118 protein-coding genes, 2 tRNA genes and 3 pseudogenes (2 of these 123 cut by a window edge) are annotated in these 110019 nt (G+C 62.0%); 46 read left to right on the top strand and 77 right to left on the bottom strand.

Translation table 11 applies throughout. The annotated features are described in order from the left end of the window. From tssH to HWV67_RS03875, 3 genes are all read left to right on the top strand, one after another. Positions 1 to 2103: the 3' portion of a type VI secretion system ATPase TssH gene (tssH, locus tag HWV67_RS03885; RefSeq protein WP_175650005.1), read on the top strand. 453 nt of this gene lie to the left of the window's left edge; 2103 of the gene's 2556 nt are visible here — the last part of the coding sequence; its start codon lies beyond the left edge, outside the window; its stop codon occupies positions 2101 to 2103. 64 nt (positions 2104 to 2167) lie between these two features. Further along, positions 2168 to 4174: a type VI secretion system Vgr family protein gene (gene tssI / locus HWV67_RS03880; protein ID WP_175650004.1), complete on the top strand. Its 2007-nt coding sequence runs from the start codon at positions 2168 to 2170 to the stop codon at positions 4172 to 4174. 11 nt (positions 4175 to 4185) lie between these two features. Next, positions 4186 to 4722: a toxin-antitoxin system YwqK family antitoxin gene (locus HWV67_RS03875; RefSeq protein WP_175650003.1), complete on the top strand. Its 537-nt coding sequence runs from the start codon at positions 4186 to 4188 to the stop codon at positions 4720 to 4722. A gap of 132 nt (positions 4723 to 4854) precedes the next feature. Here HWV67_RS03875 and HWV67_RS03870 read toward each other — a convergent pair whose 3' ends face one another. Then, the gene (locus HWV67_RS03870) at positions 4855 to 5250 is read right to left on the bottom strand and encodes a DUF4280 domain-containing protein (protein WP_175650002.1); all 396 of its coding nucleotides are present in this window, start codon (positions 5248 to 5250) and stop codon (positions 4855 to 4857) included. Positions 5251 to 5644: 394 nt separating this feature from the next. Between HWV67_RS03870 and msuE the strand changes: the two genes are divergently transcribed. The 5 genes from msuE (at position 5645) to HWV67_RS03845 (ending at position 10570) form a co-directional block, all read left to right on the top strand. Continuing rightward, positions 5645 to 6214 (top strand): FMN reductase, encoded by a 570-nt coding sequence (gene msuE / locus HWV67_RS03865; RefSeq protein ID WP_175650001.1) that lies wholly within the window; start codon positions 5645 to 5647, stop codon positions 6212 to 6214. Between the two features lie 14 nt (positions 6215 to 6228). Continuing rightward, the gene (locus HWV67_RS03860) at positions 6229 to 7416 is read left to right on the top strand and encodes an acyl-CoA dehydrogenase family protein (protein ID WP_175650000.1); all 1188 of its coding nucleotides are present in this window, start codon (positions 6229 to 6231) and stop codon (positions 7414 to 7416) included. 9 nt (positions 7417 to 7425) lie between these two features. Continuing rightward, complete coding sequence (locus HWV67_RS03855; protein WP_175649999.1) at positions 7426 to 8526, top strand: sigma-54 interaction domain-containing protein; 1101 nt, start codon at positions 7426 to 7428, stop codon at positions 8524 to 8526. Between the two features lie 62 nt (positions 8527 to 8588). Continuing rightward, entirely contained in the window at positions 8589 to 9725 is a 1137-nt protein-coding gene (ssuD, locus tag HWV67_RS03850) for an FMNH2-dependent alkanesulfonate monooxygenase (RefSeq protein WP_110970497.1), read from the top strand. Next, positions 9722 to 10570, top strand: a complete 849-nt coding sequence (locus HWV67_RS03845) for an amidohydrolase family protein (protein ID WP_175649998.1) — start codon at positions 9722 to 9724, stop codon at positions 10568 to 10570. Before ssuD ends, HWV67_RS03845 begins: the two co-directional genes overlap by 4 nt. 88 nt (positions 10571 to 10658) lie before the next feature. On the opposite strand, the gene ahpF is transcribed toward HWV67_RS03845, so the two are convergent. The 7 genes from ahpF to HWV67_RS03810 all read right to left on the bottom strand — a co-directional run bounded on the left by ahpF (position 10659) and on the right by HWV67_RS03810 (position 17758). Then, positions 10659 to 12221 carry an alkyl hydroperoxide reductase subunit F gene (gene ahpF, locus HWV67_RS03840; RefSeq protein ID WP_175649997.1) on the bottom strand — a complete coding sequence of 521 codons (1563 nt, stop codon included), beginning with the start codon at positions 12219 to 12221 and terminating at the stop codon, positions 10659 to 10661. Between the two features lie 117 nt (positions 12222 to 12338). Continuing rightward, positions 12339 to 12902 (bottom strand): alkyl hydroperoxide reductase subunit C, encoded by a 564-nt coding sequence (ahpC, locus tag HWV67_RS03835; protein WP_095153783.1) that lies wholly within the window; start codon positions 12900 to 12902, stop codon positions 12339 to 12341. 220 nt (positions 12903 to 13122) lie between these two features. Further along, complete coding sequence (gorA, locus tag HWV67_RS03830) at positions 13123 to 14478, bottom strand: glutathione-disulfide reductase (protein ID WP_175649996.1); 1356 nt, start codon at positions 14476 to 14478, stop codon at positions 13123 to 13125. Positions 14479 to 14578: 100 nt separating this feature from the next. Next, the gene (gene galU / locus HWV67_RS03825) at positions 14579 to 15418 is read right to left on the bottom strand and encodes a UTP--glucose-1-phosphate uridylyltransferase GalU (RefSeq protein ID WP_095153785.1); all 840 of its coding nucleotides are present in this window, start codon (positions 15416 to 15418) and stop codon (positions 14579 to 14581) included. A gap of 253 nt (positions 15419 to 15671) precedes the next feature. Next, positions 15672 to 16586, bottom strand: a complete 915-nt coding sequence (locus tag HWV67_RS03820) for a c-type cytochrome (RefSeq protein WP_175649995.1) — start codon at positions 16584 to 16586, stop codon at positions 15672 to 15674. Next, the gene (locus HWV67_RS03815) at positions 16583 to 17227 is read right to left on the bottom strand and encodes a c-type cytochrome (protein ID WP_175649994.1); all 645 of its coding nucleotides are present in this window, start codon (positions 17225 to 17227) and stop codon (positions 16583 to 16585) included. Before HWV67_RS03815 ends, HWV67_RS03820 begins: the two co-directional genes overlap by 4 nt. Before the next feature lie 180 nt (positions 17228 to 17407). Further along, a complete protein-coding gene (locus tag HWV67_RS03810) occupies positions 17408 to 17758 on the bottom strand; it encodes a hypothetical protein (RefSeq protein WP_175649993.1) in 351 nt (116 codons plus the stop codon). 158 nt (positions 17759 to 17916) lie between these two features. Between HWV67_RS03810 and HWV67_RS03805 the strand changes: the two genes are divergently transcribed. The 7 genes from HWV67_RS03805 (at position 17917) to csrA (ending at position 22685) form a co-directional block, all read left to right on the top strand. Further along, on the top strand, positions 17917 to 18219 hold the full coding sequence (locus HWV67_RS03805) for a DUF1883 domain-containing protein (RefSeq protein WP_110970531.1): 303 nt from the start codon (positions 17917 to 17919) through the stop codon (positions 18217 to 18219). A gap of 5 nt (positions 18220 to 18224) precedes the next feature. Beyond that, complete coding sequence (locus tag HWV67_RS03800) at positions 18225 to 18395, top strand: hypothetical protein (RefSeq protein ID WP_175649992.1); 171 nt, start codon at positions 18225 to 18227, stop codon at positions 18393 to 18395. 33 nt (positions 18396 to 18428) lie between these two features. Beyond that, positions 18429 to 19502, top strand: a complete 1074-nt coding sequence (locus HWV67_RS03795) for an NAD(P)H-dependent flavin oxidoreductase (RefSeq protein WP_175649991.1) — start codon at positions 18429 to 18431, stop codon at positions 19500 to 19502. A gap of 83 nt (positions 19503 to 19585) precedes the next feature. Then, positions 19586 to 20344, top strand: coding sequence for a molybdate ABC transporter substrate-binding protein (modA, locus tag HWV67_RS03790; RefSeq protein ID WP_175649990.1), 759 nt, complete (start codon positions 19586 to 19588; stop codon positions 20342 to 20344). Then, the gene (gene modB / locus HWV67_RS03785; protein ID WP_110970534.1) at positions 20344 to 21024 is read left to right on the top strand and encodes a molybdate ABC transporter permease subunit; all 681 of its coding nucleotides are present in this window, start codon (positions 20344 to 20346) and stop codon (positions 21022 to 21024) included. The genes modA and modB overlap by 1 nt, the downstream gene beginning before the upstream one ends. A gap of 3 nt (positions 21025 to 21027) precedes the next feature. Beyond that, positions 21028 to 22125 carry a molybdenum ABC transporter ATP-binding protein gene (gene modC, locus HWV67_RS03780; RefSeq protein ID WP_175649989.1) on the top strand — a complete coding sequence of 366 codons (1098 nt, stop codon included), beginning with the start codon at positions 21028 to 21030 and terminating at the stop codon, positions 22123 to 22125. Positions 22126 to 22487: 362 nt separating this feature from the next. After that, entirely contained in the window at positions 22488 to 22685 is a 198-nt protein-coding gene (gene csrA, locus HWV67_RS03775; protein WP_095153794.1) for a carbon storage regulator CsrA, read from the top strand. Positions 22686 to 22760: 75 nt separating this feature from the next. Here the strand turns inward: csrA and HWV67_RS03770 are convergent, their stop codons facing one another. The 3 genes from HWV67_RS03770 to HWV67_RS03760 are packed head-to-tail and all read right to left on the bottom strand — an operon-like array spanning position 22761 to position 25741. Beyond that, positions 22761 to 23129, bottom strand: coding sequence for a response regulator (locus HWV67_RS03770; RefSeq protein WP_175649988.1), 369 nt, complete (start codon positions 23127 to 23129; stop codon positions 22761 to 22763). A gap of 18 nt (positions 23130 to 23147) precedes the next feature. Beyond that, a complete protein-coding gene (locus tag HWV67_RS03765; protein WP_175649987.1) occupies positions 23148 to 24590 on the bottom strand; it encodes an ATPase domain-containing protein in 1443 nt (480 codons plus the stop codon). After that, the gene (locus HWV67_RS03760; protein WP_175649986.1) at positions 24569 to 25741 is read right to left on the bottom strand and encodes a two-component system sensor histidine kinase NtrB; all 1173 of its coding nucleotides are present in this window, start codon (positions 25739 to 25741) and stop codon (positions 24569 to 24571) included. The genes HWV67_RS03765 and HWV67_RS03760 overlap by 22 nt, the downstream gene beginning before the upstream one ends. Before the next feature lie 273 nt (positions 25742 to 26014). On the opposite strand from HWV67_RS03760, the gene HWV67_RS03755 reads away from it, so the two are divergent. The 6 genes from HWV67_RS03755 to HWV67_RS03730 all read left to right on the top strand — a co-directional run bounded on the left by HWV67_RS03755 (position 26015) and on the right by HWV67_RS03730 (position 29799). Further along, positions 26015 to 26212 carry a hypothetical protein gene (locus HWV67_RS03755; protein ID WP_175649985.1) on the top strand — a complete coding sequence of 66 codons (198 nt, stop codon included), beginning with the start codon at positions 26015 to 26017 and terminating at the stop codon, positions 26210 to 26212. 10 nt (positions 26213 to 26222) lie between these two features. Beyond that, positions 26223 to 26927 carry a YoaK family protein gene (locus HWV67_RS03750; RefSeq protein WP_095153799.1) on the top strand — a complete coding sequence of 235 codons (705 nt, stop codon included), beginning with the start codon at positions 26223 to 26225 and terminating at the stop codon, positions 26925 to 26927. 86 nt (positions 26928 to 27013) lie between these two features. Next, positions 27014 to 27098: transfer RNA gene (locus tag HWV67_RS03745), tRNA-Leu, on the top strand. 129 nt (positions 27099 to 27227) lie between these two features. After that, positions 27228 to 27437: a hypothetical protein gene (locus HWV67_RS03740; RefSeq protein WP_371929269.1), complete on the top strand. Its 210-nt coding sequence runs from the start codon at positions 27228 to 27230 to the stop codon at positions 27435 to 27437. Between the two features lie 52 nt (positions 27438 to 27489). Beyond that, complete coding sequence (locus tag HWV67_RS03735) at positions 27490 to 27894, top strand: bacteriocin (RefSeq protein WP_095153800.1); 405 nt, start codon at positions 27490 to 27492, stop codon at positions 27892 to 27894. Positions 27895 to 28095: 201 nt separating this feature from the next. Continuing rightward, complete coding sequence (locus HWV67_RS03730; protein ID WP_175649984.1) at positions 28096 to 29799, top strand: AMP-binding protein; 1704 nt, start codon at positions 28096 to 28098, stop codon at positions 29797 to 29799. Positions 29800 to 29846: 47 nt separating this feature from the next. Here the strand turns inward: HWV67_RS03730 and HWV67_RS03725 are convergent, their stop codons facing one another. Next, on the bottom strand, positions 29847 to 31778 hold the full coding sequence (locus HWV67_RS03725; protein WP_175649983.1) for a sigma-54-dependent Fis family transcriptional regulator: 1932 nt from the start codon (positions 31776 to 31778) through the stop codon (positions 29847 to 29849). Between the two features lie 269 nt (positions 31779 to 32047). Here HWV67_RS03725 and HWV67_RS03720 point away from each other — a divergent pair, with 269 nt between their 5' ends. The 3 genes from HWV67_RS03720 (at position 32048) to HWV67_RS03710 (ending at position 35419) form a co-directional block, all read left to right on the top strand. Beyond that, positions 32048 to 32974, top strand: a complete 927-nt coding sequence (locus HWV67_RS03720; protein WP_175649982.1) for a transporter — start codon at positions 32048 to 32050, stop codon at positions 32972 to 32974. 70 nt (positions 32975 to 33044) lie between these two features. Then, positions 33045 to 35183, top strand: a complete 2139-nt coding sequence (locus HWV67_RS03715) for a PQQ-dependent dehydrogenase, methanol/ethanol family (protein ID WP_175649981.1) — start codon at positions 33045 to 33047, stop codon at positions 35181 to 35183. Positions 35184 to 35245: 62 nt separating this feature from the next. After that, on the top strand, positions 35246 to 35419 hold the full coding sequence (locus HWV67_RS03710; protein ID WP_175649980.1) for a hypothetical protein: 174 nt from the start codon (positions 35246 to 35248) through the stop codon (positions 35417 to 35419). Positions 35420 to 35462: 43 nt separating this feature from the next. Here HWV67_RS03710 and HWV67_RS03705 read toward each other — a convergent pair whose 3' ends face one another. Then, entirely contained in the window at positions 35463 to 36236 is a 774-nt protein-coding gene (locus HWV67_RS03705; protein ID WP_175649979.1) for an ABC transporter ATP-binding protein, read from the bottom strand. An 88-nt stretch (positions 36237 to 36324) separates the two neighbouring features. Then, positions 36325 to 36498 (bottom strand): hypothetical protein, encoded by a 174-nt coding sequence (locus tag HWV67_RS03700; protein ID WP_157969688.1) that lies wholly within the window; start codon positions 36496 to 36498, stop codon positions 36325 to 36327. A gap of 495 nt (positions 36499 to 36993) precedes the next feature. Between HWV67_RS03700 and HWV67_RS03695 the strand changes: the two genes are divergently transcribed. Beyond that, entirely contained in the window at positions 36994 to 37290 is a 297-nt protein-coding gene (locus HWV67_RS03695; protein ID WP_175649978.1) for a hypothetical protein, read from the top strand. Positions 37291 to 37399: 109 nt separating this feature from the next. On the opposite strand, the gene pseH is transcribed toward HWV67_RS03695, so the two are convergent. The 5 genes from pseH to HWV67_RS03670 all read right to left on the bottom strand — a co-directional run bounded on the left by pseH (position 37400) and on the right by HWV67_RS03670 (position 39971). Beyond that, the gene (pseH, locus tag HWV67_RS03690; RefSeq protein ID WP_175649977.1) at positions 37400 to 37951 is read right to left on the bottom strand and encodes a UDP-4-amino-4,6-dideoxy-N-acetyl-beta-L-altrosamine N-acetyltransferase; all 552 of its coding nucleotides are present in this window, start codon (positions 37949 to 37951) and stop codon (positions 37400 to 37402) included. Positions 37952 to 37953: 2 nt separating this feature from the next. Continuing rightward, complete coding sequence (locus HWV67_RS03685) at positions 37954 to 38154, bottom strand: hypothetical protein (RefSeq protein WP_110970093.1); 201 nt, start codon at positions 38152 to 38154, stop codon at positions 37954 to 37956. Between the two features lie 275 nt (positions 38155 to 38429). Beyond that, positions 38430 to 39179 (bottom strand): hypothetical protein, encoded by a 750-nt coding sequence (locus tag HWV67_RS03680; protein ID WP_175649976.1) that lies wholly within the window; start codon positions 39177 to 39179, stop codon positions 38430 to 38432. A 46-nt stretch (positions 39180 to 39225) separates the two neighbouring features. After that, positions 39226 to 39639 (bottom strand): hypothetical protein, encoded by a 414-nt coding sequence (locus HWV67_RS03675; RefSeq protein ID WP_175649975.1) that lies wholly within the window; start codon positions 39637 to 39639, stop codon positions 39226 to 39228. 35 nt (positions 39640 to 39674) lie between these two features. Next, positions 39675 to 39971, bottom strand: coding sequence for a hypothetical protein (locus HWV67_RS03670; RefSeq protein WP_175649974.1), 297 nt, complete (start codon positions 39969 to 39971; stop codon positions 39675 to 39677). A gap of 146 nt (positions 39972 to 40117) precedes the next feature. On the opposite strand from HWV67_RS03670, the gene HWV67_RS03665 reads away from it, so the two are divergent. From HWV67_RS03665 to HWV67_RS03655, 3 genes are all read left to right on the top strand, one after another. Continuing rightward, positions 40118 to 40372, top strand: coding sequence for a helix-hairpin-helix domain-containing protein (locus tag HWV67_RS03665; RefSeq protein ID WP_175649973.1), 255 nt, complete (start codon positions 40118 to 40120; stop codon positions 40370 to 40372). Positions 40373 to 40403: 31 nt separating this feature from the next. Continuing rightward, a complete protein-coding gene (locus HWV67_RS03660; RefSeq protein WP_175649972.1) occupies positions 40404 to 40946 on the top strand; it encodes a hypothetical protein in 543 nt (180 codons plus the stop codon). Positions 40947 to 41030: 84 nt separating this feature from the next. Next, positions 41031 to 41486 (top strand): GNAT family N-acetyltransferase, encoded by a 456-nt coding sequence (locus tag HWV67_RS03655; protein ID WP_175649971.1) that lies wholly within the window; start codon positions 41031 to 41033, stop codon positions 41484 to 41486. Between the two features lie 123 nt (positions 41487 to 41609). Here HWV67_RS03655 and HWV67_RS03650 read toward each other — a convergent pair whose 3' ends face one another. From HWV67_RS03650 to HWV67_RS03640, 3 genes are all read right to left on the bottom strand, one after another. Continuing rightward, positions 41610 to 42302: a hypothetical protein gene (locus HWV67_RS03650; protein WP_175649970.1), complete on the bottom strand. Its 693-nt coding sequence runs from the start codon at positions 42300 to 42302 to the stop codon at positions 41610 to 41612. Between the two features lie 140 nt (positions 42303 to 42442). Continuing rightward, a complete protein-coding gene (locus HWV67_RS03645) occupies positions 42443 to 42907 on the bottom strand; it encodes a hypothetical protein (protein WP_175649969.1) in 465 nt (154 codons plus the stop codon). Between the two features lie 180 nt (positions 42908 to 43087). Next, positions 43088 to 43531, bottom strand: a complete 444-nt coding sequence (locus tag HWV67_RS03640; protein ID WP_175649968.1) for a GNAT family N-acetyltransferase — start codon at positions 43529 to 43531, stop codon at positions 43088 to 43090. Between the two features lie 662 nt (positions 43532 to 44193). Between HWV67_RS03640 and HWV67_RS03635 the strand changes: the two genes are divergently transcribed. Continuing rightward, positions 44194 to 44541: a hypothetical protein gene (locus HWV67_RS03635; protein WP_175649967.1), complete on the top strand. Its 348-nt coding sequence runs from the start codon at positions 44194 to 44196 to the stop codon at positions 44539 to 44541. Between the two features lie 166 nt (positions 44542 to 44707). On the opposite strand, the gene HWV67_RS03630 is transcribed toward HWV67_RS03635, so the two are convergent. The 4 genes from HWV67_RS03630 to HWV67_RS03615 all read right to left on the bottom strand — a co-directional run bounded on the left by HWV67_RS03630 (position 44708) and on the right by HWV67_RS03615 (position 48604). Continuing rightward, positions 44708 to 45103, bottom strand: coding sequence for a hypothetical protein (locus HWV67_RS03630; RefSeq protein WP_175649966.1), 396 nt, complete (start codon positions 45101 to 45103; stop codon positions 44708 to 44710). 571 nt (positions 45104 to 45674) lie between these two features. After that, entirely contained in the window at positions 45675 to 46820 is a 1146-nt protein-coding gene (locus HWV67_RS03625) for a hypothetical protein (RefSeq protein WP_175649965.1), read from the bottom strand. Positions 46821 to 46905: 85 nt separating this feature from the next. Continuing rightward, the gene (locus HWV67_RS03620) at positions 46906 to 48189 is read right to left on the bottom strand and encodes a Y-family DNA polymerase (protein WP_175649964.1); all 1284 of its coding nucleotides are present in this window, start codon (positions 48187 to 48189) and stop codon (positions 46906 to 46908) included. Then, a complete protein-coding gene (locus HWV67_RS03615) occupies positions 48173 to 48604 on the bottom strand; it encodes a LexA family protein (protein ID WP_175649963.1) in 432 nt (143 codons plus the stop codon). Before HWV67_RS03615 ends, HWV67_RS03620 begins: the two co-directional genes overlap by 17 nt. A gap of 98 nt (positions 48605 to 48702) precedes the next feature. Here HWV67_RS03615 and HWV67_RS03610 point away from each other — a divergent pair, with 98 nt between their 5' ends. Next, positions 48703 to 49362, top strand: coding sequence for an SOS response-associated peptidase family protein (locus HWV67_RS03610; RefSeq protein ID WP_175649962.1), 660 nt, complete (start codon positions 48703 to 48705; stop codon positions 49360 to 49362). Between the two features lie 371 nt (positions 49363 to 49733). Next, the gene (locus HWV67_RS03605) at positions 49734 to 51086 is read left to right on the top strand and encodes a hypothetical protein (protein WP_175649961.1); all 1353 of its coding nucleotides are present in this window, start codon (positions 49734 to 49736) and stop codon (positions 51084 to 51086) included. A 52-nt stretch (positions 51087 to 51138) separates the two neighbouring features. Here the strand turns inward: HWV67_RS03605 and HWV67_RS03600 are convergent, their stop codons facing one another. From HWV67_RS03600 to HWV67_RS31595, 16 genes are all read right to left on the bottom strand, one after another. After that, a complete protein-coding gene (locus HWV67_RS03600; RefSeq protein ID WP_175649960.1) occupies positions 51139 to 51933 on the bottom strand; it encodes a DNA adenine methylase in 795 nt (264 codons plus the stop codon). A 154-nt stretch (positions 51934 to 52087) separates the two neighbouring features. Then, positions 52088 to 52588, bottom strand: a complete 501-nt coding sequence (locus tag HWV67_RS03595) for a lysis system i-spanin subunit Rz (protein WP_175649959.1) — start codon at positions 52586 to 52588, stop codon at positions 52088 to 52090. Further along, positions 52585 to 53136, bottom strand: coding sequence for a glycoside hydrolase family 19 protein (locus HWV67_RS03590; protein ID WP_175649958.1), 552 nt, complete (start codon positions 53134 to 53136; stop codon positions 52585 to 52587). The genes HWV67_RS03595 and HWV67_RS03590 overlap by 4 nt, the downstream gene beginning before the upstream one ends. Positions 53137 to 53159: 23 nt before the next feature. After that, a complete protein-coding gene (locus HWV67_RS03585; RefSeq protein ID WP_175649957.1) occupies positions 53160 to 54215 on the bottom strand; it encodes a phage late control D family protein in 1056 nt (351 codons plus the stop codon). A 62-nt stretch (positions 54216 to 54277) separates the two neighbouring features. Continuing rightward, positions 54278 to 54484, bottom strand: a complete 207-nt coding sequence (locus HWV67_RS03580) for a tail protein X (RefSeq protein ID WP_175649956.1) — start codon at positions 54482 to 54484, stop codon at positions 54278 to 54280. After that, positions 54459 to 55304: a phage tail protein gene (locus HWV67_RS03575; RefSeq protein ID WP_175649955.1), complete on the bottom strand. Its 846-nt coding sequence runs from the start codon at positions 55302 to 55304 to the stop codon at positions 54459 to 54461. The genes HWV67_RS03580 and HWV67_RS03575 overlap by 26 nt, the downstream gene beginning before the upstream one ends. A 9-nt stretch (positions 55305 to 55313) precedes the next feature. Then, on the bottom strand, positions 55314 to 58160 hold the full coding sequence (locus HWV67_RS03570; RefSeq protein WP_175649954.1) for a phage tail tape measure protein: 2847 nt from the start codon (positions 58158 to 58160) through the stop codon (positions 55314 to 55316). A gap of 131 nt (positions 58161 to 58291) precedes the next feature. Then, positions 58292 to 58588: a phage tail assembly protein gene (locus tag HWV67_RS03565; RefSeq protein ID WP_175649953.1), complete on the bottom strand. Its 297-nt coding sequence runs from the start codon at positions 58586 to 58588 to the stop codon at positions 58292 to 58294. Positions 58589 to 58615: 27 nt separating this feature from the next. Further along, positions 58616 to 59125 carry a phage major tail tube protein gene (locus HWV67_RS03560; RefSeq protein WP_175649952.1) on the bottom strand — a complete coding sequence of 170 codons (510 nt, stop codon included), beginning with the start codon at positions 59123 to 59125 and terminating at the stop codon, positions 58616 to 58618. Positions 59126 to 59137: 12 nt separating this feature from the next. Further along, on the bottom strand, positions 59138 to 60304 hold the full coding sequence (locus tag HWV67_RS03555; RefSeq protein ID WP_175649951.1) for a phage tail sheath subtilisin-like domain-containing protein: 1167 nt from the start codon (positions 60302 to 60304) through the stop codon (positions 59138 to 59140). Between the two features lie 86 nt (positions 60305 to 60390). Beyond that, the gene (locus HWV67_RS03550) at positions 60391 to 60825 is read right to left on the bottom strand and encodes a phage tail assembly chaperone (RefSeq protein WP_175649950.1); all 435 of its coding nucleotides are present in this window, start codon (positions 60823 to 60825) and stop codon (positions 60391 to 60393) included. A 5-nt stretch (positions 60826 to 60830) separates the two neighbouring features. Further along, positions 60831 to 63557 carry a phage tail protein gene (locus tag HWV67_RS31890; RefSeq protein WP_306167769.1) on the bottom strand — a complete coding sequence of 909 codons (2727 nt, stop codon included), beginning with the start codon at positions 63555 to 63557 and terminating at the stop codon, positions 60831 to 60833. Beyond that, on the bottom strand, positions 63554 to 64159 hold the full coding sequence (locus HWV67_RS03540) for a phage tail protein I (RefSeq protein WP_175649949.1): 606 nt from the start codon (positions 64157 to 64159) through the stop codon (positions 63554 to 63556). Before HWV67_RS03540 ends, HWV67_RS31890 begins: the two co-directional genes overlap by 4 nt. A 1-nt stretch (position 64160) precedes the next feature. Further along, positions 64161 to 65042: a baseplate assembly protein gene (locus HWV67_RS03535; protein ID WP_175649948.1), complete on the bottom strand. Its 882-nt coding sequence runs from the start codon at positions 65040 to 65042 to the stop codon at positions 64161 to 64163. Next, on the bottom strand, positions 65039 to 65365 hold the full coding sequence (locus tag HWV67_RS03530; RefSeq protein ID WP_110968327.1) for a GPW/gp25 family protein: 327 nt from the start codon (positions 65363 to 65365) through the stop codon (positions 65039 to 65041). Before HWV67_RS03530 ends, HWV67_RS03535 begins: the two co-directional genes overlap by 4 nt. A gap of 2 nt (positions 65366 to 65367) precedes the next feature. Beyond that, a complete protein-coding gene (locus HWV67_RS31595; RefSeq protein WP_256680000.1) occupies positions 65368 to 65655 on the bottom strand; it encodes a hypothetical protein in 288 nt (95 codons plus the stop codon). A 34-nt stretch (positions 65656 to 65689) separates the two neighbouring features. On the opposite strand from HWV67_RS31595, the gene HWV67_RS03520 reads away from it, so the two are divergent. Continuing rightward, positions 65690 to 65923, top strand: coding sequence for a hypothetical protein (locus tag HWV67_RS03520; RefSeq protein ID WP_175649947.1), 234 nt, complete (start codon positions 65690 to 65692; stop codon positions 65921 to 65923). Between the two features lie 34 nt (positions 65924 to 65957). On the opposite strand, the gene HWV67_RS03515 is transcribed toward HWV67_RS03520, so the two are convergent. The 17 genes and pseudogenes from HWV67_RS03515 to HWV67_RS03435 form a co-directional block, all read right to left on the bottom strand. After that, positions 65958 to 66518, bottom strand: a complete 561-nt coding sequence (locus HWV67_RS03515) for a phage baseplate assembly protein V (protein WP_175649946.1) — start codon at positions 66516 to 66518, stop codon at positions 65958 to 65960. After that, entirely contained in the window at positions 66515 to 67045 is a 531-nt protein-coding gene (locus HWV67_RS03510) for a hypothetical protein (protein ID WP_175649945.1), read from the bottom strand. Before HWV67_RS03510 ends, HWV67_RS03515 begins: the two co-directional genes overlap by 4 nt. Next, complete coding sequence (locus HWV67_RS03505; RefSeq protein WP_175649944.1) at positions 67038 to 67691, bottom strand: hypothetical protein; 654 nt, start codon at positions 67689 to 67691, stop codon at positions 67038 to 67040. Before HWV67_RS03505 ends, HWV67_RS03510 begins: the two co-directional genes overlap by 8 nt. Further along, positions 67688 to 68002: a head-tail joining protein gene (locus HWV67_RS03500; RefSeq protein WP_175649943.1), complete on the bottom strand. Its 315-nt coding sequence runs from the start codon at positions 68000 to 68002 to the stop codon at positions 67688 to 67690. The genes HWV67_RS03505 and HWV67_RS03500 overlap by 4 nt, the downstream gene beginning before the upstream one ends. Before the next feature lie 2 nt (positions 68003 to 68004). Continuing rightward, positions 68005 to 69000, bottom strand: a complete 996-nt coding sequence (locus HWV67_RS03495) for a major capsid protein (RefSeq protein ID WP_175649942.1) — start codon at positions 68998 to 69000, stop codon at positions 68005 to 68007. A gap of 63 nt (positions 69001 to 69063) precedes the next feature. Continuing rightward, on the bottom strand, positions 69064 to 69411 hold the full coding sequence (locus tag HWV67_RS03490) for a head decoration protein (protein ID WP_175649941.1): 348 nt from the start codon (positions 69409 to 69411) through the stop codon (positions 69064 to 69066). Positions 69412 to 69413: 2 nt separating this feature from the next. Then, the gene (locus HWV67_RS03485) at positions 69414 to 70559 is read right to left on the bottom strand and encodes a head maturation protease, ClpP-related (protein ID WP_175649940.1); all 1146 of its coding nucleotides are present in this window, start codon (positions 70557 to 70559) and stop codon (positions 69414 to 69416) included. Next, positions 70556 to 72037, bottom strand: a complete 1482-nt coding sequence (locus tag HWV67_RS03480; RefSeq protein ID WP_175649939.1) for a phage portal protein — start codon at positions 72035 to 72037, stop codon at positions 70556 to 70558. Before HWV67_RS03480 ends, HWV67_RS03485 begins: the two co-directional genes overlap by 4 nt. Beyond that, entirely contained in the window at positions 72034 to 72240 is a 207-nt protein-coding gene (locus tag HWV67_RS03475) for a phage head-tail joining protein (RefSeq protein WP_175649938.1), read from the bottom strand. The genes HWV67_RS03480 and HWV67_RS03475 overlap by 4 nt, the downstream gene beginning before the upstream one ends. A gap of 1 nt (position 72241) precedes the next feature. Continuing rightward, a pseudogene (locus tag HWV67_RS03470) lies at positions 72242 to 74260 on the bottom strand (phage terminase large subunit family protein). A gap of 4 nt (positions 74261 to 74264) precedes the next feature. Further along, positions 74265 to 74846, bottom strand: a complete 582-nt coding sequence (locus tag HWV67_RS03465) for a terminase small subunit (protein WP_175649936.1) — start codon at positions 74844 to 74846, stop codon at positions 74265 to 74267. A gap of 160 nt (positions 74847 to 75006) precedes the next feature. Further along, positions 75007 to 75354, bottom strand: a complete 348-nt coding sequence (locus tag HWV67_RS03460; RefSeq protein WP_175649935.1) for a phage holin family protein — start codon at positions 75352 to 75354, stop codon at positions 75007 to 75009. Between the two features lie 183 nt (positions 75355 to 75537). After that, a complete protein-coding gene (locus tag HWV67_RS03455; protein WP_256679999.1) occupies positions 75538 to 75996 on the bottom strand; it encodes a hypothetical protein in 459 nt (152 codons plus the stop codon). A 325-nt stretch (positions 75997 to 76321) separates the two neighbouring features. Continuing rightward, complete coding sequence (locus HWV67_RS03450) at positions 76322 to 79066, bottom strand: bifunctional DNA primase/polymerase (RefSeq protein WP_175649934.1); 2745 nt, start codon at positions 79064 to 79066, stop codon at positions 76322 to 76324. Further along, on the bottom strand, positions 79063 to 79266 hold the full coding sequence (locus HWV67_RS03445; protein WP_175649933.1) for a TraR/DksA C4-type zinc finger protein: 204 nt from the start codon (positions 79264 to 79266) through the stop codon (positions 79063 to 79065). Before HWV67_RS03445 ends, HWV67_RS03450 begins: the two co-directional genes overlap by 4 nt. After that, complete coding sequence (locus HWV67_RS03440; protein ID WP_175649932.1) at positions 79259 to 79747, bottom strand: phage regulatory CII family protein; 489 nt, start codon at positions 79745 to 79747, stop codon at positions 79259 to 79261. Before HWV67_RS03440 ends, HWV67_RS03445 begins: the two co-directional genes overlap by 8 nt. A gap of 132 nt (positions 79748 to 79879) precedes the next feature. Further along, positions 79880 to 80104 carry a transcriptional regulator gene (locus HWV67_RS03435; RefSeq protein WP_175649931.1) on the bottom strand — a complete coding sequence of 75 codons (225 nt, stop codon included), beginning with the start codon at positions 80102 to 80104 and terminating at the stop codon, positions 79880 to 79882. A 99-nt stretch (positions 80105 to 80203) separates the two neighbouring features. Between HWV67_RS03435 and HWV67_RS03430 the strand changes: the two genes are divergently transcribed. The 9 genes from HWV67_RS03430 to HWV67_RS03390 all read left to right on the top strand — a co-directional run bounded on the left by HWV67_RS03430 (position 80204) and on the right by HWV67_RS03390 (position 86741). Beyond that, positions 80204 to 80854, top strand: a complete 651-nt coding sequence (locus tag HWV67_RS03430; RefSeq protein ID WP_175649930.1) for a S24 family peptidase — start codon at positions 80204 to 80206, stop codon at positions 80852 to 80854. Between the two features lie 295 nt (positions 80855 to 81149). After that, positions 81150 to 81650 carry a hypothetical protein gene (locus HWV67_RS03425; RefSeq protein WP_175649929.1) on the top strand — a complete coding sequence of 167 codons (501 nt, stop codon included), beginning with the start codon at positions 81150 to 81152 and terminating at the stop codon, positions 81648 to 81650. Next, entirely contained in the window at positions 81647 to 81883 is a 237-nt protein-coding gene (locus tag HWV67_RS03420; protein WP_175649928.1) for a pyocin activator PrtN family protein, read from the top strand. Before HWV67_RS03425 ends, HWV67_RS03420 begins: the two co-directional genes overlap by 4 nt. Before the next feature lie 88 nt (positions 81884 to 81971). Then, the gene (locus tag HWV67_RS03415) at positions 81972 to 82475 is read left to right on the top strand and encodes a hypothetical protein (RefSeq protein WP_175649927.1); all 504 of its coding nucleotides are present in this window, start codon (positions 81972 to 81974) and stop codon (positions 82473 to 82475) included. After that, positions 82472 to 82732 carry a hypothetical protein gene (locus tag HWV67_RS03410; RefSeq protein WP_256679998.1) on the top strand — a complete coding sequence of 87 codons (261 nt, stop codon included), beginning with the start codon at positions 82472 to 82474 and terminating at the stop codon, positions 82730 to 82732. The genes HWV67_RS03415 and HWV67_RS03410 overlap by 4 nt, the downstream gene beginning before the upstream one ends. After that, entirely contained in the window at positions 82729 to 84534 is a 1806-nt protein-coding gene (locus tag HWV67_RS03405; protein ID WP_175649926.1) for a DNA cytosine methyltransferase, read from the top strand. Before HWV67_RS03410 ends, HWV67_RS03405 begins: the two co-directional genes overlap by 4 nt. Further along, positions 84531 to 85214 (top strand): hypothetical protein, encoded by a 684-nt coding sequence (locus tag HWV67_RS03400; protein ID WP_175649925.1) that lies wholly within the window; start codon positions 84531 to 84533, stop codon positions 85212 to 85214. The genes HWV67_RS03405 and HWV67_RS03400 overlap by 4 nt, the downstream gene beginning before the upstream one ends. 222 nt (positions 85215 to 85436) lie before the next feature. Continuing rightward, positions 85437 to 85673 (top strand): DUF4224 domain-containing protein, encoded by a 237-nt coding sequence (locus HWV67_RS03395; protein ID WP_175649924.1) that lies wholly within the window; start codon positions 85437 to 85439, stop codon positions 85671 to 85673. Between the two features lie 3 nt (positions 85674 to 85676). Next, positions 85677 to 86741 carry an integrase gene (locus HWV67_RS03390; protein ID WP_175649923.1) on the top strand — a complete coding sequence of 355 codons (1065 nt, stop codon included), beginning with the start codon at positions 85677 to 85679 and terminating at the stop codon, positions 86739 to 86741. Positions 86742 to 86842: 101 nt separating this feature from the next. Here the strand turns inward: HWV67_RS03390 and HWV67_RS03385 are convergent. From HWV67_RS03385 to HWV67_RS03305, 18 genes and pseudogenes are all read right to left on the bottom strand, one after another. Further along, a tRNA-Cys gene (locus HWV67_RS03385) sits at positions 86843 to 86916 on the bottom strand. A 190-nt stretch (positions 86917 to 87106) separates the two neighbouring features. Next, a complete protein-coding gene (locus tag HWV67_RS31995) occupies positions 87107 to 87757 on the bottom strand; it encodes a methyl-accepting chemotaxis protein (RefSeq protein ID WP_371929282.1) in 651 nt (216 codons plus the stop codon). Between the two features lie 1723 nt (positions 87758 to 89480). Further along, complete coding sequence (locus HWV67_RS03375; RefSeq protein ID WP_175649921.1) at positions 89481 to 90248, bottom strand: autoinducer binding domain-containing protein; 768 nt, start codon at positions 90246 to 90248, stop codon at positions 89481 to 89483. A gap of 277 nt (positions 90249 to 90525) precedes the next feature. Beyond that, positions 90526 to 91389, bottom strand: coding sequence for a methyl-accepting chemotaxis protein (locus HWV67_RS32355; protein WP_444851802.1), 864 nt, complete (start codon positions 91387 to 91389; stop codon positions 90526 to 90528). Further along, positions 91381 to 92151, bottom strand: a pseudogene (locus tag HWV67_RS32350) (MCP four helix bundle domain-containing protein); the annotation flags it as partial. The gene HWV67_RS32355 and the pseudogene HWV67_RS32350, both read right to left, overlap by 9 nt. A gap of 382 nt (positions 92152 to 92533) precedes the next feature. Continuing rightward, positions 92534 to 93538, bottom strand: coding sequence for a CDP-6-deoxy-delta-3,4-glucoseen reductase (locus tag HWV67_RS03365; protein WP_175649920.1), 1005 nt, complete (start codon positions 93536 to 93538; stop codon positions 92534 to 92536). Positions 93539 to 93623: 85 nt separating this feature from the next. Then, positions 93624 to 94632, bottom strand: a pseudogene (dmpG, locus tag HWV67_RS03360) (4-hydroxy-2-oxovalerate aldolase). A gap of 9 nt (positions 94633 to 94641) precedes the next feature. Further along, the gene (locus HWV67_RS03355) at positions 94642 to 95574 is read right to left on the bottom strand and encodes an acetaldehyde dehydrogenase (acetylating) (protein ID WP_175649919.1); all 933 of its coding nucleotides are present in this window, start codon (positions 95572 to 95574) and stop codon (positions 94642 to 94644) included. Continuing rightward, positions 95571 to 97430: a feruloyl-CoA synthase gene (locus HWV67_RS03350; RefSeq protein WP_175649918.1), complete on the bottom strand. Its 1860-nt coding sequence runs from the start codon at positions 97428 to 97430 to the stop codon at positions 95571 to 95573. The genes HWV67_RS03355 and HWV67_RS03350 overlap by 4 nt, the downstream gene beginning before the upstream one ends. Before the next feature lie 106 nt (positions 97431 to 97536). Then, positions 97537 to 98319 carry a 2-keto-4-pentenoate hydratase gene (locus HWV67_RS03345; protein WP_175649917.1) on the bottom strand — a complete coding sequence of 261 codons (783 nt, stop codon included), beginning with the start codon at positions 98317 to 98319 and terminating at the stop codon, positions 97537 to 97539. A 27-nt stretch (positions 98320 to 98346) separates the two neighbouring features. Next, positions 98347 to 99318, bottom strand: coding sequence for an NAD(P)H-dependent flavin oxidoreductase (locus HWV67_RS03340; protein WP_175649916.1), 972 nt, complete (start codon positions 99316 to 99318; stop codon positions 98347 to 98349). A 43-nt stretch (positions 99319 to 99361) separates the two neighbouring features. Then, on the bottom strand, positions 99362 to 100174 hold the full coding sequence (gene hcaB / locus HWV67_RS03335; RefSeq protein WP_175649915.1) for a 3-(cis-5,6-dihydroxycyclohexa-1,3-dien-1-yl)propanoate dehydrogenase: 813 nt from the start codon (positions 100172 to 100174) through the stop codon (positions 99362 to 99364). A gap of 34 nt (positions 100175 to 100208) precedes the next feature. Further along, entirely contained in the window at positions 100209 to 100730 is a 522-nt protein-coding gene (locus tag HWV67_RS03330; RefSeq protein ID WP_175649914.1) for a 3-phenylpropionate/cinnamic acid dioxygenase subunit beta, read from the bottom strand. A 12-nt stretch (positions 100731 to 100742) separates the two neighbouring features. Continuing rightward, complete coding sequence (locus tag HWV67_RS03325) at positions 100743 to 102092, bottom strand: SRPBCC family protein (RefSeq protein WP_175649913.1); 1350 nt, start codon at positions 102090 to 102092, stop codon at positions 100743 to 100745. A 41-nt stretch (positions 102093 to 102133) separates the two neighbouring features. Beyond that, positions 102134 to 102487: a non-heme iron oxygenase ferredoxin subunit gene (locus HWV67_RS03320; RefSeq protein WP_110970414.1), complete on the bottom strand. Its 354-nt coding sequence runs from the start codon at positions 102485 to 102487 to the stop codon at positions 102134 to 102136. Beyond that, the gene (locus tag HWV67_RS03315) at positions 102484 to 103332 is read right to left on the bottom strand and encodes a protocatechuate 3,4-dioxygenase (protein ID WP_175649912.1); all 849 of its coding nucleotides are present in this window, start codon (positions 103330 to 103332) and stop codon (positions 102484 to 102486) included. The genes HWV67_RS03320 and HWV67_RS03315 overlap by 4 nt, the downstream gene beginning before the upstream one ends. Positions 103333 to 103336: 4 nt before the next feature. Further along, the gene (locus HWV67_RS03310; protein WP_110970416.1) at positions 103337 to 103633 is read right to left on the bottom strand and encodes an extradiol ring-cleavage dioxygenase; all 297 of its coding nucleotides are present in this window, start codon (positions 103631 to 103633) and stop codon (positions 103337 to 103339) included. A gap of 5 nt (positions 103634 to 103638) precedes the next feature. Further along, positions 103639 to 104454: an alpha/beta fold hydrolase gene (locus tag HWV67_RS03305; protein ID WP_175649911.1), complete on the bottom strand. Its 816-nt coding sequence runs from the start codon at positions 104452 to 104454 to the stop codon at positions 103639 to 103641. Between the two features lie 303 nt (positions 104455 to 104757). Between HWV67_RS03305 and HWV67_RS03300 the strand changes: the two genes are divergently transcribed. From HWV67_RS03300 to HWV67_RS03280, 5 genes are all read left to right on the top strand, one after another. Next, positions 104758 to 105339 carry a TetR/AcrR family transcriptional regulator gene (locus tag HWV67_RS03300; RefSeq protein ID WP_175649910.1) on the top strand — a complete coding sequence of 194 codons (582 nt, stop codon included), beginning with the start codon at positions 104758 to 104760 and terminating at the stop codon, positions 105337 to 105339. 395 nt (positions 105340 to 105734) lie between these two features. Next, positions 105735 to 106772 (top strand): branched-chain amino acid ABC transporter permease, encoded by a 1038-nt coding sequence (locus HWV67_RS03295; RefSeq protein WP_175649909.1) that lies wholly within the window; start codon positions 105735 to 105737, stop codon positions 106770 to 106772. Then, on the top strand, positions 106772 to 108538 hold the full coding sequence (locus tag HWV67_RS03290) for a branched-chain amino acid ABC transporter ATP-binding protein/permease (RefSeq protein ID WP_175649908.1): 1767 nt from the start codon (positions 106772 to 106774) through the stop codon (positions 108536 to 108538). The genes HWV67_RS03295 and HWV67_RS03290 overlap by 1 nt, the downstream gene beginning before the upstream one ends. Next, the gene (locus tag HWV67_RS03285; RefSeq protein WP_175649907.1) at positions 108535 to 109296 is read left to right on the top strand and encodes an ABC transporter ATP-binding protein; all 762 of its coding nucleotides are present in this window, start codon (positions 108535 to 108537) and stop codon (positions 109294 to 109296) included. The genes HWV67_RS03290 and HWV67_RS03285 overlap by 4 nt, the downstream gene beginning before the upstream one ends. A gap of 54 nt (positions 109297 to 109350) precedes the next feature. Continuing rightward, a protein-coding gene (locus tag HWV67_RS03280; protein WP_175649906.1) for an ABC transporter substrate-binding protein crosses the window boundary here: on the top strand, positions 109351 to 110019 show its 5' portion. The gene runs 468 nt beyond the window's last position; only the first 669 of its 1137 coding nucleotides appear in the window; it begins with the start codon at positions 109351 to 109353; the stop codon falls past the right edge of the window.

The raw sequence follows: 110019 nt of genomic DNA, 5'->3' as shown, positions 1-110019 counted from the left end.
GCCTCCCGCGAACAACCCGCCGCCAATGCCCCGGCCCAACGCGGCAAGGCCACGGCGAAAAACACCGAAGACCCGGTGCTGGAGCAGTACACCCAGGACCTCACCGCCGACGCCCGGGCCGGGCGCATCGACCCGATCATCGGCCGCGAAGGCGAGATCCGCCAATGCATCGACATCCTCCTGCGGCGGCGCCAGAACAACCCGATCCTGGTCGGCGCCCCCGGCGTCGGCAAGACCGCGCTGGTGGAAGGCCTGGCCCTGCGCATCGCCGCCGGTGACGTGCCCCCGGCCCTGCAGGACGTCTGCCTGCGGGTGCTGGACCTGGGCCTGTTGCAGGCCGGCGCCGGGGTCAAGGGCGAGTTCGAACAGCGCCTCAAAGGCGTGATCGAAGCGGTGCGCAACGCGCCCATGCCGACCATCATGTTCATCGACGAAGCCCACACCCTGATCGGTGCCGGCGGCGCCGAAGGCGGCAGCGACGCGGCCAACCTGCTCAAACCGGCCCTGGCCCGTGGAGAACTGCGCACCCTGGCCGCCACCACCTGGCAGGAATACAAGAAGTACTTCGAGAAAGACCCGGCCCTGGCCCGCCGTTTCCAACTGGTCCAGGTCGAAGAACCCAGCGAAGCCACCTGCGTACAGATGCTGCGCGGCATCGCCAGCAAGCTGGAACAGCACCATGGCGTGCTGGTGCTCGACGCCGCGATCCAGGACGCGGTCAAACTCTCGCATCGCTACATCTCCGGGCGACAACTGCCGGACAAGGCGATCAGCATCCTCGACACCGCCTGCGCCCGCGTCGCCCTCGGCCAGCACGACGTGCCACCGCCGCTGGAAAACCTGCGCCATCGCCAGCACAGCCTCAACGAAGAAGTCGAACGCCTGCGCCGCGAACAGGCCACCGGCCAGGATCACCGCGAACGTATCACCCGCCTGGAGTCCGAATTGACGGTCAACCAGCAGGCCATGCGCGAGCTGGAAACCCGCTGGAGCGAAGAGCGCGAAGCGGTCCGCGAACTGCTCGACACCCGCCGCGAACTGCTGGCCCTGAGCGAACGCGCCGACGCCGACGCCGCCAAGCGCGACCCCGAGACCGACAGCCGCATCGACCACCTGGCCGCCGAGTTGCTGCGCCTGGAAGCCGGGCTGGACGCCATTCGCCAGGACGATCCGCTGGTGCCGGAGCAAGTCGATTCGAAGATCGTCGCCGCCGTGATCGCCGGCTGGACCGGCATTCCGGTGGGCAAGATGCTCGCCGACGAAGCCCACGCCGTGCGCACCCTCGGCCAACGCATGGGCCAGCGGGTGATGGGCCAGAAAACCGCCCTCGACACCATCGCCCAGCGCCTGCAGGCCTACCGCGCCGGGCTGACCGACCCGCAGAAACCGGTGGGGGTGTTCCTCCTGCCCGGCCCGACCGGCGTCGGCAAGACCGAGACCGCCTACGCCCTCGCCGACGCGCTGTACGGCGGCGAGCGCAACCTGATCAGCATCAACCTCTCCGAGTACCAGGAAGCCCACACGGTCAGCCAGCTCAAGGGCGCGCCGCCCGGCTACGTCGGCTACGGCAGCGGCGGCGTGCTCACCGAAGCGGTACGGCGCAAACCCTATTCAGTGGTGCTGCTGGACGAAATCGAAAAGGCCCACCCGGACGTGCTCGAAGCCTTCTACAACGTCTTCGACAAAGGCGTGATGGAAGACGGCAGCGGCCTGATCGTCGACTTCAAGAACACCGTGATGCTCGCCACCAGCAATGTCGGCGCCGAGCTGATCCTCGACACGGCCAAGGCCGAGCTGGACGGCGAAGTGTTCAACGAGCGCCTGCACAAGGTCTTGCTCAAGGCGTTCCGCCCGGCATTCCTTGCGCGCATGACCGTGGTGCCCTATCACCCGCTGGATGAGGTGACCCTGGAAGGCATCGTCCTGGCCAAGCTGGAAAAACTCCGCGAGCGCTACAAGGCCGCCACCGGCAAGCAGTTCGACTTCGACCGCGGCATCGTCAAGGCGGTGCTCGCCCAGTGCAGCGGCGCCGGCGCGCGGGACATCGAAAACGTGCTGATGAAGCAGGTCACGGGAAAACTCGCGGAATGGGCGCTGGAGTGAGCAAGACTTCCGCCCTCGCCAGCCTGTAAAGTCCGCCAAGGCCATTGATTGTTCGAGACCCTAGATGCCCCGCGCCACCGACAGCAACACCAGCCTTTCCCTCACCGCCAGTGCCCTCAGCGACCTCTACCCGGAGTCGCTCAGTGGCGGTGAGATGCTCAACGGCCTGGGGCTGCAGGTGCTGCGTGGGTACGCCGACAGCGCTCTGACCCTGACCGACGCGGTCGCCAGCCACCTCACCGCCACCCTGCACAACGACAGCAAACTGCGCCCGCTGGACGGCCTGATCGCCGAGGTTCACCAGTTGCCCGCCGACGCCAGCGCCGAGCGCTATCAGGTGGTGTTGCGACCGTGGCTGTGGTGGCTGAACCTGGCGAGCAACAACCGGGTGTTCCAGAACCTGTCCACCTCCGACATCGTCACCAGCCTGTTCGACGCCCATGGTTTCAGCGACTACAAGCTGTCCCTTACGGGCAGCTACACGCCGCGGGAATACTGCGTGCAATACGGCGAAAGCGACTTCGCCTTCGTCTGCCGCCTGCTCGAAGAAGAAGGGATTTTCTGGTTCTTCACCCATGAAGACGGCGTTCACACCCTGGTGCTGGCCGACAACAACGAAGCCTTTCCGGCCCTGCCCAACGGCGCGGCGGTGAGCTACCTCGGCCAGGCCATGGGCGGCCGCGAACTGCATGGCATCCGTTCCGGGCAACTGGTGCTGCAGGCGGTGGCCGGGGTCTATTCGGCCAGCGACTACGCCTTCACCACCCCGACCACCTCGCTGTACAGCAAGGCCGAGGCCAAGACCGGGCCGCGCACGGCGTACGAGCATCCCGGCGGTTACATCGAGAAGTCCCGCGGCGATGCGCTGACCAAGCAGCGCGTCGACGGCCTGCGCACCCAGGAGAAACGCTTTGTCGGCGACAGCGATTGCCGCTGGCTGGTGCCCGGTCATTACTTCACCCTCAGCGGCCATGACGACGCCAGCCTGAATATCGATTGGGTGGTCACCTCGGTGACCCACGACGTCAGCCACGACAGCTACCGCAACCGCTTCGAAGCGATCCCCAAGGCCACCACCTACCGCCCGCAGCGGGTCACGCCAAAACCGCGCATGCACACCCAGACCGCCACGGTGGTCGGCAAGTCCGGCGAGGAAATCTGGACCGACGAATATGGCCGGATCAAGATCCAGTTCCCTTGGGACCGCGACGGCAAGAACAACGAAACCAGCTCCTGCTGGGTCCGCGTGGTACTGCCCTGGACAGGCAAGAGCTTCGGCATGCAGTTCGTCCCGCGGGTCGGCCAGGAAGTGATCGTCACCTTCATCGACGGCGACCCCGACCGGCCACTGGTCAGCGGCTGCGTCTACAACGGCGACAATTCGGTGCCCTGGACCCTGCCCGACAACCAGACCCAGTCGGGGATCAAGACCAACTCGTCCAAGGGCGGCGGCGGCTTCAATGCCCTGCGCTTCGAAGACAAGAAGGACGCCGAGGAAGTCTTCCTGCAGGCGCAGAAAGACTTCAACACCAACGTCCTCAACGACACTACCGTGACCATCGGCCACGACGAAACCCAGACCGTGCAGAACGCCCGCACCCGCACGGTCAAGGAAGGCGACGAAACCATCACCCTGGAAAAGGGCAAGCGCACCGTCGAGATCCAGACCGGCAGTGACAACCTCGACGTCAAGGACACCCGCACCGTCACCGTCGGCGGCGACCAGACCCACAAGACCGGTGGCAACTTCACCGAGAAGATTACCGGCGACTACGCGTTGACCATCGACGGCGACCTGACCATCAAGGTGACCGGCAAGATCACCCTGCAGAGCGGCGCCAGCTTCACCGTCAAGAGCGGTGCGGACCTCGCCGTGCAGGCCAGCACCTCCATCGCGCAGAAGGCCGGCACCTCGTTCGCCAACCAGGCCGGCACCTCGCTGGAGAACAAGGCCGGCACCACCATGACCAACGATGCCGGCATCAGCCTGACCAACAAGGGCGGCGCCGAACAGACCGTGGATGGCGGCGGCATGCTGACCATCAAGGGCGGCCTGGTGAAGGTCAATTGAAGGGCCCGAACGTGACCAAGGGCGATGCCTTCCGCCTGCAGCGCGGCGACGCGCAGTTGACCGGGCGCCTGCACGAACAGGCGCTCAACGGCCCGTTGCGCATCGAAGAACATGGCCGGCCACAGGCCAACCTCAGTTACGCCGGCGGCCTGTTGCACGGCCTCAGCCAGACGTTTCACCCCAATGGCCGGCTGTCCGCGCAACTGCCCTACCAGAACGATCGCCTCGAAGGCGTTGCCAGCTTCTACTCCACCGAAGGGCAACTGCTGCGCTCGGCCACCTACCGCAAGGGCCTGTTGCAGGGCGAAGCGGTCACCTACTTCCCGGACGGCGCGGTGGCCGAGCGTGAGCTGTACAACAACGGCGTCCGCGAAGGCCTGCTGCAGCGCTTTCATCCCAACGGCAAGCTGGCGTTGAAAGCGCAGTACCTCAACGGCCAGTTGCTCGATCCGGGGCAGCGCTATGCCGAAGACGGCAGACCGCTGAATGCGGAGGGCAAGCCGGTATCGCGGCTGAAGTGGTGGTGGAGGAATGGGGCGGAGGAGTGATTCAGGGTCGAGATCGCGAGCAAGCTCGCTCCTACGGTACGACGTGGAATTGATCGACAGATGCCAACGGTTGATAACTCAATTGTAGGAGCGAGCTTGCTCGCGATGTCGATCCTGAGAACACCGTAATCCTCAGGGAATCAACATCTGCACCTGACCCGGCATCCCGATCTTGATCATCCCCGCCCAGTTGCACATCAACATGCTGTTGGCATCCAGCGCCGGCATGCTGCCCAGCAGCACGGTCGGCGCGCCGCCGGGGATCCATGGCGCGGCGGTGGCGGGAATGCACGGCATCGGCGTCAACACGCCAAGGGCCGCGGCGGTGGCGGCGATGACCATCGGGTTGGCCGTGCTCATGCACATGCCAAAGGTGGCAATGTTCACCAGCGGGATATGGTCCATGATCGTCGCCGCCGGCATTCCGCCAGCCATCACCCGATTGACCGGCAGCACATTCAGCACGCATGGCGCGGCACCGAAGCTGCATTGCAGCGTGGCGCCAGAGCAGACCTGGGGGCACGACATCCCTTTCTCCCGATAGGTTGAGTGGGGTCGACTTTAGCCCATTTGTGGGAAATTTCCCTAGCTCTTGATGCGCGATAAACCCCTGTCTTGATAGCGGCTGCGCCTTGCCACCCGCGCATCCATTGGCTAATGCGTCGCATATTCCTAATTCGAATAAATTTATCTTTATTAAGAATTGGACTGAATATGAATCCCACTCTAAAAATCCCCCGCATCCCGAACAGTGTTCACCCGACAACTGTTCGCCTACCAACACCCGATCAACACTTGCGGCGTCCAGGCAACACAGTCGTCGCCGAATAAATCACCCAACACGTTGATTTACAACGAATTAAACAAACTGGAACGGCTCTTGCTCCACCCAGGCAACTCACTCCGCCAAGGAACCTGAATCATGAGCACCGCTTTCAACATCGTCGCTGTTTCCGGTGGGGCCTGGCGCCCTTCCCGCACCCTGGTCTTGACCGAGGCGCTGATCGTCGCGCTCGGCCAGCATCTGGATTTCAACGTGCAGGTCATCGAGCTGGGCGATATCGCCCGTCCGGTCGGTGGCGCCCTGTCCCGCGCCGAGTTGCCGGCTGATGTGGAAGCGCAGTTGCTGGCCATCGAAAAGGCTGACCTGTTGATCGTCGCCGCCCCGGTCTATCGCGGTTCGTATCCGGGCCAGTTCAAGCACCTGTTCGACCTGATCGGCCAGGACGCGTTGATCGACACCCCGGTGCTGCTGGCCGCCACCGGCGGCAGCGAGCGCCACGCGCTGGTCATCGATCATCAACTGCGCCCGCTGTTCAGCTTCTTCCAGGCCCTGACCCTGCCGATCGGCGTGTACGCCGCCCAGGCCGATTTCACCGACTACCAGATCACCAGCCCGGCCCTGCAGGCGCGTATCGCCCTGGCCGCTGAGCGTGCCGCCGCGACACTGGCCGGCGTGGTCACCGACAGCGCCCTGCGCAAGATCGCCTGAGGCAGATGTCGACCATGAACCTGCCTTCGCGCAACACCCTGCAAACCCCTGTGCAAATCGCCCGCGAGCTGGCCGCGCAATTCGCCGAGACCGCCGTCGAGCGCGATGCCCGTGGCGGCACGCCCAAGGCTGAACGTGACGCGCTGCGCGCCAGCGGCCTGCTCGGCCTGGTGATCCCGACCCAATATGGCGGCCTTGGCGCCACCTGGAGCGAAACCTTCGAAGTGGTGCGCCAGTTCGCCCGGGTCGACAGCTCCATCGCCCATGTCTTCGGTTTCCAGCATCTGATGCTCGCCACCGTGCGCCTGTTCTCCCGCCCCGAGCAGTGGGAACCGTGGTTCGAACTGACCGCGCGCAAAGACTGGTTCTGGGGCAACGCGCTCAACCCGCTGGACACCCGCACCGTGGTCAAGCGCTTCGACGGCTGGTGCGAGTTCTCCGGCAAGAAGAGCTTCTGCTCCGGCGCCAGCGACTCGGAAATGTTGATCGCCTCGGCAGTCGATGAAAGCGCCGGCGGCAAGCTGCTGATCGCCGCAATCCCCAGCGGCCGTACCGGCATCACCCTGCACGGCGACTGGGACAACATCGGCCAGCGCCAGACCGACAGCGGCAGCGCCACCTTCGAGCGCGTGCGCGTCGAACACAGCGAACTGCTGCTTGACCCGGGCCCGCTGAGCACGCCGTTCGCCTGCCTGCGGCCGCTGATTGCGCAACTGCATTTCGCCAATATGTTCCTCGGCATCACCGAAGGCGCCTTCGAAGAAGCCCGCCAGTACACCCTCAACGAAAGCCGTCCGTGGTTCCGGTCCACCGCCCGGCACAGCAGCGAAGACCCGCACGTACTGCGCCATTACGGCGAGTTCTGGGTCGGCCTGGAAAGCGTTCGTCTGCTGATTCAGCGCGCCGCCGACCTGCTCGACCGCGCCTGGGCCAAGGAACACGCCCTCGGCGCCGAAGAGCGCGCGCAACTGGCACTGGCTATCGGCACCGCCAAGGTCGCCGCCACCCGCCATGGCCTGGATATTTGCAACCGCCTGTTCGAAGTCACCGGCGCCCGCGCCACCCATGCCTCGCTACGTTTCGACCGGCACTGGCGCAACCTGCGCACCCAGACCCTGCACGACCCGCTGGATTACCGCATCCACGAACTGGGCGAGTGGGCGCTGAACGGTACGCGCCCTACCCCGACCTTCTACTCATAAGGCCCGTCCATGCAACTGCTGACCCTGCCCCCGTCCCCGGCCCTGGCCACCTCGATCCGCGCCACCGCGCAGGTCTTCGAAGACCCGCACTCGCAGGCGCTGCTCGCCCACCTGCAACAAGTCGCGCCCAGCGAAGCCAGCGTGCTGATCATCGGTGAGACCGGGACCGGCAAGGAGCTGGTGGCACGGCACATCCACAACCTCAGCGGGCGGCGCAACGGTCCGTTCATGGCGGTCAACTGCGGCGCGTTTTCCGAGTCGCTGGTGGAGGCCGAACTGTTCGGGCACGAGAAAGGCGCCTTCACCGGCGCCCTGGCGGCCAAGGCCGGCTGGTTCGAGGAAGCCAACGGCGGCACCTTGTTCCTCGACGAGATCGGCGACCTGCCGATGCCGATCCAGGTCAAGCTGCTGCGGGTCCTGCAGGAGCGTGAAGTGGTACGCCTGGGCTCGCGCAAAAGCATCCCGATCAATGTGCGGGTGCTGGCGGCGACCAACGTGCACCTGGAAAAGGCCATCAACGCCGGGCATTTCCGCGAAGACCTGTACTACCGGCTCAACGTGGTCAGCCTGCAACTACACCCGCTGCGCGACCGCCCCGGCGACATCCTGCCGCTGGCCCGCCACTTCATCGCCGAATACAGCCGGCGCCTAGGCTACGCCGACGTCAGCCTCAGCGAGGAAGCCCGCCAGCGCCTGGCCAGCTACGACTGGCCGGGGAATATCCGCGAGCTGGAAAACGTCATCCACCACACCCTGCTGATCTGCCGCGACAAGGTGATCCGCGCCGAAGACCTGCACCTGTCCAACCTGCGCATCGAGCGCGAGGCCAGCAACCGTCCGCGTGAAGAAAGCGCCGATGAACTGCTGCAACGGGCGCTGCTGCGGCTGTTCGAGGAACAGGGTGAAGGGCTGCATGAAAAAGTCGAGGACGCCCTGCTGCGCGCGGCCTACCGCTTCTGTCACTACAACCAGGTCCACACCGCGCAACTGCTGGGCCTGTCGCGCAACATCACCCGCACCCACCTGATCCGCATCGGCGAACTGGTGGTGAACAAGCGTCGTGCCGCTCCGGGCGGTTTCGATGGCCGGGTGATCAATCTGTCGATCTGAATTCCTAGAAACACCGCTGCCACGCGTGCCTCTCAATCAACGATGGCAATGAGGACAATTTGATGAGTCTCGATATTTTCTGGTTCCTGCCGACTTCCGGCGACACCCGCTACCTCGGTCACTCGGCCAGTGGCCGGCCGGCGACCAATGCCTACATGCGCCAGATCGCCGTGGCCGCCGACCAGCTCGGCTACGACGGCCTGCTGATTCCCACCGGCGCCAGTTGCCTGGACCCGTGGGTCACCGCCGCCAGCCTGGTGCCGGTGACCCAGCGGATCAAACTGCTGGTGGCCCTGCGCACTTCACTGGGCAATCCCACCGCCTCGGCGCGCCAGGCCGCGAGCCTGGACCAGGCCAGCAACGGCCGCCTGCTGCTCAACGTGGTGCCCGGCGGTGATGCCACCGAACTGGCCGCCGATGGCGTGTTCCTCAAGCACGACGAACGCTACGAAGCCTCGGACGAATTCCTGACCATCTGGCGCCGCCTGCTGGAAGGCGAGAACGTCGATTTCGAAGGCAAGCACCTCAAGGTGGAAGGCGCACAGAACTTCTTCCCGCCCGTGCAGAAACCCTACCCGCCGCTGTACTTCGGCGGCTCGTCGCCGGCGGCGCATGAACTGGCGGCCAAGCATGTCGACGCCTACCTGACCTGGGGCGAGCCGCCGGCCGCGGTGGCCGAGAAGATCGCCGATGTCCGCGCCCGCGCCGCCAAACATGGCCGCACCGTGCGCTTCGGTGTGCGCCTGCACGTCATCGTGCGCGAAACCAACGAAGCCGCCTGGGCCGCCGCCGACGAACTGATCAGCCACCTGGACGAAGACACCATCGCTGCGGCGCAGGCCAACTACGCCAAGATGGACTCCGAAGGCCAGCGGCGCATGGCCGCCCTGCACGGCGGCGACCGCAACAAACTGGAAGTGGCGCCGAACCTGTGGGCCGGCGTTGGCCTGGTGCGTGGCGGTGCTGGCACGGCGCTGGTGGGCGACCCGGAAACCGTTGCCGCGCGCCTGCTGGAATACGCCGACCTGGGCGTCGACAGCTTCGTGCTCTCCGGCTACCCGCACCTGGAAGAAGCCTACCGCTTCGCCGAGCTGGTGTTCCCGTTGCTGCCGGGCAAGGGCAAGGTCACCGTGGACGGCGCCTTCACCGGCGGCGCATTCGATATCCGTGCCGGCAAAGGCAAGGAGCAGGCGGCATGAAGATCATCGACCTGCGCTGCCGTCCGGCGTATCTGCATCCGTTCTTCGGCGGCGTGCCGGGCTCGCCCGAGCACGACACCGCACGCTGGCTGAACCGCCGCGTCGGCACCCGTGGCGCGGACAACCACTTCGAGCGCTCACTGTCCCAGGAAGGTTTCCTCGGCGAGGTGCGCGAGGCCGGGCTGTACAAGGCTGCGGTGGTGGGTCGGCACACGCCGTCCCAGCACCTGTCCAACGACCTGATCCACAGCGTGGTGAACGGCCACGCCGAACTGATCGGCGTGGGTGCGGTGGAGCCGGTACTGCAGGAAATCGAAGGCGCAATTGCCGAGATCGACCGCGCCATCGACGTCCTTGGCCTGCTCGCCATCGATCTTGAGCCGGGCTTCGCCGAGCCGGCGCGACACGCGGACGATCCGCTGTACTGGCCGATCTACGAACACCTGCAAAAGCGCGGCGTGCCGCTGTTCATCATGAGCGGCCCGACCACCCCGGACCCGGCCTACAACGACCCCGGTCGCCTGGCCGCGGTGGCCCGGGCGTTTCCCGAGCTGAAGATCGTGGCCAGCCATGGCTACTGGCCGAACGTGCAACAGGCGATCGGCGTGGCGTTCCGCTACGACAACATCCACCTGCTGCCGGACATGTACCTGTTCCAGGCCGGCAGCGAGGCGTATGTGCAGGCGGCCAACGGCTTTTTGGCCGATCAGTTGCTGTTCGGGTCTTCGTACACCTTCCGGCCAATCGCGCAGAGCATCGAGGATGCGCAGAAGCTGGGGTTCAAGGATGAGGTGGTGGAGAAGTTCTTCTACCGGAATGCGGCGCGGGTTTTGAATCTGGCATAACACTTCCCGGGCCATCGCGAGCAAGCTCGCTCCTACAGGTTACCTGTAGGAGCGAGCTTGCTCGCGAAGGGCCCCAAAGCGGCCCTGGTCAGGCCGGCGCCGAAGTGCGGATCAGGTGATCGAACGCCGCCAGCGACGCCTTGGCCCCCTCACCCACCGCAATCACGATCTGCTTGTACGGCACAGTGGTCACGTCACCTGCGGCAAACACGCCCGGCAGGTTGGTCTGGCCACGGGCATCGACGATGATCTCGCCGCGCGGGGTCAGTTCGACCGTGCCTTTGAGCCAGTCAGTATTCGGCAGCAGGCCGATCTGCACGAAGATCCCTTCCAGCGCCAGGTCATGCACAGCGTCGGTGGTGCGGTCCTTGTAGCGCAGGCCGTTGACCTTCTGGCCATCACCCAACACCTCGGTGGTCAGCGCACTGGTGATCACCTTGACGTTCGGCAGGCTGTGCAGCTTGCGTTGCAACACGGCATCGGCACGCAAGTGGCTGTCGAACTCGATCAGGGTTACCTGAGCGACGATCCCCGCCAGGTCGATGGCCGCTTCCACGCCGGAGTTGCCCCCGCCGATCACCGCCACACGCTTGCCCTTGAACAGCGGACCATCGCAGTGCGGGCAGTAGGCCACGCCACGGCTGCGGTATTCCTTCTCGCCCGGCACGTTCATTTCGCGCCAGCGGGCGCCGGTGGCGAGGATCACGGTCTTGGCTTTCAGCGTCGCGCCGCTGGCCATGCGCACTTCGTGCAGGCCGCCATCGGTGGCCGGCACCAGGGCGTCGGCGCGCTGCAGGTTCATGATGTCGACGTCGTACTGCTTGACGTGTTCTTCCAGCGCCGTGGCCAGTTTCGGCCCTTCGGTTTCCTGCACCGAGATGAAGTTCTCGATGGCCATGGTGTCCAGCACCTGGCCGCCGAATCGCTCGGCCGCAACGCCGGTGCGGATGCCTTTACGGGCAGCGTAGATCGCTGCCGCAGCACCGGCCGGACCACCGCCGATCACCAGCACGTCAAAGGCGTCCTTGGCATTGAGCTTCTCGGCCTGGCGCGCATCGGAGCCGGTGTCGAGCTTGGCGACGATCTCTTCCAGGCCCATGCGGCCCTGGCCGAACACTTCGCCATTGAGGTACACGCTCGGTACCGCCATGACCTGACGCGACTCGACTTCCGCCTGGAACAGCGCGCCGTCGATAGCCACGTGGCGCACGTTGGGGTTGAGCACCGCCATCAGGTTCAGCGCCTGGACCACGTCCGGGCAGTTCTGGCACGACAGCGAGAAGTAGGTTTCGAAATTGAATTCACCTTCCAGCCCGGCGATCTGTTCGATCAGCTCGGCGCTGGCCTTGGAGGGGTGACCGCCGACTTGCAGCAGCGCCAGCACCAGCGAGGTGAATTCGTGGCCCATGGGGATGCCAGCGAAGCGCAGGCTGATCTGACCATCCGGGCGATTGAGCGAGAACGATGGGCGACGGGCGTCGGTGCCGTCCTCGCGCAGGGTAATGAGGTTCGACAGGCCGGCGATTTCCCGCAGCAGGTCGTGGAGTTCGCGGGATTTCGCGCCGTCATCGAGGGAGGCGACGATCTCGATCGGCTGAGTGACCCGTTCCAGGTAGGTTTTCAACTGAGTTTTAAGCGTGGCGTCCAACATACGGGCGATTCCTTTTCAAACGGTAGAAATAACAACGCCCGGGCGAAAGCGCCCGGGCGTTTTGCGGGGCGGTACAGCGACTAGGTACGGAGGACCGCCCTCGGCTTTTTCACGGTCTTAGATCTTGCCGACCAGGTCCAGCGATGGCGCCAGGGTAGCTTCGCCTTCTTTCCACTTGGCCGGGCAGACTTCGCCTGGGTGAGCGGCGACGTACTGGGCAGCCTTGACCTTGCGCAGCAGCTCGCTGGCGTCACGGCCTACACCACCGTCGTTCAGTTCGACGATCTTGATTTGGCCTTCAGGGTTGATCACGAAGGTGCCACGGTCAGCCAGACCAGCTTCTTCGATCAGCACGTCGAAGTTGCGCGAGATGACGTGGGTCGGGTCACCAATCAGCGGGTACTGGATCTTGCTGATGGTGTCCGAAGTGTCGTGCCAGGCTTTGTGGGTGAAGTGGGTGTCGGTGGACACGCCGTAGATCTCGACGCCCAGTTTCTGGAACTCGGCGTAGTTGTCGGCCAGGTCACCCAGCTCGGTTGGGCAGACGAAGGTGAAGTCGGCTGGGTAGAAGAACACTACGGACCATTTGCCTTTCAGGTCGGCTTCGGAGACCTGAACGAAGTTGCCGTTGTGGTAAGCAGTTGCGTTGAACGGTTTAACCTGGCTGTTGATGATAGGCATCGGATGTTTCTCCTTCAGGGTTTGTAAAAACTTGATGGAGGAGATCCTAGCCAATAGACCCGATTAATGCTCATTGGCAAAAGTCATGCTGGCGATTGGTTTTGGCTATAACAGGTAGGTATTAATAGAAGGGATTGGTTCATCGCGAGCAAGCTCGCTCCTACAGGTCGGCGTTGCATTGAACTACACGCCTCTGTAAGAGCGAGCTTGTCGGGGCGCCTTAGCGCGTCACCGTCCGCATCGTCACGAACTCTTCCGCCGCCGTCGGGTGCACGCCGATGGTGTCGTCGAACTGCTGCTTGGTCGCCCCGGCCTTGAGGGCGATGCCTAGGCCCTGGACGATCTCGCCGGCCTCCGGCCCGACCATATGGCAACCCAGCACGCGGTCGGTGTCGGCATCGACCACCAGTTTCATCAGGGTCTTTTCTTGCACGTCGGTCAGGGTCAGCTTCATCGGCCGGAAACGGCTTTCGAAGATCTTCACCTGATGCCCGGCTTCCAGCGCCTGCTCCTCGGTCAGGCCGACGGTGCCGATCGGCGGCTGGCTGAACACGGCGGTCGGGATGTTGCGGTAATCTACCGGGCGGTACTCCTCCGGTTTGAACAGCCGCCGCGCCACCGCCATGCCTTCGGCCAGCGCAACCGGGGTCAACTGCACACGGCCGATCACGTCACCAATGGCCAGGATCGACGATTCGTCGGTCTGGAACTCATCGTTGACCCGCACGAAGCCGCGCTCGTCCAGTTGCACCTCGGTGTTTTCCAGGCCGAGGTTGTCCAGCATCGGCCGGCGGCCAGTGGCGTAGAACACACAGTCGGTGATCAGCTCGCGGCCGTCCTTGAGGGTCGCCTTGAGGCTGCCGTCCGGCTGCTGGTCGATGCGCTGGATGTCGGCGTTGAACTGCAGGTCGAGGCCGCGCTTCTCCAGTTCTTCCTTGAGGTGGGTGCGCACGGAGCCGTCGAAACCGCGCAGGAACAGGTCGCCGCGGTACAGCAAGGTGGTGTCGGCGCCGAGGCCCTGGAATATGCCGGCGAACTCGACGGCGATATAACCACCGCCCACCACCAGCACGCGCTTGGGCAGGTCCTTGAGGAAGAAGGCTTCGTTGGAACTGATTGCCAGTTCGCGGCCCGGGATGTCCGGCACCTGCGGCCAGCCACCGGTGGCGATGAGGATGTGGCCGGCGCTGTAGCGCTTGCCTTCGACTTCCACTTCATGCGGCCCGGTGATCCGCGCATGGCCTTCGAGCAGGGTCACGCCGCTGTTGACCAGCAGGTTGCGGTAGATGCCGTTGAGCCGCGCGATCTCGCGGTTCTTGTTGGCGATCAGTTGCGACCAGTCGAACTGCGCGTCTTCCAGCGACCAGCCAAAGCCCGAGGCCTGCTCGAAGTCGTCGGCGAAGTGCGCGCCGTACACCAGCAGTTTTTTCGGCACGCAGCCGACGTTGACGCAGGTCCCGCCCAGATAACGGCTTTCAGCAACCGCCACTTTCGCCCCGTAGCCCGCGGCAAAACGCGAGGCCCGCACACCGCCGGAACCGGCGCCAATCACAAACAGATCAAAATCGTAGGCCATATCAGTCTCCTCGGCAGTTCGCCAGCATAACGCCGGCGGTGGCCATAAACAAAAAAGCCACCCGAAGGTGGCTTTTTTCGTACAGGCAAACGCTACCGGATCAGTAGGCTTTGCCAGTCTTGTAGAAGTTCTCGAAGCAGAAGTTGGTCGCGTCGATGTAGCCTTCAGCGCCACCGCAGTCGAAACGACGGCCTTTGAATTTGTAGGCCATGACGCAGCCGTTCTGCGCCTGCTTCATCAGTGCGTCGGTGATCTGGATTTCACCGCCCTTGCCTGGCTCGGTCTGTTCGATCAGGTCGAAGATGTCCGGGGTCAGGATGTAGCGACCAATGATCGCCAGGTTCGACGGCGCGTCTTCCGGCTTCGGCTTCTCGACCATGCTGTGCACACGGTAGATGTCGTCGCGGATCATTTCGCCGGCGATCACGCCGTACTTGTGGGTTTCCTGCGGATCGACTTCCTGGATGGCGACGATCGAGCAGCGGAACTGCTTGTACAGCTTGACCATCTGGGTCAGCACGCCATCGTTGTCGAGGTTGACGCACAGGTCGTCCGCCAGGACCACGGCGAACGGCTCATCACCGATCAGCGGGCGGCCGGTCAAGATGGCGTGGCCCAGGCCTTTCATTTCGGTCTGACGGGTGTAGGAGAAGGAGCACTCGTCCAGCAGACGACGGATGCCGACCAGGTATTTTTCCTTGTCGGTGCCCTTGATCTGGTTTTCCAGCTCGTAGCTGATGTCGAAGTGGTCTTCCAGGGCGCGCTTGCCACGGCCGGTAACGATGGAGATTTCAGTCAGGCCGGCTTCGAGGGCTTCCTCGACGCCGTACTGGATCAGTGGCTTGTTTACCACCGGCAGCATTTCCTTAGGCATGGCTTTGGTGGCTGGCAGGAAGCGAGTGCCGTAGCCGGCTGCCGGGAACAAGCATTTCTTGATCATATAAGTCCTTAACGAAGGGCTGTGCGTGCGAAATTCGGCGCAGTCTAATCAGGCGGCGAGCACCTTACAATGCCCCACCCGACGGCAACCGTTGCCATCATAGAGAAAACCGGCGGGAGATAGTTCCCGCACGCTGCAAATATTGCTCCGACGCCTGTAATCCGGCGCCTGACGCTGACAGAAAGACGCCGCTTCCAGTGTCGGAAGCGGCGCCCTGGCCATCATTGTGCGACCGCCTCGGCGGTCGCGTCGGTCACTTCCCGGTGCCCTGCCCGATCAGCACGCCCTCGACGGTCTGGCCGTAGAGGTTGACGCCATCGTTGGCATGGAACTTCAGCCGGGTTTTCTCCACCGAACCCTCGACCAGACGCGGGTCCTGCGGGCGTTCATGCTTGTTGATGTAGGCCGCCACGTCCCAGGCCTGCTGATCGCTCAGGCTGCCCGGCTTGCCCAGCGGCATGTTGTACTTGATGAAAGATGCCGCCGTATTGATCCGGTGCATACCTGCGCCCCAATTGTAGGAGTCTTTTCCCCACAAGGGCGGCATCACGTAGTCATTGGCGATTTTCTGCCCCTCACCCTGCCCGCCGTGGCAAATGGAACATTGCTCCTTGTAGAGCTTCTCGCCACGGGCGATGTCGTAGCCCTGGGCCGGCTGCGCCACATCCGGGTAGCCGCGGCCAGGAGGCTCGACACCGATCGGCGCCTTGGTCGACAGCCAGTACGAATACACCGACAACGCGGTGATCTCCTTGCTGTCAGCCGCGGGCGCCTTGCCGTTCATGCTGAACTGGAAGCAGCCCTGGATACGCTCGGCGTAGGTGTTGACCTTGTCGTTTTTCTTGCGATAGGCCGGGTACATCGGGTACGCGCCCCACAACGGCGCCGAGTGCGCCATGCGGCCCTGATCCAGGTGGCAGTTGCTGCACTTCATGCCGTTGCCGACGTAGTCCGGGGCCAGGCGCTTGGTATCGACGAACAGCGCGTACCCGTCGCGGACCATCTTGCCGAAAGCGTTGTCAGGCAATTCGCTTTGTGCGGGAGGAACGAAGAACGGCGTCTTGCTTGCCGCCGGCACTTTCAGTTGCGACTGGTCTTCCATGGCAACCTGCGCGGCATGAGCCGAACCCAGCGAGAGGGCCAGTGCGGAAAAAATGAATGCTTTCATGGCTTGACCCCCTGTCCGCCGGCGAAATAGTCGGCAATGGCCTTGATCTCTTCATCGGTCATGACTTTGGCCACGCCGACCATCAACTGGTTGGGATCGTTGTGTCGGCTGCCATCGCGCCAGGCGTTCAGTTGCGCCGTCAGGTAAGCCGCCGGCTGGTGTGACAGCGGCGGGAAGTGCTCGCCCACACCCACCCCACCCGGACCGTGGCATTGCACGCAACCGGGAATCTGCCGGTCCCAGTCGCCGTACAAGGCCAATTGCTCCACCGGGCTGCTGGCCATCTGCTGACGGCGCACCTCCGGGGTCGCGGGTGCCGGCATGGCCGCCAGGGACTTACTCACCGCGGCGATTTCGTCGTCGGCGAGGGCCTTGGCCAGCGGTTCCATGATCGGGTTTTTGCGGGTGCCGTCGCGGAAGTCCTGCAACTGCTTGCTCAGGTAACCGGCGGGCAAGCCCGCCAATCGTGGAAAACCGGCGGCCGCCATGCCCAGGCCATCCGGGCCGTGACAGCCCAGGCAGGCCATGGCGGCGGGGTTCTGGCCGCCTTGGGTAAAGACTTTCTGGCCTTGGTCGGCATGGGCTGCCGGGAGGGAAAACAACAACAGGCTACTGATCAGGATTCGATCCAGTGGAATCATCACGGAGCTCCATCTTCTGGTTATATGCTTAGACTTAAAAAATATAAGCCTATGGATAGTAGGACTATCCTTTCGCCACTACAACGGCGAAATGCACCGAAAAGGAGCATTAAGATCAGTGAATCGATTAATCAGCGGAGGCAGAAACTACCCGCTGAATCACGGATAGTCGGGGGGAATTCAGCCAGAAATGCAGCGTGTTGCCGCGTTCTTCACGTCGGAAAGACGCAGGGGGAAGTTGTTCAAGCGTTCGTGCAGCTTGATGCTGCTGCCGCTGGAGCGTTCGCTGATATTCAGCACCGCCGCAGGCGCGTCGGACAATTTCTGCGGCACGATGACCAGAATCGAGTTCTTGTTGCGGGTCACTTGCAGCGGACCGCGGCTGTCCTTGAGTTTTTCCTGTACGCACAGCAGATATTGCTCCGGCGACTTGCCGGAAATCACATCCAGGGTTTCAGGGCTCTGTTCCAACTCGGCCACACTGGCGCATCCGGTCAGCGTCAACGCCAAGGCAGGTACAAACCATTTCATTGAATCCCATCTCCCAAATAAAAATACTTCGACCGCTATTAGGCCGTTTTGCTCCCTGCATTGACAGTTTTCTCATCAGGACTGTGATGAAGTCCTACATTCGGCCGACATCTGTTATCGTTTCGCCCTGTCGAAATATCCCCTTGCGGAGCCGTAACATGAAATTCGTACACCAGCGCGAACACCTGAATGAAGACGATATTGTCGTCATCGAATGTTCCCAGCGCTGCAATATCCGCCTGATGAACGACGCCAACTTCCGCAGTTTCAAGAATGGCGGACGACACACCTATCACGGCGGCGCCTTCGACCAATTCCCGGCGAAGATCACGGTACCGAGCACCGGTTTCTGGAATATCACCCTCGATACCGTCACGCCTCGGGCCATTTCGGTTACGCGCAAACCGACGTTCAGCTACAAGATCAAATTCATTCGTCGCTCGTCGTCGCAACTGAGATAAGCCCCATGACCACAACCATCAAGTACGTCATCAAGTACAAGCTCGACGGCGAACGCCGCTGGGACTTCGCCCTTTTGCCGGACAACTCGCAGGAGCAGGCGCTGGAAGCGCTGCGGAAGATCCACGGCGACGACGCCGACAAGATCACCGAGATCCAGGTCAGCAAGGCACTCTGATACCCGCCGAACGCAGCAAGGAGAACACAGACGATGAGCCAATGGCCGGACCGCCGCATTGTTGATCTGCTCGGCATCGAACTGCCGATCCTGCAAGCGCCCATGGCCGGCGCCACCGGCTCGGCCATGGCGATTGCCGTGAGCAATGCCGGCGGTCTGGGTGCCCTGCCGTGCGCCATGCTCAGCGCCGAGCAGATCCGCCAGGAGCTGGAGGCGTTCAGCCAGGCCAGCCGGGGTCCGATCAATGTGAACTTCTTCTGCCACACCCCGCCGCAAGCCGATGCCGAAAAGGCCGAGCGCTGGAAACAGGCGCTCAAGCCTTACTACGACGAAGTCGGCGCTGATTTCACTGCGCCGACGCCGGTCTCCAGCCGCGCGCCCTTCGACGAGGCCGCCTGCGCCCTGGTCGAGCAGTTCAAGCCCGCAGTGGTCAGTTTTCACTTCGGTCTGCCTGAGCCGCGCCTGCTGGCGCGGGTCAAGGCCATCGGCGCCAAGGTGCTGTCCAGCGCCACCACCGTCGCCGAGGCACTGTGGCTGGAGCAACACGGCTGCGACGCGATCATCGCCATGGGCTTCGAGGCCGGCGGCCATCGCGGGATGTTTCTCAGCGATGACCTGAACAGCCAGGTCGGCACCCTGGCCCTCGTCCCGCAGATTGCCGATGCGGTGCGCCTGCCGGTGATCGCCGCCGGCGGCATCGGTGATGCCCGCGGGATCGCTGCGGCGTTCACCCTGGGCGCCTCGGCGGTGCAACTGGGCACTGCGTACCTGTTCTGCCCCGAGGCAAAGATTTCCCCGGCCCACCGCCGCGCGCTGCACACCGCGCAGGAAAGCGACACGGCGCTGACCAACCTGTTTACCGGCCGCCCGGCCCGCGGCATCAGCACGCGGATCATGCGCGAACTGGGCCCGATCAGCGCCCTCGCCCCCGCCTTCCCCCTCGCCGGCGGCGCACTGGCGCCGATTCGCGCGATCAGTGAGCCGCAAGGCAACAGCGACTTCAGCAACCTCTGGTCCGGTCAGGCGCTGCGTCTTGGCGTCGAACTGCCCGCCGAACAATTGACCCGCAAACTGGCGGACGAAGCTCTCGCATTGATTGGTCGCTAAAAACAGGACTTTCCGTATACAAGACAATCGCTATATATTCGCCTATATAGCGATTGGCCTTTACTCACCCACGGAGCTGTTTCATGCGTAAGTGTGCACCTCGTCTTGCCCTGACTACTTTGTTCGCCTTCATGACCCTCAACAGCGCCTGGGCCGATGACGTCCAGGTCGCCGTCGCGGCGAACTTCACCGCGCCAATCCAGGCCATTGCCAAGGACTTCGAAAAAGACACCGGCCACAAACTGGTTGCCGCCTACGGCGCTACCGGACAGTTCTACGCGCAGATCAAGAACGGCGCGCCGTTCGAAGTCTTCCTCGCCGCTGACGACAGCACCCCGGCCAAGCTGGAAAGCGAAGGCGCCACCGTCAAGGGCTCGCGCTTCACCTACGCGGTAGGCACCCTGGCGCTGTGGTCGGCCAAGGAAGGCTATGTCGATGACAAAGGCGCCGTGCTCAAGGCCAACCAGTTCAAGCACCTCTCCATCGCCAACCCGAAAGCCGCGCCTTACGGCCTGGCCGCCACCCAGGTGCTGGACAAGCTGAAACTGACCGAAGCCACCAAGGCCAAGATCGTCGAAGGCCAGAACATCACCCAGGCGTTCCAGTTCGTTTCCACCGGCAACGCCGAGCTGGGCTTCGTCGCGCTGTCGCAGATCTACCAGGACGGCAAGGTCACCAACGGTTCGGCCTGGATCGTTCCGTCCGAACTGCATGACCCGATCCGCCAGGACGCGGTGATCCTCGAGAAAGGCAAGGACAACCCGGCCGCCAAGGCACTGGTTGATTACCTGAAAGGTCCGAAAGCCGCTGCGGTCATCAAATCCTACGGTTACGAACTCTGATGCCACTGGACGCCAGCGACCTCGGCGCAATCTGGCTGACGCTCAAGCTGGCGTCGTTGACGACCCTGATCCTGCTGCTGATCGGTACGCCGATCGCCTGGTGGCTGGCCCGCACCCGCTCCTGGCTGCGTGGCCCGGTGGGTGCGGTGGTGGCATTGCCGCTGGTGCTGCCGCCGACGGTGATCGGTTTCTACCTGCTGCTGACCCTCGGCCCTCACGGGCTGGTCGGCCAGACCACCGAGGCCCTGGGCCTGGGCACGGTCGTCTTCAGTTTCACCGGGCTGGTGATCGGCTCGGTGGTCTATTCCATGCCCTTTGTGGTGCAGCCGTTGCAGAACGCCTTCACCGCCATCGGCGACCGTCCGCTGGAAGTGGCCGCGACCCTGCGCGCCAGTCCGTGGGACACATTTTTCAGCGTGGTGCTGCCGCTGGCCAAGCCCGGCTTCATCACTGCCAGCATCCTCGGCTTCGCCCATACCGTCGGCGAATTCGGCGTGGTGCTGATGATTGGCGGCAACATTCCCGACAAGACCCGTGTGGTCTCGGTACAGATCTACGACCACGTCGAAGCCATGGAGTACGCCCAGGCCCATTGGCTGGCGGGGGCCATGTTGGTGTTCTCGTTTCTGGTGCTGTTGGCGCTGTATGGCAGCCGCGGCGGCAAATCGGCCTGGAGCTGAATGATGGTTGCAATGATCCAAGCCCGGCTGAAAGTGGCCCGCGACGACTTCACCCTGGATGTCGACCTCAGCCTGCCAGGCCAGGGCGTCAGCGCGCTGTTCGGCGCCTCCGGCTCCGGCAAGACCACCTGCCTGCGTTGCCTGGCCGGGCTGGAGCGTGCGGAAGATGCCTACATCGAGGTCGGCGGCACGGTCTGGCAAGACTCCCGCAACAACGTCTTTGTCCCACCGCACCAACGCCCGATCGGCTATGTGTTCCAGGAAGCGAGCCTGTTCAGCCACCTTTCGGTGCGCGACAACCTGGAGTTCGGCTGGCGCCGCATCGACCCGGCCACGCGGCGGATCAGCCTGCAACAGGCCTGCGAACTGCTGGGCATCGACCACTTGCTGGCGCGCAAGCCCGACACCCTCTCCGGCGGCGAGCGCCAGCGTGTCGGCATCGCCCGGGCGTTGCTCACCAGCCCGCGGCTGTTGCTGATGGACGAACCGCTGGCGGCGCTCGATGCCCCGCGCAAGCGCGAGATCCTGCCGTACCTGGAGCGCCTGCATGACGAGCTGCAGATTCCGCTGATCTACGTCAGCCATGCCCAGGAAGAAGTCGCCCGCCTCGCCGATCATCTGGTGCTGCTGGAACAGGGCAAGGTCCTGGCCAGCGGGCCGATCAACCAGACCCTCGCCCGCTTCGACCTGCCGCTGGCGCAGGATGAGGACGCCGGCGTAATCATCGAAGGTCGTACCGGCGCCTACGACGCCGCCTACCAACTCCTCGACCTGCACCTGCCCGACAGCCAACTGCGCCTGCGCATCCCGCACGCGCCGCTGCCGCCGGGGTCTTCATTGCGGATCAAGGTCCAGGCGCGCGACATCAGCCTGAGCCTCGCCGAAGACACCCAATCGAGCATCATCAACCGCCTGCCGGTGACCCTTCGCGCCCTCAGCCACCTCGGCAACCCGGCGCAGGTACTGGTCAGCCTGGATGCTGCAGGCCATCCGCTGCTGGCGCGGGTCACGCGGTTTTCCAGCGATCAGTTGGGGCTGCACGAAGGTCAGCAGTTATGGGCGCAAATCAAGGGTGTGGCGTTGCTGGGTCACCGCGCCTGAAAACGTGGCGGCGCTATTGCGGAGAAAGAGCGCCCAGCAATCAAGAATCAATCTCATTTGTTGAACTTCTTAATACCCCCACAAATTGAATGCTAAATGTCGAAAGTTTCTCTTTTTATAAGAGAAATTTCCCATATGCGTTCAACACCCCTATGCTTGCCGGGTGGAAAATCTCGCGTCGCGAAATTCCCACCTGCCCAGTCGACGCCCAACCTAAAAAAGACACTCGCAAATATTTTGTTCGGGGAATTAATTTTCAACGAATGCGTCTTTAATGAAGGGAAAGAGGGAAGCGTCTCCCAGCGCCCCTGTCCTCTGTGGGTACCGCCTGCGAGGCATTTCAAGTTACCAAGGAGAAATACATGCTGATACTCACCCGCAAGGTTGGCGAAAGCATCGTCATCGACGATGACATCAAAGTCACCATTCTAGGTGTCAAGGGGATGCAAGTGAGGATCGGCATCGATGCACCGAAACACGTTCAGGTGCACCGTGAAGAGATCTACAAACGCATTCAGGCCGGCAGCCCGGCGCCGGAAAAAGGAGAAGACCATTCATAAGTTGTTTGCATGAATCGAGTCGCACGGATGCGCTTGGTCCCACCTCGCCGGACCCGCGGATTGAACTGAGGGGTTTCATCCCCCAGGTGGCCGGACGAGCCCCTGAACCATGTCAATCAGCGTTTCAGGATCGAAGGGTTTATCCAGCACACCGTCGAACAATTCTGGACTCTTGCGAGCGATATCGCTCTGTGCGCCACTCATGAGAATGATGGGCATGCCTTTGTATTGTGGGTCGGCGCGTAGTTTTCGGGCGAGTTCTTCGCCATTCATCACCGGCATCATCCAGTCGGTGATCAGCAGCTCGACCCGTGTTTTTTTCAGCACTTCGAGTGCCTTTGCACCGTTGGTGGCTTTCTCGACCTGAAAGCCCGCATCCTCCAGCACAAAACCGAGGATGTCGGAAATGATGTACTCGTCGTCGACCACCAGAATTGTGCTCATGATTTCAGACCGCGGCCCTCAGGACCGTTCCAGTGGCTGCGCCGTGCCGGAGAGCACTGCGGTTGCCTCGTTGAACGCCTCATGCAGCTCCACCCCTCCTGCACCAATCACCACTTCCAGTAGCGCCGGGTCGTAACGGCTGTCGCGCACTTTCAAGATCGACAGCACCCTTTTTAGCTCCGAGCCCAGCTCCACGAAGCGCATCAACAGCAGGTTGTCGACGATGCTCGACAGCTCCGGCGCCGGGGCGTTGATTTCCGAGCCGAAGATGTCGCGCATTTCCCACGTAGCCAGCACCGTCACGTCGTGGGCCCGCAGTTCGCCCATCAGGGCGCGGAAAAATTCGTTCAAGCGCTCCGGACGCGTTGCCAGCCTGGCGAAGCCGCCGAGGTTATCGATCAATACCCGCTTGATGCCGTGCTCGCTGACCTGGCGCAACAAGCGTGCGCCAACATCATCCAGCAGGCCCTCAGTGGTTGGCTGCCAGGCAATTCGCAGGGCGCCATCGCGCTCCATCGCCGCGAAATCAAGGCCCAGAGCCGCCGCCTTCATCCGCAAGCGCGGCGCTGGCTCATAGAAACCGAAATGCAGTCCGGGCGCCTCTGGCGTCGCGGCGCCGAGAAAACTCATCCCGAGCGAGGTCTTGCCGCTGCCCGACGGGCCCATTGCCAAGGTCACCGAGCCTTGCGCCAGACCGCCGAGCAACAGGCGGTCGAGGCAGGCCACGCCGCTGCCGACACGCTTGAAGGTCTCGCTGCCCATACCTGACGGACGAGCGTACAGCGCTTCCAGCCGCGGATAGACCCGCAGGCCATCGCCGGTGATCTCGTACTCATGCAGCCCGGACAGCGCGCCACTGCCTCGGGTCTTGCGCAACTGGATGCGGCGCACCGCGCGAGCGCCATGCAGGTCTTCGCCCAGCTCGATCACGCCATCGACCATGGTGTGCTCGGGACTGTCGTCCTCCAGGTGGCTGCTGGTCAGCAACAGCAATGTGCAGTTGGCGAAGGCCGCGTGGGCCTGCAGCTCGGAGATGAATTTCTTGGTGTCGAGCACGGTCTCGGCCCGCGAGCGCGCGTTGAGCAGGCCATCGACGATCAACAACGAAGCGCCCTGGCGAGCAATCTCGCCGCGCAGCAGGCGCACCACGGCTTCGAGGCCGTCCTGATCGAGGGTGTCGAAGGCACTGATGAACTGGATCTGGTCGCCGATTTTGGTCGCGTCGAAAAACGACAAGGTCGACAGGTACTGGAACAGCCGCTCGTGGGACTCGCTCAGCAAGGTCGCGACCAACACCCGGCCACCATGACGCACATGGTTGAACGCCAATTGGTTGGCCAGCACCGTCTTGCCGGAGCCAGGCCGGCCCTGGACGATATAGGCAGAACCCGCGATCAGGCCGCCCTTGAGCAGGTCATCGAGGCCTTTGATACCTGTCGCTACACGCTGGAGCTGTTCCACGGTGCACTGCCCTCCCCGCTATCCGAAAGCGGCAGACACAGCGTCATACAGGTGCCTTGTCCCGGCTCACTGTCGACCCAGATGCCGCCATTGCTCTGCTTGGCAAATCCGTACACCTGGCTCAAGCCAAGGCCCGTACCCTGGCCGAAGCCCTTGGTGGTGAAGAACGGCTCGAAAATCCGCGGCAACACCTCCGCAGAAATACCCTTGCCGGTATCGGTGACACTGATCAGGGCGAACGGCCCGCACAGGTTTTCGCGTTCGCCCAGCAACACCTGATTGCGCGCCCACAGGCGGATCTCGCCGCCGTCTTCCATGGCATCCCGGGCATTGAGCACCAGGTTGAGCAGCACCATCTGCAACTGCCCGGCATCCACTTCCACCGGCAGCAGGTTCTCATCGCACTGCACGTGCAGTTCGATGCCTTTGGGTAGCGCCTGGTACAACAGCGCGCGGATCGCCTCGATCACCTCCGGCAAATTGACGCTCACCACTTCCAGCTCCTTGCGGCGGGCGAAGCTGAGCAATTGCTGGGTCATCTGGCTGCCGCGCTGCCCGGCATCGAGCACATGCTCAAGCAAGCGCTGGGTGCGTTGCGGATCCTGGCTGTTCATGGCGAGCTTCGCCGAACTGATGATGATGGTCAGCAGGTTGTTGAAATCGTGGGCCATGCCCCCGGTCAACTGGCCGAGCGCTTCGAGCTTCTGCGACTGGAACAGTTGCGCGCGCATCGCATCGAGTTGCAGGGCGGCTTCACGGCGGTCGGTGATGTCGCGGGTGATCTTCGCCAGGCCAATCACTTCGCCTTCCGGCGAGCGCACCACATCCAGCGCCACCAGCGCCCAGAACTGCGTGCCGTCCTTGCGCACGCGCCAGCCTTCATCCTGGGCACCGCCGCTGCTCAACGCTTTGTTCAAGAGGAACAGCGGACGGCCATCGGCACAATCCTGCTCGGTGAAAAACAACGAGAAATGCTGGCCAATGACTTCCTCGGCACGGTAGCCCTTGATGCGCTCGGCCCCCGCGTTCCAGGAAATGATGTAGCCGTTGAGGTCCATCATGTAGATGGCGTAGTCGACCACGGTCTGTACAAGTTGTTCGTACAGACTGGTGTGCATGCTGTGCAGGTCCAGTCGCTCGGATGGAGCCATTGCTGAGTCCGCTGATGATGATTGAAGTGTAGCTACAGCATACTCTGAGGATGGCTCTTAGTGAGCCGTATTCCTACATCCATGTTCATCAGCTCCTACATGCACATCTGCACCGACCATGAACAGGCCCTGCAAACACTGCGCTGGATCAAGGTATAGCGCCATTGGCTGCACACCGCCTCCTGAGAATGCCGGCAAGTTGCTATAGTCCCTCCGTCCGGCAGGTACAACAGACAAGCGGTCGAGGAAGGGATCTTGGTAATAAACACGCGCATGCAACGTATTCATGATGATCTGGAGCACACGGCCGACGGGATGGAACGCTTGGCGAAAGGCCTGGCTGGGCATGCTGTCTACCTGCAGAACTCGGTCCACGCCGCCGATGCGGTCGAAGTCAACGAACGGGTCAGCGGCCTGACCGCCTCGATCAACGAACTGCGCGCCGTAGCCAGCGCCATCGAACCCAGCTGACCCGCCCGGCATGCTGCCAGAACACCCCGCAGGCCAGCGCAGACCCCACGCCCTGCGCTTGTACCGACTGCGCGGCCGGGTCGGGCTGTTCTTCGTTGGCGGCCTTTCGGTATTGGCCGGCATGACCGACGCCATTGGCTTCCTGGCCAGCGGCGACTTCGTCTCCTTCATGAGCGGCAACACCACCCGCCTGGCCGTGGCATTCAGCGACGGCCAGTTCGATCTGGTCGCGCGCCTGGCGCTGCTCATCGCCACCTTCGTCATCGGCAACGCACTGGGCGTCATGATCGCCCGCTCCAGCCGCAAGCGCGCCTGGCCGTTGCTGGCGCTGACCGCCCTGCTGCTGCTCGCCGCCGCCTTGTGCGGTAAACAGTTGGAACTGCTGGCGATGCTGGCGGCGATCCTGTCCATGGGCATGCTCAATGCCGCAGTCGAAGAAGTGAACGGCCTGCCCATCGGCCTGACCTACGTCACCGGCGCGCTGTCACGCTTCGGGCGCGGCCTCGGCCGTTGGTTGATGGGCGAGCGGCGCCCTGGCTGGCGCATGCAGTTGGTGCCGTGGAGCGGGATGCTGTTCGGCGCGGTGCTCGGCGGCTGGCTGGAACACCACCTGGGTTTTGCCGCATTATTGGCCAGCAGCGTCCTGGCAGCCATGCTCGGACTGGCCTCGATGATGATTCCCAGGCGGTGGGTGCAACGTTACATGGCGCGGTGAGTATTCGTCTTACCCGTTGACGCGAATATAACGATGAGTTATAAAGCGCGCTTGATTTGAGAGACCTCGTGAATCTCGATCAACCTGCGAGTGTGGTGGAATTGGTATACACAGCAGACTTAAAATCTGTCGGCGTGAGCCTTGCGGGTTCGAGTCCCGCCACTCGCACCACCTTTTGAGAAAAGCGCCTTCATGGCGCTTTTTTCATATCTGCCAATCACTTGGCTGTCCCTCTGCAACAAATCCTGAAAAACGCGGTCATACCTACGCCATCGAATACCGCCCCCGCGGTTAGAGGAAATGACCGTGCTGACCCGTCTTGCTCAACTGTCCCTGCTGGCCGCGATCCTGGTTTCCGCCGGCTGCGCCCATCATCACCACCATGACCGCAACGACGGCTGGCGTGGCGACCGTGACCAGCACCGCTGGCAGGATGACCGCCGCGACCGCCGCTACGACGACCGCTATGACCATCGCCGTGATGATCGCCGCTACCGTGACGACGACTGACCGGCTGCTTTCCACTTTTTCCTGATTGCCCCCACTGCCAGAGGTTTCGACCATGCGTTTTTCACTGCCTACCCTCGCTCTAGGTATCTTGATGTCCCAGGCGGCACTGGCCGGTGACGGCACCACCGCGATCGGCGGCGGCCTTGGCGGCGCGCTTGGCAATGTCGTCGGTCAACAGATCGGTGGCAGCACCGGCGCGGCCATTGGCGCCGGCCTGGGTGGCGCAGCTGGCAGCGCCGTCGGCGCGAAGAAGGGCAACCGCACCGAAGCGGCCCTGGGCGGCGGGCTGGGCTCGGCGGGCGGCTCGCTGATCGGTGGCAAACTGGGCGGCTCGACCGGCTCTACCGTTGGCGCAGGCCTGGGCGGCGCAGCCGGGGGGGCGCTGGGCAACCACCTGGCCGACGACAACCGTGACACCGGCAAACGCAAGCACAAGCGTCGTCATCGGCACCGTTGAGTAGGTGATGGCCGCAAGGGGCACTCTTGAGAGGGAGCGCCCCTGTCCCACTTTGAAACACCCCCTCGCCCACCCTGCAAATTTGCACATTGCACCGGCTTTTATGTGAATTCTGCTCTCATAAACGCGCGCCTATACTCGGCCCAACCCCCGGTTTCCTGACCAGGCGGGACCGACAACAACAATCAAGGCACGCCCCTCATGAACTCAGAACGCCACGCCTTTCTTGCCGCCCGTGATTTCCTGCTCGCCCACCGTACCGACTACGAAACCGCCGTACGGGATTTCCGCTGGCCCAGGCTTGAGCGCTTCAACTGGGCGCTGGATTACTTCGATCACATGGCCAGCGACAACACGGCCCCAGCCCTGTGGATCGTCGAGGAAGACGGCAGCGAACGCCGCTACAGCTTTCATGAGATGGCGCAGCGCTCCAACCGTGTGGCGAACCACTTGCGCGCGCTGGGCGTAAAGCGCGGTGAACGCATTCTGATGATGCTCGGCAACGACATCGCCCTGTGGGAAAGCATGCTCGCCGCCTTCAAGCTCGGCGCCGTGGTGATCCCCGCCACCGCCCTGCTGACCGCGGAAGACCTGCGCGACCGCATCGAGCGCGGGAACGTCCGCCACTTGATCGTCGGCGCCGCCAACCTGGAAAAATTCGCCGGCCTCGGTGACGACTTCACCCGCATCAGCGTCGGCAACCAGGCAGACGGCTGGGTGCCCCATACAAACGCCGAAAACCACAGCGCCACGTTCATCGAGGAAGGCGTGACCCGCGCCACCGACCCGATGCTGCTGTACTTCACATCAGGCACCACCTCCAAGCCGAAAATGGTCCTGCACAGCCACCAGAGCTATCCGGTGGGGCACCTGTCCACCCTCTACTGGATCGGCCTGCAGCCCGGCGATCTGCACCTGAACATTTCGTCTCCCGGCTGGGCCAAGCACGCCTGGAGTTGCTTCTTCGCCCCGTGGAATGCCGGCGCCTGCGTGTTCATCCACAACAACCCGCGCTTCAACGCCATCTCGCTGTTGCAGGTGCTGGAACGCTACGGCATCACCAGCCTGTGCGCGCCGCCCACGGTCTGGCGCATGCTGATTCAGGAAGACCTCGCCAGCTACCGCGGCCGCCTGCGCCTGCGGGAACTGGTCGGCGCCGGCGAGCCGCTCAACCCGGAAATCATCGAGCAAGTGCAACACGCCTGGGGCCTCGACCTGCGCGACGGCTTCGGCCAGTCGGAAACTACCGCGCTGGTCGGCAACACCCCCGGCCAGCTCCTCAAGCCCGGCTCGATGGGCCGCCCGCTGCCCGGCTATCAGGTCAGCCTGCTCGACCCCGACGGCCTGCCCGGCAACGAAGGCGAAGTCGCCCTGCCGCTGGCGATACGGCCGCTGGGCCTGATGCTCGGCTACGAAGACAGCCCGGAGAAAACCGCCGAAGTCATGCGCGACGGCTACTACCGCACCGGCGACACCGCGCAGATCGACGCCGACGGCTACATCACTTTCGTGGGTCGCGCCGACGATGTGTTCAAGGCGTCCGACTACCGCATCAGCCCGTTCGAGCTGGAAAGCGCACTGATCGAACACCCGGCAGTGATGGAAGTGGCAGTGGTGCCGAGCCATGACCCGGTGCGGCTGGCAGTGCCCAAGGCGTTCCTGATTCTGGTCCACGACCAGGTGGGCAGCGCGGAGCTGGCGCACAGCATCCTCGCCTTCGCCCGCGAACACCTGGCGCCGTACAAACGGGTGCGGCGCATCGAGTTCGTCACCGAGTTACCCAAGACCATCTCCGGCAAGATCCGCCGGGTAGAACTGCGGCAGATGGAAGTGCAGCGCCGGCAAGGCGACAGCCGCGGCGAGCACGAACACTTCGAAGAAGACTTCCCGCACCTCAAAGGTTGAATGCTACCCGGCCCTTTCACGACAGCGCGTCGCGAAAGGGCCGATCCTCAAGCGCCCTGCTCCATCTCCTTCATCTTCCGGTACAAGGTCGCCCGACCAATGCCCAGTCGCCGTGCGGCGGCGGACAGGTTGCCGTTGCACGCGGCGATGGCCGCACGAATCGCCCGTTGTCCGGACGCCTGCAACGTACCGCCAGGCCCCTCCTCGGCTTCGACTTCCAGCGCCTCGCCAACGGGTTGCGGCGCAAACCGCAGTACCTCATCCGGCAGGTGCTGCAAGCCAATCCAGCCGTCCTCATCCGCCAGCGCCACAGCCAGGCGCAGCGCCTGATGCAACTGGCGAATATTGCCCGGCCAGGAATACGCCAGCAGCGCACGCAAGGCCGGCGCGTCCAACACCGGTGGCGCTGAGCCGGCCGATTCGCTGAGCAACAAGTGCTGGATCAGTTGCGCCAGATCGCTGCGCTCGCGCAGCGCCGGCAGGCTGACCCGCAGGCCGTTGATGCGGTAATAGAGGTCTTCGCGAAAACCCTGTTCCTGGGAAAGCTGGAGCAGGTCGCGGTGGGTCGCGCAGATCAGCGCGAAGTCCACTTTCACCACGCTGTTGCTGCCCAGCCGACTGAGGTTTCGCTCCTGCAGTACCCGCAGCAACCGCCCCTGCAATTCCAGCGGCATATCACCGATTTCATCGAGGAACAGCGTGCCGCCGTCGGCCAGTTCGATCTTGCCCGAGGCGCCGCCCTTGCGGCTGCCGGTGAACGCACCTTCGACGTAACCGAACAGTTCCGACTCGATCAGGCTGGCCGGAATGGACGAACAGTTGATCGCCACGAACGGGCCTGTGGCGCGGCTGCTGCCGTCGTGCAACAGGCGGGCGAAAACCTCCTTGCCGGTGCCGGTCTCGCCATTGATCAACAGCGGAATGTTGCGGGCAAAGGCTTTACGCCCGCGCTCCAGTGCCGCGCTGACTGTCGGGTCTTCCAGGCAAGGCCCGTGCCCGGCAGGCTCGCCGCGCTCGGCGGTAACCGGCGGATGCGCTGGCCGGCGCGATTGCACCGAGGCGTTGCCCGGCGTGGCGGTCAGGCAGGCGTTGAACAGCCCGCCCCAATGGGTCTGCAGCCGGAAAGGCACGCTGAGGTCATAACGCCGATAACACAGCGCATGGGCAAACGGCATGTCGAACAGCTCGCTGAAATCCATGCCCGGCTTGAGCCCCGGCGGATGGAAAAGCTGATGGGCGATCCGGTTCGCACCCTTGAGCTGGCCCGCCTGATCGAAGGCCAGCAGCCCTTCCATCGGCGTGCCGAGAATATCCAGACGACCATGCAAGTGCACCAGCAGCACGCTGCCCAACTGGCTGAACAGGCGACGTTCGATGGCGCGCGCGGCGATCACCAGGGACTCTAGCGTATACAGCGAGGCTTCCACACCTTTGCGGCTGGCATCCAGCACCCCGACGATGCCGCCGTCGACGCCAAAGATCGGCGTCGCCATGCAGGTGAAGGCGCGCGCTTCCTCCAGATAATGCTCGGAGCCGGCGATGATCACCGACTCCTGCTCGGCCAGCGCACAGCTCGGCGCCGTGGTGCCCACCAGGGTTTCCAGAAACTGCGCGCCCTGGCGAAACACTTGGTTCAGCTCCTGGCTGGCGCCGTTGGACTTGCCCATGGAGCTCAGCACCACGCCGTCCAGATCGATGCAGGCCAGTACCCAGTCTCGCGGCGCGAGCGAGGCATGCAATTGCTCCATTTCCGGCCGCGCGGCGTCCAGCAGCGAACCGCCGTAATCGCGCAGATGCCCGGGGCGGACCGCCACCGGCGCATCGAACAACACCCGGTCGCGGGTGCGGATCCCGTAGCGCTGCGAACGCTCCCAGGAGCGCTCCACCAGTTGCGAACCAAAGGCGCAGTTGCGCGCTTCGATCGCGGTAATGACGTTCACTTCACGCTGGGCAGAAAAAGGGTCATCGGGCTTGTTCATTCCATTGCCTCGAAACGGCTGTCTCAGTCCGGTACAGCCCTCACCCCAGACAACTGCCTCAGCATGAGACAGTGCAGTGAAAGCCTGTTCTGGAACACCTCAAGCCGTCTATTGATCTTGTTATAAGCCGTTGATTTTGAATGACTTTCTATTCAATCAAAATAACTGGCACAGGTTCTGCTCAAGCCTTCTTCGTCTCCGGTCCACAGTGCACGTAACGGCCGGGATACACCACTCGATGTTAAACAAAAACAATAAAAGGTGATGTCATGACGAAGAGCGTTGATACGCGCCTCGCCACTTTCTTCAACACACGGAAACTGGCCAGGGTTGTCGGAGTGTCTACCGCGCTTGGCCTTGCGACGGCAATAGTACCTTCGGCCCTGGCCGCGGATGTGGACGCCGGTGATTACACCGCCATGCCCGCCGGCACCAACCTCGGCCTGGTCTACTACCAGCACGCCGAGCGCAAATCGCTGTACACCGACGGCCACAAGGCGCCACTGAATGCGCGGCTGGATTCGGATGTCGGCATCCTGCGGGGCGTGCATTTCATGCAGCTTGGCGACTACATCGTCGACCCGCAGTTTCTCCTGCCCTTCGGCAGCCTGCGAGGCAAGGACGACACCAAGGCGCTGGGCGACGACAGCGGCATCGGCGACCTGATCCTCGCGTCCACCGTCTGGCTGGTGAACGAACCGGCCAAACGCCGCTACTTCGGTATTACGCCTTATGTCTATGTCCCTACCGGCAGCTACGACAACGACCACGCGCTCAACCTTGGCGAGAACCGCTGGAAGTACACCCTGCAGGCCGGCTACATCCAGGGCCTGACCGACAAGCTCACCCTCGACCTGGTTGCCGACGTGACCTTCTTCGGCAAGAACGACGAATACGGCCCGGCCAAGGCCACCCTGAAGCAGTCCGAGCTTTTCCAGGGCCAGGCGTTCCTGCGTTACAACTTCACCGATGCCTTCGACGTGCGCGTGGGTGTTTCCCGGCTCTGGGGCGGCGAAACCAAGGTCGACGGCGTGCGTCAGGACGACGAGCCGGACACCAGCAAATTCAGCGTCGGCGCCTCGTACTTCGTAACGAAGGGCACCCAGTTGCTGGTCAACTACGGGCAGGACATGTCCGTGGAAAACGGTTTCAAGGAACACAACCGCATCAACCTGCGCGTGCTGCAGGTGTTCTGACATTCCGCCGATCCGTCGCGGATCGGCCATTGCTCCGCACAAGAACGAATAATCAAGGAGTCATGCCTACATGAACCGTTTGCAGTCCTCGCGTCACCGCCGAACCTGCCTTGCCACCGCCGTCTTGCTGTGCCTGCTGGGCCCCATCGCCGTCTCGGCGCCCGTCAACCAGGCCGCCATCGTCGCCAGCCAGACCGACGGCAACGAGTGGCTGAGCCACGGCCGCACCTACGACGAAACCCGCTACAGCCCGCTGAAACAGATCACCGAACAGAACGTCAAAGACCTCGGCCTGGCCTGGTCCATCGACCTGGACAACCATCGCGGCCTCGAAGCCACCCCGCTGTTCCACGACGGCGTGCTCTACGCCTCGCTGTCCTGGAGCCGCGCCATTGCCGTGGACGTCGCCACCGGCAAAGTGCTCTGGACCTTCGACCCCGAGCTGGACCGCGGTAAGGCCCGCGATGCCTGCTGCGACGCGGTCAACCGCGGCGTCGCCCTGTGGAACGGCAAAGTCTACATCGGCACCCTCGACGGCCGCCTGATCGCCGTCGACGCCAAGACCGGCAAACAACTCTGGAGCCAGCAGACCACCGACAACAGCAAGCCGTACACCATCACCGGCGCCCCGCGCGTGGTGAAGGGCAAGGTCATCATCGGCAACGGCGGCGCCGAATATGGCGTGCGCGGCTACTTCTCGGCCTATGACGCCGAGACCGGCAAAATGGCCTGGCGCTTCTACACCGTGCCGGGCGACCCCAACCAGCCCTACGAGCACCCCGAACTGATCGACGCGGCCAAGACCTGGAAAGGCGATCAATACTGGAAAGGCGGCGGTGGCGGCACGGTGTGGGACGGCATGGCCTACGACCCGGAGCTGGACCTGCTTTACGTCGGCACCGGCAACGGCTCACCGTGGAACCGCGAAATCCGCAGCCCCGGCGGCGGCGACAACCTGTACTTGTCGTCCATCCTCGCCGTGCACCCGGACACCGGCAAACTGGCCTGGCACTACCAGGTCACCCCCGGCGATAGCTGGGACTTCACCGCCACCCAGCAACTGAGCCTGGCGACCCTGGAACTCGACGGCAAGCCGCGCCAGGTGATCATGCAGGCGCCGAAGAACGGTTTCTTCTACATCCTCGACCGCAAGACCGGCGAGCTGCTCTCTGCAGAAAAATTCGGCAAGGTCACCTGGGCCGAGAAGATCGACCTGAAAACCGGCCGCCCCGTCGAAGCCCCCGGCGTGCGCTACGAAGACAAACCCATCGTGATGTGGCCAAGCCCCTTCGGCGCGCACAACTGGCACTCCATGTCCTATAACCCGGACACCGGACTGGTCTATATCCCCTATCAGGAGATTCCCGGTGTGTACCGCAACGAGTCGAAGGACTTTGTCAGACGCAAGGCCTTCAACACCGGTGCCGGCTTCTCCGACGGCGAGGAAGTGCCGCGTGAGGTGGTGTCCGGCGCCCTGCTCGCCTGGGACCCGGTCAAACAGAAGGAAGTCTGGCGCGTGCCCTACCCGCACTACTGGAACGGCGGCACCCTGACCACCGCCGGCAACCTGGTATTCCAGGGCACTGCGGCCGGCAACCTGATCGCCTACTCGGCAGACAAGGGCCAGCCACTGTGGTCGTTCGGCGCCCAGACCGGCCTGGTCGCCGCGCCCATCACCTACAGCTTCCAGGGCGAGCAGTACGTGGCGATCATGGCCGGCTGGGGCGGCGTCGCCCCGCTGATCGGCGGTGACGCGGCGAAGGCGCCGGGGGTCGGCAACATCAGCCGTCTGCTGGTATTCAAACTGGGCGGCAAGGCCTCGCTGCCGGCGCTGGCGGAGAAACCCGCCGTCGCAGCCGCCCGCATTCCCGAGGCGGTCCACGCCAGCGCCGCCGACCTGACCACCGGCAAACAACTCTATGGCGCCTACTGCTCGGTGTGCCACGGCGTTGGCGCCCAGAGCGGCGGCCTGATCCCTGACCTGCGCAAGACCGACGAAAGCCGCCGCGCCATGTTCCAGCAGATCGTCCGCGAAGGCGTCCTGCGTCCGCTCGGCATGCCGGCCTTCGGCGACAGCCTCAGCGCCGACGACGTCGAGAAGATCAAGGCCTACGTCATGAACCGCGAATACCTCGACTACCAGAAACAGCAGACCGCCGCCGAGGTCGCTGCGCGGCCCCGTTCCCCGGATAAATCTGAAAAAGATTGAATTCGCCGAGACGGGCCTCGGTCCAGACCTATGAACGCAGTCAATCTGACGAGGTAACAGCGATGACTATCGAAGCAGAGACACTCGTACAACTGACCGAAGCCCTGAAGAAATGCGGGATGAACCGAATCTGCGACATCGACTTCACCCGCGCGCCCTACCGCGAAGATCACCGCTGGACGTGCATTGTCAGCAAGAAGTCCAGCGCCAATCGGGCTCATGGGATGCGCGCTTGAATCGAGGTGGGTGGGTTATCGCGACGGTTCGGCGCGAAACGCCTCACGCGTGCCAGCAACGATACCAACCGTCTTCTTCGCTGATGCGCAGTTCGGTCTGGTACAGGTCGGACAGCGCGGCGCTGGTCAGCACCTCGGCCTTGGGGCCATCGGCGACGATGCGGCCCTGTTGAAGTAGCACCACCCGCTCGATCTCCGGGATGATCTCGTCGATATGGTGGGTGGTGATGATCATCGCGTGGTCCGCACCGCAGAAATTGCGCATCAGCTTGAGCATGCCCAGGCTCGCGCCCATATCCAGGCCATTGGCCGGCTCGTCGAGGATCAGCGCAGCGGGCTGATGCACCAGCGCCCGGGCCAGCAGCAGGCGGCGCTTCTGCCCGGTGGACAGGCGCTGGAACATGGTCTGCTCATGCCCTGACATCTCCACCACCGCGAGCAACGCCCGCGCCTGCTCGATCTGCTCGGCACTCGGCTGCAGGTGCCCGTGGGCGCCGATGGCGCCGAAGAACCCCGAGACCACCACATCCAGCGCCTGGGTGGACGGCGTGTAGTCTTCCTGCAAATCCTGGGACACAAAACCGAGGCGGCTGCGCAGCGCCCACAGGTTCACCGTGTCGCTACCGAACAGCCTCAAGTGGCTGCCTTCGCGTTCCACCGGGTACAGCTCGCGGGTGATCAGCTTGAGCAGGGTGCTCTTGCCGGCCCCGTTGGGGCCGAGGATGGCGACCTTCTCACCGGCACCGATGTGCAGGGAAAAACCGTCCAGCACACGGGTCTGCTGCTGGTAGGCGGTCACATTATGGATATCGATCATGGGGTACTCGTCAGCGCTGAGCGATAAAGAAAGGAGATGCGTTGGGGCAGGTTAATGCAGCATTTCTCGACCGCATTGCTCGCCCGCCTTACTTGCCTGGCGCTTGCCAGAGCGTTGCGCCCATCAGCGAGTAGCGGACCGTTTCACAGCTCTGATCGACCGTGCTGCATTCTTTATCGATTTTCAGGTTGGCGATAATAAAGGCCAACGCCAGCACGTTGCTTACGATCCCAAAGATCATGATTGCCCTGCTTTTGGTCATCTTGACTCTCCATTAGCCGGCCACATGCCAGCGCAGGTTAAATACCTGACCTTGGCGAGCAATGCCACTGTTGCGTAATGAAAAGCTTGGTCACGGCGAACCGTGATGCCTGTTTGCGTGTGATGGGAAGTTTCGGACTGCCAAGTGTTGCATAACGCAACGAAAATTAGTCCACGTCCGACTTTCGTGTAGGCCGTTTCCCAATCATACTTTCGCGCCTTCTCAGCGGTTGCGCTCATGGGAATCGGTGCCTAGTCTGCGGCGGTCGCTGCCCATTCAGCGATCAGGTTTGGTCACCTGAGTCCGATGCGCACTAGCGCCCCATCCGTTTGAGCGGGCGCTTTTTTGTGGCTGTCATTTAGTTTCATGGCGGCTGTGCGCGGGGCGCCTTCGGGTGCGCCGGTTTCCTCGGGCCCGGTTGACCAACCTGCGTACAGTCGCCACCTATCGTTTGGTCACGTATGTGGCGGCTCCATAGCCCAGAGGAGCCTCACAATGAAGAAGATCGTTCCAGACCCACCTGTTCCTACGCCCTTCCACACTCACTTCAGCTCATGCAACGGCGCGCATGCCCCGCTGTTTGCCGTGCGTGCGGACCCCGATATCCAGGACGCGCTGGCCCACCTTTCAGCGGCGCTCACGGCGGCATTCGAAACCAACGCGCAACTCTGCGAGATGCTTTCCCGGCCGCTGGCAGACCTCGCGTGGAGCACTTACCAGTCACTGGAAATCTGCCAGGCGTTGTCTGAGGCGTTATTGACGGACATTGCGAAAAAGCAGGCTGCCGGATAATCGCAGCCCATCGCGAGCAAGCTCGCTCCTACACTGTAGGAGCGAGCTTGCTCGCGATGGGCCCCCACACAGCGACTACCTGCCAGCTGTTTGCTGAACGAGACAAGGCTTATAACCTGGATACCCGCTCGATAAGGCTCAACATCGCCGGACGCTTTACCCGCCACTCATCCCTGGTAATCCCCAACAACACCACACCAATACGCTCGCCATCTTTCTCGATGTTCTGCCGCCGAACACCTTCAACCGAAAACCCAAACTTCTGGTGCATCTTCACAACCGCGGCATTGCTTTCCAGCACCTCGCAATTGAGTTTCTCCAGACCGGCAACATTGAACGCATGGTCCAGCATCCAGAACTCGACAGCACTTCCCAGCCCTTTGCCCTGCAACTCAGGATCGAGATAAAACGCCCAATCCGCCGTGCGGTGAGCGGTATTGATCGCATTAAGCGAAACAACCCCCGCCAGCGCCTCATCACGCATCACCACAAATACGGTTTGCCGAGTGCTCCCCAGCAGGCTGCTCAACCAGTTCAGATGCTCTTCTTCAGAGATCTCATGAGCGCTGTACATGAAACGCCGGACATCACGATGATTACGCAACGCCCGGACCTGCCGCTGAACGATGGCGTCTGCGTGCAGGATATTGATGAATTGCATGGCTATCCGTTGCTCGCCGGCTTCGACTGCCTGCGATTTCGCCATGCGCCCACAATCAGCAAGACCGCGCCAGGAATCAGCAGCCCCACAGCGGTATAACCAAATGCCGGTTGGCCTGACGCACCAACGGCCGCGAATGCGGCGCCGATTGCAATCAGCGGTACGCCGGCAAAGTTGAACGGGTTTCGGGTGTTGCTGGCCATATCGATTACTCCTGTAGATCTCTCGATGTGCTCGCCGGGGACTTTCTGAACCGGAGCAGTGCAAAGGCGATATTCGGCAACATCATGATGGTGAACATCCCCCAGAAACCGACCTTGCCCGCCCCATGAAGCGAGGCACCCAAGGCAATGAACGCGATTGTGAGGACGAACCGCATTGATGCGAACTTTTCCAGACCTCTCACACTGACTCCCGAATGCCCATCAAAAATGTCTCGCGATTCTACAGGCCGTCCATCAAGCGAGGGGAATAACGTTCAGTAAGAGAAATAAGGCAGGTACGAGCGCCATGTACTCCAGGTCAGCTTCTCCACCACGTTTTTGCTGCCCACCCGCCGCTGCCGGTAGAAATCGAACTCGGTTCTCCGGCGAATACCGATCACTTGCGTCGAATGTTTACGCGAGGACTCAAACATCGACTGCACCATGATGTATCGCTGCGGCGTGCTCTTGGTCGTCGTTGTGTTGTTCACGACCGTGGTCATTTCCTGTTTGAGCCAAGTGTTCTTGTAGGCATACGTCGTCTTGTTGCCCACCCACATGATCGCCTTGCTCGCGCGATTGAACTGCTCATCCTCGCTTGGCTGAAGATGGACCAGCGAATAACGGCTGCTGCCCCAGTCCAGCATCAGGGTGGTACATCCCGTCTGCAACTCGGTGACCCAGAGTTGTTCCTCTCCCACCGTCGCGTCGAACACTTCGGCAGCCTGGTGACGACCGCCAACGCCGCTCCCGACTGGTAATCCGTGACCGCGCATTGGCGAGACGACCATCGGCCGCTCGATTGCCGCGTCGACTTCGCGCTTCAGGATGCTGCTGGCAGTTATCGGCGACTTGTCGATGACGATGGTTATGCCCTTGGCAGCAAACGCCAGTGTGCGGACCATTGGAGTGCTGAGGGGATCCAGGCTATTGATTACGATACTGACCTGTTGAAGAACCGACATCGGATTCTGCAGGAGGGCTTCATATATTTCTTTGGAGTACTGCGCGTCTTCTTCAGCCATGAAAGGTTCCTCAGTCCATTGTCGTCATTCGCCCTGATCAAACGAGTCAAGCGTCTGCCTGGGCGTCGCGGTTCCTTCGATCCATTGCAACAGCAATGCCCGCCAGCAGAATCGCCAGCGTATACGCAAAGAGCCCGAGGTTGATGCCCAGGATCATATTTTCCGAACCGTCGGTAAGTACCATCGAGCCCCCGTAACCGTCCCTGAGCCAATAGGCCATCAAGAACCCGCCCGTTACGAACAGCGTCAGAAGACTCGCCAGCTTGAGGTCATCCCTGACCCAAACGAGCCAGACGCTGTACACGCCGATTGCCGTGTTGGTGAACAACTGCCAGGTCTCGTGCAATCGCGCATGCGGCGCCCAGGCCTGATTGAAAACGTGGGTGTCATTGATTTCCAGAATAGGCACGAGCACGGCATAAAAGACCACGCCAATGGTGACCAACAGCTTCGCAATCATTGGGGAAAGCTCCTTCTTTCTTTTTATTGGAGGCATCAATCCTCCTCGGCCAACTCGCAGACACCGTGTGCGCCGCCTTTACCGGTGTAGGACACATCAGGCGAGCCGTCTGGCCGGATCGACAGCGAGATGGTCACCCCACTTCCTTTTGCCTCGAAGTAGGTATCACTGAACTTCTTCAGCGTGGCTTCTTTACCGTTGATATAAATGGGGCCGCCTTCATCCGCGTGCACTTCGAGGTTACCCGGGCAGGTGGCATTAACCAATGGAATCCCGGCATTGGCGAACCCGGCGACGCTCGCCAATACAGCACCTAACAGTAATTGCTTCATGAAAACTCCTGAATCGGTGGCAGGCTGGAGATTCAGCAATAGCTGTTTTCAACGGATCACGCCAGCCAGGAGTGGCTGGTATTGAGATGAGCTGTTGCGTAAGGCAAACTCCGGCGATTTGATTGGCCCATAACAGGAGTTGACGGATGCCATTTTCACCGACGGAACACAGTGCCTTGCTGGCCTTGAAGGGCGTGGGGCCAGCCGTTATCGCGCGGCTCGAACAGATGGGCATCGACTCATTGGCAGTGCTCAGCGAAGCGAATACAAATGACATCCTCGCGCAAGCATCGGCAGCAGTAGGTTCGACCTGCTGGAAGAACAGCCCGCAGGCACGGGCCGCCATTAACGCGGCCATCGCACTTGCGAAAGACGCTCAAACAAGTACGCCAGTTGCGTAAATACTCGCCACCACGGATCGGAACACAAACAATGAAATTCGCCCTTATCACCAGCTCGCTGACTGCAGTCATGTTGAGCGCCAGTCTGCAAAGCGCCCAAGCGGCATCGGATCTGATCGGCAAGCGCGTCCAGAACGATTACGACGTAACGCTGTATCTGGACCCGGAAAAAGGCTTGGCGTATGCGTTGAAGGATCCTCAGTTCCAGCGCTATCACATCGAGCCGCGCAAACTGAAAATCAGCTACGCAATGGACAGCGTCGAAGCTGACCCCAAGTCAACGGCCGACGAACCGGTGATCGTCGAAATGGCGTCCGTGGGTGATCGCAAACTGGCCGAGATGAAACTGAGCGAGGAAGACCAGTGCTACGAAGCGTTTACCGCCGTACTGAGCCGCTTGGTATTCTCCGCCGCATCCGCCAAGCACCTTGAAGGCAAACAATATTTCCACCTCGCCAACGTCATTACGCTGAACGATAAAAAAATGCCGGGCGCACCGGGTGTGATCACGTGCAAGATCCCGGATCATGGGACGATTTATATGTATGCGCGGGGACAGGTAAGCACCAAGTAAGGCTGGCTCGCCGGGCATGGCAATAATTTTCCAACCGATAGAAGCAGCGAAAAAGCGGTGATCCTTCAGGATTGAGGTCTCAGCATGGAATGTCACGTTCGTCCCGCCACGAGCCAAGATGCAGCCGCAATTAGCCATGTAGTTCTTGCTGCCCTGCGTGAGTCAAATTCACAGGACTACCCACCTGACGTTATTGCTCAGGTTGAGCAGAGCTTTGCTCCTGACGTCATCACCGCACAACTCCTTAAGCGCAGGGTTTTCGTAGCCGTGCTGGGCGAAGCTATTATCGGCACTGCTAGTCTCGACGGTGACGTCGTGAGGAGTGTTTTCGTTGACCCTGTGCATCAGAAAGGCGGTATTGGTCGGCATTTAATGGATGTCATTCATGCAACCGCTGCCCGCGCCGGCGTTAAAGCGCTGCGAGTGCCCTCCTCGATTACAGCCGAAAGGTTTTATGCCACGTTGGGTTATCAGAAAATCCGCGATGCGTTTCATGGGGCTGAGCGCACCATCGTTATGGAAAAGCGGTTTCAGGATTAATCCAGGCTCATCTATGTAAATTGATCGCCCTTATACGCAAAAAGCCCAGCATAGTGCTGGGCTTGTTAGGTACTTGCGGTATTCAAAGACGATCTGACAAGAAACTAGCGGTGCTATCCGTGCTTACTGTTTCTTATACCCAACCAACCACATGTTGGTGTCTCCGCCTGCTTCCCAGCCAGTAGAGACGACCAGTTGGGAGATGAACCCAGGGAAGTCCTGCTGCATCTTGCTTTCACCCAACTGCTGATTGCTTGGAACAGCCATCATTGGCGGCTTGGGGCCGTCTGTGCGGACATTGCCAGACGTATTCATAGCGCTTTGGCCAATGAACATATGCAGTCCAGCGGCGTTGTTGACCGCAAAGCCAAGAGATTGGCCCCAACATACGGAGAACGGCGCGACGGGTTCCGATTTCTTGGCGCTCCACCAAATAGTCGCTTTCGCAACCCAGCAGTCGCTACGGCTCCAATCTGTCACCGTGACGGCAACACGCGGAAAAGGAGCCGAGGTGGTTCCGTCGTAAGGGTACTTGGTGAACAGACCGGCGAGCTTGGTTGTTTCCAGGGCGCGCACGTTTGGCAGCCCGGCAGGCTTCACCTGCGAGGGAGCGCTGTTCGTCGCAACGGTCGTTGGTTGCGACGCAGTTTGTGTTTTCGGCAGGCCCAACGCGTCAGCCAATGAAAGATTGACCTTGGTAGAACCATCTGGCTGTGCCTGGGTGGTGATGCAACCGCTCAGGCTCCCGACCAATACAGCCAGTGAGATTGCTTGTAATTGACGGGTAACAGAGGGGGATGAGGAGTAAAACGCCATGTTCGATCCATCGAATTGAAGGGGATAAGCGCCGTATTGTAAAAGTTTTCGGCCAACTCATGTCAAGACCGTGCTGAGAACACCGACTCACTGCGCTATCAACCAAGAGCCCAGCAAAGGCTGGGCTTTAATGTTTCAGCTTACTTAAAGTAGCCAGTTCGGCGCAGCCGCAGACTATAGATCCACACACTAATCAACAGGCCCGCATGGATGATTGCCGGCAGCACATACCAGATAACTTTCACATACATGCTGGCTGATACCCGGAAAACCTCCGGCGCCATGATCGGTGCCAGCGTCAGCCCCAACAGCAACGCGCCCAGCAAACACCACGACGATTTCGCGCTCCGCGCCCATAGCAGCAAACCGCCTGCGGCCAGCAGAATGCTGGTCAGCGCCGGAGGGATCAGCAGCATCAACGCAATATCGCCAGTCCTGGCCAAGCCCCATCCTTCGGCGACCAACCAATAACCGATTTTTGCAGTGAGAAGAAGGCAGTAGGCAGCCGCGACAATAACCAGCGCCAGCCGGGAAGCGTTCCGTGCTTGAGTTGCAGTTCTGTCCATAAATTCCGATCTGAGGATATGGCTGGCCAGCCCAGCCAAGTGGCGCAGCTTAACCGATGCCTGGAGGATCGGGAAAGAATCGAGCGGGAGGCGAGTTCACAAATCACCTTATGTACGGCCTCGTATTCACTGGTTCGGACGAACACTCTTTTCTCGACGCGCCTACCTTATATGTTGGCCGGAGCGCCCTGAAGCGCCAGCTTCTTGCCGGCACATTATTTAGTGATTGCTCAGGCACTTTTCGAAGCGAATATCACCTTCAGGTAAGTTCTCCACCGGCTGCCAGCCCAGCTTTCGATAGAACCCACTCGCACGGCTTGCTTCAGCAGTTTCCAGCCATATTGTCTCGTGCTGTTGAAATAGGAAAGCCTCTGCCCTATCCATCAAACTGCGACCCAATCCATGCCCCTCGAACTCAGGAAGGACGAAAGCGGCAAACACGCAGCCATCCTCAATATCACCCATGGAAAAACCTACCGGGACACCATCGACCTCAGCGACCCACGCGCACGGGGCCTCTAAAATTGCCTGCTGGATAGCTTCGGGAGTAATACCCATTTCAGCTAACTGATCATGGGATAGGTGGTTTTCCTGAACACTTGTCCGAATATCAAAAATGGCCTTGATATCGGACACACCGGCAAGCCTGATTGTTTTTTCCATGATTTGCTCCGTTGTACTCCATCAACGCAATAGAAATGTATCCGTCCAGATCTGCAATCAAGCAAAGCCCCACTTGTGCGGCAGTAACGCCGCAATAATGGGTGATCCAGCACAGATGCAGTCTTGAGGGGTGTCCGCCCCTAACAACCTTAAGCCTCCACTAGGGTCTGTATGAAAAGCCTTGAGACGAAGGTCAGGCAAAGCGAAAACAGCCGAGGAAGCGGAGTTTACGGGTTGTAAATGAGCATTCCGAGGCTGTTTTCAACGCAGCATCACCGAGTATCAAGGCTTTTCATACAGAGCCTAGGTACCCGCCGTGCTCCTTCAACAGTTTCAAGCCCGTAGGATAAACACCCAACCAATGCGGCCTGCATGGCGAAATCGATTCCAAAACAACCACGACAGGGCTACAGGCCACATTCTATAGCGGGCCGCCCTCATGCAGCCGCCACCTGCCAATTGGTGTGGCTGTCGGCGTGGGACGCACTAGCCATATGCCATCAAGCCATGTATCTTAAAATTTTGGCGCTACAAACCTCAGGATAGAGAACATTAGCTCTCTTAAGATGGCGACAACGATGATCTCAACTCAATATTCACCACGTTGAGTTCAAGCGGCAGGTGTGAAGTTGTGCCTCTTCAAGCCCAACCAGGATCAACCGATGCAATACACTTTGAAAACCTTGGTCTGCTTATTGATGCTTTGGGCCACAGTAGCCAGTGCAACTTCACCATGTGCAGGTGATGGGTGCATTAACGAAACATCGGCTTTCTTTGTTGCACCATTTGATTTTTTCGAGGCCAAGTGCTCTTCGGTGAATCCTAGTATGCGGGAGCGATACTCTGCGGTGACCGCCAACTTCCTAAAAAACGAGGATGCAGATCTCCTCAAAAAGTTGCGGGCTTCGGAACCCTACGCTCGCGTGCTAGCCGAGATAAAATCGATCGCAAACTCCTTAAGCTCAGACGAGCTTGGCAACGCTTGTGAAGAGTTTTTGAAAGGGAAATAGGGGAATCGGGGGCACAGCATTAGTCGTCAGCTATTGGCTTGGAATGTAGGTTTCGTGGATCGCACTCGGATAACCTGCTTTCCCATCTTGTGGTAGGTGGGGTTTATGGATCGGACTCAATGCATCGACATGGCTGACTCCTGAAAGTACACAGTCGGTGTTCTAGCTACTGACAAAGCGCTTCTTCAACCGTCTTGTCGATGACAATCTCGAAACGCCTGTCGCCGTGCTCAATGACAGGCGATATTGACCTGACAGTGCCGAAACCCACCTTCCTTCCGCATATTTTCAAGTATTGTCGATCAAATGCCTCGAATATCTCGACGTTGTCCTCATCCCTCGTACGCCCCATGTATGCCTCGCGCACGACCTGCCCTGCTTTAATGGATTGGTCGCACGTCGTGGCATCTAGGTCATAACAGTAAACAACCGGCGAGCGCAGGTCGTTTCTGATTTCAAGAGTCGACATAAAAGTTCGCTCACAACCGGAAAGCATCACACTCATCAACAAACAAATAACGCCGCGTTGAAATACAAACGAAATTCTTGGCACCGCTTTCATTAACTATCGTCCTGTTGTACTCATTGTCCATATCGACCTAGGCGACGCAAGCGTGCTGCTTGGACACTCAAAGGAAGGCATCACCGAAAGGGTATACCGTCGAATCGGGGCCATCGCGAAGCCTTCCAAGTAGGGAGGTTTCGGAACTCCACCCCCAAAGTTTCGGAACTCTCGCACTTTCTCACGCACAAGAAAAAACCCCGCAGACGTTAATCTGCGGGGCTTTCAAATATGGAGGCCGAGGTCGGAATCGAACCGGCGTAGACGGATTTGCAATCCGGAGAGTATTCCTTTTTATTTCAACAACTTACAAATGCATCGGTTCCGCATCGACGCACTTTGAGCGAGGCTGAAAGCCAATAAAACCAATGGGTTGCTAGTCAGTTGCGGAACTGATTTTCGCCCCTTTCCTAGGGTGAAAAGCTCCCACCACAGCCGACACCCTTGAGCTGTTGCATTTGAGACATGCTGCCAGCAAAGCTGTGCTGGGTGAGTTTTCGCCATGGATGACCCGTAACGGCCACTCCAACGTTCACGAAACGTCGCGCCGCCTAGCGGCAGCATACTCCGCTCAATCAACCAACAGGTATCCCCAATAATAATCTTCTAATCGAATCTGGCCATTCATCGGCCAGATACTCACATAGAGATAATTTTCTCCCGGTATAAACCCGCCTACGTATCTAAGCACCTGACAGTAATAACCCTCAGGCACATGCTTAACGACGTCAGAAGTCTGAAGCGGCATTACATACATAGGTTTCCCAATATGCACGGGAGGGGCCTCCGCAACTTTCACTCTCTTCGGCCATTTCTGTTTAGCCTCAAACCTCTGCTTTGCTATCAGAAACCCTAGCAGTACATCCACGCAGTAACTAAAATTCTCCTGATTCAACTCGTTAGCTGCATACTCAATTTCATAATCACAATGCCAGACATCATTTTCCAGTTCGACCATCCGGGGGGTCAAACGCCTGAAATTCTCTACCTCAACTGCGCTTACGCCCCACTCCAGACAATCATTTTTCAACCTATCAACATCCACTTGAACATAATCACATGGAGTCTTTACAAAATTAGCTATCCACTCTGATTTTCTAGTATGTTCAGGAGCTTTGTGACCGCGAGGCTCTAGCAATAACCAACCTATTCCCCGACCAAGATTATTCCTAAATCCGTAGACACAGTATTCACCCTCGTAGGCAATAAAGAACGCTTTACGAAGAGTCTGCAATGACTCTAGAAACCTCTCCTCGCCAGCCGAAATTATTGCAGAACTAACCAAAACTTTCAGAACACCTTCATTTAGAACATCAGCTGCAAATATCTCGTGAAGCACCTTTCCATAGACTTTTTGCAGCGCCGAGTCGGCGAACTGCAAAGCGACACTGAGATAATTAACAACAGAGACAGGCTCACATAACTGACCGTAATGTTTACAAATAACCCGCTGCTTATTGAGAGCCTTGATAGTACCCGACTTAACTATGGGAACTTCCTTCTTTTTCAGCTCACCTAGCAGCTCATCAAAAGACTTTGACTCAAGATTGGCAACATCTAGCTCATCAAGAAGCGCCAGAATCACCAATTCAACAAAGTCCTGAAGAATAATTATACCGGCCGTAGATAAATGCCTATCTCCAACCTCAATCAGATTTTTGGCTTCATTCAATATAGACTTAGCAACAATCAGGGTATCCAATGCAGAAGGCTTCATAATCTCTCCGTGACACTACCTTTCTTTCATAATTACACGCTTCGACATCATTGCGCCACTACCCAGAGCGAAGGGGGAAATCATCTTAACTTGCGCTCACCCTCCACAAGTCGCTGACTCTTGTTGTATAAGACTGACTCATTATTTCTCGCCGCATCCCCCAATCTGGAGCAGCAGGGACGCCAGCCGGCCGAAGCGTCCCTCTGCCCCATCGACCATTGATCCGATCCAGCACCTGCATCACCCGCTCGGCTTGCACAGGCTGCGAAGCCGCAAACAGGTCATCCGTAAACTGGCCGCGCTGGCAGAGATCCATCAGCAAAACCTCTGCCTTGCTATAGCGAAACCCCGGCTGGTAAACCCGCTCCACCGCCTGTAGGGCGAACGAGGTCATCAAGCGGACGTCGTCGGTGGGATACGGCATCTGCACCACCACCCCATTCGCGTACTTCGCCTCATCCGGATTGAACATGCCCGTGCGGATGCTGATGCGCATCTTGCGGCAAGGCGACTGCTGGGCCGGGAGCTTCCCCGAGGCGCGCATGACGTAGGTAGCAACCGCCTCTTTTAGCGGCGCCAGGTCGGTAAGGCGCTTGCCAAACATTCTGCTGCAGCAGATTTCTTGCTTGGGCGGATCCGGCTCATCGAGTTCTAGGCAAGCGGTGCCGGCCAGCTCTCGCGCAGTTTTTTCTACCACCACGCTGAAGTTCTTCCGGAGTGTCCAGGGATCAGCCAGCGAAAGGTCCCACGCCGTCCGGATGTTCATGCCCTGCAGGTGCGCCGTCATCCGCCGGCCAATACCCCAGACGTCAGACACGTCGCACTTTTTCAGCACCCAATCCCGCTTGACCTTGTCGCGCAGGCCCCCCCCCCCGCCGCTCTGGACCTGCCAACGCTTGGCTGCATGATTGGCCAGCTTCGCCAAAGTCTTCGTGCCGGCGATACCGACACCAACCGGAATGCCGGTGTGCTGCAGTACCCGGGCACGGATCTGGCGGCCGAGCTGTTCCAGGTCGCAGGTCATGCCGGTCAGGTCGGCGAACGCTTCGTCGATGGAGTAGACCTCAACGGCCGGCACCATGCCCTCGATCACGGCCATGACGCGCTGGCTCATGTCGCCGTACAGCGCGTAGTTGGACGAAAAGGCCACGATGCCGTGCTGGCGGAGCTTGTGTTTGATCTGGAAGAACGGCTCGCCCATCTTGATGAATGTCTTGGCGTCGGCACTCCGGGCGATCACACAGCCGTCGTTGTTGCTCAGCACGACAATGGGAGTGCGCAGCAGGTCCGGGCGGAAGACACGCTCACAGCTCGCATAGAAACTGTTGCAGTCGACCAGGGCAAAGACCGGCTCAGGCGCAGGGATCATGGCTGCGCACACTGAATGTCACTACGCCCCAAATCAGCAGCTCATCGCCTTCGAGGATGTAGCGCGGTGCATAGCGCCTGTTCTCCGACAGCAGCGCAACCTGCTGGCCGATCTTCTGCAGGCGCTTGCACACCGGCTCAGCGTTGACTGCGGCGATCACGATGTGACCGTGGCGGGCCTCTATCGATCGGTCGACCACCACCAAGTCGCCGTCGAAGATGCCGGCGCCCTGCATGCTGTCGCCGTCTATTCTGACGAGGTACATGTGCGGGGCACGGATGTCGAACAGCTCGTCCAGTGAGATCTGTTGCTCCATATGATCCGCGGCCGGCGACGGAAACCCGGCCGGCACACGAAACGAATACAGCGGGAGCGGTTCGCCCCCAGACGCAATCGGACCCAGAACGGAAACCATTTGAACACCCCCAAATACTGTATATAAGAACAGTAAACGCGGATGTGTTGAATCGGTCAATTTTGACGTGGGAAATTTCGACAGGTGGGAGGTGCAGCATGTGCGGGAGATTCGCCCAGTACCAAGGACTGGCCGACTATCTACGCGAGTTGGACGCCGAGCAGGACGTGATCAGCGGCTACGACAATGCACCGATTGCCCGGTACAACGTCGTGCCTGGCACACGGGTGCTGATCCTGCATAGCGTGGAAGAGGGTCTACGCATTGACCCATGCCACTGGGGCTGGGCTCCGTTCTGGGCGAAGGGCAAACGCCCGGACCCGATAAATGCGCGAGTAGAGACAGTGACCACCGGCAAGTTTTTCAAGGCACTCTGGCCCAATGGCCGAGCCTTGGTGATGGCCGATGGTTGGTATGAATGGGTGAAGGATCCAGCGGACCCAAAGAAAAAGCAGCCGTACTTCATCCGGCTGAAGAACCAGGCGCCGATGTTCATGGCGGCACTGGCCCAGGTGCATGCGGACTTGGAACCGCATGAAGGGGATGGGTTCGTGATCATCACGGCCGCGAGTGACCAGGGCATGGTCGATATCCATGATCGTCGGCCGCTGGTGCTGGCCCCTGAGCATGCCCGGCAGTGGATTGATCCGGATCTGACGGCAGCACAGGCGGAGTTTATTGCGAAGGAACTGTGCCTGTCCGTGGATGAGTTCGAGTGGTTCCCCGTTAAGTCGGTCAGAGCAAAAACCTATCATTAGACATCGTCGCGCACGCTGTAGCGCTCGCCCCAGATGGCTGAGCGTCGCCGTCGATAACGTACCGCGGTCAGTAGGCGGAGTTCTCCGACTAAAGAGTCAGCATACGTTTTGCCTTACCGTCGCTTGGAGACGGGTTTTACGCTGATCGCGATATCGCCATGTTTGGGTTCTTTGCGGCGATCTGCGATGGGCTAATGAGGGGTCAACCCCAAGAAAGATATGTATATTAATGCAGTAGATTGGGAGATAGCCCACTTGTCAACGGATGAGTGCTGCATGCGGATAGACGAGCATTATCTTGCCGAGTCCATACAGATCGGCCTACATTCCGAATCATTTAAGGTGCTGCATAGAGCAGGAAGCGTACAAGCATGACAGCAAAGAAACCCAAAAAAACCAAGTACGATATAGCTACCACTTTAAAGCCTTGGAAATTCAAACCCATTCTAGAAACACAAACTTTTGAACTATATGAACTGGCAAATAAGGGCTCTGAGCCTCTCTGGAAAGAAGCCACATCAACCCAAGGCGAATTTACACCGTCACTTCGTCGCAACTTTATCTCTCTAGCACACACAGGAATGCGCAACTCCCAAAACAAAATAATAGACATACTATCAGCCAATACTGGTGTTTGGACCGGAAGTGAGATACTGCTTCAAGGCGTGGCTGACAGTATGGCATGGCAAATAATACAAAATCAGTTGTGCTATGCTCGCAGACTATACAAGGGCCATCCAGCCATTGACTTAAAACACTCAAACTTTGAATCTACTGTCCGCACCGCACAACACATTCACAACAAAGATCCCAATGCATTCGCTTTAATATCAGACCTAACAACTTTCGTTCAAGTTGGTGATGTGCTCACCGTTGACGCTGAAGGTCGGCTCACCCTCGGAGAGGTTAAAGAAGGCAAAAAGAATCATGAGATATTTGAATTCTTAAAGTTTTTTATGAAGAGTGGATGCCCTCGCTCGCTTCACTATTTCGTACAGGAACATGGTGAAAGTGCTTTCAAGCAATTAAAAAGAATGGCAAGACAGACAGACAGGATGGGGCATATTGCGGAGATATTCAACGATGGAGTATCCGAAGACCCAGACAGCAAGAAAAAAATATATATACCATCAGAGGCAAGGATCATCAGCAACTGGGATGAAGAGTTGAACTCTATTCTTGAGCAGACCGACACAAAAAATTACGCACTTGAAGTAGTTGACGAATGCCTTTATTTGGGTGCATATGCGAACGAGGCGATGCTTGGTGCTGGGCACTGCGCCTTCAACATGTGGTTTGATAGTCTTGGCGGAACTTATGACTGCCCTAGAGTACGCCTGATAGACTGCATGACACACCCTTTAGCACCGCCAATATTCAGCCGCCTCATATCCGACAAACATAAGTTTGATATTCTATTCGGAAGAAAAAATATTTGCATAGGCCTTAACATACCAAAATTTCTCGAAGTGCTTAGCCGAAACGGCGTGAATGTTAGAGAGGCCACCAACAAAGAAGCCAGTAAGCTGGACCAGCAAGGTTTCCCCCCATTCAGGCTTGGGGGGAAGGCCTATCAAATAAAACTAGGGGAGAAGGAGACCCCACTAATGGACGGGGTTTTGCTTCGTATACTTATGCATAGCGAGCGGCCGATAGATACTATCATGGCCGTACTTTCCGCGCCTGAACCGGAGCTTGAACTGGATACTAGTAGAGAAGATTAGGCAGAAAATTCCTAACATTCGCTTTGATTAAACTGAAGCGGCATCAGCAGCTCTAGAAGAGCTGGCCAAGACCGTTCGGAGACCAGCTCATTATCGCTAGCTCACCCGTCACATCAGCTTTCCCTTGCCGCTGATTGGCAGTGGTGTATCGAATATCCAGCGTCTCGAAATGGAACCCATCAAAGACCCGCCGGATGTCCGGATGGTCGTTGATGCTGACCATGACCTTCCCCTTGCAACGGCGCATGAAGTCAGCCATGCGCTGGTAGTTTTCGAAGGGGAAGTCCACGCCATAACCTGCCGTTTGCCAGTACGGCGGATCCATGTAGTGGAAGGTATGAGGCCGGTCGTATCGCTCGGCGCACTCCAGCCACGAGAGGTTTTCGACGTACGTGCCGGACAGCCGTTGCCACGCTGCAGACAGGTTTTCCTCGATCCGGAGCAGGTTGATCGCGGGGCCCGTCGTCGCAGTACCGAACGTCTGTCCCGTCACCTTGCCGGCGAAGGCATGGTGCTGCAGGTAGAAGAATCGGGCAGCGCGCTGGATGTCGGTCAGCGTCTCCGGCCGGGTCATCTTTTGCCATTCGAACACCTGGCGCGAACTGAGCGCCCATTTGAACTGACGGACGAATTCTTCCAAGTGGTTCTGAACCACCCGGTACAGGCACACCAGGTCGCCGTTGATATCGTTCAGCACCTCGACTGGTGCCGCCTGGGGCCGCATGAAGTACAGCGCAGCGCCGCCGGCAAAGATCTCGACGTAGCATTCATGGGGTGGAAACAGTGGGATGAGACGGTCGGCCAGGCGGCGTTTGCCACCCATCCAAGGGATGATTGGAGATGTCATTGATTAGCAAGTCTTTTCTGTAGGAGTTAACAGGTGATAGGCTCGCTGCGCTTTGTGCACAGAGCAGGAGCCTCGGCTGGACTTGCAGGTATCGTCTGCGGGTTCGGTGGACCAGGTGAATGTTGACGCATCCACCTGGTCCGCTCCTTTCACTTCAGCGTGCAATCCCTCGCACGTAGGCCTGACAGGCCTGCAGGGCGATCAGTCCTTGATCGCCGTCATCGGTGATTCCGACAATTCGTTGAGCATGCGCTGGGTCAAGTTGGGCTCGCGTGGCTCCATGAACCACGCCGCTGGAGCTGGTGGTGGCTGGCAGCCCACCGCCACTGGCCGGGGCGGCGAGTAGGACTGACAGCCGTAGATCTGCAGTAGCAAGGCGGTCACGCAGGCGAGCTTGAGCTTGTTGGACATTGGTCATCTCTTTTTGGTGGGTTTGGTCACTCGCCTGCAGGCGCGACTCCAGATCCCGGCGCCGAGTCTGTTCGGCCTGCTGCCAGTCGATCACGGCCAGCGCTGCAGCTTCGCGTTCGCGGCCGTAGGCGCTGGCCTGGGCGGAGAGCTGTGCGCCATAGCTGTTGGCTTGCCACTGCCACGCGGCCGCTCCACCCAGGCCGAGCCCGAGCAGCAGCGCGACACGCCAGTCCAGCACGCTCACTGCAGCACCTTCAGGGCGCGCTCGTACAAGGCTTGGCGATCCGCCAGGCCATTGGTGCCACCGTTGATCTTCTTCGTGATCTGCAAGAAGTCTTCCCGGTCTGCCAGGCCGTTGAGACCGTGTGTCTGCCAGTACCAGGCCGCCGACATCGATGCGTACACCGGATGCTCCAGCAACTCCGGGGTGCTGAGCAGGCGACCGTCGCCGAACAACGCCTCGCTGCAGGCGTTGTAGTTGAATTTGCCGGTGATCTGAATCAGACCCCGGCCGCGGTATTTCTGGCCATCACCATCCGCCTCGGGCGTATTGCCCAGGCGCTCGGCCAGTTTTCCAGTGTCGTACTTCTTCAGGTAATCATCGCCGCCCAGCTCGCGCAGGTAGCGGAGCTGGCCTGTTTCGTGGCCGATCTGCGCGACAAAGGCCGCAATGCGCAGCCGGGTGATGATCCCGTACTTGGCCATAGCCGCGTTCAGGGCAGGAACAAAAACGCCGGCTTGTTTGCCGGCGTTGGGGAGGATGCGCAGCAATTGCTGCTCGGTGATGGCCATACGTGTTCTCCTGTGGCTGGCCGTCAGGCCGAAGGGGATAGATCGATTGTCTTCAGTGGTTTGGTTTCTTTTTTCTTCTTGCCGCTGGCCTTGGCCTTGCCCTTCTTGCCACCGTTGCACTCGACCGAGGTCGTCCAACCCGAGGCGGTGAAGGTCTGCTCAACGCTGTCCACCAGGTACTCGCCGTCTAGACCGGTCTTGAAGCCTTGGACGTTGATCATCCGTTCAGCGAACAGGTCGGTGCGGCCGGCCATGTCCAGGCGTACGCCTGCAGTGCTGCGATTGAATGCCGCGAGCCGGGCCTTGGCAGCCTGTTCTGCAGCGGACTTGTTGGGGTAGACGTGGCGGTCGGTGTGGACCGGGGGAAGCGTTGTCGGGGCGTCTTCGTTGGCCAGGTCGATGACCTTCAGCTCGCCGGTTTTCTTGTCCTGATGCTTGGTCTTGACGGCCTTGTGGGTCGTCTTGTCGCCGAGCCTGAGCTGCCAGCGGCTGACGTCCTTGCGGGTAATCGTGATGGCGGGCAACACCTTGCCGCTCGCGGTCTGGCCACCCTGCCGGGGCATGACCAGGAGCTTGCCTTCGGCGACCTTGGCCGTGCAGTCGTATTGCTTTGCCAGGCGGGTGATGAAGTTGAAGTCCGACTCGCTGAGCTGGTCGACGCGGGGCACCTTGGTCTGCACCGGGCAGACAGGCTCCCAGCCATTGCGGCCGGCGATATCGCTGACGATCTGCTGCAGGGGGACGTTCTCCCAACTGCCGCTGCGTGTGGTCTTGCCGGTGCCGCGCATGTCGCTGGCTTTGCCGCGGATCGTCATTGTGTCGGGCGGGCCGCTCAGCTCGATCTCATCGACGGTGTAGCGCCCGAGCCGGGCCAGCGCCTGGCCGGCGTACCCCATGAAGACCTCGACATTGGCCCCGCGACTGGGCAGCGACACCGCCTGGTCGCGGTCATCGATGCGCAGTTCGAACTCATCCGACTCAAGCCCCGGTTTATCGGACGTGCGCAGCATCAGCAGCCGGTCGTTGATAAGCGCGGTGATGTCGCGGCTGTCCGCGACAACACGAAAGACAGGTTGCATTGATCATCCCCCTCAAATGAAAAACCCCGCACTCGGCGGGGCTGGGTTGTTACGCGGTAGGGTCAATCCCAGAGACGCACCGTTGCGTCGGTCGACACTGGCAGGTCCGGCAATTCGACCAGCACCCCAGCGCGGTACGGCTGGGGAATGTCGGCCAGTCCCTGATTTGCAGCCAGTACCGCCTCAACGGTGCCGTTGAGATGGCCGTAATAGTGCTGGCACAACGTGTCCAGCAGGTCCCCGTCAGACGTTCTGCAGGTCGTCGCCATAGCTCACAAACTCCAGCGAGAATGATTGTTTACGCGGGATGCCACCGGCCAGAAGGCTGCTTTGCTCCTCCTCGACACTGAGCAAGCACCAGTTGCCCAGCACTTCGCCATAGCCGGTGACCAGGCTCAGCGCCTGCAGGTTGCGGCCGATGCTGCGCAGCGTGTCCAGTTGCTTGAGCCCGCCCTTGTGACCGGGGTAGATCACGCCCTTGATGGTGATCTTGTCGTCGCCCTGCCCCACGGCCTGCTGCGCAATCGAGCGCGTCAGCCGCTCCTGCCCCGCCCAGCGAAACGCCGTCTGCCGGCGCAGCTCCTCGAACGCAGCCGTGTCGAGGTTGAAGTAGTACGGCTGCGCATTCGGCGCCTGGGACTGGATGATCAGCAGATGCGGGAACGGCTTCACCGCTTCGGCGGCCGGGGTCTGCTCCGGAGAGAACGAAGACGACGGCACGATGTTGCCCAGGGACGGACTGACCTTGCCGGCCACCCGATTGATCGCTGCCCCGGCCTTGGCGGCCTGCTCTTGTAGGGTTCCCAGCCGCTCCTGCACCTGGGCGGCCGCCGTAGTGGCCTGCCCGTACATCGAGGCCACCCGCCCCACGGCCTCTTGAGCAGCAGTGATACCGCGCATCGTCCGTTGCAGCTTCTCGCCAAGCGCCGGCCCAACGAAGGGAATACCCTCCAGCTCCGACGCCGCACCAGTGATATCGCTGATAGCACCGTTCATAGGGCCCAGCATCTCGTCGGCGCTACGCCGGCCAGCCTCTCCCGCTGCAACCAGGGATTTAAACCCGGATTGCAGTTGCTCCATATAGGCCATGGGCCCTCCTTAAACGTGGGGTTCGTCGCTCAACTGGCGGGCCTGAGCCTGCCGGGCGAAGTCTTCCATCTGCCGCTGTAGATGCGGCCAGAGCTCTTGCGCCACTCGCCCCGGGTCTTTCACATCCCCCCGGACCGTCACCGGCATGCTCGGCGAGAACACGAAGGACTGATCCACCTGGGCCCGCTCAGACTTCGGTGAGGCCGCTTTGGCCAGCTCCTGCGCGCTGGGAGCTGCTGAAGCCGTCTTATCCAAGTCACGCACAACGGCGCCCATGCTCGCCCCCTGCGGGGCCACAACTCCCCCGCCAGGCAACTGCACCGTGCCGGGGTTGCGCGGGTCATACGGCACAACAGAAGTCGGCGGCTTGGTCACGACGTCTGACCCGGCAACCTGCTCCTGTTCTTTTTCCCCGAACAGCTTTTTGCCCAGCCAGCCCCCGCCAGCCTCTCCGCCCATGCTGCCGAGGTAGGCGCCCACCAAGCCGCCGATAGCAGTGCCGATGATCGGCACCACCGAACCTATGGCAGCACCGGCAGCCGCACCGGCAGCAGCTCCCGCCAAGCCGCCGGCAACGCCACCGTACCCCTCGGCCTTCTCATCCTGGGTTTCTGCGTTCATCGCAACGTCAACGGCCCCGAGACCTGCGCTAAGAAGGTTCCCGCCCGGAAGGCGCTTACCTATCTCGGTCGCAGTCCGTGCGCCCCTGACCATCGCCCCCAGCGAGCTGGCTACCCTTGACGGGGGCACAGGAGGTGGAACAGGGGGAACGGGTGGCGGTCGAGGCACCGGCGGCCGTGGCCGTGGATTCGGCGAAGGACCCGGCCGAGGACCGGGACCAGGGTTGCGAGTACGCCGAGGACGTCGAGGGCGCGGCCGGCGACGTCGGCCCGGACCATCACCAGCACCCGGCCCAGCCCCACCGCCGAAGGCGTCAGCATTGACGACAAAGACCTTCTGCAGCTCCGACCCGCCACCCTCTGTGCCGCCCTCGTCGTCATTGCTGGACTCACGGAAGATATCCAAGACTTTCAGCCCCACCTCGACCGGCTGGAACCCTTTCTTCTCTTCCTCGCCGGCGCCGTCCTCTCCCTCGCCACCTTCGGATTCGCCCTTGCCGCCGAACATCTTGAGGCCCGACGACAGCAGATCGATTACCTTTCCGCGCCGGCCGCCCTTCTCGTCGTCGCCTCCCTCCCCGTCCCCGTCACCGGAGTTGGTCACGAACACTTTCTGCACCTTGTTCGGGTCGCCCATCAGGGAACCCCGACCAATGTTGAAAATGCCCTTGGCGATCTTGAATCCATTGAACAACCCTCTCAGGGCCAGGAAAGCACCGCCAACCGCCACGACACCACCCACCACGCTCTGCGAGCCGTCAGAGAGCTTGGTGAAGCCCTGAGCCATGGCGGTGACGCTGGTCGCCACCCAGTCAGTCATCGGGCGAATCGCGTCACCGATGCTGCGCATCGCATCGTCCATTGCGTTCGCGGTTTCCGACCACCTCTGTTTCGACGTCTCGCGGCGCTCGGCGAGGTTCTTGTCGAGAATGCCGGTCGCCTGCGTGGCATCTGTCTTGAGCTTGTCGTAGAACCCGCGATTCTGCCCATAGGCGGTGAGCGCGGCCTTGACCTGCATGTCTGCAAAGATGTCGCCCGTGCGCAGAGACTGCTCCAGCGCATCCAGCATCTTGATCGCCTTTTCGGGATCAACTTCTTTGTCAATTTTCGCCTTGGCCTCGGCCATTTTCTTGGCCTTGGCCGGGTCGGTTTTCTCGACGTACTGCATCGCCAGGGCCATGCTGGACTCCATGACCGACATGCCTTTCTGGATGCCGGTGTTGAGCGATGCCTGATAGTCGATACCGGCTTTCTTGTATGCATCCACAACTTCGCCGGAACCGATCTTCTCGATCCAGTTCTTGAGATTGTTCCCCGCCTCGTCCGAGCCACCTGCAGTCTTCATTTGCACCTGCAGCATCGCGCCCAACTGCGCAACCGCTTCCGGCCCGACACTGCCGGTCTTTTCCATTCCGGCCAGCAGCACCGGAAACCAGCGCGCCATATCGGACGCTTCAAAGCTACCCGCCTGCCCCTGCAGGGCGATGCCCTCAAGGGCCTTTGTCATCTGCTCGGGATCAGTGATCTTGGCGTTCTGCTCCAGGGCCATGATCATTCGAGCCGTGTCCTCACCGCCCGCGCCCTGCCCGACCGAGAACTTTGCAGCGACGGTCGAGTAAGACAGCGCCTTGTTCAGATCCATGCCGGCACCGACTAGCTGGTTCACCAGATCGGCGACACCATCGCGGCTCATGCCGTTGTCCTGGGCAACCTGAATGATCTGCTTTGACATCGCCTGCTCTTCAGGCTGGTTCGCTACACCAGCCTTGATCGCAATATCGCGGACCTTGTCTTGATAGTTCGCGCTGATGACTGTCGGGATCGCCACCGCAGTCACTGCTGCAGTCGCTTGGGCCGCGGTGGACTTGAGCCCTTCCTTGCCAGCGGTCATCTGCTGCCGACCTTTGATCTGCAGGTCAGTCGCCTTAGCAGTTCGGCCAAGGCGTTGGTACTCCTGGTTCAACCTGCCCACCTGGACGCCTTGTTTGCGCAGGCTATCCAGGTTTTTATCCAGCTTGCGCAACAGGCCAGCGGCCGAGGCCGAGCCGCTGTCGTGCGCTTTCTTCCACTCGTCTCGCAGCTTGACCGTTTCACCGATCATGCCTTTCAGCACTTTCGCCTTGTTGCCCTTCTGCTCAAGCTTCGCAATGCCGCTTTCAGCGGTCTTGAAAGCCGAGCCGAGCGACGACGCGACCGCGCCGCCGATCACTACCGATAGCGCCAGTTTGCTTGCCATCGTTTACCCCTCGTCGGGCTCAGTCCGTGAGCCACCAGACCATGTCGGCGTAGGACATGGTCATGATTTCGGCGGCGGAAAAGCCCAACTCCGTCGCGAGCCGCTTTGCCGCCAGTTTTTGCAGCGCCGGGTTAAAGCTCGTCGTCTTGCACCAGGCGAAAGTATCCGGTCTGCAGGCGGGTGTAGTCCTTCAACGTCAGCCCCTCCAGATCTTTGGTACTGACTTCGGCAAGCGAGGCGAACAGGTTCATTTCGCGCTGCTCGTCATCAGTACCGCCAGTCTGCTGGGCGGTGCGCATATCGCGCACGGTCGGGGCTCGTAGGTTCAGCTTGTCGACCTGCACGCCATTGGCCTCGGATGGGCGGGTCAGCGTTACGGTAACGCGGTCACCGGCAATGGCCAGCCAGCTCGGGGTTTTCTTGATCATGTGTGGGTTCCTTGCGTGCTAGTGGGATTAGAGGCCGAGGGCCGAGCGTTGGGCGGCGAGCTGGTCAACGCCGTTGATGACGCGCTTCATGCCGAGCGGATCGATCTCGTACATGACCCGGCCGTCGATTTCGAACTTGTAGTAAGTGACCGCGATGTTGTGCTTGAACTCGGCCTTGTCGGCCGCTTTCCAGTCGCCCATGTCGACCTCTTTCAGCAGCCCGCGAAGGGTGACAACCACTGGTGTGATCGCGCCCTTGAGGCCCTTGAAGGCGCCCCGGAACGTGCCGTTGAAAGCAGTGCCATCGGCCAGACCGAAAAACTTCAGCGACTCTTTGCGCACGCCGGTAACCGAGAACCCGGCTTCCATCTTCTCCATGCCTTGGTCCAGCTCGACCGGCGCATCCATGCCACCGACGCGGTGCTCTTCGGTCTTAATCGCGAGCTTGGGCAGCGTCAGGCTGGTGACGTCACCCTGGAAGCTGACGCCGTCCACGAACAGGTTCAGGTTGGCGAGGGTTTGCGGAATCATTGCCATGTGCGGGGTTCCTTATGCGTTCTGATCGAGGACTTCGGTCAGCCACTGGTTGGTGACCTCGACACGGAAGTTAGGGTTTTCGGCCGGGGGCACGTCGGTGAAGCGGATGTTCCAGTACACCTTGCCCTGCTCCAGTTGGCTGGCCGTGTTGAGTTCGGGATCGGCGAACACCTCGAAGTTGATGATTGCGCCCTGGGCCTTCAGGTCGCGCATGAAGTTCTCCAGGCCCTCGGTCACGTCCTTGACGTAGGTCGCAGTGATCGAGCGGTCGACCGCCCATTTGTGCCCGTACAGGATCGCGTCCATGACGATATCCATGGTCCGCACGCGGGTGACGAACGCCCATTTCGCATCGCTGCTCAGCGTGCGGTTGCCCCACAGGCGGTAGCCGTCGTCGCGGATGATGGTGGTGATGTTCGCGTTGTTGAGCAGGTTGGCCCGGCAGGTTTCGTCGCCGTCCAGGAACTCCACCGGCCGGGTCACGCCAGTGATGCCGACGAACTCCTTGTTCGACGGCGAGGCCCAGAAGCCGTACTCGTTGTCTGTCCAGGCAAACAGGCCGGCGACCCAGGCCGAGGCCGGCGCGTTGACCGTGGCGTCGGTCGACGTATCCCAGTACTGCACGCCCGGATCGACCAGGAACGCACGCTTGGCACCGAAGTTTTCGGCGTAGTCCAGGGCGGCCTCGTCGGTGGTGTTGGGGCCGTCGATGATGGCGATGCCGCGCAACTTGTCAGCCAGGGCCACAAGCGACGTGCCCACCGCCTGCGTGGCGCTGTGCTTCGGGGTCACCAGCAGACGGGGCTGGGCGTTGAACCGGCTCTTGCCGTCCAGCAGCGCTTGTAGGCCGGTACGCTTGCCGTCGGCCAGCACGCCGCCAATGATCGCCGAGGTTTGCTCGGCCGGGTCGACCAGCTTGGCCACGCCGCACGCGACGATCACCGCCTTCGCGCGGGTGTAGATCGCCCGGCATGCGGCGGTAATGGCCGAGGCCGGGCCGAACGCAGCGACGGCTTCACGCTCACTGGTGATCAGCACCAGGTCGTTGGCTTTGGCCGTGGCATCAGCACCAGGGGTAAACGTGTCGACCAGGCCGATGATCGAGGACGACGGCAACGCGATGTTGCGCGCCCCTGTGTCTACGTTCGTTACGGTAACGCCGTGGAAAAAACCGCTCATGCAAGTCTCCAGATACGAAAAGGCCCCGCAGAGCAGGGCCAAGTGGTGCAGCAGAAATGAAAACGCCCCGGCGATCCGGGGCGTCATTAGGTTGGCTGGTCGATCCAGCCGGGCGCCGCAGGTCGCTGATCAAACGCCGGAAACGCATCTGCTTGCGGCCAGTCACGCAGCGCCTGTATGTAGGTCAGCAGCTCTTCGAACTGGGCGACCGAAAGCGTCGTGTCGCGCCCCAGCTCCAGCTCATCGCGATGGCGCTCGCGCAACCACTGAACGGATGAGAGTCGGTTGTCTCGCCACAGCCGCTCAGCGTCGGCCAACTGCTCGGCCGAAGGCGGCGGCGGCTCAGCCAGGACAGGGCGCCCCTCATCATCCGCAACAATCGCTTTCGCTTGGGATTGCCCGGCCAACAAGGCTTGATGCTGTTCTTGCGTCACAGGAACAGCATCATCCGGCAGCTCAGGAAACAGTGCTCTGTCGATGAATCCACCGAGCGACGCGCTATAGAAAGTTCTCGCTGTCATGCTTATCACCACCCGATAGAAATAAAGCGCGCCGATACGACGCTGTTATTCCATGCTCCACCCGCCCAGGCTTGCGACTGAGTAAACAGACGGAAAGCGTTTTGCGTCAGATCGCCCGTGTAAGCCGACTCGATTTCACCCGTGGTATTCACCGCGCATGCGACCGTGACGAAGTGCTCGTTCGGGTACGTCGTCGGCAGCACGATCATCGTGCCGTTAGCCATTTCGCCATTCGCGGCGGTGCCCCACTGGCGAATAATCCCGCTGGGCAACTGCTCCCAGCCGGAGGCAGATTTCAAGCTCGCAAAGCTGGAGATCCTGCTGAGCGTCGCAGAACCGGTGACATACCAGGCCGAGACGTTCGCGCGAGTGAAGACCGCCTCCCCGCCTGGCGGAATCGAAATCGTCGTCAATTGCTCCCCGCCGACGTAGAAAATCCCCACCCGCCCGCAACACGGAGAGAGGAAAAGCCGAGACGTTTTGAACCGCGATCCGCCCCCAAGAGACAGCTCCAAAGCCGCCGGCAAGACGAAATACTGGCCAGCCGTAGAGCCCGCAAAGTACACAAGCTTGCCGCCATCTGTAGCCAGTAGCTGCTTGCTGGCCGTGTATCCGGCGACACCGGCGTACTGCCCGCCATGGCGCCTCACAAACTCTGTGTTAGCGAGGATCTTCGAGTCATCGAACAGCGCCGCCGTAGGCCCCGTAGGCGCTCCCGAGAACACCGGCGAAGCCAACGGCGCCTTGAGCGACAGGTAATAGTTCATCGTCGCTGCAAAGTTCGGATCATTACCCAGCGCTGCCGCCAGTTCGTTCAACGTGTCCAGGGCGCCCGGAGCCGCATTGACCAACGCGGCAACCGCCGCCGACACAAACGCCGTGGTGGCGACTTGCGAATTGTTCACGGCCAGCGCCGGCGTTGGCGCGGTGGGCACACCGCTGAACGCGGGCGACTCCAGCGGCGCCCGCGTCACATCAGTCGGATGTCGATGATCCTCGCGAGCGGTCTTTGCCGAAACACCCGGCGCCGCGACCCCATCCATGAGAGGGGCACTGCTCCCTCGCCCCGCCGCCAGCTCTTGCTGTACAAACCCCGTGGTGGCGAGCTGGCCGGTACTTTGTCCCGTGGCAGCCAGCGGCGCCGACGGCGCGCCAGTAAACACCGGCGAAGCCAGCGGCGCTTTGAGCGACAGGTAATAGTTCATCGTCGCGGCAAAGTTCGGATCATTGCCCAGCGCTATCGCCAGTTCGTTCAACGTGTCCAGGGCGCCCGGGGCAGCATTGACCAGGGCTGCAACTGCCGCCGACACAAAAGCCGTAGTGGCGATTTGCGCGTTGTTCACCCCCACTCCCGGGGTATTTGCCGTGGGCCAGCCCGTGAACGCTGGCGACTCCAACGGCGCGCGTGTCACGTCAGTCGGATGCCGATGATCCTCGCGAGCGGTCTTTGCCGAGACGCCCGGTGTAGCCACTCCATCCATCAGCGGAACGCCGGTCCCACGCACGGCCGCCAGTTCTTGCTGCACGAATCCGGCCGTCGCGAGCTGCCCGTTCGACGTCCCGACGGGAAGCGTCGGCAAACCATTCATGCGGTGCAGTGCACCAGTGCCCTGCGCAAACCACTCGTAGCCACTGGCACACGTGAATTCCAGTTCGCTACCGGGGTAGAGCACCAGGGAGTCAATCCGCCCGCCCTCACCGCCGATTTGCAGCGTGTCCGTACCGACCTTGGCAATCGTGACCGGGGCACTCGACACGTTCTGAACATTGATCGTGCCCCCCAAAGGAAGGCTTGCCGCTGCCGGCAGCGTCAGGGTCTGGTCAGCCCGCTGACCGTAGTAGTAGATCATCTTCCCGGCCTCGGCCGGACTGATCGCACCGCTGATATCGCGGGGGGAAGTTCCGTTGTAGCCCGCCGTGATGTTGCGGAACTGCAACGCCGTAACCCCCAGCAACAGCGGCGCATCGGTGACCAGCTTCCACAGGGTATCGGCCTGCAACTCCCCCTGTTCCACCGTCACCGTAAGGCCCGGCGTCACGTCAGCATTGCCGTCGGCATCACGCGCGCGGAGCCAGGCAGCCGCCGCGACGACATAGATACCGTTGTCCTTGCCCAAGAGCTGGTCTTTCACCAGCACGCGGTCACCCAGTTGCAGAGCGACGCCATCAATCGTTTTCAGGCCCGACAGCGTGATGGCCGCGACGGTCGCCGCCCGCACACTGTTCTTGCCGTCTAGCTTGTCCAGCTCCTCTGCGATCCGGGTTTCGACAAACTCCCGTGTCGCCAGCACCACTGCCGGGTCAATCTTGAGCTGCACGTTGGCAGTGCTGGTGACGATGATATTCAGCCGCACCACCTGGGTTTTGCCGGTGCCCTGACTGAGCAGTGGCTTGAAACTCGGCGCGCAGTTGGCGACCGCCACCAGATCACCGTCAGTATCGTAGAGACCGATTTCGCGAATCCACCACCCCCCGGCATCCGGCGGAATCACCTGTTCGGCAATGATGATGCTGGCATTGTTCGGGTCAATCTTGACCTGATTGAGCGGCGCCCGGCGGCGCTCGTTAATCAGCCGGGTCTGGGATCGCGAGGGGATCGGGTCTGTCAGGTTCGCGTCCCCTACGCCCATTTGCGCGAAGGTCCACGGCACGCCGAGCGCGTTCGCGTTGGCCTGCTTGGCCTCACCCACAGCAGTGAGGATGGCAAAAAACTGGCTGTTCTGGTCAGTCATGGGTAAACGTCCAGGTATTCAATTTGATGTTCACGGCCGACATGGCCGAAAGTGCCGTTGACGTCGATGTCTCGCGACGTCGGCGGGTAAACGTCGATTTCTTCGCCTTCGGCCAAGCCGATGCCGAGGCGCAGGTAACCGCTGCTGGAAAGCGCAATCGCAAGGCCCGTCAGGTGGCGGCTGACCGGCTTGGCGTCGTCAATCAACCGGGTCAGCTCTTGATACATTTCCTCGGTGATGCCTTGGTCGAGCACACCGACTTGCAGCGCAAAGGTGCCGGGTACGCCCTCTGGCACGGTCTGCCACCACTCAAGAACCTCGATCAGGTAGCCCAGCGGCTCGACCACGCGGCGAAGCGCTCCGATCGTTCCTTTGCGGGAATGCACGTAGAACGCCGAGCGGATCACCGAGCGCTTGACCGTTTCCGACCATTTCTCGTCCCAGCGGTCCACCGACCAGGCCCAGGCAAGCTGGGGCAGCAGGTGCGCCGGGCAAGTGTCGGGGTTGTACAGCGTGCGCAGCGGCACGACGGTGACTTCGTCGTTCGCCGCCTCAATTGCGCGCTCCAGCAGGGTGCTGTTGAGGGGCAGCAGGCTGCTCATATCAGCTACCCCGCTCGACGCTGAAGTCAACGCACCATGCAGCCTGGGCCTTGGTCGGGCGGATATCCGCCCAGTTCGTCAGATCAACCCGCGCCACCCCTGCGATGTGCAACTGCGCATCGATGCCAGAGCGGGCCACTTCGACGCCAAGGCGGCGGCGCGGGTTGATCCAGGCCGATAGCCGGCGTCGACATTCGGTTAGCGTGGCCTCGGTTTCAGGACCGCCACCGGCCATGTGCACGACAGCATCGATGCGGTAGCGCAGTATCTCGGCGGACTGCACCAGCAGCCTGTCCGCAACAGGGCGAACATCGTCATCACTGAGCCTGGCTCGCACCGTTTCCAGCAGCTCAGCGTCGGCTTCACCGGCATCATTGAGGCTCAACACGGCGACCGCCACCACCGCTGGGGAGGGGCTTTCGGCAGTGGCATCGGCCACCAGACCCGAGGCGTTGCGCGCATGCAGGATGTAGCTGTTGCGCGGCCCGGCCGTGGTCAGACCCTCGTAGACAAGCTGAATGCGCTCGCGCAGGGCGTCGTCTGCCTCGAGCACTTCTGCAGTGGGCGGCGATGCGCTCAGGTTCTCAGCCTGTACAACAAGCCGACTCAGGCGCACGTTGGCTGCCAGGTGATCAAGGTCGCTGCCCTGCGCGAAGGCCAACAGCAACGCCTTGGCCGCATCGTTGACCCGAGCCCGATTCTGCATGCGCCGGTACGCGCCCAGCTCCAGCAGCTTGGTGACCGGATCGCTTTCCAGCAAGGCGTCCCAGTTGTCGCCCATGAACGAGCGAAAGCCCGCAAGTTCCTGCTGGTAGGTTGCCTCATAGTCCAGGTCTTCCAGCACTTGCGGCGCAGGCAACGCCGACAGTTCGATAGTGCTCACGCGCTCACCTCCAGAATCTGGCTATCGCCCAGGTATTGCCCTGTCAGTTGCAGGGTGATCTGCCCCCCGACCACCGACAGCACCCGGACTCGCTCCAGTTTCAGCCGCGGTTCCCAGCGACTCAGCGAGCGAGCCACTTCGGCCTGGACGGCGCTTTTCCAGCCCTCGTTGATTGGCAGGTCGACAAACCGGCGCAGCTTGCTGCCGTACTCCGGCCGCATGCGCCGGCTGCCGACCGGGGTGGTCAATATGTCTTCGATGGACTGCCGCAGGTGGGCAAGGCCCGACAGCGGCTGCCCGGTGTGGCGATCCATTCCAAGCATGATCAGCCCTCTGGCATGAGATCCCGGTGGTTCGCGAGGTAGTCCTGCGCGATGGCGTCATCGGGATCAGCCGCGACAACGCCTTGAGCGACGGACAGAGGGCGACCGTCCGGAAGGATCAGGACCCGTGAGGTGAAGCGGGTATCTCGATAACGCAGGCACGGGCTGACCGTGGCGGGCATGGGGGCCTTGCTTGCCATTGGGTTTTTCTCCAGTTCGGGATTTACGATTTCCAGCGTGTGGTGTGAAACTGCATTCCACTTGAGCAATGTTTGGATTCGATCTGCCACCTTTGCATCGCTACGGATTGAGTAAGGAAGAGATATGGACACGAAGATGTGCCAGTTCAGCGATATGGAAATCTGGGCTCGCGGAGATCGTTTTTTTGTTCGCTACGACGCTGGGGCGCATCAGGTTGTAATGCGTGAGGACGAGATTTCTGACCAGGAAGCAATCGAAGGCTCATCAAGTGAGGATGCCGCTGCCAAATTGTTATTTGATTTGCAGAAGCGGTTGATTCGAGCCGGCGTTAACCCCTATGAATCCAACGTCAAGTAACCGTTACAAGCCAAAGACGTAGAGAACCTGGCGATCAGTGTTTGTGGTTCGACGTATTGCCAGCGGTATCGATGATGCGAGCACCACCAAGGATGTCGCCGGTCACCTGCAGTGTTCCGTTGACCTGCACCGCGCCGGTCAGCGTGATGCTCGCAGCGGTGGCGGTGATCGTGTCATCCGTGACGACCGCCGAACTGCCACCGACCTGCACCGTCACCGTGCCCGAGGGCACGTTGATGGTGTAGGTCTTGGCCTCCCAGTCGTAGACCAGCGACCCGCCGTCATCGAAGCGCCAGACCTCGACGTGGTCGCGATTGTCCGGCTGCGCTCCGGCATTGCCGTACAGCCCCGGCACGAACGTGCCCTGCGCGGGCTCGCCAGACGGACTGATCAAGGCGCCCTGCTCGTTCAGGCTCGGCGCCCGCCAATGCCGCGCCTTGCCCGCTGCCTGGCTATGCCAGCGCACCCAGGCGCTGGTCCAGCCGGAGCCATCGGATACGCGCACCATCGCCGCGGCCAGATCCACCGCCACAACCCGGCACGGAATGATCAGGCCAGCGATCATGCGGTCATGTGCTGCGCTGACTTGGCTCATGAGATTTCCTCTGGCGCGATGTATTGGCCTTGCTGGCCGTTACCGATGTTCGGGCTGAAACCGAGCAGCAGGCTACCGGGCGGCTGGTTGGGCCACGGCCACTCCTCAGCGCCGAGGTGGAGTTCCTGCGTCCACTCCACAACCCAGACAACGTATCCGTCCAGCTCTGGCCGGGTGAAGTCCTGCGCGGCGCGGACGAACTCAGCCGGGCCAACTTCCTGCCCCCAGTGCTGCACCCGCAACAGGACGGCAAGCCGGGACGCAATGAAAGCCGCCTGGTGGTAGCAGTCCACTTGTTCAGCGCCGACGATAGCCCGCGCTTCGAAGTGGGCGACTACAGCAGTTTCGCCCGTGCCCTGGTCCTGGCCGGGCTCAAGCTCGGCCAGCTCCAGCAGCACCATCGGTACCGGAATGCTGGTGACGAGGCCCGGTGGAAAGCAGACCGCTTCAAGGCCGGGGATCGCATCGCGGATATGATCCTCAATCGCCGTATACAGCGCGTCGAGGCTGAAGGTTTGATCAGACACGGGCGGATCCTCGCAGCAGCTTCTGCACTTCGTAGTTCAGTTCTTGTTCCAGTATCTCCAGCAGCCGCTGGTGGGCCTTCCGTGACCACTCATCGAAGTGCGGCCGAACGCTGTCGAGCGAGAGCATCGCCTTGGCCACGGGGAAACGGTCACCGTTTTCCTGAACCCAGCCACTGCTCCGACCGCCGAACGTGCTCTCCGGGTAGTCGCTCGCCTTGAAGTGCTTGCTGGCTGTGCGGATCCAGATGTCCGGCGTGCCACCGTAGACCTTCTTATAGAACGCGCCCTGGTAACGTCGGCCAGCCACCGAAACGCCCGACCGGTTCTGCCGAGCACGACCGGCGCGGCTGGCCTCAATGGCGTTGACACCGAACCACAGCTTGCCTGGGCCCGAGCCGGTGACCGGGTAAGCCCGCAAGCGTTGCCGAACAGCCGCCTGGGCGATTCGCTCCTGCTGACTCACAGACCGGGCAATGTGAGTGCGCATCCAGCGCAGGGTCTTGTTGATGGCCCGACGCTCGGCTGCCGCGAACGCTTTCGGTGCCAGCACCGTGAAGCGGCTGAGCCGCTGCTTGTCGGCGCTGGACACCTGCAGCGTGAGCATGCCGCTGTCGGCCGTCTGCTTGATGTAGCTGCCCACGCTCATGGTGCTTTCCTCAACACCAGGGTGACCAGGCCATCACCGCCCGGCTCGGGCCGCACGATGGTGTAGTTGCCCCCACCGTCTTGCTCAGGCAGATCGACCCGCACCTGCTGCCGCTCGGTGACGCCCTCGGCATCCCCAACGCGAATGACCAGGTGCGGCTCACGCAACGCAGTGACGATCCGGCCGACCTTCGGTTGCAGCCAGGGCACGCGGAGCATGCCCTGGACTTCTCGCCCTTCGATGTACGCGGTATCCGCCAACACTTCGAATACGGCGTCGTCCACATCCTCGATCAGCTCGCGGAAGTTCATGGTCAGAGCTTCAGGTTGATGACCGCCCGAGGACGGGTGCAGAGGTGCAGCGGGTTGGACTGCGCCTCACCGGCCACGCCCTTGCCGAACGGCAGCGGTTCCAGCTTGCTGTAGTACGGCAGGCCTTGGGTGTTGACCGTTTCCATGTAGTCGGCCGGGGCATAGGCCGAGAGGAACATTTCCGGAACGCCTTCCGGCACCAGACGGGCCTCGTCGTCGCCTACGAACGCGACCCCGGCGACCTTACCGCGGTAACGCTCCCAAACGATACCGCCGAACTCGAACGCTTCACGGGCATCACCACGCAAGGAGGCGGCTTGCTGGCTGCCCTTGTAGGTGTCGACTACCGACTTGTGAGCGATGAGCTTTTTCCAGAAGGTCTTGCCACAGAAGGCCCGCGATCCCGACGTGGTGACATTGCCGAGCACATCTTCCTGCATATCCAGCGCATCAACACACTGCACTTGCACGTTGGTTTCAGGATCGTTCAGCCCCATCGACAAGCTCTGCCGCTGAACACCGAAGCTCTTGTAGATATCCAGCAGTACGCTGCTCCCATCGGCGTCGAGCACCTTGCCACTCAGCGCCCCCATACGGTGGAACTCATGGGTCGCATCCAGTTGTCGGCGAGCCTTCGTTAGCCGTTTGTTGACCACGTCTTGTACCGCCTGCAGCTCGGTTTGAGTACCAAAGGCACGGATGCCCTGGATCTCGTCAGCCTTGATGGTGAAGCGTTGCGGCAAGTGCACAGTGTTGAAAGGAATCAGGAGGCGCTTGCTGCCGCCGACGACCAGGCCCGAAGTGCCGCGCTCTCCAGCCGGTACCAGGACCAACTTTTCGCCGTCCTTTTCGATCTGCACGGTGAGGGTGGTGACGCCCTCTTCCTCGAACAGACCGAGGCTGGCCAGCCGGCCGGGGACATATTCCTGCTCGTTGATGGCAGCAGTCAGTGCGGCAACGCCAAAGGCGTCGTCTTGGAAAATGCCGATTTCGGCCATGAGTGATACTCCAGAAAGGACAAACCCCGCACTTGGCGGGGTCCGAAGGTGAATCTGATGGGGTTAGCGAACGATGATCGAGCGGGTGGCCAAGGTCTTCTCGGCGTCGGGGTCCAGGCCGGTCAGGCATGCTTCGCTGACCTCGGCAAGGCGTACGACAGCACGACCGCGGCGGACCACATCCGACTCACCGAGCGAGGCGAAAAGGATGCAGGCGGCGTTCTCGCTGCCGTCCTCGGCAGTGGAGTCGTACGGTGCGAATTCGCCAGTGGCGGTGACCAGGCCGAGCACCTGGCCCGCTACCAAGGCCGAGCCGGCGGCTACGCTGATCGCCTCGCGGGAAATGGTGCCCGGTCCTTCGGACAGCAGGAACTCGCCTGCGTGGATGGGCTCGCGCTTGATGTTGCTCATGGTCATGCTCCTTTACGTGTGGTCTGCCGTCGTGCATTCCAGATGCTGGTGGGGTTGGGCAGTTGCGCCTTGATCTTCTCCGGGTCGTCGCCTGCAGGTGGCAGGCTGTTGTCGATCTCGAAGCCCTTGCCTGAGCCGACAAGCTTGTCGAACAAACGAGCGCGCACGGCGCTGGCATCAAGCCCGGCCTGGACGTACTCCTTGGCCAGCTCCGGTAACCGCGCCGCAACGCACAAATCACGTACCGACTTGGCACGGGTCAGAGCGGCCTGAACCGTCGCTTCGTCGGCGAGCTTGGTGGAGGCAATCAACGGATCGACGAGGTTACTGATCCCCTCCTTGGCACATGCCTGGGTGATCATCAACGCGAGCTTTGCCGCATCGAAAACGACAGGGTCAGCGGGCGGGTTGGGCTTGGGTTCCGGTTCAGGCTCTGGCTCTGGCTCGATGACTGGCGGATCGTTGAGCTGGTCCAGCAGCGCCTGGGGCGTCTGTCGGTAGCGCTTCATGGCCGCGCCCTGCCCCAGACAGGCTTTGACCTCGACGCCATTGCCGATCTCGTCGGCCAGCCCCAGCGCCAGCGCCTCCTGAGCGGTGAGCCAGGTTTCGTCGTTAACCATGCGCCGCAGCTCGGCGTCATCGATGTCCGGTGACTTGGCCTTATAGGCAGCGATGATCGCTTCCAGTGTCTGGTCGAGAACATCCGCCACCCGGCGCAGGGCCTCGGCATCGCCACTGGTCCAGGTCCACGGGTTGTGGATCATCATCATGGCGTTGGAGGCCATCACCACCCGGTGCGCACCGCACGCGGCAACGCTGCCGGCGCTGGCCGCGAGTGAATCGATACGTGCCGTGCAGCGCTCACCGAGGCGGTTCAGCGCGTTGTGAATCGCCAAGCCGTCGAACAGATCGCCACCGATGGTGTTGAAGGCCACAACAACCGGCGACACACCGTCGTCCAGTGCCTTCAGGTCCTGGATGAACGTGTTGGCGGTGATACCCCAGTCGCCGATCTCGCCGTAGATGTAGATCTCGATGACGGTCTGTTCAGCCTGGGTTTCAGCCTTGATCCGGTACCACTGCTGGTCCTGGACCGGCGTGAGAACGTCGGCCTTGTTGAAGATGCGGAACGGCATCAGCGGTTTCATGGTTTCTCCTTCTCATCGGGGTCCTCATCGATGGCCGACAAGGTGGTGTAGTTCAGGCCGAGGTCGCGGGCCCTTGTCGCAGCCGCGGCGTTCTCGCGATCCACGATCTCGGCATCGGTGCCGGAGCGCAGGCACATCTCGTGGCGCGAGGCGAACCCGGCGTTGACTTCCAGCATTCGGGATTGCACGTCCTGCACCGGGTGGATGTAGGCCCAGCCTTGCGGCACCCAGCGGGTACGCAGGTACTGGCGGCGACGTTGTGCGTAGTCCGGCAGGTCGAGCGCGCCGGACAGCACCGCCATGTCCAGCCAGGCCGAACGTACCGGGCGGCATAACTGGTGGACGTAGACGGCGAACTGCAGTTGCTCCAACCGGCGCCGGAACTCGTTGAGGGTGATGCGGATCGCTCGGTCGTTGACGTCGCGCATGTCCCCGGTCATCAGCTCATAGGGCAGCTCGGCGCCAGCCGCAGCGGCCATCAGTTGCTGCCGCATGAAGTCGGGGTAGTTGTTGCCGCCGTCCGGTGGATTGGAGAACTCCACCTCCTCGCCCGGCAGCAGCTCCTGCATCGTGCCCGGCTCCAGGGCGACCATTGGCGTGAAGCCATCGCCCCCAACCCGGATCGGCGCACCGGTTACCGGATCCAGCACTGGTGGCCCCGTATCGGCAGGCTTGCGGATGAAGCCGGCGAACAGGTTGGCGACCTCCTGCCGGAACAACACGGCATCGTCATAGTTGTCCAGGCTGCGCAGGCGCTTGAGCACCGGAGCCAGCCGTGGAACACCGCGCAACTGGCCGGGCTCCACGGGCTCGAAGATGTGCAGCATCTGGCTCGCGGGCACCCGCACCAGCATGTTGTAGCCAGCGTTCAACGCGGACAGGTCACTGGGATGCGAGCGGTAGCACCAGTAGGCCACGCGCTGACCGAGCGGGTTGAACTCGATGCCAGCGCGGATGACATTGCCGCCCTTGGTGATCTCGAACTTGTCGTGAGGGACGAACTCAGGGGCCAGACACTGCAACTGCAGTGGGACCGCCAAACCTTCCTCAATGCCCCGTGGCCGCAGGCGGACGAAGCATTCCCCCGACTGCTCAACCGTTCGCGCCACCAGCGACTGCTGGCCGTAGAAGTCGGTGAGCTGATCGGCGTCCGACTCGTCGCACCAGTCTTCCCAAAGGTCCTGGAACAGAGCCCGCAGCGCGGGATCTTCCAGCCGCGGTTGTGGCGTGATGCCGGTGCCGATCAGGTTGCTGACGCGGCGGGTAATCGCGTTGGCCGCGTAAGGGTCATTGCGAACGGCCGACCGCGAGCGTGAGCGCAGGTTGCGCAGCGCCGGCATGATCAGGCTGTTCGCTCCGGTGTCCGGGGCATCCCAACTGGAAGAGCGGCGACCGTCGGCGGCGCCCTCGTAGCTGGCCTTGATCCGCTCCGGCACCAGAAACCCCGACCGTGACAGCGTGGGGTAACGAGTGCTCACAGGCCCTTCCCTCCGTGGTAGAGGCGGACCACGCGGGAGCGCGGCCCACTGGCGCTGGCCAGCTCGGTGCGGATCAGGTCGCGGGCCTGGATCAGTTCAGCGACAGTGCGGTATTCCACGGTTCGATCTTCGTAGCGCACGACCTTTTCGCCGCGCGCAATCGCCCGCTCGACCAGGTCGAGGTGCTTCTGGGTGTAGGCCATGTCAACGTCTCTTCAGATAGCCGCTGGTTGAGGCGCGGCGTTGCATTGGTTGAGGTGCTGGACGGGCGACCGGTGGGCCGGGGCCGGGCTGGGGGCGGAGCGAGAGCAGGTTGATCGTCTTCAACTTCAGCGGTGGCCGGCGACTCAGCAATTTCCGGCGTGGCCGGTGCCGGTTCGTCAAAGAGGCTGGCCTGCGCCACGCCTGCCGCAATCGGTCCCAGTCGTGCTCACCGTATTTGTGCAGGCCGAGGTAGTAGGCCATCGCCAGGTTGTACACCATAAGGTCGAGCGCTTCGTTTCGGTCGGCCTTGCCCTTGACCCACTCGATGCGCTTGTACCCCTTCACGTAGCGGGCGACCTTGCGTTCGGCCACGCACTGCTTGAAGAAGTCTTCCGGCAGGTCCTTGGCGAAGTGCAGCGCGCCGGGCCCCGTCTCGAAGCTGTAGCGGTTGTAGATCCAGTCCTTGGCTGTGTCGGTGCCGATCTGCCAAAGCTCGGCACCGTTGCGCTCCGTCTGGCCCCGCCAGGTCACGTCCACCAGCGATGGGCGCTGAGCGATGACCGGGCGCCCTGGCTTGCTCGCGCCCTTGATGGCGAAGATGTTTCGCCAGCGACGGACGCGGCAGAACTGGTACACCTCATGGGTGTGGTGACCACCGGAGTCGACGCCCACAGCGAGGACCGCCATACCGACGCCACACGGATGGCGATAGCGGACCTTCAGGCGTTCATCCAGCAGCGCCCAGGTGCGGTCGTCCGCTGGGTCGCCGGGAATCACCAGGTGATCGACCACCCAGCGCTCCATGCCGGTACCCCAGCCAAGGATCATCACTTCAAGTCGGTTGGCCTGTACGTCCACAGCCCCGGTCAAGGCCAGCACACCAACCGGCACGGTGCCCAAGACGTAGTGTTCCAGCAGAGCACGCGCCTGCAGTACCTCGGACTTGGTCTGCTCGACCGCACTGTCCCAGACCCTTGCCAGCCGTGTGTTGTAGAACACCTGCATGGGTTCAAGGTCACCCCGATCCAGGGCACGTTTCGCTTTCTCGAAGCGCTTGGCGAGAGCCGCCCAGGACTCCCACCCCAGCGGGGCATACAGTGAGTTGAGGTAAAAACCGACCGTCTCGCCATCGCCCTGGGCGTGGGCACGCCATTCGCCTTGGGCGAGCATCTGGCCCTTGTGATGCTCCTCGATCAGGACGTCACACTCAGGGCCAGCGCACTGGTAATGCACCGTGGAGAAGTCGGCGGAGTACAGCAGACGCTCCCACTCCAGCACCTGCATATGGCCGCAGGTGGGGCACGGCACGTAGTAATGCCGCTGGTCGCTGGTCTGGAACAGGTCATCTATCCGTGACGCGCCCTTGATGGTCGGCGAACTGGAAAAGTAGAACTTGGCGTTGCGCCCGAAGGTGTTGCCGCGGGTCTCCGCCAGCTCGATAGGATCGCCCTCTTTGTCGACGTCGACGTCCCAGCGATCTACTTCGTCGCCGTAGACGAAGCGCGCCGACAGCTCCGCAAGGTTGGCCGCGGAGCCGGCGGTGGTGGCGTACAGCGTGCCACCCTCGAACTCTTTGGTATCCATGGTGTTGCGAGCATCCCGAGAACGGGAAGTCGCGACACGTTCGCGCAGCACTGGCGTTGCGGCGATGGTCTTGCCGATCCGGCTCGATACCCGCTTGGCCAGGGTGAGGCTGGGCAGCAGGGTCAGGATGTTCGACGGCGACATGTGGATCAGCGCCCCGATCCAGTTCAGGGCGATCTGCGTTTTCATCAACTGCGAGGCGACCATGGTCACCACCCGCTTGCACGGGTGGGCAGGTGACAGGCAGCGCATGGGTTCTCGGGCGTAAGGTGTGCGCGCGGTGCGGTACTGGCCGGGCTCGGCTGCGCCGGTATCACGCGGAATCCGCATGTACTCGTCAGCCCATTCATCGACCCACAACTCTGGGTCTGGCTCTAGCCCACGGCAATACTGATCGCGGTACACCTTCGCACCGTCAGCGTATCCGGTGGGCATAGGCTTAGCTCTGTGTCATGGCTTGCTCAAGGTCGGCACCGTTCATGCGGATCGCGTCTTGGAAGACACGGCGAAAGGCACCCGTCAGATGTTTTTCGATCAGCCAGGGATCGCTCATGGCAGCAATCTCAGGCGCCAGTTGCGGGGCCAGGCCCAGCATCAGGTCACGCACCATCCGGCCGGCGGCATACGCGGCATCCTCCACCGGCTTGCGTTCGACCAGGTTGCCCTGGACCTTGTGGAACTCAGCCTCTGCGAGCTGGGCAAGGTAGTGCTCTCGGTGCGCCCTCGCCTTCTGGAAGTCCATGCCCTTGGCGGGCGGTGGTTCCAACGGCTGCACCGCAGGTGTGTCCGCACCCACCTGCAGGTGGCTACGAACATCCCGCTCGACTCGGCTTTCTTCATGCCGGGCCGCGACTGCCGCCTTGCTGGGGTCCGCGGACTCAGCCAGCAACGCCTCGGTGGCTTCGACATCGACCTTGCCGGTGTCGGTGAGCACCAGGCGATCCTGACTCGCCAGTTTGGAGACGTATGATTTTGACCATCCGCGCCGGGCGGCGAACTCTGACTTGCTCAAATGGGTCATGGCTAAGTGCTCTGTTTACCCAGTGAACTCAAGGGGTTAACCAGTTCACCGCAGTTCACTAAGCTGGTGAACTCCCCGCTAACAAAGTCCCGCGGGTTCCCCGTCCCGTACCCCCCGAAATTCGCCAGGGTCCCCGGCCCGCGCGGGCTGCCGGCCAGATTCACTGACCCGATCCGCCGTTCGATGGGGGCACTTCGCACACGCCCAACCGCTTCGCTGCCCAGCGTTCGTACAGGGCGATGGCGACATCCGCACCCGCGACCGCCGTGAGGCAGCCGAACGCGCCCGCCGCCCAGATCGACAACCCTGCCGAGTGCAACAGCATCAACGTGGCCATCCCACAGACGATGCAAGCACCGGAGCGGAGCGCCACCCGGCGAACCAGCGCCCAACCGTGGACGCCGGCCTTGTCTGCCCGCCAGGTCTCGCCCGATACCCCGCCCACCAAGGACAGTACGATCACCATCCACAGGGGCATTTCGATTAACGCTTGTTGTTCGTTGGTCATACGGTCCTCGCAGGTCAGAAGCACGGCACCAGAAACAGAAAACCCCGCCAACTGGCAGGGTTCTCGGTGAGTGTGGTTAGGTGCTTGGGAGAGCGCTTAATGCGCAGGTGTCATATCGTGGGGACTTTTTACCGACGAACTGCAAAACCGAAAAGGGGTGATTTTCGGTTCGTCGCTTCGACGCTACTTCGGCGCACCTTCGGCGCACGCTCGGCGCATACCAACCCGACGAACGGTATTGCTCCGGTTCGGTCCTGCACGGCTCACCAAGATCCTGGCGACCTGCAAGTGCAGCGCAGCGACCCAGTTCCAGTAGGTCCGCTCTGCGTGTTCCTGCAACCCCACCTCCCGCATCTGCTCGCGGATGGTGGCTCCGTGGATGTAGCGAAAAACAGCCAAGCGGGCCAGGACCTTCCCCCGAGCGTCGCGCCGGGCCAGCTCGGCCACTGCCGCGTCGATCTCCGCTGCGGCGTGATCCAGCCCCGCCCCGGCGATCAAGATGCGTGCCCCAGAAGCCCCAGTCCGCGGGGCCAGTCCCTTCCACTCCATGATGCTGCCCATCTGGCTACCCAGGCTGGACTGGCCGAGCTGGGTGCGCCGTTCGGCCCAGTGCCGCATCAAGCAATCGATGTCCTTCATCATGCCCAACGCCCCCCGATGGCAACCCAACACAGAAAAGCCCAACCCACCACAAACCCAACACAAAAGAAACTCAATGAATTCAATGGATTTTCAAGAGCAGTGGTGAGTGTGTTGGGTGTGGTGACTTTTTCAGGGTTCGCATGGGAGCTTTTTTGCTCATTGGATACCCCGAGAAAAAAAGCTCGCGTACGCGCGCGCGACGCCAAACCCACCACACCCAACACAGACTCCCGCTGTCCCGCGAAAATCGCGGCATTCAGGTGTGGCGCCCCCCTCCGGGCACCCCGACACAAACCCAACACACCCACCTCATCAACAGTCATAGTCATGCGGCAAGCCCCTTGATGTGGTCCCAACCGTCGACGTTCCAACCGGCCAGCCTCGCAGCTGCCCGCCATTCGACGACATGCCTGCCCAGCTCGGTCGCTTTCAAGGATGGGACTGGGGAAGGTTCTTCAACTTCGGGGAAGAAGAACGCGGCGAACCGTCGTGTGTTGCCATCAGTCCAGGGGAGCGACGGCGTCTTCATCACCGTCGCGCTGATCATCAGCGAGAACTTCGTCTGGCTCATCGAGTGCTCCTTGTTCCGGGAGCACCACTCCAAGAACATCGCGTAAAGGTCGCTGCTCAGGCAGCACGCCCAGAGCTTGTGTCCCAGCTCGCCGATACGCCAAAGGTGCAGGAACGTCTGCCACGCCGTTCTGCTCAAGGCAACCAGACGCTGCCTGGCCGTTGTCCTCGGTGGGCGAGTGCGCTGATCGAAGTCGCCCAGGTCGACATCAAGCAACCATCCATATAGGGCAGCGACACCACCATTGGCCAGCTCGCGACTGATCGCCTTCTGCCGCTTCACCGGGAGCGTCTCCATGGGCCACATGACCAGCATCCGGCGATCATCATCACCGATGGGCCAGGGCATGATCTCGTTGCTCAGGAACACCGCGTTCATGTGGTTGGCCTCTTCCCAGCCATTGATGAACTTGGACTCCATCCGCACCGTCTTGCCGGTGATCATGTGCTTGATCTTGCCCACCTGGTTGAACCGCTGCTCTCGGCTGACGACCTCTTCGAATACCGCCCACAGCTTGCGGCTCTGCCAGGCGTTGAAGCTGCCTTCCAGTTGCGTCTGGCCAACGGTCGCTGCGTACTGGCCGTAGAGCTGCCCAAAGACATCCGCGAACAACAGGCTCTTGCCGGAGCCCTCCATGATGGAGTGCATCAGGACCGCGGTATCCATCTTGGCCCCCATGTGTTGAAGCGGATATGCCAACCACTTCAACAACCAGGCCATGGCATCGTCGTCATGGTTGCAAAGGAAGGAAATCAACCAGCGCAAGTTCTCGCAGGCCGCATCATCACGGACAGGCTCCAGCGGTAGCCCCTCGAAGGTGTTGATGTAGAGGTTCGGATCCTTGGTCATCGTGGGGTCGAAGACAATGTGATCAACGTCCACGACTCGCCGGCGAGTGCTGTTCAGCCAGAGCGCATACGCATCCCCCAAGGCCATCTTCACCGCGCCCTCGGCGATCCGACGCTTCTTCTCTCGGTCCCAGACGTCTTTGGTACCGTCGATATAGACGTACCGGTCGATCGGGTCCAGGTTCAGTGCGCCTCCCTTGCGGCCGGAAATCTTGCGCTTCTGCTCGATCTCCTTCACCTGGTCAATCGAGATCAGCTTCTTGTCCACATTCGCCAGCCATTCCTTGGAGATGTCCTTCCCGACCAGGGCTTCGAAGCCAGACTTTTTCATCAACTGGCACTTATCGAGATCCCACACGTTGGTGGTGCCCTCAACCAGGGCAAATCGGCGCAACGGATCATTTCCCCCGCCGCCCCCGGTGGCCGAGGAGCCGGCCGTGCTGGGGGCCTCGTCCGCCGAGGGGGATGGGGAGTCATCCGTCTCGCCAGCCGCGCCCTCCCCCACCCCGGCTTTCGCCTCTGGCGAAGGGGTGCGGGGAAGCTCACCCAGTGGCGGAGGCTCAGGCGGCCGAGACTTGGCGTCGATTCCCAGCATCCGTGCTGCGGCCCGGGTCGCTGCGCGCTGGTCACCGTCGTGCACAAGGATGCAGAAGACATCGAACGCATCATTCTTGTGCCCGTTCGCCAGCGGATCGGAACTGTGATGGGAGAACAGCTTGTCGTCGATGATGGTGACACCGGCCAGACCGCTGCTGCTCTGCGGGCAAAGCCACTTGTCGCCGCGACGCTCGTAGCCGTGTGCCTCGATCAGCGTCGCGATGTCGTGCGCCTGGTTGAACAGAGGAATGACATCCGGGAGATCCCGCCCGGAATGGCCAGCAGTTCGACGAGGCTTCGCAGGCGTTGGCCGGGGCGCAGGCGCCGACTGCGGCCGCCAAGGGCAAACCGCTTCGGCCTTGGGCTTGAACTCGTCCCAGCCTTGCCAGATGGCGAGCAATTGGGGAGGCAGTACGGGCAACCCTTGCGCAGATGGCGGCGTGCGCCATGTGTAGGGCAGACCAGTACCAGGGTGAATAGATGGCGGCAGCACGTCCTGCACCAGGCCGGCCCGCAGCTCGAAGACGGGGATCTTCTTGAACGGCTCGGCGGCCCCCTTGAGGACCGCTTCCTTGTCAGTGTCACCAGCATCTCTGGCGACCTTGGCCTGAGCCATGAGCGCCTTGTGGATTGAACCATCAGGGTCCGCCTGGCTGGGCCAGGTCAGGGGATGCCAGCTCAAATCGATGCCATCGGGTACGCGGAACATGATCCGGAACCGCGCCGGATTACCCACCGATGTCGGATAGGCATCGGCCAGGGCGTCCAGATCCATGCCGAGTACTTCGCGCAGAATCTGGCGCGTGCACTGCACATCATCGACGTCCAGGGAACAGACACGACTCGGCCCGAGGACCACCCCCAGGTTGTGGTTCGGGCGCTTCTTCCAGAAAGCCTCGGCATCAGCGGCTTCAGTGAAGTAGCCGCCAGGCTTGTTCCAGCCGCTCCCCTTTGGTCCCTTCTCTCCCGGCTCGATGGGGACCAGTGCCAGACCAAAGGTTTCGATGTAACGCCGTGCCCATTCAGCCGTCGCGGTAGTCGGGTGCTCACTCATCGACGTCGCTCCCGCAGTTGCTGACAGTCGATGCAGGCATCACATCCCGGCGCCGCTGCTTGCCGATCAAGTGGAATGGGGGCACCGCAGTCGTCGCAGAACTGCGCACTTGGCCTGACAGGCCGCTGAGCCAACTGCTGTAGGGCGAGGCAGAGATGAAACTCGGATCGGTCGTTCGCGATGTCAGCCAGGTCAGCCATGAGCCCCGTCCTCCATCGACTTCCGCGCCCCGGCGGTGACGGCCAGGACCTGGCGGATCACGTCCATGCCCCGCTGCTCCAGCAGTTGCACTTCATGCAACTCCCAGCGCTTGTCCGCAGCACCGTCGTGCATCGCGGCGACGAACTCGCCGGCCTCTTCCAGCAGCTTGCCGACCGCCTTCAAGGCTTCGTTCGTAGCGGGAACCGGCTCGGGGCGGTACCAGACGGCACCTGCCGGCCGGACCAAGGCGTCAAGCAGGCGAGGATCGGCGGTCAGTCGGATCACCTCTTCCAGCTCATCGGGATTGAGCCAGCGGCGCTCTTCGTCGAGATTGAGTTTTTTCTGGAGAGTGTCCTGCTCAAGGACCATTTCGAAGGCCAGGCGGGTGAATCCCCCCTGGAAGTCACGCCCGGCGCGATAAAGCGCCTGGCGCAAGGTCAGCACCGGGCCAGCGCCCGGCAAAAGGTCTGTCCTGCTCATAACCGTAAAAACTCCTTTTACGGTGTAGCCAGAGGAACGGGCACGCCCTATCCTACGACCACGACCGTTGTGCATTTGTGCGTGCGCCCTGTCGTAGCCTGCCTGGGGAGGTGAGAGTCCTCAGGCAGGCACCTAATGCTTTGCTTGTCGCAAGTACGCCCAATCAATGTCTGGCCGCAACTCCTCGCAGGTCACTGCTCCTGCCGTTTCTCGATCCAAGCTAATAGCCAAACCTGCATTAGCTCGCCGATTCCCATATGCCACCTGCCGGAGCTGGCCTACCGTGGTGTTGCACCGCACGGCCAAATCATCCAGCGACGCCTTGTCTAACTCTTTGATGTACGTATGCAAGCTCATTTGGGCCCTCCGATTTCGCCGGAAGACTAGCAGCTGCTAAAGGAACAGACAATAGCTGGTTGTAATTTACAAAACGCTAATTGCCAATAAGATACATGGATGAATATCAGCCAGATCCGCGTCGACGCCCTCAGGGCGTTGATTGGCGACCTCAAGACGAAAGAGTTCGCTGATCGCTACAACCTTGATGCCTCCTACCTTTCTCAATTGCTGAATGGGCACCGACCGCTGGGCGACAAAGCGGCCAAGAATCTTGAAGATAAAATCGGCCTACCTGGCGGAACCCTTTTGATGCCCGCGCATGCAGCCCAGGAAGGCTCATCGCTGGAAATCAAGCCAGGACCAAGCTTGACCACTTCGTTCCGGCGGGTGCATATCCAAGGAATTGCCCAATTGAAACAGGATGGCAGCTGGACTGACCTCGCCCCGATGTCCGGATGGATAGACACACCCTCCCGAGATCCCAGCGTTTACTCGCTTCGGATAAAAGGCGACGCCCTGGCCCCGGCTATACGGAATGGGTGGGTAGTCTGGTGCGAGCCTCTGCACGATTTGGTGCCGGGGGAGTACGTGGTTGTGAAGCTCAACACAGGCGAGAGCTTGATCATGGAGCTTCTGTACTCAAACCCAGAGGAGGTGAGTTTGATGGCGGTCAACGACACATACGGACGCCGAACGATACAGCGCTCCGAGATCGAGACGATCCACTATGTCGGCGGAATCGTCCCTCCCAGCCAGATCCAGTCATAATTTTAGCCGCTAAAAAAACCGCCTTTCATGGCGGTTTTTTTGTGCCCCCACCAAAAACTACAGCAACGGCTATTGCTATATTTTTTAGCCGTTGCTAAATTTTTGCTGCGTACCCCTCTCACCTTGAGTACGAAGCAATGACCAACGCACAGCTTACGAGCACCTGCAAGATCCTCTTGCACCCCACTGCCTGCACCCGGGCGGTCGTCAACGCATTCCAGCACCGTACTGGAATGCTGATTGTCATCAACACCCGCGGCTACGCACATGCTGTCCCTGCGACCAAGGGGGCAGCATGAGCGCATACCAGGTCCCTCTCGGCAACGTCATGCTGCTCCAGCAGATACTGAAGGACGGCGGGAGCACGGTGTGCCCCATCCGCCGCTTCGAGGGCTGGGACACCGCTACCGTCAGCACCACCGTCGAAGCCGATTCGACCAGCGTGCAGGTGGAATTCAAGTCGGTGACCGGCAAGCTCATGCTTCAGCGCGGAGACTCGGCCAACCACCTGCACCTGCGCGACTTCATCCAGGACCTCGCCAACGGTCAGTCAGAAAACATCGTGAAGGCGCTGGCCCTGATGGAGGCGCATACCCACCTCAGCGCCTGCCTGCCCGATGGGCACATTGCATACATCACCCCAACACCCTGGCCGGCCACCCCATTCGCCGCGGTGATCACCGACAACATCGGGCAGATGTGCGCCGTCGCCAGCGGATCGAACAAGGAAGATCTCGTCGCCAAGGTCCAGGCCAAGCTCGGCCTGGCCTCGGAGGGGAATGGGGAGCAGGCATGACCACCCTCGACCAGCTGCGGCAGCAGTGGACAACACCTTGCCCCACGATGACTGCAGTACGTGAGCACTACTTCCCGCACATCCAGACGGACCGGCACTTTCGGGAGCTGGTTCGTGACGGCCGGATCAAGCTGAAGCTGACCAAGCTGCACAACTCGGCGCGGGCCCAGCACGTCGTGTACCTCAACGACCTCGCTGCCTACCTCGACGCCCAGGCAACCCAGACCGCATAGCAACAAGGCGACCCCGGCCACCAGGGGCATCGTCCGCCACCGGCTCTCACCCAACCCCGGCAGCGGCAATCCATTTGGAGCACGTCATATGCACGCACAACACCTCGCGCTCGTCGCGGGAATCGCACTGGTACTGACCTTGGTCGTAGCTACCTACCTGATCGCCCGGGCTCGCACGCGAGCCTACGAGCACGGTCACGCTGACGGCTTGAAGCAGCGGGACGCCATGGCATGGAAGCGTCTGAAAGACATCGACGCCGCACTGGAAGATCGGGCGATCGAGCGGGAAAAAGAGCAGCGGGAGCACCTGCGTTCGAAGGCAGCTCTGCAGGGGATTATCAACGAACTGGAAGCGCGGGTCAGGGCGTACACCGGCCTGGCCGTGACTGCGCAGGATCACCAACTGCTGACGCAGGCCGCCGAGACCCTGGAGCTCGCGCACCGGACGTTCAACGCGATCAAGGGGACGGAGGCATGGCGGGATCGGTCGGCCAATGAGGCCAAGGGGCTGCGGGAGCTGGCCGGGCTGATGCACGCCGAGATCCGTCAGCAGGCTCCAGCCAGCGGCGCTAAAGCGGAGGTTGCAGCATGAGCACCTCCAACAGCCTGCCGAAAAGCGTTCTGGTCCACGGGCCTATGGGCTGCGGCAAAAGCCACAACGCCACCGCAATCGCATCCGCGCTGGGACTCAAGCACGTCCGCGATGACTGGAAACCAGGCCATCCCGTACCCCTTCTGGACACCCTCGTGCTGACCAACGCGCCCACTCCGGAGTGGCATTTCAAGGGTCGCGTGATGACCTACGCCCAGGCCATGCATGTTGCCCAGCAACAAGGGGCCGTCGTATGACCCTCAGCAAGCACGTACTCAAGCACTTTCACATGTGCTGCGGCCTAGGCGGCGGCGCCAAGGGCTTCAACCGGGCCAAGCCCATCGTGGGCAATCTGCAGGCGGAGTGGCAGTGCCTCGGCGGCGTCGACGTTGACCCGGCCGGCCTGGCCGACTTCGAACGCCTCAGCGGCGTGAAGGGCACGCTGCTGGACCTCTTCACCCGCAACCAGTACATCCGCTTCCACGGCAAGGAGCCGCCACCAGGTTGGCGCGAGGCAACCCCTGAGGACATCCGCCGGGCAGCCAGCGGTCAGCGGCCAGACGCGGTTTTCATCAGCTCTCCCTGTAAGGGCGCAAGCGGGCTGCTGTCCGAGAAGATGAGCCTGACGCCCAAGTACCAGGCGCTGAACGAGCTGACACTGCGCTGCATCTGGCTGTTCGGCGAAGCATGGGCCGACGATCCGGTGCCCCTGCTTGTCTTCGAGAACGTGCCGCGGCTTGCATCGCGCGGCCGGCACCTGCTGGACCAGATCAACAGCCTGCTTGGCAGCTTCGGCTACGCGGTGGCAGAGACGACCCACGACTGTGGCCGTATTGGTCACCTGGCCCAGAGTCGAAAGCGCTTCCTCCTGGTCGCCCGCCACGTCGAAAAGGTGCCGCCGTTCCTCTACGAACCAGAGCAGAAGACCTTGCGCGCCGTCGGCGACATCCTCGGCCGCATGCCGTTGGCCGGCGACATCGCTGCTGCAGGACCGATGCACCGCGTTCCAGCACTGCAGTGGAAGACGTGGGTGCGACTCGCCCTGGTCGAAGCCGGGAAGGACTGGCGCAGCCTCAACGACTTGGAGATCGAGGACGGCTACCTGCGCGATCTGATCATCGTCCCGCAGTTCCGCGACGGCTTCCTGGGCGTGCATGACTGGGCCGAGTCGGCCGGCACTGTGGCAGCCCGCAGTGGACCAACCAACGGCAAGCTCTCCATTGCCGACCCTCGCGCAAGGTCCGGCGCCCTGCAGTACCAGCAGTACGGTGTGCGGCGCTGGGAAGACACCAGCGGCGCTGTCATCGGCGTGAAAAGCCCCGGGCAGGGCACCTTCAGCGTCGCGGATCCGCGGCGTTCAGGCGGTGGCTTCGGCAAGTATCTGGTCACGCCGTTCGACAGCGCTGCCGGTACCGTCATCGCCGGCAGCACCACGGGTCAGGGCGCCTTCGCTGTGCAGGATCCTCGGTATCACAACTGGCACCCCAACGCATCGAGCAGGAAGCTTAACGTCGTCGGCATGGGCCAGACCGCCGGCACAGTCACCGGCTCCCAGCAGGTTGCCAGCGGAGCCCTGTCCATCGCTGATCCCCGGCCCGGCCTGAACCGGCGCAAAGGTGATGCCTACCTGACTGGCGGGCATTACGGCGTCGTGCCCTGGGCGACGCCGGCCGGAGCCGTATCCGCCAGCGCGATGTACGACAACGGCCGGTGGAGCGTTGCCGACCCGCGCCTGCCCGAGGCAAACGACCGCCTCACCTGCGTGATCGAATCGCTCGATGGCACCTGGCACCGCCCATTTACCACGCTGGAGTTGGCCGCGCTGCAGAGTCTGGTCGAGCCAGAGGAACAGTTGGAGCTGGACGGCCTGAGCGACCAAGCCTGGCGCGAGCGCATCGGCAACGCGGTTCCGCCGGCCGCCGCCGAGGCAATTGCCCATGTCATGGGCACCACTCTATTGCTCGCCGCCCAGGGCGAGACTTTCATGCTCAGCAGCATGCCGATCTGGGTGCGGCCGGTCGCGGTTGGCCTGAGCGTGGCTCAACGGGAGGCTGCATGAGCACATTCGAAATCCATGGCGGGAACGACCGGCGCTCAATGATGGTGCGCTTCGAGCGTAAATCCAAGCAGGCAGCAGTCAGCGAGTTGGTGGACCTGATCCAAAGCGCCTGGCGCCAGAACGAGTTACTTGAAATCGAGCGCGATCAACTCAAGGCCACCACAGCAGCGACGGCCGTGCACGACCTAGACAAAGCGGAGGGCGAACAGCCCGACCTCAACTTCCATCTTCTCCAGATTGCCGAGCGCTCCTGCTCTCTATTGGAGGATTGGGCGCAACTCGCAGGGGTGCGCGACGAAACCCTCACTGACCAAATCAAAGAAACCAGGGCGCTGCTCGAAACGCAACGCCCCACCTGGAGTGTTGGAGCCAAAGACCTGCTGACTGAGCGGCGACGTCAAGTTCGCGTAGAGGGCTACACCCTTGAGCATGACGACCAATACACCGAGGGGCAGCTCGCCGAGGCGGCAAGCTCCTACGCCTTCTGGGCAGAGCACTGCGAGCACTACCCCGAAAACCTTGACGACCTTCGCATCAAACCACCAGCTACATGGCCATGGGCGCCAGAGCATTGGAAGCCGACCAGTCAGCGCTTGATGCTCATCAAGGCGGGAGCCCTGATTCTGGCCGAGCTGGAACGCCTTGATCGACTGGAGTCACGCGAGGCGCACCATGACTGAACGCACCCGTCCACGGCTGGCCACCTACACCCTCGATCTAAATGTCATGTGCGACATATGCGGGAGTGCGCGAACAGTTGGCCGCCATACGAAATGCAGCCGGACCCGCCAACAGCGCATGACCGCTCACTGGGCTTCCGTCATGGCCAACCAGGCAGCCAAGAAGCTTCAGAAAGCGACGGGCCTACGCCCTGACCGCCACCAGGACACAGAGGCCAGATCATGAGCATTCCAAGCGAGTTTCTCGACGAGGAAGAGGTGGTGCGTATCACCGGCTATCAGCTCCCGAGCAAACAGATTGCGTGGCTGGCTAACAACGGCTGGCAGTACACGCTGACCCGATCCAGGCGGCCCATTGTCGGCCGGGTGTACGCCCGCCTCAAGATGGCAGGCGTCAAGCCAACGGCAACGAATTCCATGGCTGAAACCTGGACATTGGACTTATCGCGCGTGGGGTAAAGAATGCGCAACAGGAAGGCATCGAACAAGGACCTGCCGCCAAGGATGTTGCGGCGGGTCCGCAAGTTGAAAAGCGGCAAGCTATGGGTTGGGTATTACTACGACGGAAGGGATGCGGACGGGAAGCGGCAGGAGGTACCGCTTGGGACTGACCTTGCAGAGGCCAAATTGGAATGGGCGCGCCTGGAGCACAAGGCGGCACCGAAGGTGATGGCGACGATGGCGGAACTGTTTGACCGGTACGAGCGGGACATCATCCCAGGTAAGTCGCCACGGACACAGAAAGACAACAAGTATGAACTGGAGCGCCTGCGCAAGGCGTTCGCTGACGCCCCGATCGAGGCCCTGAGTCCGCCAATCATTGCTCAGTACCGGGACGCCCGCACCGCGAAGACCAGGGCAAACAGGGAGATCGCCCTGCTCTCGCACGTTTTCACCATGGCCATGGAGTGGGGCTTTTCAGAGCGCAACCCGTGCTTGGCGGTTCGCCGTAACAAGGAAAAGGTCCGTGACTTCTATGCGGCCGATGAGGTGTGGGATGCGGTTTACTTCGAAGGGGACCAGGGCCTGAAAGATGCGATGGACCTGGCCTATCTGGCCGGCCAGCGCCCTGCCGACACGCTGAAGTTCAGCACCGTCGACCTTGACGAGGACTACCTATGGGTCGACCAGAACAAGACCGAGAAGAAACTGCGCATTCGGCGGCACGTCAACGGCGAGCTGACCGGCCTCGGCTTGTTCATTGAGGCGCTGATCGAGCGACGGAAGCTACAGGCCGTGCGCAACTCGCGCCTCATCACCAACGAATCCGGTCTGCGCATGAGCTGGGGAATGCTAAGGAACCGCTTCAGCGAGGCGCGAGACAAAGCGGCGCGAAAGCTGGTCGCCGATGGCAATTCGGAGCTAGCCACCAAAGTCCGACAGTTCCAATTTCGAGACATCCGACCGAAGGCAGCCTCGGAAATCGAGGACATCAGCCACGCTAGCCGGCTGCTGGGGCACTCGAAAGAAGAGATCACGAAGCGCGTTTACCGCCGCGTTGGCGAGGTGGTCAGCCCTACCAAATAAACGCCTGATGCGGAAACGATGCCTAATAATGCGGAAACGATCGTACTTTTCCGCCCACAATAAAAAACCCCGCAGACCGTAATCTGCGGGGCTTTCGAATATGGAGGCCGAGGTCGGAATCGAACCGGCGTAGACGGATTTGCAATCCGGAGCATAACCACTTTGCTACTCGGCCTCTGATGAGTTTCGGAAATCACTGATCTCTCTAACTCTTTGAAAACGTTGAGATTTTTATTTCTCGTCGCTTTCGATGGACGCCATTATGCGTGCATTCACCCATGCTGGCAACCCCCTGATTTAAAAAAGTTTTCGTCTTGGAAACGGGCGGTTTTTCCTGCGTAACCGCCCTGCTCCAAGGGTACACGTCAGGCTGCAGCGCGCTGGCCGGTGGCGCGGCTGACTTCGAACAGGCCCACCAGTTTCTGCAGCTTGTTGGCATTCAGGCGCACGGTCTCGGCGCTGGCGTGCAGGACGCTGACGGTCTGGTGCATTTCCACCGAGGACTGGTCGACTTCCTTGATGGTCCGCCCGTAATCGAGGCTGCGCTGGTTGAGCTGCTGGATGATGCTGAACATGTTTTCAACGGCCTGGTGCAGTTGCACGTTTTCCGAAGAAGCCTGTTCGGCTAGACCAAGGCTCTGGTCGACGTTCTTCACGCCGTCTTCCATAAAGCCGACGGCCTTTTGGGTTTCGCCCTGCAGGCTTTCAACGGTCAGGCGGATTTCTTCGGCGGCGCTGGAAGTGCGGGAGGCAAGGCTGCGGACTTCATCGGCGACCACGGCGAAGCCGCGGCCATGCTCACCCGCCCTCGCCGCTTCGATCGCGGCGTTGAGGGCCAGCAGGTTGGTCTGGTTGGTGATGTCGCTGATCAGGCCGCTGATCTTGCCGATTTCGGCCATGCGGCTGTCGAGCAGTTGCACGCTGGACGCCGAGCGCTCGACCACATCGCGGATCGATTGGGTGCCCTCCTGCACGGTGTGGAACTGTTTGCGGGCGCGCTCGACCACTTCGTCCATGGCCTGCTTCATTTGTTCGGCACCGGCGGACGCCTGCTGGATCTCGCCCAGTTGCTCTTCGACGATGACCATCATGCGGTGGATGGCGTCAGCCACTTCCATCGAGGTGCTGCTGGCTTCGCGGCTGCGGCCGAGCATCATCTGGTTGGTGGTGCCGACGCTGTGGCTGGCCTTGACCACTTGCCCGACCACCGAGTCCAGGTGGTCGATGAAGCTGTTGATCCAGCGCCCCATGTCGCCGGTTTCGTCATTGGCCATGCGCGAGGTGTCGAGGCGCTGGCGCAGGTTGCCTTCGCCCTCGGCGATGGTGCGGATGACCCCGGTCATTTCGTTGATGCGCACGGCCAGGCGTTTCGGGCCGAGGGTGCTGAAGATCACGGCGGCGATCACCAGGCTGCCGGCCTCGCAGAGGTCGATCAGGTGTTGCGAAAGCCCGCTGTAGTGCTGGACCAGGTAGTTGCAGGCGAACAGGCCGAGCATGGTCGCCAGGTACGGTTTCATCAGGCCGTAGCTGAGCGAGCGGCGGCGATAGACTTCTTCCAGGTCGGCCTCGCACATCATGCCCCAGCGGTCCGGCGAGCCCGGCATCTGGAAGGTCACGCCCTTGCCCACCACCGGGATATGGCGGTAGTCGGAATAGCCCGGGTAGGTGACGAACAGGTTCGAGCCCTTGCGGATGGTTTCACGCACGCCGGGGTGCAGTTGCTGGGTCGCAGGATCAGTGAAGCGCAGTTCGAGTTCGGTGTGACGCTGTACCTGCACGGTCTTCCAGGCGGTGTGCACGCCGCTCTTGAGGTTTTCGCCATGGCTGAAGGTGCCGTCTTCGAAGCGCGAGCGCGACAGCGCCACGCCCGGCTGCAGGCTGGGGTCGAAGCGCGACTGGACCATGAACAGGTAGTTGTCCCCGGACTCGGCGAAGATATGCCCGGCCTCGCGCTGGATCAGATCGCCCAGCACGTCGTTGGGCACCCGCCCGCAAAGGCAGCCGAGGACTTTGCCCGCCACTTTCACCGGCTGGTAGAACATCAGCGTCACTTCGTCATGGAAGCGCGACGAGGACGGGCCGATGGCCTGGGTCAGCGGGTCGCTGTAAGGGCCGTGCAGGAACGGCGCTTTCAGGCCTTCGGCGAGGGCTGCCGGGTTGACGCTGCGGCGGTCCTGACTGTTCCAGGTCGAGGCCAGCAGTTTGCCTGCGGGATCGACGACAAACAGTTCGGAAAAGTCCTCGGCCTGTTGCAGTTTTTCCTGCAGCGCGTGAGAGTCGATGCCGCTCAGGTCGCCAAGGCCCTGGGCCAGTTCGGCCAGGTGTTCCCATTGTTCCAGGGCCCAACTGTTGAGCAGCTTGACCCGGGTTTCAGCGATCGCCTCGAACGTCTGCTCGATGACCGGATAAGCCGAACGGTTGACGCGACAGGCCCAGCCCATCGCCAGTTTGCCGGTCTTGCCAAACCACGGCAGCCAGCGACGCTCATCCCCTGATAAATGCATGGAGTTGCTTGTAAGCGACATAGACCTCTCCAATGACGACATTCCAATGGATTTTGAGAGGCAACTACCAGGCCAACTGAAAGCTTGCTAACTAACTGAATGGTTTAAGGATGGCTTTATGCTATCGAGCAGCTCGAAGATGAGAGTGACTCTTGAACAGACTTAAAACAAATGCCCCAAACAGGGGCATATCGTTATCGCCAGTCGTCATAAAGGTGCAATAAACGGCTCTGGCTCAAGCCCCCGCAGCCAGTGGCCAGTCGGTTGCGCGGCGTCCGTAGTCGGTGACTTCAGCGCTCGGGTGGGTTTCCCGGGTCATGAACAGGCCAAGCCGGGCGGCGCGAGCGATGGCTGCGACCTTGTTCTGCACGCCGAGTTTGACGATGGTGTTGCGCGCGTGGAAGTTCACCGTGGACTCCGACAGGTTGAGGATGTCGGCCACTTCCTCGGCCGTTTTGCCGGTGGCTGACCAGCGCAGCACTTCGATCTCGCGCTCGCTCAGGTGCAGGGTGCCGATCTTGCGCTTGAGCTCGTCCGCCTGGTTCATGTGGATCAGGTTGCACAGCAGCAAGACCTGCCCGGCCTTCTCATACCACTCCTCGTCGGAGATAGGGCCCTTTTCACGTGCTACGTCGAGGATGCTGAACACCCCTTCCGAATGAGCCCCCTGCGACCAGCCGTTGCACAGGCCGAACGCCTGGGCGTCCTCCCACATGCCGGCCACCGGACGGAAGAATTCCTCGGTCCAGAAGATCGGTATGATCGAGCGTCGACAATGGTCGATCCGCGGATCGGTGTCGATGTATTGCCTGCGCTTGTAGTTCTGGATCCAGCCCGCCGGAAAGGTACTGAAGAGCAGTGGGCGGTGGTCGAAGCTGGTCCAGCAGGTGAAGCCGAAAAAGTCGAAGCCCAACTGCTGCACCAATTGGTGGAGTGTTCCGAAGCGCAGCGTGGGGGAGATTTCTCGTACCAGGACATTCAATGCGTCGGTACTGAACGGCATGATGGCAAAACCCCTTGATGAGCGCCGGGCTCCCTCCCAGATGCGCTGCGGGTGTTAAAAGTATGGGTGACGAGCTGTGAGGCTAGTTGCGGGGCGGCCAGGTCACAACCGGATATTGGTGATATATCCAAAGCATACCCAGGTTTACGAAGGGCTCTGGAACGGGGGTTTTCCAAGCGCCAGCAGGCGCCGGGGCAAGTGTTTCACGAGGGAACTTTTTTTCACGCACGCTGTAAAGCGTCGCGGCAGCCCCACCGGCGGGGCTGCCGCGAAAGGCTCAGACCTTGAACTTGGAAATCATCACGTTCAGTTCCACCGCCAGGCGCGACAGGTCCTGGCTGGCAGCGTTGGTCTGGTTGGCGCCGGTCGAGGTCTGGATCGACAGGTCGCGGATATTGACCAGGTTGCGGTCCACTTCCCGCGCCACAGACGCTTGTTCCTCGGACGCGCTGGCGATCACCAGGTTGCGTTCGTTGATCGCGGCAATGGCCTCGGCGATCACCTTCAGCGCCTCATCGGCGGCCTGGGCCACGACGAGGGTGCGGCTGGCCTGGCTCTGGCTGCTGTGCATGGTGCTGACCGCCCGGTGAGTGCCGGCCTGGACGCCGCCGATCATCTGCTCGATTTCTTCGGTGGACTGCTGGGTGCGGTGCGCCAGGGCACGCACTTCGTCGGCAACCACGGCGAAGCCCCTGCCCGCCTCGCCGGCCCGTGCGGCCTCGATGGCAGCGTTGAGCGCCAGCAGGTTGGTCTGGTCGGCAATCGAGCCGATCACATCCAGCACGCGGCTGATGTCGTTGACGTGGTTGGCCAGGGTTTCGACTTCCTGGGCGGTGTCGCCCACGTCGCTGACCAGGCTCTGGATCGAGGCCAGCGCCTGATCGACCTGGGCGCGGCCGTGCTGGGTGGTGTCGTCGGCACGGCGCGAGGCATCGGAGGTGGTCACCGCGTTGCTGGCAACTTCTTCGACGGCGGCGGTCATTTCGTTGACTGCGGTGGCCGCCTGTTCGATCTCGGCGCTCTGTTGCAGCAGGCCGCGACTGGTGTCGTCGGTCACCGCGTGCAGCTCTTCCGAGGCCGAGGCCAGGCGGTCGGACGATTCGGCGATCTGGCGGATGGTGGTGCGCAGGCGTTCCTGCATGGTGCGCATCGACTCCAGCAGCAGCGCTGGCTCGTCGCGACCGGTGACGATGATTTCCTGGGTCAGGTCGCCATGGGACACGCGATCCGCCACCACCACGGCTTCGTGCAGCGGGGTGACGATACTGCGGGTGAGGATCGCGGCGATGGCGATCATGGCGGCGAGGATGACCACAAGGGTGATGGCGATGATCAGGATCGCCCGGTTGTACGAGTCATTGCTGACCTTGCCCGATTCCGCCAGGCCATCGTAGTTGTAGCGCAGCAGCGTGCCGAGTTCGTTCATCATGCCGTCGGCGTATTCCACCAGCGGGCCGTTGATCAGGTCGATGGCGTCGGACATGCGTTCGCCACGCACGGCGTCGAGGATCTGTTTCTGCAGGCCGTGGTACTTGTCGTAGGCGACCTTGAAGGCATCGTACAGCTCACGGTTGTGTTGGCTGTTGATGTTCTCTTCGTAGTATTTGAGGTTGCTCAGGATGTCTTTCTGACGCAGGGCGATCAGTTCCAGCGTGTGCTGGCGATCACCCACGTCGCGCAGCAGAACGGAGCGCAACGTCAAGGCGCGGGTGCGGCCCAGGGCCATGCCGGTTTCGCTCAGGGCATGGCTGGTGGGTTGCCAGTAGCCGGTGATCTTGTCATTCGCCGAGTTCATCTTCTCGGCTTCGAAAATCGCGACGGCGCCCAACAGCAATACCAATACCGCCAGGATCGCGAAGGCAAAACCGGCTCTTGCGCCGATGGATAGATTTCTGACCCGCATTGACCTTTCCTCAAATATCCGCGCTGGCCTGGGTGGATGCGAAAGCCAGACGGATTAAGCCTCGGAGCCCACGGGCACGGCGATACAGCGCCGGCTTGCGAGGGCGTGGTGCACACAAAGGCTTTGCCGCAATGCGCGGTCATTTTTAGTTAGGTCGGGAGGCCCGATGAATCAAGCGCCGAGGCTGGGCCTTGGCGCCTTTAAATGCCGATGGATTCTACGGGAATGGCGAAATGATGGCAAACCCGGCAAGCGCTTGAATGGGGCGGGTTTTAAGAGACTTTGGGCCTGATTTGCAGGTGCATATCGCGAGCAAGCTCGCTCCTACAGAGTGCGCGGCGATCCGAGCCTTGTAGGAGCGAGCTTGCTCGCGATGCCCCGGCTAAACAAACGCATCCGCGTAAAAATCCGCCTCCGCCAGATTCCGCTCCGCCACATAATCCCGCCGCGCCGAATCCACCACGATCGGCGCGCCACAGGCATACACCTCGAAACCCTTGAGACTCTGAAAGTCATTGACCACCTGGCGGTGCACGAAACCGGTCGCGCCCTGCCAGTCGCACGCCTCGGTCGGCTCGGACAGCACCGGGGTGTAGCGCAGCCACGGCAGTTCGGCTTCCCACGCCAGCAATTGTTCGTGCCGGTACAGGTCCTCGCGCCGCCGCCCGCCCCAGTACAGGTACACCGGCCGACGGTTGTCGCCACGTTCGCGCAACTGCTCCAGCAACGCTTGAATCGGCGCAAAACCAGTGCCGCTGGCGAGGAAAATCATCGGCGCGTCGCCGTCGCGCAGGAAGAACGAGCCGAACGGCCCTTCCATGCGCAGGATCGCCTTGGGCTGCAACGCGGTGAACACATGGCCGCTGAATACACCGCCCGGCATATGGCGGATATGCAGTTCCAGTTGCTGGTCGCGGGCAACCGCGGTGGCCATGGAGTAACTGCGGCGGCTGCCGTCCTTGAGCAGCACCTGGACGTACTGGCCGGGGAAGTAATTGAACGCACTGCCCGGCGCCAGCATCAGGCGCAGCACGGCGACGTCGTGGCTGACCTTGCCGACGCTGGCGACGCGCACGCCCATCTGCTGGATGCTGATGCCGCGCAGTTCGGTGACTTCCGGGGCGTCGATCACCAGGTCGGATCTGGCCCGGGCGCAGCAGAACAGCGCCAGGCCCTGCTCGCGTTCGGCAGTGCTGAGCACGTCGAGCGGGCTGTCGCCGTGGTCGACTTCGCCGCTGAGCAAGCGGCCCTTGCAACTGCCGCAGGTGCCGGTGCGGCAACTGTGCTTGAGCATCAGGCCGTCGGCCAGGGCAGCGTCGAGGATGGTCTGGTCGGGGGTGGCCGGGCAGCTCAGGCCGACCGGTTGGATGTTCAGGGTGAAATTCATGGTCTGCGCCTCAGGTTGGGATTGTGTTCGGGACCTGCGATGCAAGCCCCCACCCTCGTAGGAGCGAGCTTGCTCGCGATTTCGGTTAATTCCGCCGAGCCAGCAGATCCAACGCCACATCCACAATCATGTCCTCCTGCCCCCACCATCCGCCGCTTGCCCAGCTCAACCAGAATGTCCACGGTCTTCAACCCATACCGCTCCGCCGCGATTTCCGCATGACGCAGGAAGCTCGAATAAACCCCCGCATACCCCAGCGCCAGCGACTCCCGATCCACGCGCACCGGCCGATCCTGCAACGGACGCACGATGTCGTCCGCCGCATCCATCAAGGTGTAGAGATCAGTGCCATGGTTCCAACCAAGACGCTCGGCGGCGGCGATAAACACCTCCAGCGGCGCATTACCCGCGCCCGCACCCATGCCCGCGAGACTGGCATCAATCCGATCACAGCCCTCTTCCACCGCCGCAATCGAGTTGGCAACGCCAAGGCTCAGGTTGTGATGTGCATGCATGCCGGTCTGGGTTTCCGGGTTCAGCACCGCCTTGAACGCGCGCATCCGGTCGCGGATGTCCTGCATGTTCATCGCGCCACCCGAGTCAGCCATGTAGATGCACTGGGCGCCGTAGCTCTCCATCAACTTGCCCTGCGCCGCCAGCTGCTCGGCCGGGACCATATGGCTCATCATCAGGAAGCCGACGGTGTCCATGCCCAGCTCGCGGGCGTATTCGATGTGCTGCTTCGAGACGTCCGCTTCGGTGCAATGGGTAGCGACGCGGACCACACGGGCGCCGGCGTCATAAGCAGCTTTCAAGTCATGAACCGTGCCGATCCCCGGCAGCAGCAGCGTGGCGATCTTGGCGTGGCTGACCACATCCGCCACCGCCTCGATGTACTCAAGATCGGTGTGCCGGCCAAAGCCATAGTTGAAGCTGGACCCTTGCAGGCCATCGCCATGAGCGACTTCGATGGAGTCGACCTTGGCCTTGTCCAGCGCCCGGGCGATATCCCGCGCATTGTCGAGGGTGTACTGATGGCGCACTGCATGGCTACCGTCGCGCAGGGTGACGTCGGAGATATAGATCTTTTTCATGGTCGTTCCTCAGCCGTTGATCATCGACAGGGCCATGCGCTCGGCGGTGGCCATGGCGGCGGACGTCATGATGTCGAGGTTGCCGGCGTAGGCCGGGAGGTAATGGGCGGCGCCTTCGACTTCGAGGAACACCGAGGTCTTCAGGCCGGAGAACACGCCAAGACCGGGAATCTTCAGGTCGCTAACGTCCTCGAACTGGACCTTCTGCTTCAGTCGGTAGCCGGGCACATAGGCCTGGACGGCCTGGGCCATTTCGATGATCGAGGCCTCGACCTTCGCCTGATCGACCGCCTCGGAAAGGACGAATACCGTGTCACGCATGATCAACGGCGGCTCGGCCGGATTCATCACGATGATCGCTTTACCCTTGGCCGCCCCACCGATCACTTCGATGGCACGAGAGGTGGTTTCGGTGAACTCGTCGATATTGGCGCGAGTGCCTGGGCCAGCGGATTTGCTGGCGATCGACGCGACGATTTCGGCGTAATGCACCTTGGCGACACGGGATACGGCCGCGACCATCGGAATGGTCGCCTGGCCGCCACAAGTGACCATATTGACGTTGAGCTGAGCGAGGTTCTCTTCCAGATTCACCACCGGCACGCAGTACGGACCGATGGCGGCAGGCGTCAGGTCGATCAGACGAATGCCGGGTTTGATCGAGCGCAGGAAGGCGTCGTTCTTGACGTGAGCGCCGGCGCTGGTGGCATCGAAGACGAAATCGATATCAGCGAACTCAGGCATGCGCGTCAGCCCCTCGACCCCTTCGTGGGTGATGGCGACGCCCATCCGCGCGGCCCGCGCCAGACCATCGGACGCCGGGTCGATGCCGACCATCGCGGCCATCTCCAGATGCTGGCCGTGGCGCAGGATCTTGATCATCAGGTCGGTGCCGATATTGCCGGAACCGATGATGGCGACTTTCAGTTTGCGTTGACTCATACCGCTTCTCCGTAGACTTCGGCGAGCAGGATCACGTCCTGGCCGAGGGTGTCGGCGTACAGGCGCTGGACCGCGTCGGCGCGCAGCGTCAGGGCGGCGCGCTGGTTGATGTAGCCCTTGTCGGTGATTTCGCCGTCATTCAGGCTCGGTGGGGTGTCGAGGATCATCAGCCGCACCGCGTGCTGGGACGACGCCGGGAAGTCCCTGGCCAGAGCCTTCAAGCCGGCGCACAGGGCCAAGCGCACTTCCGGTTGCAACGCCAGTTGCGCGCCGCTCATGGACTCGCCGGCCTTGCCGAGCAATTCGCGCAGGGCCGGGGTCGGGTAGACCAGCGCGCCGATCACGTCGCGGTCGTGACCGCAGATCACACAATCGCTGGCATAGGGCGCCAGGGCGCTGACCAGCCGCGGGCGCAGCGTGCCCACCGACACCCAGGTGCCGCTGCTGAGCTTGAAGTCCTCGGTGACCCGGCCATCGAACAGAATGCCCAGCTCGGGCCGCTCCGGGTCCACCAGCCGGCCGGCATCGCCGATGCGGTAGAAGCCCAGTTCATCGAACGCCGCCTCAGTGCTCTGCTCGTCGTTGAGGTAACGCGGGAACACCGACGGGCCGCGCACGCGCATTTCCAGCTTGTCGCCGCTGGGCACGAAGCGGATCTGCGTGCCCGGCACCGGCAGGCCGATATTGCCGGCCTTGTCCAACTGGAAATGCACGCTGGTGACCACCGGCGAAGTCTCGGTCGAACCCCATTCGGTGGCGAAGAACAGCGGCGCCTCGCGCACTTCGGCGGCGCGGGCCACCAGCCGTTGCCAGGAGCTTTGCGGCAACGCGGCGGCGGCGTAGAACAGCAGTTCCAGGCGGCCGAACAAGGCGCGGGCCAGTTCTTCGTCACGCTCCAGGTACGGCAGCAGCGACTCGTAACCGCGCGGCACGTTGAAGAACAGCGTCGGCTTGACCGACTTGATGTTCTCCACCGTGCGGTCGATCTGCCCCGGCAGCGGCCGGCCGTCGTCGATGTACAGGGTGCCGCCGTTGCGCAGCACCAGGTTGAAGTTATGGTTGGCGCCGAACACGTGGCTCCACGGCAGCCAGTCCAGCACCACCACGTCGATCCGCTCGATGAAGGGCCAGCACTGGGCGATGGCCTGCTGGTTGGCGCAGAGCATGCCGTGCGTATTGATCACCGCCTTCGGCGAACCGGTGGAACCGGAGGTCAGCAGGTAGCGCGCCGGGGTGTCGCCGCTCAGGCGGGCAAAGGCGTCCATCACCGCCGGACTTTCCGGTTTGTAGAGCAATGGCAGGGCCAGCCCGTCGGGGATTTCCTGGGCGTTGCGTGCCGCCACCACCGGGCAGCGTGGTGCGACCAGCTCGATGGCGCGGCAGAAGGCATCGCCGTCGTTGACGAAGATCAGCGCCGGGTCCAGCACCTCGATGATCGCCTTGAGCTTGGCGCAGCCGCTGCCGGTATTGCGGGCATAGGCCACCGATACGGTGGACACCGGAATGCCCACGTGCATGGCCGCCAGGGTCAGCAGAGCCTGGTCGATATCGTTTTCAGAGAGCATCAGCACCGGGCGCCCCGGCGCAGTGTCCAGTTCCAGCAGGCCCTGGGCCAGAGCGCCGACACGCTGGCGCACTTCACGGTAGCTCAGGGTGAACCAGCCACCGTTGCGGCGTTCCGCGAGGTAAGCGCGGTCGGGGGTCTGATGCGCCCAATGCTCCAGCCATTCGCCGATGCAGCGGGCATAAGGTTGCAGGGGTTCGGCCGAGCCGAGGATGAAGCTGCCGTCCGCGCCGGGCTCATAGAGCACGCGCGCCGGCGCCAACCGCGTCGGGTCGTTGAAGATGTCGTACATGGCACGCCCTCATGAGTTCGGCGGGTCAGGTGCCCACCGCTCACTGATTTATTGTTGTGACGTTCGCCAGCCTGGCGGCCGGCCTCAAGGTGTTGGCTCGTTCGTTTCAGGCGAAGTGGCAGTTCACCTCGCCAAGCCGGGTCAGACGCAGGCGCAGGCTGTCGCCGGCCCGGACCTGGACCATCGGCCCCAGCGCGCCGGACAGCAGCACATCACCCGCCTGCAACGGACGCCCGGCCTCGGCCATGGTCCGCGCCAGCCACAGGCACGCGTCCAGCGGGTTGCCCATGCAGGCCGCACCAACACCGATGGCCGCTTGCGCGCCGTTTTTCTCCAGCAGCATGCCTTCCAGCGCCAGGTCGAGCCCGGCCAGGCTTACCGGGGTCTTGCCCAGCACATAAAGACCGGAAGAGGCGTTGTCGGCGACGGTATCGACCAGGGTGATCTTCCAGTCTTCGATCGCCGAATCGACAATCTCCAGCGCCGGCAGCACATGGTCCACAGCGCGCAGCAGCTCGGCCAGGGTGGTGTCGGTGTGCGGCAGGTCACGGCCGAGGACAAAGGCAATCTCGCCTTCGGCCTTGGGCTGGATCAGCCGCGTGCTGTCGATGGTCTCGCCGTCGCGGACTTCCATGTCGGCGAAGAGCATGCCGAAATCCGGTTGATCGACGCCCAGTTGCTGCTGCACCGCCAGCGAGGTGAGGCCGATCTTGCGCCCGCTCAGGCGCCGGCCGGCGGCCAGGGCGGCCTGGGTGTTGAGTTCCTGGACCGCGTAGGCGTCGGCCAGGCTGTTGATATCGAAACGCTCGGAAATGCGCCCGCACGGGGTGCGGGTCTGCCGGGCGCGGGCCAGTGCTTCGGCGGCCGGTTGCAGGGAAGGATGAGTCATCGTGTTTCTCCTGAAGGCAAGTTCGGCTTACAACGCGCGAGCGCGGCTTTCCTGGTAACCCTGGTGCAGTTCATCCACCAGTTCGGCGACGCTGTAGTGGCGGCTGATTTGCCCGACCCCCTGCCCCGCCGACCACACGTGCTTCCAGGCCTTGTTGGCGCTGGCGATGTTGCCGGAGAAGTCGATGCTGGCGCGGGTTTCGGTGGCCGGGTCGATACCGGCCTGCTCCAGCGACGGACGCATCCAGTTGGCCAACACGCCACTGACCGCCTTGGTGGTGACCACGTCATCCAGCGAGCAGTCCACCAGCATGTCGCGGTAGGCGTCTTCCACCAGGCTTTCCGCGGCGGCCACCAGGCGCGTGCCGACCAGCGAGAAGTCGCAGCCGAGCACTTGCGCGGCGTGGATATCGCGACCGTTGGAGATGGCTCCGGCCAGACCCAGCGGACCGTCCCAGAACTGCCGCACTTCGCCTGCGAAGGCGAACGGGTTGTAGTTGCCGGTGTGGCCGCCGGCGCCGTTACAAACCAGCACCAGACCATCGACGCCGGCGTCCGCCGCCTTGCGCGCCAGGGCCGGGCTGATCACATCGGCGATCACCACGCCGCCGTAGGCGTGCACCGCATCGAGCACGCGTTTAGGGCTGCCGAGTGCGGTGGAGACGATTGGCGGTTGGTAGCGTTTGACCAGTTCCAGCTCGGCGTCGAAGCGGTCGTAGGTGCTGTGCACGATCATGTTCAGCATCCACGGCGCGCGGGCCTCGCCGCGCTGGCTGGCGGCCTCGCGCTCGGCGACGATCTCGCCGAGCCACTGGTCCAGTTGTTCGACGGTGCGGGCATTGGGTGCCGGGAAGCTGCCGATGATCCCGGCCTGGCAGCAGGCCGAGACCAGCTTCGGCCCGGAAACCAGGAACATCGGCGCGGCCAGCACGGGCAGATTGAGGCCCGCGACCAGGTCCAGCAGGTGTTGTTGCGGTGCACTAAGGCTTCTGTTGCTCATCACGCATCTCTCTTGTTTATTTTGTAGAGCACGCTGGCTGGGTTCAGGTCTTGCGATGCTTGGCCGCCCCGCTGCTACGGATTTCCCAGCCGCCATCGCTGTGGATGATGTTGGCGGTGGTCAGCCCGGCGTTCTCCCGCGAGGCCAGCAGCACGTAATGGCCGGCGTGGTCCTCGGGCTCGGCGATACGCTGCAGCGGCACTGCCTGGGCGGCGCCGGCTTCGAAGCCGGGAATCTGGTTCAGCGGCACGCTGCGGCTGTTCAGGCCTTCCAGGCTCTTCATCGGCGTGTTGGTGGCGCCGGGGGCGACACCGTTGACGCGGATGTCCGGCGCCAGCTCATAGGCCAACTGGCGGATCATCCCCACCAGCGCATGCTTGGCGGTGACGTAGAGAATGCCACCTCCGCCGGCATAAAAGGCGCTGTTGGACAGGGTGAAAATCATGCTGCCGCGGGTTTCGCGCAGCGCCTCGGTCGCCGCCTGGGCGCCGAGCAGGTAACCCTGGACATTGATCGAGAACAGCTTCTGGAACGCGCCTTCGAAATCTTCCGGGGCGATGCGGTCGAGCCGGGTGAAATAGTCGAATACCGCGGCGTTGCCGACAAAGGTGTCGAGCTTGCCGAAGGCTTCCAGCGTTGCCGCCACGGCGCGCTGGTTGTCCTGCCAGCGCGAGACATCGCCCTGTACGGTGATCACCGCGTCGCCCAGTTCGGCGGAGAGCGCAGCCAGTTGCGCGGCGTCACGGCCCATGACCGCGACCTTCGCCCCTTCGGCGACATAGCGGCGCACGATGGCGCTACCGATGCCGCCAGTGCCGCCGGTGACCAGTGCGACCTGGTTGTTTAGCCAACCCATAAATCAATCCTCGGAAATTCAGCAACACGGGGTGTCACAGGAAGGTATTGATGTTCTTGCACAGCAACATCGCATTGGGGATCAGGATCTTGCGCTTGAGCAGCTTCAACCCGTCCGCCTCGATCCGCAGCACATCCTCGCGGCGGCCGGTGATCTGCGACTGTTCATCAAGCCCGCGGCTGCGCACGTTGATAAAGCAGGAGTAGGCGCGGTACTCGCCCGGCGCCTCGCCGGCATACACCTCGATATTGCTCACCAGGTGCACATTGCGCGTCGGCGGGTTCTCGGCCCAGGCCGACGGCTGCTTGAAGCGCGATACCCGGCGTTGCAGCTCGCGAATGCCGTCGTCGAAGAAGGCCATGTGTTCCAGGGTGTAGGGCCCGGACTTGTCCTCGCGACGACGGTTCTCGATGCCGGGCATCCAGTAGTGAATCGCCTCGCTCAGGGTCTGCAGCCATTCGTCCCAGCATTCGTTGTCCAGCAGGCGCGCTTCGCGCAGCAGGAATTGCTCGACGCGGCGCACCTCGTCGAAGGTCAACTGTTGTTCCAGTGTCATGCGGGCTTCTCCTCAGCGCATCTTGCCGTTGCGGTCCGGGACATCCGCCCAGGTCGGCGCTTGCAGCAGGTCTTTCCAGCGCTGGTAGAACGCCCGCGCATTGCATTCGTTGAGCTGGCCCTTGAACACATTGCCCGGCAGCTCGCTGTTGTCGATCCGGCTGTCCATGCCCAGGCCGACGTACAGGTCCTGGTAACGGGTGACTACGCCGCGCGCGGTCTTGGTGCAGTACTCCCAGTTCTCGCCGTCGTCCATTTCGAACACGCCGGTGGGCGAGAAGGTCATCATCGCGCCGCGGCGCCATTTGTCCTTGATGTCCTGCGGGGCGTTCTTGTTGACGATCACCCAGGTGAACAGCTCGATCTTGTGCGGCCCGCGCGGCTGCCAGATACGCACGGTGTTCTGCCCCGGCAGGAAGGAGAAGTTGGGGAACACGGTGAACGAGGAAATCGCCCCGATCAGCTTCGAGCGGAACTCGCCCAGGCGCTCGGCGACCTTGGGCCGCAACACGTGCAGGTATTTGTTGATATCGCGCTCGCCGAGGGTCGCGGCGTTGCCCACCACGTCGGTGGCGAATTCGTAGCCGTGGCCGTTCCAGTTCACCGAATAGGATTCCGGCAATTCGCCGACATTGGTCACCGGCCCGCCGAGCATGGCCTTGGCCGCCGAGTCGTGGGTCCAGCCGCCATGAAGGATGTCGCCAACGAAGTTTTCCGCAGCGATTTTCCAGTTGCAGTCGATGGTGGAACGGATGCAGCCGCCGAGGAACTCGCTGCCGCCCTCGTCCATATCGAGCATCACGTCGAGGTACCAGGTCATCGGCCCGAGGTAGTCCTCAAGGGTCGGTGCGTCGGCAGCGAAGGTGGCGAACACCAGGCCTTTATAGGTGCCGACCCGGGCTTCGCGCAGGCCGTGTTTCGATTTGTCGAAGTTGCTTTCTTCGTAGCACTTGGATTCGTGCATGCCCATCAGCCGGCCACCGTCGGCGCCGAACGACCAGCCGTGGTAGTTGCAGATAAAGCCGCGAGCGTTGCCAGCCTCGGCGAAGCAGACCTTGTTGCCGCGGTGCGGGCAGGAATTGAGGAAGACTTTCAGCGAGCCGTCCTTTTGCCGCACCACCAGCACTTCGTCCTCGCCCATGGAGGTGGTCAGGTAGTCGCCGAATTTCGGCAGTTGCGATTCGTGGGCAACGAACAACCAGCAACGGGCGAAGATCTTTTCCATCTCCTGCTCGTAGATGGCCTGGTCCCAGAACACCTTGCCCGACAGCCGGCCTTCTTCCATGTCGCAGATGCGATCGAGGTTATCCAGGCTCGGGGTGGATTCGATGGTTCTGAGCGGTATGTATTTATTGTTATCCATGGTTCGGACTCACACAGGAATGCGGTGGGACAGCGACGACGTCAGACCGGGCTCTCGGCCGCGGCCAGGGCCTCGTCGGCTTCGAGGGCGACGTCGGCGTACACCTCGCGGTCGGTGACGATGATCTTGTAGGTGCGCAGGTGCCGCTCGCAGGGGAAGGTCACGGCCTTGCCGCTGGGGATGTGGAACTGACCCCAGTGCACCGGGCAGGTGATCAGGTCGTCTTCCAGATCGCCTTCGGCCAGCGAGGCGGTGGCGTGGGTGCACATGTCGGTGGTGGCGTAGAAGGTGCCGCCCAGGTTGTAGACGCAGATCGCGTCGCCCTCGGCCTGCTCGACCTTCTTCAATTCGCCCGGCGCCAGTTCGTCGCGCTGGCACAGCAATACCCGGCTCATGCCCGGCCCTCCTTTAATTGCACAAAGCCCAGGCCGGTGACCCACGCTGGCACCGCTTCATAGGCGACCACTTCGCCCACCGGCTGCTCCAGCGCGGCCATGGCGCAGGCGAAGTTGCGGATTTCCATGGCGCCGTTGCCGGCGCGACGGAGGATTTCCTCGTCGCTGTAGGCGCACAGGCCTTCCAGGTCGCCCTTGACTCCCAGTTCGAGAATTTCGCGGTCGAAGTCTTCGGCGACCTTGCCCATCTCGACGGTACCGACCCAGTGGCTGATGCCGCCGCTGCCGATGATCACCACGCGCTCGTCGGCGTCGAAGGCTTCCACCGCCGCGCGCAGTTGCCGGCCGAGGTCGGCCGAGCGTTTCAGCGAGATGTACGGATCGACGCCGCAAGCCAGGTACACCGGAATGCTCGGCAAGGTCTTGCCCAGCAGTTGCTCGGCGGGCTGCACCACCAACTGGTGCGGGATCGAGAACGAATGGTCGACGGTGAAACTGCGCGCCACGCTCCAGTCAACGCCGGTGGCGTCACCGTGGGCGACGATGTGCTCGGCCAGCGCCTGGTGGTTGCTCACCACCCGGCGTTGCAAGCCCGGCAGGCGATCGATCGGGCCGTCGACGTCGCCGGTGCCGATCACGTAGCGCGGCAGACAGTGGGTGCCGAACAGAATGTAATGGTCGCAACCGACGATGATCACCGCGGTCGGTTCCAGCTCGGCGAGGCGCCGGGCGCAGTCGGCGTAGGCTTGCCACACCGCCTCGCGCTGGGCTTCGGGCGGCGCATTCGGCGCCACGAACATGACCGGGTCGTGCGGCATCCAGAAGCCGCCTACTATCTTGCCCATCTCATCACCCCTTGAGCGCGGCGGAGAAACCCGCGCTGAGTTCATCGGTGCAGCCGAGGCGCTGCTTGTAGATCGCCATGTCGCGCTCCACGGAAAGTTCCTGCCAGAAGCCCATGGTCAGCATCGGGTTGACCCCGGCCGCCTGCAGCCCGGCAACATCGAAGCCGAGGATCATCGCCGCCTCGTCTTCGCTCAGTTCGAAGCGGGCGAGAAAGCCCGCAGCGTCCTGGCGAAACCGCTCTTTGGCGGCGCGCTCGACGCACAGTTGCCAGAGCACGCGCTCCATTACATTTCGGCTCATGGCGCTTACTCGCTGAGGAAGTCGCGGACCAGCGCGGCGAAGCGCCGTGGCTGCTCGCTCTGCACCCAATGGCCGCAATGACCGAACAGATGCAGGTCGGCGTTCGGCACCCTGTTGGCGATCAGCAGACCGCATTCCGGCGGCACCACACGGTCTTCGCGGCCATGCACCACCAGGGTTGGCGCGGTGATTTTCGCCAGCGCTGCGGCGGGGAAGCCTTTGACCAGGGTCTGGCCCTCGGCGGCCGGACGCGGGATCAGTTTGCGCAGGGCGTCCTGAGCGCCGGGCCGGACACTGGCTTCGAAGCGCGACTGCACCAGTTCGTCGGTGATCAGCGAGGTGTTGTAGGGGAACAGCTCCATCAGGCGACGCATGTTCTCCAGCGACGGCTCGTATTCCCAGGCGCCACGCAGGCCCGGGGTCTGCACGAATTCGCCGGCAGGGGTGCCGAGCAGCACCAGTTTGTCGACCCGCTCCGGAGCGAACACCGCCAGGCCGATGGCCACGGCGCCGCCGAAGGAGTTGCCGATAAAGGAGGCTTTCTGGATATCCAGCGCATCCATGATGCCCAGCAGGTGGTTGACCCACAGCTTGATGTCGTACTTGGCGTCGGCCTGGAATTCGGTGAAACCGAAGCCGGCGATGTCCGGCACGATCACCCGCCAGCGGTCGGCGAACACCGGAATTGACTTGGCCCAGTTGGTGCCGCCGGACACACCCGGACCCGAGCCGTGCAGCAGAAACAGGGCATCACCCTGGCCGGCTTCGTAGTAGTGGGTGTTGTGCCCTGCGGCCAGCAGCGTCTTGGCAATTGCGCTCATCGAGGTCTCCGTTTTTATTCTTAACATACAGATGTGTATCCGAATGCTATGGATGGTTTTGACGTGCGTCAACGAAAAAAACGCGCAATGGTGTAAAAATATGCGGGTCAACCTACAGATGTGTATTTCAAGAAATGGGTGAATTCGGCAAACTGCCGGTGCCCCGGAGCGCGCTCTGGCTGCGCCGGCGGCAATAGCCTCGGCATTGCGCCGGGCGCTAGAATGCCCTCCTTAGCGCCCCGGGCCGGGCCACGATCCTGCCGCCCTGGCGCCTTCCAGCTCGATGAACAAGGCCCTTACACAATGTCATCACGCACCAACCTCACCCGCGAAGACTGGATCCACGCCGCCCAACATGTGCTGGTCAGCAGCGGCGTCGACGCGGTCCGGGTCGATACCCTGGCCAAGGAACTGAAAATCACCCGCGGCAGCTTCTACTACCACTTCAAAAGCCGCGGCGAACTGCTCGAAGGCATCCTCGGCAACTGGCGTGCGCGCGCCACCGAAGACGTGATTCTCAACCTGCGCAACGCCCACGCCTCGCCGCTGCAGCAGTTGCAGCGCCTGCTGGAATTGCCGTCCCACGGCCAGACCGCCAAGGAAGCCGCCGCCATCGAACTGGGCATCCGCGCCTGGGCCCGCCGCGACAAACAGGCGCGCCAGGCCATCGACGAGGTGGACAGCCACCGCCTGAACTACATCGAAGGCTTGCTGATCCAGGCCGGCGCGCCCGCCGATGAAGCACAGGACCGCGCCTACCTGATCTATGCGTACCAGATCAGCCTGTCGTTGCTGCACAGCGACGACACGTCCGAGCAGCGATTGGACCGTAGTCAGCGCATGGCGGGTTTGTTGTTGCCACACGGCGCTGCCGTTCCGGCCTGAGGCAAAGATGCGAGACACCCAGTGGGAGTTGGCTTGCCAACTCCCACAAAATGAATGACCCGCAACGCCATCGCAGTACGGCTGAAAACCGCAAAAAGATACATAACTGTATCTTTCGATTTCAAAACCCCCTCTTTCTCCCTTCCCCTATTGACAAACCTCCGTCATGACCCGCTAGTCTATACATACACATTCGCATGTGTATTCCAATAAGGTCGCCCACAGCCCACACCGGGGCTGGACCCTAAGACAATAAAAATACAGTTGGGTATCTCACTATGTTCTCGCATGCGCGCACCGGCCGCCCCGCCGATCTACCGCCTCCCCCCGACCTGACCGACAGCCCGTCCGCGCGGCCCGGCCTTTCCTACCCCATCGCTCGCTGAGGGTTGCTCATGGATCTCTCGATACTGGCGTTTCTCGGCCAGGACGGCCTCACTACGGGTGCGATTTATGCGCTGGTGGCCCTGGCGCTGGTCCTGGTGTTCTCGGTCACCCGCACCATCCTGGTGTTCCAGGGCGATTTCGTGACCTACAGCGCCCTGACCTTGGCGACCCTGCAACTGGGCCTGCTGCCCGGCACCTTGTGGCTGCTGATCGGCCTGTCATTGCTGGCCTGCACGCTGGATGCGGCGATCGCCGTGCGCCACGGCCATTACCGGCGCCTGCCGGGCCTGGCGCTGCGTTACCTGAGCGTGCCGGCGCTGCTCTGGCTGGTGCTGGGCAATCTCGATCTCGCTGCCCTGCCCGGCGTGTTGCAGATCGTCGTCACCCTGGCTCTGGTCACGCCGCTGGGCCCACTGTTGTATCGACTGGTCTACCAGCGCGTGGCGGAAACCTCGGTGCTGTTGCTGCTGATCATCTCGGTGGCGGTGCACATCGCGCTGGTCGGCATCAGCCTGTGGATGTTCGGCGCCGAGGGCGTGCGCACCCAGGCGCTGACCGACGCCAGTTTCATGCTCGGTGACCTGCCGGTAAGCCTGCAAAGCCTGCTGGTGATCGCTTGCGCGCTGGCGCTGATCAGCCTGCTCTACGCCTTCTTCGGCCACAGCCTGTACGGCAAGGCCCTGCGCGCCACCGCACTGAACCGCAACGGCGCGCAACTGGTGGGCATCCCGACGCAACTGGCGGGCCAGAGCGCCTTCGGCCTGGCGGCGTTTATCGGCGCGGTGTCCGGGGTGCTGATCGGGCCGCTGACCACGCTGTATTACGACTCCGGCTTCCTTATCAGCCTCAAGGGCTTCGTCGCCGCGATCTTCGGCGGCCTCGCCAGTTACCCCATCGCCGCCTGCAGCGCGTTCTTCGTCGGCGTGCTGGAAAGCTTCGCCAACTTCGGCGCCTCGGCCTTCAAGGAAGTCATCGTGTTCACCCTGGTGATCCCGGTACTGCTGTGGCTGTCGCTGAAACACCCTCATCTCGAGGAGCAACACTGATGACCCGTCGCCTGCTTCCCCTGATCCTGCTGCTGGCGGCCATGTGCCTGGCGCCAAGCGTGCTGCCGCCGTTCCACGTCACCCTGCTCAACTACATCGGCCTGTACAGCCTGGTCGCCATGGGCCTGGTGCTGCTCACCGGCATCGGCGGCATGACCTCCTTCGGCCAGGCCGCATTCGTCGGCATCGGCGCCTACGCCACCGCGGTGCTGTGCACCGAGTACGGCCTGTCGCCCTGGCTCGGCCTGCTGGCCGGGCTGGCGATCACCCTCGCCGTAGCCACCAGCCTCGGCCTGCTGACCCTGCGCCTGGCCGGGCACTACCTGCCGATCGGCACCCTGGCCTGGGGCCTGGCGCTGTTCTACCTGTTCGGCAACCTGCCGGGCCTTGGTGGTTTCGGCGGCATCCAGGACCTGCCGGCCATCGAGCTGTTCGGCTGGCGCATCAGCAGCGCCGCCGACTTCAGCCCGCTGCTCGGCTTGATCCTCGCCGCCAGTCTGTGGCTGCTGTACAACCTGCTCGACAGCCGCCAGGGCCGGGCGATCCGCACCCTCAAGGACGCCGCCGGCATGGCCGAGGCGATGGGCATCCCCACCGCCCGCAGCCGCTTGCAGGTGTTCTTGATCGCCGCATTGCTGGCCTCGCTGTCCGGCTGGCTGTACGCCCACCTGCAACGGGTGGTCAACCCGACCCCGTTCTCGGTGGTGATGGGCATCGAATACCTGTTCATGATCGTCCTCGGCGGCGTCGCCAGTCTCTGGGGCGCGCTGCTCGGCGCCGCCTTGCTGACGCTGATCAAGCAGGTGCTGCAGGATGTCCTGCCGCACCTGTTCGGCCAGGCCGGCAACTTCGAAATGATCTTCTTCGGCGTGCTGATCATCCTCGTCCTGCAATACGCCCGCGGCGGTCTGCTGCCGCTGTTGCAGGCGGCGCTGCCCAAGCGCCGGCGCAGCACCGCACTGCCCGCCGAAGCCGCCGCCCTGCCCCGGCGCAGCATGCCCGCCCATGGCCAGCCGCTGCTGGTGGCCGAAGGACTGATCAAGCGTTTCGGCGGCCTGGTCGCCAACAAGGACATGGGCCTGGCGATCAACAGCGGCGAAGTCACCGCGCTGATCGGCCCCAACGGCGCCGGCAAATCCACCCTGTTCAACCTGCTCTCCGGGGTGCTGTCACCCAACGCCGGGCAGATCAGCTTCCTCGGCCAGCGCATCGACGGCCTTGCGCCGCGCGCCATCGCCCGCCTCGGCGTCAGCCGCACCTTCCAGCACGTGCGCCTGCTGCCAGAGATGAGCGTGCTGGAAAACGTCGCCCTCGGCGCCCATATGCGCGGCGAAGCCGGCCTGCTGCGCTCGATGCTGCACCTGGAGCGCGGCGAGGAAGCCAGCCTGCTGGCCGAAGCCGCGCGGCAGATCGAGCGAGTGGGCCTTGGCGAACACCTGCACACCCCCGCGGGCAGCCTGGCGCTGGGTCAGCAACGCATCGTCGAAATCGCCCGGGCGCTGTGCAGCGACCCGATCCTGCTGTTGCTCGACGAACCCGCCGCCGGCCTGCGCTACGGCGAAAAACAGGCCCTCGCGCAACTGCTCGAACAACTGCGCGGCGAAGGCCTCGGCGTGCTGCTGGTGGAGCACGACATGGACTTCGTCATGGGCCTGGCCGACCACATCGTGGTGATGGAATTCGGCCAGCGCCTGGCCTGCGGCACCCCGCTGGAAATCCAGGAAAACCCGGCGGTCCTGGCCGCCTACCTCGGAGGTGTGGAATGAGCCGCCTGCTGGATGTACGCAACCTGTCGATCAACCACGGCAAGGTGGAAGCGGTGCGCAACCTCGACCTGCACCTGGACGAGGGCCAGATCGTCAGCCTGATCGGCCCCAACGGCGCCGGCAAAACCACCTTGATGGCGGCACTGATCGGCCTGCTGCCGTCCACCGGCGAGGTGAGTTATGCCGGCCAGCCGCTGCTGGCCCACCACGGCGTGGCCCAACGCATCGACAAGGGCATGGCGCTGGTGCCGGAAAGCCGCGAGCTGTTCGGCCTGATGAGCGTCGAGGACAACCTGCGCCTCGGCGCCTTCAGCCGCCACCGCCAGGGTCATCGCGATCACCAGCAGACCCTCGACGAAGTCTTCGCGCTGTTTCCGCGGATGCGTGAACGCCGCGAACAGGCGGCCTGCACCCTCTCCGGCGGCGAGCGGCAGATGCTCGCCATCGGCCGCGCGCTGATGGCCAAGCCGCGCCTGCTAATGCTCGACGAACCAAGCCTGGGCCTGGCGCCACGGGTGATCGGCGAGATCTTCGACATCTTCAAGACCCTGCGCGAACGCGGCGTTTCCATCCTGCTGGTGGAGCAGAACGCCCGCGCCGCACTGAAGATTTCCGACTACGGCTACGTCCTCGAAGTCGGCGACATCGTCCTGCACGGCGACGCCACCGACCTCGCGCAGAACCCCCGGGTGGTCGAGAGCTACCTGGGCCGCAAATCCTCATCCACCGCCACGGAGGCCGCCCGCGCTACCGGCTAGCACCCGCCGTTCCCGACACGCTCAACGCCATAACAACAATACTCAGGAGCTTCCATGAAACCGTTCATTCCCTTGCTGCTGGTGGCCGCCCTGTCGGCCGCCGCCCAGGCTGACGTCACCGTCGGCGTGATCCTCTCCACCACCGGCCCCGGCGCTTCGCTGGGTATTCCGGAACGCAACACCATTGCCCTGCTGCCCAAGGAAATCGCCGGCCAAGCGGTGAAATACGTAGTCCTCGACGACGGCAGCGACAGCACCGCCGCGGCGAAGAACGCGCGCAAGCTGGTCAGCGAAAACCAGGTGGACCTGCTGATCGGCTCCACCACCGTGCCGACCTCGGCGGCCGTGGCGCAGATCGCCAAGGAAAGCCGCACCGCGCAGATCGCCCTCGCCCCTTACGCGCCGCCAGGCGGCGAGCAACAGTGGATCTTCACCATCGCCCAGACCAACGCGCTGATGGCCGAAGCACTGATCGAGCACATGAAAGAAGCCGGGGTGAAGACCCTCGCCTACATCGGCTACAACGACGTCTGGGGCGAGGACTGGCACAAGGTGCTCAGCGAGCTGGCACCCGCTGCGGGGATCACGCTGGTGCGCGACGAGCGCTTCAACCGCACCGATTCCTCGGTCAGCGGCCAGGCCCTGAAAGTCATGAGCGCCAAGCCCGACGCCGTGTTGATCGGCGCCACCGGCACCCCGGCCGCGCTGCCCCACACCGAACTG

The sequence above is a fragment of the Pseudomonas sp. Marseille-P9899 genome (assembly GCF_903166565.1).
Taxonomy (GTDB): domain Bacteria; phylum Pseudomonadota; class Gammaproteobacteria; order Pseudomonadales; family Pseudomonadaceae; genus Aquipseudomonas; species Aquipseudomonas huaxiensis.
The sequence above is the reverse complement of the archived record's forward strand: the minus strand, read 5'-3'. Positions and strand labels throughout refer to the sequence as shown.

What these genes read in the sequence shown, in the direction of transcription:
- tssI (WP_175650004.1), top strand. Translation starts at nt 2,168, where the DNA reads ATGCCCCGCGCCACCGACAGCAACACCAGCCTTTCCCTCACCGCCAGT.
- HWV67_RS03870 (WP_175650002.1), bottom strand. Translation starts at nt 5,250, where the DNA reads ATGTCGTGCCCCCAGGTCTGCTCTGGCGCCACGCTGCAATGCAGCTTC.
- msuE (WP_175650001.1), top strand. Translation starts at nt 5,645, where the DNA reads ATGAGCACCGCTTTCAACATCGTCGCTGTTTCCGGTGGGGCCTGGCGC.
- HWV67_RS03860 (WP_175650000.1), top strand. Translation starts at nt 6,229, where the DNA reads ATGAACCTGCCTTCGCGCAACACCCTGCAAACCCCTGTGCAAATCGCC.
- HWV67_RS03855 (WP_175649999.1), top strand. Translation starts at nt 7,426, where the DNA reads ATGCAACTGCTGACCCTGCCCCCGTCCCCGGCCCTGGCCACCTCGATC.
- ssuD (WP_110970497.1), top strand. Translation starts at nt 8,589, where the DNA reads ATGAGTCTCGATATTTTCTGGTTCCTGCCGACTTCCGGCGACACCCGC.
- HWV67_RS03845 (WP_175649998.1), top strand. Translation starts at nt 9,722, where the DNA reads ATGAAGATCATCGACCTGCGCTGCCGTCCGGCGTATCTGCATCCGTTC.
- ahpF (WP_175649997.1), bottom strand. Translation starts at nt 12,221, where the DNA reads ATGTTGGACGCCACGCTTAAAACTCAGTTGAAAACCTACCTGGAACGG.
- ahpC (WP_095153783.1), bottom strand. Translation starts at nt 12,902, where the DNA reads ATGCCTATCATCAACAGCCAGGTTAAACCGTTCAACGCAACTGCTTAC.
- gorA (WP_175649996.1), bottom strand. Translation starts at nt 14,478, where the DNA reads ATGGCCTACGATTTTGATCTGTTTGTGATTGGCGCCGGTTCCGGCGGT.
- galU (WP_095153785.1), bottom strand. Translation starts at nt 15,418, where the DNA reads ATGATCAAGAAATGCTTGTTCCCGGCAGCCGGCTACGGCACTCGCTTC.
- HWV67_RS03820 (WP_175649995.1), bottom strand. Translation starts at nt 16,586, where the DNA reads ATGAAAGCATTCATTTTTTCCGCACTGGCCCTCTCGCTGGGTTCGGCT.
- HWV67_RS03815 (WP_175649994.1), bottom strand. Translation starts at nt 17,227, where the DNA reads ATGATTCCACTGGATCGAATCCTGATCAGTAGCCTGTTGTTGTTTTCC.
- HWV67_RS03810 (WP_175649993.1), bottom strand. Translation starts at nt 17,758, where the DNA reads ATGAAATGGTTTGTACCTGCCTTGGCGTTGACGCTGACCGGATGCGCC.
- HWV67_RS03805 (WP_110970531.1), top strand. Translation starts at nt 17,917, where the DNA reads ATGAAATTCGTACACCAGCGCGAACACCTGAATGAAGACGATATTGTC.
- HWV67_RS03800 (WP_175649992.1), top strand. Translation starts at nt 18,225, where the DNA reads ATGACCACAACCATCAAGTACGTCATCAAGTACAAGCTCGACGGCGAA.
- HWV67_RS03795 (WP_175649991.1), top strand. Translation starts at nt 18,429, where the DNA reads ATGAGCCAATGGCCGGACCGCCGCATTGTTGATCTGCTCGGCATCGAA.
- modA (WP_175649990.1), top strand. Translation starts at nt 19,586, where the DNA reads ATGCGTAAGTGTGCACCTCGTCTTGCCCTGACTACTTTGTTCGCCTTC.
- modB (WP_110970534.1), top strand. Translation starts at nt 20,344, where the DNA reads ATGCCACTGGACGCCAGCGACCTCGGCGCAATCTGGCTGACGCTCAAG.
- modC (WP_175649989.1), top strand. Translation starts at nt 21,028, where the DNA reads ATGGTTGCAATGATCCAAGCCCGGCTGAAAGTGGCCCGCGACGACTTC.
- csrA (WP_095153794.1), top strand. Translation starts at nt 22,488, where the DNA reads ATGCTGATACTCACCCGCAAGGTTGGCGAAAGCATCGTCATCGACGAT.
- HWV67_RS03770 (WP_175649988.1), bottom strand. Translation starts at nt 23,129, where the DNA reads ATGAGCACAATTCTGGTGGTCGACGACGAGTACATCATTTCCGACATC.
- HWV67_RS03760 (WP_175649986.1), bottom strand. Translation starts at nt 25,741, where the DNA reads ATGGCTCCATCCGAGCGACTGGACCTGCACAGCATGCACACCAGTCTG.
- HWV67_RS03755 (WP_175649985.1), top strand. Translation starts at nt 26,015, where the DNA reads ATGCAACGTATTCATGATGATCTGGAGCACACGGCCGACGGGATGGAA.
- HWV67_RS03750 (WP_095153799.1), top strand. Translation starts at nt 26,223, where the DNA reads ATGCTGCCAGAACACCCCGCAGGCCAGCGCAGACCCCACGCCCTGCGC.
- HWV67_RS03740 (WP_371929269.1), top strand. Translation starts at nt 27,228, where the DNA reads ATGACCGTGCTGACCCGTCTTGCTCAACTGTCCCTGCTGGCCGCGATC.
- HWV67_RS03735 (WP_095153800.1), top strand. Translation starts at nt 27,490, where the DNA reads ATGCGTTTTTCACTGCCTACCCTCGCTCTAGGTATCTTGATGTCCCAG.
- HWV67_RS03730 (WP_175649984.1), top strand. Translation starts at nt 28,096, where the DNA reads ATGAACTCAGAACGCCACGCCTTTCTTGCCGCCCGTGATTTCCTGCTC.
- HWV67_RS03725 (WP_175649983.1), bottom strand. Translation starts at nt 31,778, where the DNA reads ATGAACAAGCCCGATGACCCTTTTTCTGCCCAGCGTGAAGTGAACGTC.
- HWV67_RS03720 (WP_175649982.1), top strand. Translation starts at nt 32,048, where the DNA reads ATGACGAAGAGCGTTGATACGCGCCTCGCCACTTTCTTCAACACACGG.
- HWV67_RS03715 (WP_175649981.1), top strand. Translation starts at nt 33,045, where the DNA reads ATGAACCGTTTGCAGTCCTCGCGTCACCGCCGAACCTGCCTTGCCACC.
- HWV67_RS03710 (WP_175649980.1), top strand. Translation starts at nt 35,246, where the DNA reads ATGACTATCGAAGCAGAGACACTCGTACAACTGACCGAAGCCCTGAAG.
- HWV67_RS03705 (WP_175649979.1), bottom strand. Translation starts at nt 36,236, where the DNA reads ATGATCGATATCCATAATGTGACCGCCTACCAGCAGCAGACCCGTGTG.
- HWV67_RS03700 (WP_157969688.1), bottom strand. Translation starts at nt 36,498, where the DNA reads ATGACCAAAAGCAGGGCAATCATGATCTTTGGGATCGTAAGCAACGTG.
- HWV67_RS03695 (WP_175649978.1), top strand. Translation starts at nt 36,994, where the DNA reads ATGAAGAAGATCGTTCCAGACCCACCTGTTCCTACGCCCTTCCACACT.
- pseH (WP_175649977.1), bottom strand. Translation starts at nt 37,951, where the DNA reads ATGCAATTCATCAATATCCTGCACGCAGACGCCATCGTTCAGCGGCAG.
- HWV67_RS03685 (WP_110970093.1), bottom strand. Translation starts at nt 38,154, where the DNA reads ATGGCCAGCAACACCCGAAACCCGTTCAACTTTGCCGGCGTACCGCTG.
- HWV67_RS03680 (WP_175649976.1), bottom strand. Translation starts at nt 39,179, where the DNA reads ATGGCTGAAGAAGACGCGCAGTACTCCAAAGAAATATATGAAGCCCTC.
- HWV67_RS03675 (WP_175649975.1), bottom strand. Translation starts at nt 39,639, where the DNA reads ATGATTGCGAAGCTGTTGGTCACCATTGGCGTGGTCTTTTATGCCGTG.
- HWV67_RS03670 (WP_175649974.1), bottom strand. Translation starts at nt 39,971, where the DNA reads ATGAAGCAATTACTGTTAGGTGCTGTATTGGCGAGCGTCGCCGGGTTC.
- HWV67_RS03665 (WP_175649973.1), top strand. Translation starts at nt 40,118, where the DNA reads ATGCCATTTTCACCGACGGAACACAGTGCCTTGCTGGCCTTGAAGGGC.
- HWV67_RS03660 (WP_175649972.1), top strand. Translation starts at nt 40,404, where the DNA reads ATGAAATTCGCCCTTATCACCAGCTCGCTGACTGCAGTCATGTTGAGC.
- HWV67_RS03655 (WP_175649971.1), top strand. Translation starts at nt 41,031, where the DNA reads ATGGAATGTCACGTTCGTCCCGCCACGAGCCAAGATGCAGCCGCAATT.
- HWV67_RS03650 (WP_175649970.1), bottom strand. Translation starts at nt 42,302, where the DNA reads ATGGCGTTTTACTCCTCATCCCCCTCTGTTACCCGTCAATTACAAGCA.
- HWV67_RS03640 (WP_175649968.1), bottom strand. Translation starts at nt 43,531, where the DNA reads ATGGAAAAAACAATCAGGCTTGCCGGTGTGTCCGATATCAAGGCCATT.
- HWV67_RS03635 (WP_175649967.1), top strand. Translation starts at nt 44,194, where the DNA reads ATGCAATACACTTTGAAAACCTTGGTCTGCTTATTGATGCTTTGGGCC.
- HWV67_RS03630 (WP_175649966.1), bottom strand. Translation starts at nt 45,103, where the DNA reads ATGAAAGCGGTGCCAAGAATTTCGTTTGTATTTCAACGCGGCGTTATT.
- HWV67_RS03625 (WP_175649965.1), bottom strand. Translation starts at nt 46,820, where the DNA reads ATGAAGCCTTCTGCATTGGATACCCTGATTGTTGCTAAGTCTATATTG.
- HWV67_RS03620 (WP_175649964.1), bottom strand. Translation starts at nt 48,189, where the DNA reads ATGATCCCTGCGCCTGAGCCGGTCTTTGCCCTGGTCGACTGCAACAGT.
- HWV67_RS03615 (WP_175649963.1), bottom strand. Translation starts at nt 48,604, where the DNA reads ATGGTTTCCGTTCTGGGTCCGATTGCGTCTGGGGGCGAACCGCTCCCG.
- HWV67_RS03610 (WP_175649962.1), top strand. Translation starts at nt 48,703, where the DNA reads ATGTGCGGGAGATTCGCCCAGTACCAAGGACTGGCCGACTATCTACGC.
- HWV67_RS03605 (WP_175649961.1), top strand. Translation starts at nt 49,734, where the DNA reads ATGACAGCAAAGAAACCCAAAAAAACCAAGTACGATATAGCTACCACT.
- HWV67_RS03600 (WP_175649960.1), bottom strand. Translation starts at nt 51,933, where the DNA reads ATGACATCTCCAATCATCCCTTGGATGGGTGGCAAACGCCGCCTGGCC.
- HWV67_RS03590 (WP_175649958.1), bottom strand. Translation starts at nt 53,136, where the DNA reads ATGGCCATCACCGAGCAGCAATTGCTGCGCATCCTCCCCAACGCCGGC.
- HWV67_RS03585 (WP_175649957.1), bottom strand. Translation starts at nt 54,215, where the DNA reads ATGCAACCTGTCTTTCGTGTTGTCGCGGACAGCCGCGACATCACCGCG.
- HWV67_RS03580 (WP_175649956.1), bottom strand. Translation starts at nt 54,484, where the DNA reads ATGGCGACGACCTGCAGAACGTCTGACGGGGACCTGCTGGACACGTTG.
- HWV67_RS03575 (WP_175649955.1), bottom strand. Translation starts at nt 55,304, where the DNA reads ATGGCCTATATGGAGCAACTGCAATCCGGGTTTAAATCCCTGGTTGCA.
- HWV67_RS03570 (WP_175649954.1), bottom strand. Translation starts at nt 58,160, where the DNA reads ATGGCAAGCAAACTGGCGCTATCGGTAGTGATCGGCGGCGCGGTCGCG.
- HWV67_RS03565 (WP_175649953.1), bottom strand. Translation starts at nt 58,588, where the DNA reads ATGATCAAGAAAACCCCGAGCTGGCTGGCCATTGCCGGTGACCGCGTT.
- HWV67_RS03560 (WP_175649952.1), bottom strand. Translation starts at nt 59,125, where the DNA reads ATGGCAATGATTCCGCAAACCCTCGCCAACCTGAACCTGTTCGTGGAC.
- HWV67_RS03555 (WP_175649951.1), bottom strand. Translation starts at nt 60,304, where the DNA reads ATGAGCGGTTTTTTCCACGGCGTTACCGTAACGAACGTAGACACAGGG.
- HWV67_RS03550 (WP_175649950.1), bottom strand. Translation starts at nt 60,825, where the DNA reads ATGACAGCGAGAACTTTCTATAGCGCGTCGCTCGGTGGATTCATCGAC.
- HWV67_RS31890 (WP_306167769.1), bottom strand. Translation starts at nt 63,557, where the DNA reads ATGACTGACCAGAACAGCCAGTTTTTTGCCATCCTCACTGCTGTGGGT.
- HWV67_RS03540 (WP_175649949.1), bottom strand. Translation starts at nt 64,159, where the DNA reads ATGAGCAGCCTGCTGCCCCTCAACAGCACCCTGCTGGAGCGCGCAATT.
- HWV67_RS03530 (WP_110968327.1), bottom strand. Translation starts at nt 65,365, where the DNA reads ATGCTTGGAATGGATCGCCACACCGGGCAGCCGCTGTCGGGCCTTGCC.
- HWV67_RS03520 (WP_175649947.1), top strand. Translation starts at nt 65,690, where the DNA reads ATGGACACGAAGATGTGCCAGTTCAGCGATATGGAAATCTGGGCTCGC.
- HWV67_RS03515 (WP_175649946.1), bottom strand. Translation starts at nt 66,518, where the DNA reads ATGAGCCAAGTCAGCGCAGCACATGACCGCATGATCGCTGGCCTGATC.
- HWV67_RS03505 (WP_175649944.1), bottom strand. Translation starts at nt 67,691, where the DNA reads ATGAGCGTGGGCAGCTACATCAAGCAGACGGCCGACAGCGGCATGCTC.
- HWV67_RS03500 (WP_175649943.1), bottom strand. Translation starts at nt 68,002, where the DNA reads ATGAACTTCCGCGAGCTGATCGAGGATGTGGACGACGCCGTATTCGAA.
- HWV67_RS03495 (WP_175649942.1), bottom strand. Translation starts at nt 69,000, where the DNA reads ATGGCCGAAATCGGCATTTTCCAAGACGACGCCTTTGGCGTTGCCGCA.
- HWV67_RS03490 (WP_175649941.1), bottom strand. Translation starts at nt 69,411, where the DNA reads ATGAGCAACATCAAGCGCGAGCCCATCCACGCAGGCGAGTTCCTGCTG.
- HWV67_RS03485 (WP_175649940.1), bottom strand. Translation starts at nt 70,559, where the DNA reads ATGAAACCGCTGATGCCGTTCCGCATCTTCAACAAGGCCGACGTTCTC.
- HWV67_RS03475 (WP_175649938.1), bottom strand. Translation starts at nt 72,240, where the DNA reads ATGGCCTACACCCAGAAGCACCTCGACCTGGTCGAGCGGGCGATTGCG.
- HWV67_RS03465 (WP_175649936.1), bottom strand. Translation starts at nt 74,846, where the DNA reads ATGACCCATTTGAGCAAGTCAGAGTTCGCCGCCCGGCGCGGATGGTCA.
- HWV67_RS03460 (WP_175649935.1), bottom strand. Translation starts at nt 75,354, where the DNA reads ATGACCAACGAACAACAAGCGTTAATCGAAATGCCCCTGTGGATGGTG.
- HWV67_RS03455 (WP_256679999.1), bottom strand. Translation starts at nt 75,996, where the DNA reads ATGATGAAGGACATCGATTGCTTGATGCGGCACTGGGCCGAACGGCGC.
- HWV67_RS03450 (WP_175649934.1), bottom strand. Translation starts at nt 79,066, where the DNA reads ATGAGTGAGCACCCGACTACCGCGACGGCTGAATGGGCACGGCGTTAC.
- HWV67_RS03445 (WP_175649933.1), bottom strand. Translation starts at nt 79,266, where the DNA reads ATGGCTGACCTGGCTGACATCGCGAACGACCGATCCGAGTTTCATCTC.
- HWV67_RS03440 (WP_175649932.1), bottom strand. Translation starts at nt 79,747, where the DNA reads ATGAGCAGGACAGACCTTTTGCCGGGCGCTGGCCCGGTGCTGACCTTG.
- HWV67_RS03435 (WP_175649931.1), bottom strand. Translation starts at nt 80,104, where the DNA reads ATGAGCTTGCATACGTACATCAAAGAGTTAGACAAGGCGTCGCTGGAT.
- HWV67_RS03430 (WP_175649930.1), top strand. Translation starts at nt 80,204, where the DNA reads ATGAATATCAGCCAGATCCGCGTCGACGCCCTCAGGGCGTTGATTGGC.
- HWV67_RS03425 (WP_175649929.1), top strand. Translation starts at nt 81,150, where the DNA reads ATGAGCGCATACCAGGTCCCTCTCGGCAACGTCATGCTGCTCCAGCAG.
- HWV67_RS03420 (WP_175649928.1), top strand. Translation starts at nt 81,647, where the DNA reads ATGACCACCCTCGACCAGCTGCGGCAGCAGTGGACAACACCTTGCCCC.
- HWV67_RS03415 (WP_175649927.1), top strand. Translation starts at nt 81,972, where the DNA reads ATGCACGCACAACACCTCGCGCTCGTCGCGGGAATCGCACTGGTACTG.
- HWV67_RS03410 (WP_256679998.1), top strand. Translation starts at nt 82,472, where the DNA reads ATGAGCACCTCCAACAGCCTGCCGAAAAGCGTTCTGGTCCACGGGCCT.
- HWV67_RS03405 (WP_175649926.1), top strand. Translation starts at nt 82,729, where the DNA reads ATGACCCTCAGCAAGCACGTACTCAAGCACTTTCACATGTGCTGCGGC.
- HWV67_RS03400 (WP_175649925.1), top strand. Translation starts at nt 84,531, where the DNA reads ATGAGCACATTCGAAATCCATGGCGGGAACGACCGGCGCTCAATGATG.
- HWV67_RS03395 (WP_175649924.1), top strand. Translation starts at nt 85,437, where the DNA reads ATGAGCATTCCAAGCGAGTTTCTCGACGAGGAAGAGGTGGTGCGTATC.
- HWV67_RS03390 (WP_175649923.1), top strand. Translation starts at nt 85,677, where the DNA reads ATGCGCAACAGGAAGGCATCGAACAAGGACCTGCCGCCAAGGATGTTG.
- HWV67_RS31995 (WP_371929282.1), bottom strand. Translation starts at nt 87,757, where the DNA reads ATGGACGAAGTGGTCGAGCGCGCCCGCAAACAGTTCCACACCGTGCAG.
- HWV67_RS03375 (WP_175649921.1), bottom strand. Translation starts at nt 90,248, where the DNA reads ATGCCGTTCAGTACCGACGCATTGAATGTCCTGGTACGAGAAATCTCC.
- HWV67_RS32355 (WP_444851802.1), bottom strand. Translation starts at nt 91,389, where the DNA reads ATGCAGGAACGCCTGCGCACCACCATCCGCCAGATCGCCGAATCGTCC.
- HWV67_RS03365 (WP_175649920.1), bottom strand. Translation starts at nt 93,538, where the DNA reads ATGAATTTCACCCTGAACATCCAACCGGTCGGCCTGAGCTGCCCGGCC.
- HWV67_RS03355 (WP_175649919.1), bottom strand. Translation starts at nt 95,574, where the DNA reads ATGAGTCAACGCAAACTGAAAGTCGCCATCATCGGTTCCGGCAATATC.
- HWV67_RS03350 (WP_175649918.1), bottom strand. Translation starts at nt 97,430, where the DNA reads ATGTACGACATCTTCAACGACCCGACGCGGTTGGCGCCGGCGCGCGTG.
- HWV67_RS03345 (WP_175649917.1), bottom strand. Translation starts at nt 98,319, where the DNA reads ATGACTCATCCTTCCCTGCAACCGGCCGCCGAAGCACTGGCCCGCGCC.
- HWV67_RS03340 (WP_175649916.1), bottom strand. Translation starts at nt 99,318, where the DNA reads ATGAGCAACAGAAGCCTTAGTGCACCGCAACAACACCTGCTGGACCTG.
- hcaB (WP_175649915.1), bottom strand. Translation starts at nt 100,174, where the DNA reads ATGGGTTGGCTAAACAACCAGGTCGCACTGGTCACCGGCGGCACTGGC.
- HWV67_RS03330 (WP_175649914.1), bottom strand. Translation starts at nt 100,730, where the DNA reads ATGACACTGGAACAACAGTTGACCTTCGACGAGGTGCGCCGCGTCGAG.
- HWV67_RS03325 (WP_175649913.1), bottom strand. Translation starts at nt 102,092, where the DNA reads ATGGATAACAATAAATACATACCGCTCAGAACCATCGAATCCACCCCG.
- HWV67_RS03320 (WP_110970414.1), bottom strand. Translation starts at nt 102,487, where the DNA reads ATGAGCCGGGTATTGCTGTGCCAGCGCGACGAACTGGCGCCGGGCGAA.
- HWV67_RS03315 (WP_175649912.1), bottom strand. Translation starts at nt 103,332, where the DNA reads ATGGGCAAGATAGTAGGCGGCTTCTGGATGCCGCACGACCCGGTCATG.
- HWV67_RS03310 (WP_110970416.1), bottom strand. Translation starts at nt 103,633, where the DNA reads ATGAGCCGAAATGTAATGGAGCGCGTGCTCTGGCAACTGTGCGTCGAG.
- HWV67_RS03305 (WP_175649911.1), bottom strand. Translation starts at nt 104,454, where the DNA reads ATGAGCGCAATTGCCAAGACGCTGCTGGCCGCAGGGCACAACACCCAC.
- HWV67_RS03300 (WP_175649910.1), top strand. Translation starts at nt 104,758, where the DNA reads ATGTCATCACGCACCAACCTCACCCGCGAAGACTGGATCCACGCCGCC.
- HWV67_RS03295 (WP_175649909.1), top strand. Translation starts at nt 105,735, where the DNA reads ATGGATCTCTCGATACTGGCGTTTCTCGGCCAGGACGGCCTCACTACG.
- HWV67_RS03290 (WP_175649908.1), top strand. Translation starts at nt 106,772, where the DNA reads ATGACCCGTCGCCTGCTTCCCCTGATCCTGCTGCTGGCGGCCATGTGC.
- HWV67_RS03285 (WP_175649907.1), top strand. Translation starts at nt 108,535, where the DNA reads ATGAGCCGCCTGCTGGATGTACGCAACCTGTCGATCAACCACGGCAAG.